The sequence below is a fragment of the Streptomyces sp. NPDC044002 genome (genome assembly GCF_056434525.1).
The window spans coordinates 1-88602 of sequence record NZ_JBWKEZ010000035.1 but is presented as its reverse complement, the minus strand read 5'-3'; the positions used below and the strand labels follow the sequence as shown (position 1 = coordinate 88602).

General features: G+C 73.3%; 80 protein-coding genes. 53 read left to right on the top strand and 27 right to left on the bottom strand.

Features of this window, described 5'->3' with window-relative positions:
* Positions 1-110: 110 nt before the first annotated feature.
* Entirely contained in the window at positions 111-1208 is a 1098-nt protein-coding gene (locus tag AC07A6_RS24745; RefSeq protein ID WP_478778535.1) for an Lrp/AsnC family transcriptional regulator, read from the bottom strand.
* A 128-nt stretch (positions 1209-1336) separates the two neighbouring features.
* Between AC07A6_RS24745 and AC07A6_RS24740 the strand changes: the two genes are divergently transcribed.
* Together AC07A6_RS24740 and AC07A6_RS24735 are read left to right on the top strand one after the other, a co-directional pair.
* A complete protein-coding gene (locus tag AC07A6_RS24740) occupies positions 1337-3373 on the top strand; it encodes an ATP-binding protein (RefSeq protein ID WP_478778534.1) in 2037 nt (678 codons plus the stop codon).
* Between the two features lie 132 nt (positions 3374-3505).
* Positions 3506-4576: a Rossmann-fold NAD(P)-binding domain-containing protein gene (locus AC07A6_RS24735; protein ID WP_478778533.1), complete on the top strand. Its 1071-nt coding sequence runs from the start codon at positions 3506-3508 to the stop codon at positions 4574-4576.
* On the opposite strand, the gene AC07A6_RS24730 is transcribed toward AC07A6_RS24735, so the two are convergent.
* The 3 genes from AC07A6_RS24730 to AC07A6_RS24720 form a co-directional block, all read right to left on the bottom strand.
* The gene (locus AC07A6_RS24730) at positions 4573-5184 is read right to left on the bottom strand and encodes a 3'-5' exonuclease (RefSeq protein WP_362464498.1); all 612 of its coding nucleotides are present in this window, start codon (positions 5182-5184) and stop codon (positions 4573-4575) included. The genes AC07A6_RS24735 and AC07A6_RS24730 overlap by 4 nt on opposite strands.
* Positions 5185-5224: 40 nt before the next feature.
* Positions 5225-6415: a GDSL-type esterase/lipase family protein gene (locus AC07A6_RS24725; protein WP_478778532.1), complete on the bottom strand. Its 1191-nt coding sequence runs from the start codon at positions 6413-6415 to the stop codon at positions 5225-5227.
* Between the two features lie 289 nt (positions 6416-6704).
* Complete coding sequence (locus AC07A6_RS24720) at positions 6705-7943, bottom strand: glycosyltransferase family 87 protein (RefSeq protein ID WP_362464491.1); 1239 nt, start codon at positions 7941-7943, stop codon at positions 6705-6707.
* A 352-nt stretch (positions 7944-8295) separates the two neighbouring features.
* Between AC07A6_RS24720 and AC07A6_RS24715 the strand changes: the two genes are divergently transcribed.
* Positions 8296-9426 carry an acyltransferase family protein gene (locus AC07A6_RS24715; protein WP_362464488.1) on the top strand — a complete coding sequence of 377 codons (1131 nt, stop codon included), beginning with the start codon at positions 8296-8298 and terminating at the stop codon, positions 9424-9426.
* A 185-nt stretch (positions 9427-9611) separates the two neighbouring features.
* On the opposite strand, the gene aceB is transcribed toward AC07A6_RS24715, so the two are convergent.
* From aceB to AC07A6_RS24700, 3 genes are all read right to left on the bottom strand, one after another.
* Entirely contained in the window at positions 9612-11231 is a 1620-nt protein-coding gene (aceB, locus tag AC07A6_RS24710; RefSeq protein WP_478778531.1) for a malate synthase A, read from the bottom strand.
* A 252-nt stretch (positions 11232-11483) separates the two neighbouring features.
* Entirely contained in the window at positions 11484-12065 is a 582-nt protein-coding gene (locus AC07A6_RS24705) for a nucleotidyltransferase family protein (protein WP_007267399.1), read from the bottom strand.
* Between the two features lie 38 nt (positions 12066-12103).
* Positions 12104-12334, bottom strand: a complete 231-nt coding sequence (locus AC07A6_RS24700) for a hypothetical protein (RefSeq protein ID WP_478778530.1) — start codon at positions 12332-12334, stop codon at positions 12104-12106.
* 90 nt (positions 12335-12424) lie between these two features.
* Between AC07A6_RS24700 and yczR the strand changes: the two genes are divergently transcribed.
* Positions 12425-13912, top strand: a complete 1488-nt coding sequence (gene yczR / locus AC07A6_RS24695; RefSeq protein WP_478778529.1) for a MocR-like transcription factor YczR — start codon at positions 12425-12427, stop codon at positions 13910-13912.
* Positions 13913-13922: 10 nt separating this feature from the next.
* Here yczR and AC07A6_RS24690 read toward each other — a convergent pair whose 3' ends face one another.
* The 3 genes from AC07A6_RS24690 to AC07A6_RS24680 all read right to left on the bottom strand — a co-directional run bounded on the left by AC07A6_RS24690 (position 13923) and on the right by AC07A6_RS24680 (position 16446).
* On the bottom strand, positions 13923-14414 hold the full coding sequence (locus AC07A6_RS24690; protein ID WP_386271061.1) for a hypothetical protein: 492 nt from the start codon (positions 14412-14414) through the stop codon (positions 13923-13925).
* A gap of 185 nt (positions 14415-14599) precedes the next feature.
* A complete protein-coding gene (locus AC07A6_RS24685; RefSeq protein WP_386271062.1) occupies positions 14600-15229 on the bottom strand; it encodes a response regulator in 630 nt (209 codons plus the stop codon).
* Positions 15230-15231: 2 nt separating this feature from the next.
* Positions 15232-16446, bottom strand: a complete 1215-nt coding sequence (locus tag AC07A6_RS24680) for a sensor histidine kinase (protein WP_478778528.1) — start codon at positions 16444-16446, stop codon at positions 15232-15234.
* 134 nt (positions 16447-16580) lie between these two features.
* Between AC07A6_RS24680 and AC07A6_RS24675 the strand changes: the two genes are divergently transcribed.
* Together AC07A6_RS24675 and AC07A6_RS24670 are read left to right on the top strand one after the other, a co-directional pair.
* On the top strand, positions 16581-17669 hold the full coding sequence (locus AC07A6_RS24675) for an ABC transporter permease (RefSeq protein ID WP_478778527.1): 1089 nt from the start codon (positions 16581-16583) through the stop codon (positions 17667-17669).
* On the top strand, positions 17666-18385 hold the full coding sequence (locus AC07A6_RS24670; RefSeq protein WP_478778526.1) for an ABC transporter ATP-binding protein: 720 nt from the start codon (positions 17666-17668) through the stop codon (positions 18383-18385). The genes AC07A6_RS24675 and AC07A6_RS24670 overlap by 4 nt, the downstream gene beginning before the upstream one ends.
* Before the next feature lie 83 nt (positions 18386-18468).
* Here the strand turns inward: AC07A6_RS24670 and AC07A6_RS24665 are convergent, their stop codons facing one another.
* Positions 18469-19272, bottom strand: coding sequence for an IclR family transcriptional regulator (locus AC07A6_RS24665; protein ID WP_362464461.1), 804 nt, complete (start codon positions 19270-19272; stop codon positions 18469-18471).
* Between the two features lie 336 nt (positions 19273-19608).
* Here AC07A6_RS24665 and allB point away from each other — a divergent pair, with 336 nt between their 5' ends.
* Both allB and alc read left to right on the top strand, forming a co-directional pair.
* Positions 19609-20943, top strand: coding sequence for an allantoinase AllB (allB, locus tag AC07A6_RS24660; protein ID WP_386271088.1), 1335 nt, complete (start codon positions 19609-19611; stop codon positions 20941-20943).
* Between the two features lie 2 nt (positions 20944-20945).
* Complete coding sequence (alc, locus tag AC07A6_RS24655; protein ID WP_362464455.1) at positions 20946-22058, top strand: allantoicase; 1113 nt, start codon at positions 20946-20948, stop codon at positions 22056-22058.
* A 131-nt stretch (positions 22059-22189) separates the two neighbouring features.
* Here alc and AC07A6_RS24650 read toward each other — a convergent pair whose 3' ends face one another.
* Positions 22190-22924, bottom strand: coding sequence for an SDR family NAD(P)-dependent oxidoreductase (locus AC07A6_RS24650; protein ID WP_478778525.1), 735 nt, complete (start codon positions 22922-22924; stop codon positions 22190-22192).
* A gap of 170 nt (positions 22925-23094) precedes the next feature.
* Here AC07A6_RS24650 and AC07A6_RS24645 point away from each other — a divergent pair, with 170 nt between their 5' ends.
* Both AC07A6_RS24645 and AC07A6_RS24640 read left to right on the top strand, forming a co-directional pair.
* Complete coding sequence (locus tag AC07A6_RS24645) at positions 23095-23712, top strand: dihydrofolate reductase family protein (RefSeq protein WP_362464450.1); 618 nt, start codon at positions 23095-23097, stop codon at positions 23710-23712.
* 135 nt (positions 23713-23847) lie between these two features.
* A complete protein-coding gene (locus AC07A6_RS24640; RefSeq protein ID WP_478778524.1) occupies positions 23848-24762 on the top strand; it encodes a DMT family transporter in 915 nt (304 codons plus the stop codon).
* 102 nt (positions 24763-24864) lie between these two features.
* On the opposite strand, the gene AC07A6_RS24635 is transcribed toward AC07A6_RS24640, so the two are convergent.
* On the bottom strand, positions 24865-25869 hold the full coding sequence (locus AC07A6_RS24635; RefSeq protein ID WP_386271066.1) for a Gfo/Idh/MocA family protein: 1005 nt from the start codon (positions 25867-25869) through the stop codon (positions 24865-24867).
* 142 nt (positions 25870-26011) lie between these two features.
* Here AC07A6_RS24635 and AC07A6_RS24630 point away from each other — a divergent pair, with 142 nt between their 5' ends.
* The 12 genes from AC07A6_RS24630 to AC07A6_RS24575 all read left to right on the top strand — a co-directional run bounded on the left by AC07A6_RS24630 (position 26012) and on the right by AC07A6_RS24575 (position 35982).
* Entirely contained in the window at positions 26012-27022 is a 1011-nt protein-coding gene (locus AC07A6_RS24630) for a sugar ABC transporter substrate-binding protein (RefSeq protein ID WP_362464442.1), read from the top strand.
* Complete coding sequence (locus AC07A6_RS24625) at positions 27019-28056, top strand: ABC transporter permease (RefSeq protein ID WP_362464439.1); 1038 nt, start codon at positions 27019-27021, stop codon at positions 28054-28056. Before AC07A6_RS24630 ends, AC07A6_RS24625 begins: the two co-directional genes overlap by 4 nt.
* Positions 28053-28889 carry an ATP-binding cassette domain-containing protein gene (locus AC07A6_RS24620; protein WP_386271067.1) on the top strand — a complete coding sequence of 279 codons (837 nt, stop codon included), beginning with the start codon at positions 28053-28055 and terminating at the stop codon, positions 28887-28889. Before AC07A6_RS24625 ends, AC07A6_RS24620 begins: the two co-directional genes overlap by 4 nt.
* Complete coding sequence (locus tag AC07A6_RS24615; protein ID WP_362464434.1) at positions 28886-30055, top strand: ROK family glucokinase; 1170 nt, start codon at positions 28886-28888, stop codon at positions 30053-30055. Before AC07A6_RS24620 ends, AC07A6_RS24615 begins: the two co-directional genes overlap by 4 nt.
* Positions 30052-30651 carry a hypothetical protein gene (locus AC07A6_RS24610; RefSeq protein WP_362464430.1) on the top strand — a complete coding sequence of 200 codons (600 nt, stop codon included), beginning with the start codon at positions 30052-30054 and terminating at the stop codon, positions 30649-30651. Before AC07A6_RS24615 ends, AC07A6_RS24610 begins: the two co-directional genes overlap by 4 nt.
* A 25-nt stretch (positions 30652-30676) precedes the next feature.
* Positions 30677-31309 (top strand): MBL fold metallo-hydrolase, encoded by a 633-nt coding sequence (locus AC07A6_RS24605; protein ID WP_478778523.1) that lies wholly within the window; start codon positions 30677-30679, stop codon positions 31307-31309.
* 30 nt (positions 31310-31339) lie between these two features.
* Entirely contained in the window at positions 31340-32119 is a 780-nt protein-coding gene (locus AC07A6_RS24600) for an exodeoxyribonuclease III (RefSeq protein WP_362464424.1), read from the top strand.
* 63 nt (positions 32120-32182) lie between these two features.
* Positions 32183-32623, top strand: coding sequence for a DUF6278 family protein (locus tag AC07A6_RS24595; RefSeq protein WP_362464421.1), 441 nt, complete (start codon positions 32183-32185; stop codon positions 32621-32623).
* A gap of 161 nt (positions 32624-32784) precedes the next feature.
* The gene (locus AC07A6_RS24590; protein ID WP_362464418.1) at positions 32785-33528 is read left to right on the top strand and encodes an amino acid ABC transporter ATP-binding protein; all 744 of its coding nucleotides are present in this window, start codon (positions 32785-32787) and stop codon (positions 33526-33528) included.
* An 11-nt stretch (positions 33529-33539) separates the two neighbouring features.
* Positions 33540-34445, top strand: coding sequence for a glutamate ABC transporter substrate-binding protein (locus AC07A6_RS24585; protein WP_362464415.1), 906 nt, complete (start codon positions 33540-33542; stop codon positions 34443-34445).
* A gap of 17 nt (positions 34446-34462) precedes the next feature.
* Positions 34463-35107: an amino acid ABC transporter permease gene (locus AC07A6_RS24580; RefSeq protein WP_125817334.1), complete on the top strand. Its 645-nt coding sequence runs from the start codon at positions 34463-34465 to the stop codon at positions 35105-35107.
* Entirely contained in the window at positions 35104-35982 is an 879-nt protein-coding gene (locus AC07A6_RS24575; protein WP_362464412.1) for an amino acid ABC transporter permease, read from the top strand. Before AC07A6_RS24580 ends, AC07A6_RS24575 begins: the two co-directional genes overlap by 4 nt.
* 25 nt (positions 35983-36007) lie before the next feature.
* Here the strand turns inward: AC07A6_RS24575 and AC07A6_RS24570 are convergent, their stop codons facing one another.
* Together AC07A6_RS24570 and AC07A6_RS24565 are read right to left on the bottom strand one after the other, a co-directional pair.
* A complete protein-coding gene (locus AC07A6_RS24570) occupies positions 36008-37594 on the bottom strand; it encodes a CocE/NonD family hydrolase (RefSeq protein ID WP_478778522.1) in 1587 nt (528 codons plus the stop codon).
* Positions 37595-37744: 150 nt separating this feature from the next.
* The gene (locus AC07A6_RS24565; protein WP_478778521.1) at positions 37745-38977 is read right to left on the bottom strand and encodes a L,D-transpeptidase; all 1233 of its coding nucleotides are present in this window, start codon (positions 38975-38977) and stop codon (positions 37745-37747) included.
* A 528-nt stretch (positions 38978-39505) separates the two neighbouring features.
* On the opposite strand from AC07A6_RS24565, the gene AC07A6_RS24560 reads away from it, so the two are divergent.
* Genes AC07A6_RS24560 through AC07A6_RS24535 form a run of 6 tightly spaced genes read left to right on the top strand, consistent with a single transcriptional unit; the run spans position 39506 to position 46824 of the window.
* Positions 39506-41098 carry a nuclease/transposase family protein gene (locus tag AC07A6_RS24560; protein ID WP_478778520.1) on the top strand — a complete coding sequence of 531 codons (1593 nt, stop codon included), beginning with the start codon at positions 39506-39508 and terminating at the stop codon, positions 41096-41098.
* A 45-nt stretch (positions 41099-41143) separates the two neighbouring features.
* Positions 41144-42829 (top strand): murein biosynthesis integral membrane protein MurJ, encoded by a 1686-nt coding sequence (gene murJ, locus AC07A6_RS24555; protein ID WP_478778519.1) that lies wholly within the window; start codon positions 41144-41146, stop codon positions 42827-42829.
* Between the two features lie 40 nt (positions 42830-42869).
* Positions 42870-43550, top strand: a complete 681-nt coding sequence (locus AC07A6_RS24550; protein WP_478778518.1) for a response regulator — start codon at positions 42870-42872, stop codon at positions 43548-43550.
* Between the two features lie 3 nt (positions 43551-43553).
* Positions 43554-44999 carry an ATP-binding protein gene (locus AC07A6_RS24545; protein WP_478778517.1) on the top strand — a complete coding sequence of 482 codons (1446 nt, stop codon included), beginning with the start codon at positions 43554-43556 and terminating at the stop codon, positions 44997-44999.
* On the top strand, positions 44996-45511 hold the full coding sequence (locus AC07A6_RS24540; RefSeq protein WP_478778516.1) for a hypothetical protein: 516 nt from the start codon (positions 44996-44998) through the stop codon (positions 45509-45511). Before AC07A6_RS24545 ends, AC07A6_RS24540 begins: the two co-directional genes overlap by 4 nt.
* 44 nt (positions 45512-45555) lie before the next feature.
* Positions 45556-46824 carry a cytochrome P450 gene (locus tag AC07A6_RS24535; RefSeq protein WP_478778515.1) on the top strand — a complete coding sequence of 423 codons (1269 nt, stop codon included), beginning with the start codon at positions 45556-45558 and terminating at the stop codon, positions 46822-46824.
* Here AC07A6_RS24535 and AC07A6_RS24530 read toward each other — a convergent pair.
* A complete protein-coding gene (locus tag AC07A6_RS24530; protein WP_362464391.1) occupies positions 46784-47509 on the bottom strand; it encodes a hypothetical protein in 726 nt (241 codons plus the stop codon). The two genes, AC07A6_RS24535 and AC07A6_RS24530, sit on opposite strands and share 41 nt — an antisense overlap.
* 90 nt (positions 47510-47599) lie before the next feature.
* On the opposite strand from AC07A6_RS24530, the gene ggt reads away from it, so the two are divergent.
* Positions 47600-49399 carry a gamma-glutamyltransferase gene (gene ggt, locus AC07A6_RS24525; RefSeq protein WP_478778514.1) on the top strand — a complete coding sequence of 600 codons (1800 nt, stop codon included), beginning with the start codon at positions 47600-47602 and terminating at the stop codon, positions 49397-49399.
* 6 nt (positions 49400-49405) lie between these two features.
* Here the strand turns inward: ggt and map are convergent, their stop codons facing one another.
* Complete coding sequence (gene map / locus AC07A6_RS24520) at positions 49406-50173, bottom strand: type I methionyl aminopeptidase (protein WP_478778513.1); 768 nt, start codon at positions 50171-50173, stop codon at positions 49406-49408.
* 64 nt (positions 50174-50237) lie between these two features.
* Here map and AC07A6_RS24515 point away from each other — a divergent pair, with 64 nt between their 5' ends.
* Positions 50238-50489 carry a helix-turn-helix domain-containing protein gene (locus AC07A6_RS24515; RefSeq protein WP_125817345.1) on the top strand — a complete coding sequence of 84 codons (252 nt, stop codon included), beginning with the start codon at positions 50238-50240 and terminating at the stop codon, positions 50487-50489.
* A 3-nt stretch (positions 50490-50492) separates the two neighbouring features.
* Here AC07A6_RS24515 and AC07A6_RS24510 read toward each other — a convergent pair whose 3' ends face one another.
* The gene (locus tag AC07A6_RS24510; protein ID WP_386271076.1) at positions 50493-50738 is read right to left on the bottom strand and encodes a hypothetical protein; all 246 of its coding nucleotides are present in this window, start codon (positions 50736-50738) and stop codon (positions 50493-50495) included.
* 138 nt (positions 50739-50876) lie between these two features.
* Here AC07A6_RS24510 and AC07A6_RS24505 point away from each other — a divergent pair, with 138 nt between their 5' ends.
* From AC07A6_RS24505 to AC07A6_RS24480, 6 genes are all read left to right on the top strand, one after another.
* Positions 50877-51071: a hypothetical protein gene (locus AC07A6_RS24505; RefSeq protein WP_478778512.1), complete on the top strand. Its 195-nt coding sequence runs from the start codon at positions 50877-50879 to the stop codon at positions 51069-51071.
* 23 nt (positions 51072-51094) lie between these two features.
* Positions 51095-52501: a hypothetical protein gene (locus tag AC07A6_RS24500; RefSeq protein WP_478778511.1), complete on the top strand. Its 1407-nt coding sequence runs from the start codon at positions 51095-51097 to the stop codon at positions 52499-52501.
* A gap of 167 nt (positions 52502-52668) precedes the next feature.
* Positions 52669-53511: a nitrilase-related carbon-nitrogen hydrolase gene (locus AC07A6_RS24495; RefSeq protein WP_362464370.1), complete on the top strand. Its 843-nt coding sequence runs from the start codon at positions 52669-52671 to the stop codon at positions 53509-53511.
* Positions 53508-54803, top strand: coding sequence for an aspartate aminotransferase family protein (locus AC07A6_RS24490; RefSeq protein ID WP_478778510.1), 1296 nt, complete (start codon positions 53508-53510; stop codon positions 54801-54803). The genes AC07A6_RS24495 and AC07A6_RS24490 overlap by 4 nt, the downstream gene beginning before the upstream one ends.
* A 10-nt stretch (positions 54804-54813) precedes the next feature.
* Complete coding sequence (gene hydA, locus AC07A6_RS24485; protein ID WP_478778509.1) at positions 54814-56214, top strand: dihydropyrimidinase; 1401 nt, start codon at positions 54814-54816, stop codon at positions 56212-56214.
* Positions 56215-56238: 24 nt separating this feature from the next.
* The gene (locus tag AC07A6_RS24480) at positions 56239-57252 is read left to right on the top strand and encodes a TIGR03842 family LLM class F420-dependent oxidoreductase (RefSeq protein ID WP_478778508.1); all 1014 of its coding nucleotides are present in this window, start codon (positions 56239-56241) and stop codon (positions 57250-57252) included.
* A 149-nt stretch (positions 57253-57401) separates the two neighbouring features.
* Here the strand turns inward: AC07A6_RS24480 and AC07A6_RS24475 are convergent, their stop codons facing one another.
* Positions 57402-57746, bottom strand: a complete 345-nt coding sequence (locus AC07A6_RS24475) for a hypothetical protein (protein WP_478778507.1) — start codon at positions 57744-57746, stop codon at positions 57402-57404.
* A gap of 103 nt (positions 57747-57849) precedes the next feature.
* Here AC07A6_RS24475 and wsfD point away from each other — a divergent pair, with 103 nt between their 5' ends.
* From wsfD to AC07A6_RS24460, 3 genes are all read left to right on the top strand, one after another.
* The gene (gene wsfD, locus AC07A6_RS24470) at positions 57850-59355 is read left to right on the top strand and encodes a glycan biosynthesis hexose transferase WsfD (RefSeq protein WP_478778506.1); all 1506 of its coding nucleotides are present in this window, start codon (positions 57850-57852) and stop codon (positions 59353-59355) included.
* 159 nt (positions 59356-59514) lie between these two features.
* Positions 59515-60504, top strand: coding sequence for an alpha/beta hydrolase (locus tag AC07A6_RS24465; protein ID WP_478778505.1), 990 nt, complete (start codon positions 59515-59517; stop codon positions 60502-60504).
* Positions 60505-60643: 139 nt separating this feature from the next.
* Positions 60644-62578, top strand: coding sequence for an APC family permease (locus AC07A6_RS24460; RefSeq protein WP_478778504.1), 1935 nt, complete (start codon positions 60644-60646; stop codon positions 62576-62578).
* Positions 62579-62663: 85 nt separating this feature from the next.
* Here AC07A6_RS24460 and lysA read toward each other — a convergent pair whose 3' ends face one another.
* Together lysA and AC07A6_RS24450 are read right to left on the bottom strand one after the other, a co-directional pair.
* Entirely contained in the window at positions 62664-63998 is a 1335-nt protein-coding gene (gene lysA, locus AC07A6_RS24455; RefSeq protein ID WP_478778503.1) for a diaminopimelate decarboxylase, read from the bottom strand.
* A gap of 14 nt (positions 63999-64012) precedes the next feature.
* Positions 64013-64381, bottom strand: coding sequence for an SAV_915 family protein (locus tag AC07A6_RS24450; RefSeq protein ID WP_362471154.1), 369 nt, complete (start codon positions 64379-64381; stop codon positions 64013-64015).
* Between the two features lie 260 nt (positions 64382-64641).
* Between AC07A6_RS24450 and AC07A6_RS24445 the strand changes: the two genes are divergently transcribed.
* A complete protein-coding gene (locus tag AC07A6_RS24445; protein ID WP_478778502.1) occupies positions 64642-66102 on the top strand; it encodes a glycosyltransferase in 1461 nt (486 codons plus the stop codon).
* Here the strand turns inward: AC07A6_RS24445 and AC07A6_RS24440 are convergent.
* Positions 66095-67669, bottom strand: coding sequence for a M4 family metallopeptidase (locus AC07A6_RS24440; RefSeq protein WP_478778536.1), 1575 nt, complete (start codon positions 67667-67669; stop codon positions 66095-66097). The two genes, AC07A6_RS24445 and AC07A6_RS24440, sit on opposite strands and share 8 nt — an antisense overlap.
* A 204-nt stretch (positions 67670-67873) precedes the next feature.
* The gene (locus AC07A6_RS24435; protein ID WP_478778501.1) at positions 67874-68920 is read right to left on the bottom strand and encodes a M4 family metallopeptidase; all 1047 of its coding nucleotides are present in this window, start codon (positions 68918-68920) and stop codon (positions 67874-67876) included.
* A gap of 174 nt (positions 68921-69094) precedes the next feature.
* Between AC07A6_RS24435 and AC07A6_RS24430 the strand changes: the two genes are divergently transcribed.
* Both AC07A6_RS24430 and AC07A6_RS24425 read left to right on the top strand, forming a co-directional pair.
* A complete protein-coding gene (locus AC07A6_RS24430) occupies positions 69095-70195 on the top strand; it encodes a saccharopine dehydrogenase (RefSeq protein ID WP_478778500.1) in 1101 nt (366 codons plus the stop codon).
* Positions 70192-70830 carry a TetR family transcriptional regulator gene (locus AC07A6_RS24425; protein WP_478778499.1) on the top strand — a complete coding sequence of 213 codons (639 nt, stop codon included), beginning with the start codon at positions 70192-70194 and terminating at the stop codon, positions 70828-70830. Before AC07A6_RS24430 ends, AC07A6_RS24425 begins: the two co-directional genes overlap by 4 nt.
* Positions 70831-70909: 79 nt before the next feature.
* Here the strand turns inward: AC07A6_RS24425 and AC07A6_RS24420 are convergent, their stop codons facing one another.
* The gene (locus AC07A6_RS24420) at positions 70910-71959 is read right to left on the bottom strand and encodes a S1C family serine protease (protein ID WP_478778498.1); all 1050 of its coding nucleotides are present in this window, start codon (positions 71957-71959) and stop codon (positions 70910-70912) included.
* Between the two features lie 151 nt (positions 71960-72110).
* Between AC07A6_RS24420 and AC07A6_RS24415 the strand changes: the two genes are divergently transcribed.
* The 3 genes from AC07A6_RS24415 (at position 72111) to AC07A6_RS24405 (ending at position 74986) form a co-directional block, all read left to right on the top strand.
* Positions 72111-72935 (top strand): inositol monophosphatase family protein, encoded by an 825-nt coding sequence (locus AC07A6_RS24415; protein ID WP_386272996.1) that lies wholly within the window; start codon positions 72111-72113, stop codon positions 72933-72935.
* A gap of 120 nt (positions 72936-73055) precedes the next feature.
* Entirely contained in the window at positions 73056-74474 is a 1419-nt protein-coding gene (locus AC07A6_RS24410) for a phytoene desaturase family protein (RefSeq protein ID WP_478778497.1), read from the top strand.
* Positions 74474-74986: an O-acetyl-ADP-ribose deacetylase gene (locus AC07A6_RS24405; protein WP_478778496.1), complete on the top strand. Its 513-nt coding sequence runs from the start codon at positions 74474-74476 to the stop codon at positions 74984-74986. The genes AC07A6_RS24410 and AC07A6_RS24405 overlap by 1 nt, the downstream gene beginning before the upstream one ends.
* Here AC07A6_RS24405 and AC07A6_RS24400 read toward each other — a convergent pair.
* On the bottom strand, positions 74983-75465 hold the full coding sequence (locus AC07A6_RS24400) for an Lrp/AsnC family transcriptional regulator (protein WP_362471182.1): 483 nt from the start codon (positions 75463-75465) through the stop codon (positions 74983-74985). The genes AC07A6_RS24405 and AC07A6_RS24400 overlap by 4 nt on opposite strands.
* Positions 75466-75643: 178 nt before the next feature.
* On the opposite strand from AC07A6_RS24400, the gene AC07A6_RS24395 reads away from it, so the two are divergent.
* The 7 genes from AC07A6_RS24395 to AC07A6_RS24365 all read left to right on the top strand — a co-directional run bounded on the left by AC07A6_RS24395 (position 75644) and on the right by AC07A6_RS24365 (position 83916).
* Positions 75644-76657, top strand: a complete 1014-nt coding sequence (locus AC07A6_RS24395; RefSeq protein ID WP_478778495.1) for a DMT family transporter — start codon at positions 75644-75646, stop codon at positions 76655-76657.
* Complete coding sequence (locus tag AC07A6_RS24390; RefSeq protein WP_362471188.1) at positions 76650-77837, top strand: amino acid aminotransferase; 1188 nt, start codon at positions 76650-76652, stop codon at positions 77835-77837. The genes AC07A6_RS24395 and AC07A6_RS24390 overlap by 8 nt, the downstream gene beginning before the upstream one ends.
* Positions 77838-78301: 464 nt before the next feature.
* A complete protein-coding gene (locus tag AC07A6_RS24385; RefSeq protein WP_386273001.1) occupies positions 78302-78916 on the top strand; it encodes a hypothetical protein in 615 nt (204 codons plus the stop codon).
* On the top strand, positions 78913-80130 hold the full coding sequence (locus AC07A6_RS24380) for an MAB_1171c family putative transporter (protein WP_478778494.1): 1218 nt from the start codon (positions 78913-78915) through the stop codon (positions 80128-80130). The genes AC07A6_RS24385 and AC07A6_RS24380 overlap by 4 nt, the downstream gene beginning before the upstream one ends.
* A complete protein-coding gene (locus tag AC07A6_RS24375; RefSeq protein ID WP_478778493.1) occupies positions 80127-81047 on the top strand; it encodes a DNA-binding protein in 921 nt (306 codons plus the stop codon). Before AC07A6_RS24380 ends, AC07A6_RS24375 begins: the two co-directional genes overlap by 4 nt.
* A 137-nt stretch (positions 81048-81184) precedes the next feature.
* On the top strand, positions 81185-81664 hold the full coding sequence (locus tag AC07A6_RS24370; RefSeq protein WP_362471200.1) for a DUF3574 domain-containing protein: 480 nt from the start codon (positions 81185-81187) through the stop codon (positions 81662-81664).
* A 164-nt stretch (positions 81665-81828) separates the two neighbouring features.
* On the top strand, positions 81829-83916 hold the full coding sequence (locus tag AC07A6_RS24365; protein ID WP_478778492.1) for a SpoIIE family protein phosphatase: 2088 nt from the start codon (positions 81829-81831) through the stop codon (positions 83914-83916).
* A gap of 18 nt (positions 83917-83934) precedes the next feature.
* Here the strand turns inward: AC07A6_RS24365 and AC07A6_RS24360 are convergent, their stop codons facing one another.
* Both AC07A6_RS24360 and AC07A6_RS24355 read right to left on the bottom strand, forming a co-directional pair.
* Complete coding sequence (locus tag AC07A6_RS24360) at positions 83935-86751, bottom strand: SpoIIE family protein phosphatase (RefSeq protein WP_386273004.1); 2817 nt, start codon at positions 86749-86751, stop codon at positions 83935-83937.
* Entirely contained in the window at positions 86748-87734 is a 987-nt protein-coding gene (locus AC07A6_RS24355) for a GlxA family transcriptional regulator (protein WP_362474563.1), read from the bottom strand. Before AC07A6_RS24355 ends, AC07A6_RS24360 begins: the two co-directional genes overlap by 4 nt.
* 113 nt (positions 87735-87847) lie before the next feature.
* Here AC07A6_RS24355 and AC07A6_RS24350 point away from each other — a divergent pair, with 113 nt between their 5' ends.
* The gene (locus AC07A6_RS24350; RefSeq protein ID WP_478778491.1) at positions 87848-88444 is read left to right on the top strand and encodes a cysteine hydrolase family protein; all 597 of its coding nucleotides are present in this window, start codon (positions 87848-87850) and stop codon (positions 88442-88444) included.
* Positions 88445-88602: the final 158 nt, after the last annotated feature.

Sequence of the window (88602 nt, the reverse complement as noted above, 5' to 3'; positions counted from 1 at the left end):
CCCCCCCCCCCCCCCCCCCCCCCCCCCCCCCCCCCCCCCCCCCCCCCCTCCCCCCGCCCCGGCACCGCGCGGCACCGCGCAGCCCGGCGCCGTCGGCCCGGCCCGGCCCCCTACGCCGTCCCGTGCGGGCGGCCCGTCCCGTACGGCAGGGCCTCGTCCCAGGCCACCGGCGTCGTGTCCGTCCAGATGTCCGGCCGGACCGTCCGCACCCGCCGGCCCGTCCGGTCCAGCTCCTGCGCCTCCGACTTGCGCACGTGCAGGGCCACCGCCGTGTCGGTCACGCGCAGCGCCGGCATCCTCCGCGTCAGGTCGGCGGTGTACCGGGACAGTTCCTCCACGGTGCGCAGCCGGGCGCCGATCATGAAGTTCCAGCGGCCGCTGACGGACATGCAGGTCCGGGTCTCGCGCAGCCCCGAGGCCACCGCCGCGCAGTCGGCCACCTCGTGCTCGGGCACCTCCGCCCACACCGTCGCGGACACCGGCCAGCCGGTCAGCCCCGAGGCCATCGCGCAGCTGTAGCGCAGGCTGTGGCCCGTCTCCAGGCGGCCCAGGCGGCGCCGTACGGTCGACTCGCTCATCCCCGACTCCCGGGCCAGCGAGGCCACGCTGCGCCGCGCGTCCGCTGCCAGGGCCAGCATCAGCGGCCGGTCCTCCTCCGTCATCGGGGCGACGGGCGCCGGGGAGGCCGCGGCCCCCTTGCGGCTGCCGCGCCCGGTCAGCAGGTCGGCCTGGGCGGGCGTCAGCTGGTCCAGGCGCCAGCGGTCGGGGGCGGCGTGCACGGCCGTGACCATCGAGGAGCGGGTGCCGACCACGCCCGGTATCCGCTGCACCCGGAAGGAGAGGTACTGGTACAGCATGTGCAGGTTCGGCACGGCGACGAAGGCCAGCAGGTCGCGGTCGCCCGTGCTGTGCTCCACGCCCATGGTGTGGGCGTCGCCGGTCAGGGCCGCGCCGACCGCCGGAGCGGCGCCCGCCGCGCACGTCACCTCGACCCACGCCATGCAGGGCGCCTGGGTGCCCGTGCGCAGCCCGAGGCCGCTGACCCAGGCGTCGCCGGCGGCCGTCAGCCGCTCCCAGCGGCGGGCGAGGGTCTCGGGACGCACGCCGAGGACCTGTGCCAGGCGCTCCCAGCTCGCGCGCGGGGCGAGCTGGAGTGCGTGGACGAGCGCCCGGTCGGTGTCGTCGATGGCGGAAATGGCCGAGTTCATACCTTCCCCTGGTGGTTCTCCCGGCCATCGGCCGGTCAACCCTGCTTTCGGCTGATCATCTCTCCTCGTGGGCCCGGCCGTGCCACCAGGCGGTTGAGTGGGCCTTGAGGAGATCGGGAGGAGGACGTGTGGGGGACCCCGGCTCGAACCTGCGCCACGCGGTGCCGGCCGAACCGTCGAGCTTCGTGGGGCGGGAGCGCGAGCTCGCGCGCACCGCTGCCCTGCTCGGTACGGAACGCCTGGTCAGCCTGGTCGGACCAGCGGGAATAGGCAAGACCCGGCTGGCCGCGCGGACCGCTCGCGCCCTGGTCCGCGACGAGGGCGCCGAGGTGGTGTGGGCCGATCTCGCGAGCCTGCCCGCGCCGCGGGGAGCTCTGGCGCCGGAGCTGGAGCGGCGGCTCGGAGGCCGCCGGGCGCTGCTGGTGCTCGACGGCTGCGAGCGGCTCGGGGAGCGGGCCGGAGCGCTCGCGGGCCGGCTGCTGGCTCGATTGCCCCAGGTGCGAATTCTGGCCACCTCGCAACGGACTCTGGGGTTCCATGACGGGGCGGAGGTCTTTGTGGGCCCGCTTCCCCTGCCGCCGGAACCACAGGATCCGGCCAGCCGCGGCCCCGCCCGCGACCTCGCCGACGGTGCCGGATCCGGCGCATCCGGTACGGCCGGGGCCGACGGGTGCCCCGGTGCCGCCGGGGTCTCCGGCTACGCCTCCGTACGCCTCTACGCGCAGCGGGCGCGCGCCGCCGACCCCTCCTTCGAGCTCACCGACCACAACGCCGCCGCCGTCGCCGCCCTGTGCCGGGCCCTCGACGGGATCCCCGCCGCGCTGGAGCTGGCCGCCGGGCGCGCCGGCCGCTACAGCCCGGCCGAGGCGCTGCACCGGCTGACCGCCGACCCGCTCGGCTTCCTCGCCGAGGGAACGGGCCGGGCCGGCGGGGCCGAGGTCCTGGGAGCGCACCGGCTTTCCTCGCCCGGGGAGCGGCTGTTGTGGTCCCGGCTGTCCGTCTTCGCGGGCTCGTTCGACGAGGCCGCCGTCGCGCAGGTCTGCGGCTTCGGCGAACTCGGCCCCGAGGACGCCGCCGAGACCCTGCGGCGGCTCGCCCCCGCCCTGCTCGCGGAGCCGGGGGAGCCGGGCCGCTACCGGCTGCCCCTGTCCGTACGGGCCTACGAGGCCCGGCGGCTCGCGCACGCCCCGGGCACCGAGGCGGCGCTGGCCGAGCGCCGCCACCACGAGCGGTGCCGCGTCATCGCCGAACGGGCCGCCTGGCTGTGGCGGTCGGGGGCGCAGCCGCAGGCGCGCGCCCTGGCCCTGCGGGAACTGCCCGAGCTGCGGCGCGCGATGGACCCGCTGTCCGAGGCCGGACCGGCGGGGGCGCTGGAGGTCGCCGTGTCCCTCTGGTTCCTCTGGTCGGCCTGCGGGCTGGAGGAGGAGGGGCGCCGGCACCTGGAGCGGGCCCTGGCCCTGCACCCGGAGCCCCGGCCGGCCCGCGCGCTGTGCCTCGCGGCCTGGCTGGCCGCCGCCTTCGGCCGGGCGGGGGCGGCCGACCCGCTGCTGGTGGAGGCCTGGACCGCGGCCGTACTGGAGGGGGAGGACGCCGCGCTGGCCTACCTCGCGCACGCCCGGGGCACCGCGGCCCTGTGGCAGGACCGGCCCGGCGAGGCCGCCGACGAGTTCCGCGACGCCCTGGGACAGCTGCCGCCGGAGCCGGAGTTCGGGCCGGGCCGGGAGGCGCTGCGGGCCGCCCTCGCGATGGCGCTCGCGTACACCGACCCGGCGTCCGTGCCCCTCGGCGACGGCGACCCGGGCGCCCCCGCCGACCTGTGGGCCCGGTCCTGGTCCGACTACGCCCACGCGGTCGTGCAGCGGCGCGAGGACCGCCCCGCGCTGGCCCGGACCCGGCTGGTGGCCGCCCTGGAGGTCCAGCTGGCCCTCGGGGACCGGCTGGGGCAGGCGCTGTCGGCGGAGCTGCTGGCCGAACTTGAGGCCGCCCTCGGCCACTACGAGGAGTCCGCGAAGCTGCTCGGTGCGGCCTCCGGCAACCGCCCGGCCTCCGCCTGCACCCCGCGCGCCGAGCGGACGCTGCGGGCCCGGATGTCCCCGGAGGCCTTCCGGGCGGCGTACGCGGAGGGCTCCCGGAGCACCCTGAGGGAGCTGCTGCCGGAGCTCTGAGCCGTGGGTCACCGGATGGGGCGCGAGGTGCCCCCGGGCCCGGAGTTCCGGCGCCCGCCCGGCGTACCGCGTCAAGGACGCGGAAAGACATCGCATGAGCCCACCCCTTCCGACCGGACAGGTGGTACAGCGATGCCCGAAACACCGCAGCTCTGGATGCGCAGCGAGACCCGGCCCACCGAACGCCGCGCCCCCCTGACCCCCGAGGACGCCTTACGGCTCGTCCGGCAGGGCGTACGGATCACCGTGGAGGAGTCCGGGCACCGGGTCTTCCCGCTCGACGCGTACGAGGCCGCCGGCTGCCGCACGGTACCGGCCGGCTCCTGGTCGCGGGCCGCGCCCGGGTCCGCGTACGTCCTCGGCCTGAAGGAGCTCCCGCCGGCGCCCGAGCTCCTGCACCACCGGCACGTCTACTTCGGGCACGCCTACAAGGGCCAGGCGCAGGCCCCCGTGCTGCTGCGCCGGTTCGCGGCGGGCGGCGGGACCCTGCTCGACCTGGAGTACCTCGCCGACGCGCAGGGCCGCAGACTGGCCGCCTTCGGCTACTGGGCCGGGTACGCGGGAGCCGCGCTGGCCGCACTGCACGCCCGCGGCGCCCTCAGGCCCCCGCTGGTCCCTCTGCCCCGGCCCGAGCTGGACGCCCGGCTGCGCGCGGCGGCCCCCGACGGGCTGCGGGCGCTGGTCATCGGCGCCGGCGGCCGCAGCGGGCGCGGCGCCTGCGACGCCCTCGCCACCGCCGGGATAGCGGTCACCCGCTGGGGCCGCACCGCGACCCGCAGCCTGGACCGGGCGGCGCTGCTCGGCCACGACATCCTGGTCAACGCGGTGCTGACCACCCGGCCGGTGCCGCCCTTCCTCACCCCGGTGGACCTGGAGACCGGAGCCCCCCGGCGGCTCTCGGTGATCGCAGACATCACCTGTGACACCGGATCGGAGCTGCACCTGCTCCCCGTCTACGACCGCCTCACCGACTGGACGGCTCCGGCGCGGCGGCTGCCGGGCGGCGGACCGCCGGTGGACGTGATCGCCATCGACAACCTCCCGTCGCTGCTCCCGGCGGAGGCGGCCCGGGCCTTCTCGGCGGACCTCCTCCCCAAGCTCGCCGCCCTGCACGCGCCGTCCCCGGACCCGGACTGGCTCCGCTGCCGCGCGGCCTTCACCACGGCCCTGGCGGCCCTGACGGGTCCGGACCGCGCGGCCTAGGAGGGCTGCGGGAGGTCCGCGTCCGGCTGCCAGAGCATCAGGTTGCTCATCAGCTCCGCCTGTTCGACCGCGTCGTCCAGCGCGTGGTGGGTGTGGCGGCGCTGCGAGCGCAGTTCGCGGGGCATCCGGCCCTTCACGGCCGCGCGCAGGGGGACCCGGGCCTTGGCCGCGTACAGGGTCTTCATGTCCAGGCAGCCGGAGTGGCCGAAGGGGCTGTCGTCACCGAACTCGATCAGGTACCAGTACAGGAAGGTCCAGTCGAAGGAGGCCGGGTAGCCGCACATCACAGGCTGCGCCCCGGCCGAGACCTCCCGCACCCACGCCCGGAACTCCGCCATCGCCGCGGCCGGGTCGGCGCCCTCGCGGAGCAGGCGTTCGCGGTCCAGGCCGCTGACGGCGAGGGCGGCGTCCACGTACCGGTCGCTGATGGGGCGCAGCTCCCGGTAGAAGGTGTGCCGCTCCGGGTCGGCGGCCGTGTACACGGCCCCGTCCTGGCGGCCGGCGACGGCCGCGCCGAAGCTGATCATCGAATAGGGGCCGGGGATCGGTCCGTCGGCCTCGATGTCGACGGAGATGTAGAGACTGGGACGTGCGGGACGGACTGCCATGGCCTGATCATGACAGCCCGCCCCGCGGTCCTCCTCCGAATTACGGAGCGGCCGTCAGGAACATGCCGGTGTGGTCGCCGCCGGCGGTGTTCTTGCAGCTGGAGGCCGAGTTCGCGGGCTGGGCCACGGCCAGGGCCAGGCAGCGGCCGACGGCCAGCTGGCCGTAGTAGTTGGGGTGCATGGACTCCTGGATCAGGCCCTGGGACTCGTTGTTGTCGATCCAGCGCGCCCATTCGCTCGTCTTCGCCGAGGCGGGGACGGTGGAGCTGACCTGCTTGCTGGCCTTCGCGCAGACCTCACGGCCCTGGAGCATGTCCCGCAGGTCCAGGAACTGCACGCCCTTGGCCGCCGCGACGCCCTTGAGGCGGTTCGCGATCTGCGGCACGAGGGAGTCCCGGGCCCAGTCGGAGTCGCGGTTCCAGAACGGGCAGCCGCCGGTGTTGAGCCGGCTCCAGTCGCTCTGGGTGTAACGGTTCTCCGCGCCCCGCGGGATCGGGGACGGGTAGGACTGGAGCACGATCCGGTACGCGGAGTCCGCGTACCCGGCCTGGCGCATCACGGCGCGGATCTCGTCGACCGACTTGCCGACGTTCGCCATGACGCCGTCGATCTTCTGGTCGACCCCGGCCTGCTGGTCGTCGTAGCAGTACGAGCCCCACAGGACGAAGTCGTACGCGCAGTCCTTGATGATGTCGGCGAAACCGAGGTCGTTGCCGCCGACGGACAGCGCGATGACCTTCACGTCGCGGCTCGCGGCGACCGCCGCGAGCTGGTCGGCCTGCGGCGCCTCGCCCTTGTAGGACACGCCCCCGTTGGAGGCGCGGAAGACGTTCTGCGAGACCGCCCCGGAACAGGCCAGGTTCACCGCGGTCTCGGCGATGGCGCCGGCGCTCAGCACCTCGGCCGAGTCGGAGCGGTGGCACCCGCCCGCGGTGGTGCCGTATACCTTCGCGGGATCGTAGGAACTGCCACTGACCCACGCCCGGTCGGTGCCGTTCCTGCTCCCGGTGTTGGTCAGGCTGTTGCCCTTCCAGCGTCCGGCCTCGCCGGAGATGTAGCTGTCGCCCATGGACACCACGGCGGTGGGTCCCGTCCCGGGACCGGCCACGGCCGTCCCGGCTCCGCCCGCGAGCAGCGCGGCCGCGAGCGGCAGTACCATCCCGGCGCCGGCCAGTCGTCGCACACGACGAGGGGCCGCACGGCCCTCGCCGGCCTTTCGGAATCCGATCACTGCGGAACTCCTGCGGTCGGCCACGCCGAAGTCGCCAACAACTTCGCTGCGTGGCTTGGAAAGTGGGGGTACCTCCGGCGCCGGTGGCATCGGAAAGGTGGCACGCGCCCGCTTGTTACCGCTAGGTACAGTCAGGTTACGATGCAGTAACGTCCGACCGGTCGGTCGGGCGTGTGAGCCGCGGCAGGGCCGCGTTCGGGCCGCATTCGGGGCGCGTCAGGGCGCAGCCGTGCGTGAACGCGCCGGAGCCGGGCCCGTTGGCACGGGCCCGGCTCCGGTGTGCTTCGAGTCAGACGGCAGAGGGCGTCCGCTGCCGCTCCGGCCGGGGGCCGGGAGCGGCGCCGGCCGGAGCGGATCCGGCGGGCCGGCGGCCGAGGGCCCGGGAGGCGAGCGTGGCGGCCGAGACCAGGTTGGTGCCCAGGACGCGGTAGTTGTACGTGTTCCAGGCGGAGACGAACGGCAGCGTCAGGCCGTTCACCATCGGGACGTAGCCGATCCAGAACCACGGGGAGCGCGAGGCGGCGCCGGGGGCCACCACGGCCGCGGCCATCGGGACCAGGACGATCAGGGTGTAGTGGTCGAAGGACGGCTTGGTGCCGAGGAAGGCCGCCAGCATCAGCATGGCGCTGGTCTCCACCAGGCGCAGGCCCTCGTGGCCGCCCCGGCGCCACCGGAGCCAGGCCAGCACGATCATGACCGCCGCCGCGGCGAGGCCGGCCGCCCCCGCCACGCCCTCGGGCAGGCCCAGCCGGTGCAGGACGTTGGAGACCGAGGCGTCGAACGGCGCGGCGAAACCGCCCTGGCCGCCGAGCAGGTAGGGCAGCGTCTTGGTGAGGAACAGCGTGGGCTGGGGCATCATCGCGCCGGCCGCCACCGCGATCACCGCGGGCACCACGATCGCGACCGCGAGGGCCTTGAACTGCCGGGCCATCAGGAAGAGCAGCACCACGGGGGCGAGGATCGGCTTGATGCTGATGGCCACGCCGAACACCACCGCGGCCGCCGTCCAGCGGCGGTTGGCGGCCAGCAGCAGGACCGCCGGGAGGGCCATCACGTAACCGGAGGTCCAGTTGCCGATCTGCACGACGTTGGTGAACGGCTCCAGGAAGCAGAGCGCGATCGCACCGAGCACGGCCAGGCGGCTGCGCGCCGAGACCCCGAAGATGCGCAGGGAGAGGAGCCAGCCGGTGAGGACGAAGGCGATGCCGACGAAGGGCAGCAGGTCCAGCCGGGTCTTCAGGGAGAACCAGAGCCAGGGCACGCCGGCGAGGACGCCCGGCGGCAGGTAGAGGAAACGTTCCTCCTCGTATGGGGGCTTGCCGTGGTTGAAGACGTCCGCGGCCTTGATGACCCACTCGTTGTCGAGGCCGACGTTCCCCGCGTGCCTGGCCTGGTAGTAGACGTTGGCGAGCAGCGCGACCGCCGCCGCCACCAGGGCCAGCGGTGCCCGCCCCCGGAGCCAGTCGAAGAGCCGGGGGTCGCTGTCGCCAGCTCCCGCCGAACGCCGTGTTCCGGGCGCGCTACGCATGGGACGAGTCCATTCGGTGTCGATGTCGGCGGGTGCTGCCACTCGGCTGCCACCGGCGCCGTGACCAGTCGGTCGGGGCCTGGTCACAAGGCCCGAGGCGGGCCACCTTACCCTCTGCCCCCGGTGCCCCCGTGAACTGAGGCGTCGTCAGCGGCCTCGGCCGCGGGCCCGCTCCCGGGCGGGGGTGAGGGTGGTCGGGCCGCGATCGGCCCATGATATGGTGACCGGGTTTGCATCTGAAATTGTACTGATAAGTACCTCCACACCGGCCCCGAAAGCGTTGTCGATGGTCTCCGACGTCAGTTCCCCGCCGGTATCCATGTCGCCGCCCCCGGCGGCCCAGCCGGAGGAGGTGCGAGGCGGCGCAGCGGCCGCTGGCAAACGGCCCCGGCTCTACGTCCTGGACGGCCTCCGCCTCATCGCCGCCATGGGCGTCGTCCTCTGGCACTGGCTCGGAGTCGAGCGCTTCCCGCAGATCTGGCACGGCAAGCCCAGCGACCTGATGCCGGCCGGCCACCTGGTCGGCGCGTACAGCTGGACCGGCGTCGAGCTGTTCTTCCTGATCAGCGGCTTCGTCATCTGCATGTCCTGCTGGGGCCGTTCGGTCGGCGACTTCGTCACCTCGCGCGTGGTCCGGCTCTTCCCCGCCTACTGGGTGGCGGTACTGCTCACCTCGGTCTGCCTGCTGATCGTGCCGACCATCTGGGGCGACAACACCAAGCGGCCGACCCTCTCGCGCATCCTCACCAACCTGAGCATGGCCAACATGCCGGTCGGGGTCGACAACCTGGACCCGGTCTACTGGACCCTCTGGGCCGAGCTCCGGTTCTACCTGCTGTTCGGCGTGCTGGTCGCGATCGGCCTGACCTACCGCCGGGTGCTGGCCTTCTGCGGGATCTGGGGCGTCGCGGCGCTGATGGCGAGCGCGTCGAACTTCCCGCTGCTCACCGTGATCGTCCAGCCCACCTACGCCTGGTACTTCATCGCGGGCATCGCGATCTTCCTGATGTACCGCTTCGGCCCCAACCTGCTGCTCTGGGGCATCGTCGGATTCTGCTGGCTGATGGCCCAGGACTCGCTGCGCGGCGTGGCCGGCGGATACGAGTACGGCACCCAGCACAAGCTCTCCTGGACCCTCACGCTGTTCTGCACCACGGTCGCCTTCGGTGTCGTGATCGCGGCCGCGCTGGGTGCGTTCAACTGGATCCGGTGGAAGTGGCTGACCGTCGCGGGGGCCCTCACCTACCCGCTCTACCTGCTGCACCAGATGATCGGCTGGCAGCTGATCACCCGCCTGCGCCGGTACCTGGAGCCGTACCCGACGCTGATCGCGGTGACCGTGATCATGATGGTCGCGGCCTACCTGGTGCACCGGCTGGTGGAGCGTCCGCTCGCCCCCTGGATGAAGCGCAAGCTGGACGCCTCCTTCGCCCAGGTCCGCAAGGACGTCCTGACCGGCGGCGGCAAGGCCGCGAAGGGCTGACGGACCGGTCCGGCTGACCGGCCTGTCCGCCTGACCGGGCCTGTCCCGCCGACCGCCCTGTCCCGCCGACCGCCCGGTCCCCGAACACGACTCCGCCCCCGGCACCTTCTCGGTGCCGGGGGCGGAGTCGTACTCGACTGCTGTGCGATTCAGCCGAAGCGGGTGGTGCGGGCCGTGCCCGAAGGTCAGCCGACCAGCTGGTCGTACGCGGGGAGGGTCAGGAAGTCCGCGTAGTCGGCGTCCAGGGAGACCTGGAGCAGGAGGTCGTGGGCCTGCTGCCATTTGCCGGCCGCGAAGGCCTCCTCGCCGACCTCGGCGCGGATCGCGTCGAGCTCCTCGGCGGCGATCTTGCGGGTCAGCTCGGCGGTGGCGCGCTCGCCGTTCTCGAAGACGACGCCGGCGTTGATCCACTGCCAGATCTGGGAGCGCGAGATCTCGGCGGTGGCGGCGTCCTCCATGAGGCCGAAGATGCCGACGGCGCCGAGGCCGCGCAGCCAGGCCTCGATGTAGCGGGTGCCGACCTGGACCGCGTTGCGCAGGCCCTCGTAGGTGGGCTTGGCGTCCAGCGAGTCGATCGCGATCAGGTCGCCGGGGGCCACCGAGACGTCCTCGCGGAGGCGGTCCTTCTGGTTGGGCTTGTCGCCCAGGACGGCGTCGAAGGAGGCCATGGCGATCGGGACCAGGTCGGGGTGGGCGACCCAGGAGCCGTCGAAGCCGTCGCCGGCCTCGCGGTCCTTGTCGGCCTTGACCTTCGCGAAGGCGATCGCGTTGGCCTCGGCGTCCTTGCGGGACGGGATGAAGGCCGCCATGCCGCCGATCGCGTGCGCGCCGCGCTTGTGGCAGGTGCGGACGAGCAGCTCGGTGTAGGCGCGCATGAAGGGGGCGGTCATCGTCACCGCGTTGCGGTCCGGCAGGACGAACTTCGCGCCGCCGTCCCGGAAGTTCTTGACGATGGAGAACAGGTAGTCCCAGCGGCCCGCGTTCAGGCCCGCCGCGTGGTCCTTGAGCTCGAAGAGGATCTCTTCCATCTCGTAGGCCGCGGTGATGGTCTCGATGAGGACGGTCGCGCGGACGGTGCCCTGCGGGATGCCCACGTAGTCCTGCGCGAAGACGAAGATGTCGTTCCAGAGGCGGGCCTCCAGGTGCGACTCCGTCTTCGGGAGGTAGAAGTACGGGCCCTTGCCGAGGTCGATCAGGCGCTGGGCGTTGTGGAAGAAGTAGAGGCCGAAGTCCACGAGGGAGCCGGAGGCCGGGCCGCCCTCGAAGCTGAGGTGGCGCTCCTCCAGGTGCCAGCCGCGCGGGCGCATGACCACGGTCGCGAGCTCGTCGGCGGGCTTGAGGGCGTACGCCTTGCCGGTGCGCGCGTCGGTGAAGTCGATGCGGCGCTCGTAGGCGTCGATGAGGTTGAGCTGGCCGAGGACGACGTTCTCCCAGGTGGGAGCGGAGGCGTCCTCGAAGTCGGCGAGCCAGACCTTGGCGCCCGAGTTCAGGGCGTTGATGGTCATCTTGCGGTCGGTCGGACCGGTGATCTCCACGCGGCGGTCGTTCAAGGCGGCCGGGGCCGGCGCGACCTTCCAGTCGGCCTCGCGGACCTGTGCGGTGTCCGGGAGGAAGTCGAGCGTGGAGGTGCGGGCGATCTCGGCGCGTCGCTCGCCGCGTCGGGCGAGGAGCTCGGCGCGGCGGGGGGCGAACCGCCGGTGGAGCTCGGCCACGAAGGCGAGAGCCGCTTCGGTGAGGACTTCGTCCTGCCGGGGCAGGGGCTCGGCGTCGACGATGGCCAGCGGGGACGGCGCTGGTGCGGACATATCTGTCACTCCTTCAGCGGCGGTGCCTTGCGGCCGCGGGGGAATGCTCGCGCGAGACGGCACGCAGTGCCGTCGGGTGTGGAGAGTTCCGGGTAACGGTCGCGGGCGCCGTCTGGGGGTTCAGGGCGCTTCTGACCAGTGGATAGTAATTTCCTCATGGTGGAAGTTCAATGGTTTGTTGATGTCGAGATTCTCTGAGTCGACAGATTCCACTTGCCGGTGGCCCTCAGTGCCATCGTGGTCACGCCCCGCTCAGTCCAGACGCGCCAGGTCGGGCGGGGTGTCGATGTCGAAGGCGGCCGCGACGTCCCCGCACTCCACCAGCATGACCTCGGCGGCGTGGTTCTTCAGGTGGACACGCGCACCCTGGTCCCCGGTCGCGGTCGCCGCGATGTCCGCCCAGCGGTCCGCCCCGAACAGCACGGGATGCCCGCGCTCCCCGTCGTACGCCGCCGCCACCAGGCTCGACGGCGACCGGTAGGCCTCCCGCACCCGGGCCACCGCCGCCGGCCCGATGCCCGGCTGGTCCACCAGCGACACCAGCGCGGCGCTCGCCCCCGTGCCGGCCAGGGAGGTGAGGCCGACCCGCAGCGAGGAGCCCATCCCCTCGGCCCAGTCCGGGTTGTCCACGACCACGCAGCCCGCCAGGTCGGCGCGCTCGCGCACCTCCGCAGCCGAGGCCCCGAGCACCACGTGCACCGGGCCGCAGCCGGCCTCGCGCAGCACGCGCACGGCGTTCTCGACGAGCGGGCGCCCGCGGTACGGGAGCAGGGCCTTGGGGCGTCCGCCCAGCCGGCGCCCGCCGCCGGCGGCCAGGAGCAGCCCGGCGATCAGGGGCGGGGGCGGGGTGACGGCTTCCCCGGACGCGGAGGTCACAGGGGCAGCGGGCCGGCCGGGGAGGGCTTCGCGGAAATGTTCGACTGCTGACATGTCAGCGATTCTCGCCGCCCCTTCCCCCGAACGGGTGGGAGGCCCGCCAGCAGCCGCCGTACGGAGGCCAGCGCGGCTCCGATCCGCAGCGGCTCGGAGATCCGGTTCTCGGCGGCGGCCGCCAGGGCCCGTTCGCCACGGTCGGTGAACACATCGTGAGACTGGTACGGCATGGCGGAGCAACTCCTTGCCAATCGGGGGCCAATACCGCGAGTCTGGACCCGGATTGGCCTGGCGGGCAGAGCCAATCAGGGGAGGTTGGCATGGCGAACGGGCGAGTGGTCCATACGGCGGACAGGACGATCGGGAGCCGGCAGCTCGCGGCGCTGCTCCCGCCCGAGGTACTGGCCCGCCCCGGCTACCGGGCCCTCGCCGACTCCGTCCGCACCCTGATCCTCGACGGCCGGATCGCCCTGCACGTCCGGCTGCCCGCCGAACGCGAACTCGCCGAGGCGGTCGGCGCCAGCCGCGCCACCGTCACCGGCGCCTACGACCTGCTCCGCGAGAGCGGCTACGTACGCAGCCGGCGCGGCTCCGGCACCTGGACCGAGCTGCCCGACGGGCACGGACCCGTCGGCGCCCACGCCCTCGTCGGGGCCGGCGGCTACAGCGCCGACGGCGACCCCGGCATCGACCTCGCCATCGCCGCGATGGGCGCCCCCGAGGGCAGCCTCACCGACGCCCTCGCCCGGGCCGCCCCCCGGCTGCCCGCACTCACCCGCACCCCCGGCTACCATCCCTTCGGACTGCCCGACCTGCGCGCGGCCGTCGCGGACCGCTTCACCCGGCGCGGACTGCCCACCCGCCCCGAGCAGATCCTGGTCACCGCCGGGGCCCAGCAGGCCTTCGCCCTCGTGGTCAGCCTGCTCTGCCGGCCCGGGGACCGGGTCGTCACCGAGAACCCCACCTACGCCAACGCCCTCGACGCCCTGCGCCACGCCCGGCTGCGCACCGGGTCCATCGCCGTCTCCGACACCGGCTGGGACATGGAGATCGCCGAGTCCACGCTGCGCCAGACCGTGCCCCGCCTGGCGTACGCGGTCCCGGACTTCCACAACCCGACGGGCGCCCTGATGCCGCAGGAGCAGCGGCTGCGGCTGCTCGCGGCGACCCGGGCCACCGGCACCTGGCTGGTGGTCGACGAGACCATCGCCGACATCGCCCTCGACGTGCCCGCCCCCGCGCCGCTGGCCTCGCTCGCCCCCCGGTCGGGCGCCGACCACGTGATCACCATCGGCTCGCTGAGCAAGACCCACTGGGGCGGCCTGCGGGTGGGCTGGGTCCGGGCCACCGCGAAGCTGATCGCCGAGCTGACCGCCGTACGGGTCTCCGCCGACATGACCGGCTCCGTGCTCGACCAGGCGGTGGCGCTCGCGCTGCTGGAGGACCTCGACCGGACCCTGCCCGACCGGCTCGCGCAGCTGCGCGCCCAGCGGGCCGCCCTGGTGTCCGCGCTCCAGCGGCACACCCCCGAATGGTCCTGGCAGCTCCCGCCGGGCGGCCTCTCCCTCTGGGTGGACCTCGGCGAACCGGTCAGCTCCGCCCTCGCGGAACGTGCCGCGGCCGGCGGGGTGCACATCGGGCGCGGGGCCCGCTTCGGCGTCGACCCGGGCACCTTCGAGCACCGCCTGCGCATCCCGTACACCCTGCCGGCCGACCTCCTGGAGGAGGGCGTGCGCCGCCTCGCGGCCGCCTTCCACGACGGAGTCCCGCTGGCCCCGGGGGTCGAGCGGCCCTACTGGGTGGCGTGAGCCGGGGCCCCTACCGGGCGGCCCGCCGGAAGTAGGCGTTCGCCGCCGGCCGGAACATCAGCGCCACGGCCGCCAGCACGGCCGCCACGTGCACGGCCCGGCTCGCCCCGAAGAGGAGGTCCAGGGCGCCCGCCCGGGACAGGGCGTCCACGGCGGAACCGCCGTCGGCGAGGTAGCCGAGCGGCTGCACGACCATCGAGGCGGTGCCCAGGACGCCCAGGCCCAGCGCCAGGGTGACCCGCGCCCACCGGGCGCCGCCCCGCATCCGCCGGGCGCACAGCACGGCGAGGGCGAAGACCGTGAGCCGGACGGCGAGGCCCGTACCGATCTCCCCGGCGGAGCCGGTGCCGTCGGCGGCCATCCGGCCCACCGCGAGCACGGTCTCGAAGGCCCCGGCGGCGACGGCCGTCAGCCACAGGACGTACGCGGTGCGGACGGGCGCCGGGGGAGCGGCGGGCGCGGGGCGGCGGTGCCGCTCGGTCGTGCTCGGGGTCGCGGACATCGGGGGCTCGCTTTCGCGGACGGGGATCGACCCCCCGAATGCTTCCGCCCGCACGCCCCCACCACCCGCCTGCCACCCGGCCTGTCCACCCGGGGGACAACCCCCTGGGGCCCGCTACGGCAAGCCCCGCCACGGCCGGTCCGCTACGGCCGGTCCGCTACGGCCGGCCCGCCACGGCAGGTCCGCTACGGCGTCCGGATCAGCCGACGGGTGGCGGCCGCGGCCACCGCGGACGTGCGCGAGTCGACGCCCAGCTTGGCGTAGACGTGCACCAGGTGGGACTTGACCGTGGCCTGGCTGAGGAAGAGCCGCTTCGAGATCTGCTGGTTCGACAGCCCGTCCGCGACCAGCTGGAGCACCTCAAGCTCGCGCTTCGTCAGCGCCTCCGCCGGGGTCCGCATCCGGTCCATCAGCCGCAGCGCCACCGCCGGGGCCAGCGCCGACTGGCCGGCCGCCGCGGTGCGGACCGCCGCCGCCAGCTCCTCCGGCGGGGCGTCCTTCAGCAGGTAGCCCGAGGCGCCCGCCTCCACCGCCGCCAGGATGTCGGCGTCCGTGTCGTACGTGGTCAGGACGAGGACCCGGGGCGCGCCCGGCCGGGCGGTGATCGCCGCCGTGGCCGCCGAGCCGTGCATCCCGGCCCCGAACTGGAGGTCCATCAGGACGACGTCCACCTGCTCGGACGCGGCCAGCTCCACCGCCCGCTCCGCCGTCGCCGCCTCCGCGACCACCGCGAAGTCCGGCTCGGTGTCCAGCACCGCGCGCAGCCCGGCGCGCACCACGGGGTGGTCGTCGGCGAGCAGCAGCCGGATGGTCATGGTCAGGCCTCCACGGGCAGCGGCAGGGTGACGGCCACGGCGGTGCCCTGGCCCGGGTCGGACTCCACGGTGAACAGCCCGCCCAGCGACTCGGCCCGCGCCCGCATCGCGGGCAGGCCGAAGCCGCCGTCACCGCCGGCGGCGACGCCGGCGGGGTCGAAGCCCCGGCCGTCGTCGACCACGTCCAGGGTGACCGAGCTGTCCATGAAGGTCAGGGTGATCTCCGCCCGCCCGGCGCCCGCGTGCCGCACCACGTTGGCCAGCGCCGACTGGGCGATCCGCAGCAGGGCCACCTCGTACGGGGTGGGCAGCGCCCGGGGGGTGCCGCTGACGGAGAAGCGCACGCGCGGGCCCGGGGCCCCCGAGCACAACCGCTCCAGCGCCGCCGCCAGCGAACCGTGCTCCAGGTCCGGGGGCGTCAGGGCCCGTACGAAGCGGCGCGCCTCGGCCAGGTTGTCCTGCGCGGCCTCCCGGGCCCGGGCGATGTGCCCGAGCGCCGCGGCCGCCGGGGACGGGGGCACGGCCGCCGCCGGATCCTCCGAGAGCGCCCGCTCGGCCGCCCGCAGCAGCAGCTGGATGGAGGACAGGCCCTGGGCGAGGGTGTCGTGGATCTCCCGCGCGAGCCGCTCCCGCTCCGCGAGGATCCCCGCGCCCCGCTCGGCCGCCGCCAGCTCGGCCCGGGTGGCGATGAGCTCCTCGATCAGCTCGCGGCGGCGTTCGCTCTCCCGGTACAGCGCCTGGTAGCCGAGCACCGTGGCGACGGCCACCGCCCCGCCCAGCAGCGGCCCGAGGAAGGCCCCCGGGGTGACGGAGCCGCTGTGCGCGAGGAAGCCGCCGATGGCGGCGCAGGCGGTGGCCGCGACGGCCGCCAGGCCCCAGCGCAGCCGCAGCAGGTGCAGCTCCAGGAAGTACAGCGGGAAGGCCACCCACACCCCGTCGGGGGAGACGGCCAGCAGCGCGGCCCACACCGCGCCCACCCCGGCCAGCCACAGCCCGGCGGCCCGCGCCGAGCGGTGCACGGCGGGGGCGCGCACGCCCGCCGCGTAGACGGCGGCCAGCAGGGCGCTGAGGCCGGTCACCCACCCGGCGTGCGGCGCGTGGTCGGCGACGGCCCGCGCGGAGGCCAGCGCGAGCAGCCCTAGGAGCAGGGCGTGCAGGCAGAGCCGCAGTACGCGGGTGACGGGTGTCAGGGGGCGGGAGGGCGGTGCGGAAGACATCGTCCGACCAGCGTAAGCGGGCGGCCGGGGGCCCCGGTCAACCGAAAGTTCGATGTCGGGATGCCACCTTCGATACCAGGATGCCTCCCGTGGCGCGATGCCCCGGACCCGCGTGCGACACCAAGGTGGGGGACATGTTCGTCGCATGGAGAGATCTACGGTTCGCCAAGGGCCGCTTCGCCCTCATGGGCTCGGTCGTGCTGCTGATCACGCTGCTGGTCGGCCTGCTGTCGGGGCTCACTTCGGGACTTGCCCGGGAGAACATCTCGGGCGTCACCGGCCTGCCCGCCTCGCACCTGGCCTTCGCGGCGCCCGCCGGGGACCAGAAGGTGTCCTTCACCCAGTCCCAGCTGCCCGAGTCCGCCTGGAAGACGTGGCGGGCGCGGCCGGGGGTCGAGGCCGCCCAGCCGCTCGGCATCCGCACCACCAACGCCGTCGCGGGCGGGCGCACCGCCGCCGTCTCCGCCTTCGGCGTCGACCCGGCCGGCGGGCTCGCACCCGCCGGGGCGGGGCTCGGCCGGGGCCGGGTGGTCCTCACCGAGAAGGCGGCCAAGGAGCTCGGCGGGCTCACCGCCGGGGCCCGGGTCAGGGTCGGGACGCTGGAGCTGACCGTCGCCGCCGTCTCGGGCACGGCCGCCTACAGCCACACCCCGGTCGTCTGGACGGACCTGGCCGACTGGCAGCGCGTCGGCGGTCCCGGCACCTCCCCGGACACCGTCGCCACGGTCGTCGCCCTCGAAGGCTCCGGCGGCACGGACTGGGCGGCCGGCGACGCGGCGGCGGGCACCAAGACCCTGACCGTCGAGGAGGCCCTCGGCGCCATAGGGTCCTACCAGGCCGAGAACGGCTCGCTCCAGCTGATGCGCGGCTTCCTGTTCGCCATCTCCGCCCTGGTCATAGGGGCCTTCTTCACCGTCTGGACGATCCAGCGCAGCGGGGACATCGCGGTGCTGAAGGCGCTGGGCGCCTCCACCCCGTACCTGCTCAAGGACGCCCTCGGCCAGGCCGTGGTGATGCTGGCGATCGGCACCGGGGCCGGTACCGCGCTCGCGGCCGGCACCGGCGTCCTGATCAGCGGCGGTGACGTGCCCTTCGTCCTGGACCCCGCCACCGTGCTGGCCCCCGCCGCGATCATGATCGTGCTCGGCGTGCTGGGCGCGGCCCTGTCCATCCGGCGGATCACCGCCGTCGACCCGCTGACCGCCCTGGGGAGCGCCCGATGACCCTGCTCGTTGACGACGTGACGCTGACCTACCCCGACGGGGACGGCCGTCTCACCGCGCTCGACGCGGTGTCCCTGGAGGTGCCCGCGGGCTCCCTGACGGCGATCGTGGGGCCCTCGGGCTCCGGGAAGTCCAGCCTGCTGGCGGTGGCGGCCACCCTGGTCACCCCGGACTCCGGCCGGGTCGTGGTGGCCGGCCGGGACACCAGCCGGCTCGGGCCCGCCGAGAAGTCGGCGCTGCGCCGGGAGGAGATCGGCATCGTCTTCCAGCAGCCGAACCTGCTGGCCTCGCTGACCGCCGCCGAGCAGCTCCAGGTGATGGCCCACGTGTCGGGCCGCCCCTCCCGGCAGCTGCGCGGCCGCGCCCTGGAGCTGCTGGACGCGGTGGGCCTGGCCGACAAGGCCGGCAAGCGCCCGCACGAGCTGTCCGGCGGCCAGCGCCAGCGCGTGAACATCGCCCGGGCCCTGATGAACGAGCCGGCCGTGCTGCTGGTGGACGAGCCGACCAGTGCCCTCGACCACGAGCGGGGCGCGGCGGTCCTGGACCTGCTGGTCACCCTCACCCGGGAGCGGGCCACGGCCACGGTGCTGGTCACCCACGACCGCGCACACCTGGACCGGATGGACCGTACGGCCACCATGGCCGACGGCCGCCTCACGGCCGGCACCCCGGCCGTCCCGGCGGAACCGCCGTCCGCGTCCGTCCCGGCGGCCTGAGCGCCCGGACGGGCGGCGTACGACGAGAGCCCCGGCGTCCCTCCTCCTGCGAGGGGCGCCGGGGCTCTCGTCGTACTCGGGCCCTACGCCGGGGTCTGGCTCTGCAGGGCCACCGACAGTTCGGCGGCGACGCCCTGGAGGATCGGCACGAAGGACTCGGCCACGGCCTGCGTCACCCGGCCGGCGGGGCCGGAGATGGAGATCGCGGCGGCGGTCGGCGAGTCGGGCACCGACACGGCCAGGCAGCGGACTCCTATTTCCTGCTCGTTGTCGTCGACGGCGTAGCCCACGCGGCGGACCTGCTCCAGGGCCTCCAGGAAGCCCTCGGGGGTGGTGATGGTCTTCTCGGTCGCGGCGGGCATCCCGGTGCGCGCCAGCAGGGCGCGGACCTCCTCGGCCGGGGTGTGTGCGAGCAGGGCCTTGCCCACGCCGGTGGAGTGGGGCAGGACGCGGCGGCCGACCTCGGTGAACATGCGCATGGAGTGCTTGGACGGCACCTGGGCGACGTAGACGATCTCGTCGCCGTCGAGCAGGGCCATGTTCGCGGTCTCCCCGGTCTCCTCGACCAGACGGGCGAGGTAGGGGCGGGCCCAGGTGCCCAGCAGCCGCGACGCGGACTCGCCGAGGCGGATGAGACGGGGGCCGAGGGAGTAACGTCGGTTGGGCTGCTGCCGGACGTACCCGCAGGCGACGAGGGTGCGCATCAGGCGGTGGATGGTCGGCAGCGGCAGGCCGCTGGCGGCCGAGAGTTCGCTGAGGCCGACCTCGCCACCGGCATCGGCCATGCGTTCGAGCAGATCGAAGGCGCGCTCGAGGGACTGGACGCCACCGCCGCCGGCGGTGGGCTTGGCGGAAGCGTCGGTGGTGCTGGCGCTGGACGTCGGCACGGCGCGGTCCTTTCGGTGCTGGCAGGCAAGGAAGCAGCCTACCGGTCGGTCGACGTCGGCCCTAGAGCCGGGCCCTCGCCGTCCTCGCCGGTCAGAGGTGGTTTGTCCTGGTGGTGGACGTCCTCGGGAAGTTACCCGCCCGCCCCCCGGTGGTGGTAGCTACATTCTGGATAGCGAAATCTTAATTCCATCCTGTGGAAACATCCAATTGCGGTGAGAACGTGTCAGCAGTCCCTCCGGGCACTCTTGACTGGTCCCGGATCGGGGTGAAGACTCCGTCAACAGAACGTTGAATTTCGCTCTGTGGAAGTAGATGGGGAGGTTCCGGTGGCCGACGTGGCAGTGGAACTGGTACTGCGCTCGACGCGCGTCATCACCCCCGAGGGGACGCGCGCCGCCTCGGTGGCCGTCGCCGGCGGGAAGATCGCGGCCGTGCTGGCGCACGACGCCGAGGTGCCGGCCGGGGCCAGGCTGGAGGACTTCGGCGACGACGTCCTGCTCCCCGGTCTGGTGGACACCCACGTCCACGTCAACGACCCGGGCCGCACCGAGTGGGAGGGCTTCTGGACGGCCACCCGCGCCGCCGCGGCCGGTGGCATCACCACCATCCTCGACATGCCCCTGAACTCCCTGCCGCCGACCACCACGGTCGACAACCTCCGCGTCAAGCAGGAGGTCGCCCGGACCAAGGCGCACGTGGACGTCGGCTTCTGGGGCGGCGCCCTGCCGGACAACGTCAAGGACCTGGGCCCGCTGCACGACGCCGGCGTCTACGGCTTCAAGTGCTTCCTGTCGCCCTCCGGCGTGGACGAGTTCCCCCTGCTGGACCAGGAGCAGCTGGCCACCTCGCTCGCCGAGATCACCGGCTTCGGCGGCCTGCTGATCGTGCACGCCGAGGACCCGCACCACCTGGAGTCCGCCCCGCAGAACCCGGGCCCCAAGTACGCCGACTTCCTGGCCTCCCGCCCGCAGGACGCCGAGAACACCGCGATCCAGAACCTGATCGACCAGGCGAAGCGGCTGAACGCCCGCGTCCACGTCCTGCACCTGTCCTCCGCCTCCGCGCTGCCGCTGATCGCCGCGGCCAAGGCCGAGGGCGTGCAGATCACCGTCGAGTCCTGCCCGCACTTCCTCACCCTCACCGCCGAGGAAGTCCCGGACGGCGCCACCGAGTTCAAGTGCTGCCCGCCCATCCGCGAGGCCGCGAACCAGGACGTCCTGTGGGACGCGCTCGCCGACGGCACCATCGACTGCATCGTCTCCGACCACTCGCCCTCCACCGCGGACCTGAAGACCGGCGACTTCGCCACCGCGTGGGGCGGCATCTCCTCCCTCCAGCTGGGCCTGCCGGCCATCTGGACCGAGGCGCGCAAGCGCGGCCGCACCCTCGAAGAGGTCGCGCGCTGGATGTCCACCGCCCCGGCCGCCCTGGCGGGCCTGGCGCAGAAGGGGGCCATCGAGGCCGGCCGTGACGCCGACTTCGCCGTCCTGGCCCCCGAAGAGACCTTCACCGTGGACCCGGCCGAGCTGCACCACCGCAACCAGGTCACGGCGTACGCGGGCAGGACCCTGCACGGCGTCGTGAAGTCCACCTGGCTGCGCGGCACGCAGATCGCCGACCACGGCACCCCGACCGAGCCCACGGGCCTCCTCCTTGAAAGGCAGAACTGACAGTGGCGATCCCTTCCTTCACCGGTAACGCGAACCCGTACGGGGGCGGCGACCCGTACGCGGACTACCGCACCGCGGAGTTCCCCTTCACCCAGTACGCGAACCTCGCCGCCCGAGAGCTGGGCGCCGGTGTCATCGCCGCCAACGACGAGTTCTTCGCCGAGCGCGAGAACCTGCTGATCGCCGAGGCCGGCCACTTCGACCCCGAGCACTTCGGGCACAAGGGCAAGGTCATGGACGGCTGGGAGACCCGCCGCCGCCGCGGCATCTCCGCCGAGCAGCCCTGGCCGACCGCCGAGGACCACGACTACGCGCTGATCCGCCTCGGCGCCCCCGGCGTCATCCGCGGCATCGTCGTCGACACCGCCCACTTCCGCGGCAACATGCCGCAGGCCGTGTCCGTACAGGGCGCGTCCGTCGAGGGCTCCCCGACCGAGGCGGAGCTGCTCTCCGACGACGTCAAGTGGACCACCCTCGTCGAGCGCACCCCGGTCGGCGGCCACGCGGCCAACGGCTTCGAGGTGAACGTCGAGCAGCGCTTCACGCACCTGCGCCTGAACCAGCACCCGGACGGCGGCATCGCCCGCCTGCGCGTCTACGGCGAGGTGCGCCCCGACCCGAAGTGGCTCGCCGTGCTGGGCACCTTCGACGTCGTCGCCCTGGAGAACGGCGGCTCGGTCGAGGACGCGTCCAACCGCTTCTACTCCCCGCCGACCAACACCATCAACCCGGGCCGCTCCCGCAAGATGGACGACGGCTGGGAGACCGCCCGCCGCCGCGACAACGGCAACGACTGGATCCGCTACCAGCTCGTCGCCGAGTCCGAGATCCGCGCCGTGGAGATCGACACCGCCTACCTCAAGGGCAACTCGGCCGGCTGGGCCTCGCTGTCGGTCAAGACGGGCGAGGAGGGCGAGTGGACGGAGTTCCTGCCGCGCACCCGCCTGCAGCCCGACACCAACCACCGCTTCGTGCTGGACGCCCCGGCGGTCGGCACCCACGTGCGGATCGACATCTTCCCGGACGGCGGCTTCTCCCGCCTGCGCCTGTTCGGTTCGCTGACGGAGGCCGGCGCGGCCGCGCACGCCGCCCGTCACCAGGAGCTGGGCGGCTGACCCGTCCCGCCTCGTGACCCGCCCCGGGGGCCGACACCCCCGGGGCGGGTCAATGCGCCGATGGGGCGCACCACGTCCGTGGTGCGCCCCATCGTGCTTGCCGGGCCGCGCCGGGCACCCGGACCCGAGGGCTACGCGGCGTGGCCGCCGTCCACCGAGAACTCCGCCCCCGTGACGTACGCGGCCTCCGGCCCGGCGAGGAAGGACACCATGGCGGCCACCTCCTCGGGGGTGCCGTAGCGCCCGAGCGCCGTCATCGAGCGCTGCGCGTCCGCGTACGGGCCGTCGGCCGGGTTCATGTCCGTGTCCGTGGGCCCCGGGTGGACCAGGTTGGCGGTGATGCCGCGCCCGCCGAGCTCCCGGGCCAGGGACTTCGTCAGGCCCGTCATGGCCGCCTTGCTCATCGCGTACAGCGTGCCGCCCGGGCCGGGGACCCGGCCCACCATGCAGCTGCCGATGGTGACGATCCGTCCGCCGGAGCCCAGGTGCGCCGCCGCGGCCTGCGCGGCCAGGAAGGCGCCCCGGACGTTGACGCCCAGGACCAGGTCCACCTCGGCCGGGCCGAGCGTGCCGATCGGCCCGACCACCCCGGCGCCGGCGTTGTTGACCAGGACGTCGAGCCGCCCCAGCGCCCGTACGGTCTCCTCCACCGCCGTCCGCGGGCCGTCGGCGTCAGCCGCGTCGGCCCGCACCGCCAGGCCCCTGCGGCCCAGCGCCTCGATCCTGCCGACGACCTCGGCCGCGGCGTCGGCGCCGTTGACGTAGGTGAGCGCGACATCGAAGCCGTCCTCGGCCAGCCGCAGCGCGGTGGCCGCTCCGATGCCCCGGCTGCCGCCCGTCACCAGGGCCACCGTGTTGCCGTTCATGTCCGTCTCCCCGAACTCGGATGCATTTGGTTGCGGGTTCAATGAAATCCGCGTGGGTGCGGCGGCGCTGGCGGGAATCCGACCTGGCGTTCACGCGCGCCGCACCGATGAGTCCGGGCACCGGCGGGAGTCTGAGGAGGAGAAGCAGACGACACAAGGAGCGCCGCGCCATGGGCAAGCTGACCCTCACCACCTTCCTGACCCTCGACGGAGTGATGCAGGCCCCCGGCGGCCCCGACGAGGACCGCAGCGGCGGGTTCGCGTACGGCGGATGGCTCGTGCCCTTCGCCGACGAGGGCATGGGGGAGTTCGTGAACGAGCTCTTCGGGCGGGCCGGGGCCTTCCTCCTCGGCCGCCGGACGTACGAGATCTTCGCCTCGTACTGGCCGCTGCACGACGACCCGGCCGACCCGGTCCCGAACAAGCTCAACCGGCTGCCGAAGTACGTCGCCTCCACCACCCTCAAGGAGCCCGGATGGGGCCCGGCCACCGTGGTGGACGGGGAGCAGCTCCAGTCGGAGATCGTCCGGATCAAGGACGCCATGGACGGGGAGCTCCAGGTGCACGGCAGCGGACAGCTCGCCCAGTGGCTGCTCGCCCGCGACCTCGTCGACGAGCTGAACCTGCTGGTCTTCCCCGTCTTCCTCGGCGCGGGACGCCGGCTGTTCCCCACCGGCGGCCTGCCCACGGCCTTCGAGCTGACCGCCTCCCGCACCACCGGCAGCGGCACCGCCATCCACACCTACCGCCCCACCGGCCGCGCCTCCTTCGGCACCTTCGCGGACTGAACCCGGGGCGGGGGAGCGGGGCCCGCGCGGGCGGGGGATAACCGGTCGACCCGGAAGATCCACTCGGGTACGGTGAGCCCGCATCCGTGCGAGCCGCCGACGTCTCCACGCCCTCCACCCCGTCGGAGCCGCCCGGTGTCCACCCTCGCCGCCCCCGCCCCCGCGCTCGCCCCCCGCCGGGCCTGGCTCGCCGATCTGCCCGTGCTGCTGGTCGCCGTCGTCTGGGGCGGCAGCTACCTCGCCGCCAAGGGGATCACCACCGCGCACACCGTGATCGCGGTCCTCGTGCTGCGCTTCGCCCTGGTGCTGCCGGTCCTCGTGGCCGCCGGACGGCGGCGGCTGCGCGCGCTGCGCCCCGCCCAGGTGCGCGGCGCCGCGGTGCTGGGACTCGTACTCGGCGGGATCTTCCTGCTGGAGACCTACGGGGTGGTGCACACCTCCGCCACCAACGCCGGTCTGATCATCAGCCTCACCATGATCTTCACGCCGCTCGCCGAGTCCGCCGTGCGCCGCAGGAAGCCGTCGGCCGCCTTCCTCGGGGCCGCGGCCGTCTCGGTCGCCGGTGTCGTGCTGCTCACCCAGGGCGCCGGTTTCACCGCGCCCGGCCCCGGTGACCTGCTGATCCTCGGCGCGGCCCTGGCCCGCACCCTGCACGTCCTGCTGATGGCGCGGATCAAGGCCGTCCAGGACGCCGACCCGCTCTCCCTGACCACCGTCCAGCTGGGCGCCGCCGTACTGGTCTTCGCCCTGCTCGCGGCCGTTCCGGGGACCGGCGACGGGCCCTGGGCAGCGGCCGCGGACTTCGGCCCCGCCGAATGGGCCGGCCTCGCCTTCCTCTCCGTCTTCTGCACGCTCTTCGCCTTCTTCGTGCAGATGTGGGCCGTGCGCCGCACCTCCCCGTCCCGCGTCAGCCTGCTGCTGGGCACCGAACCGCTGTGGGCGGCCGCCGCCGGCATCGCGATCGGCGGCGAACACCTCGGCCCGGCCGGACTCGCCGGAGCCGCGCTCGTCCTCGCCGGCACCGCCTGGGGACGCCGCGCGGCACGCTGACCGGCCCGGCGGACCCGCCGGCTGCCCGATTGGCCGGTAAACGGCTCCTGCGGGCTTGATCATCCGGCCTACTGTGGCCGCATGTCCGCCGGCGCCCGCACCCTAAAGGTCCGGGAGCTCCTCCAGCCGTACGGGCCGGCGCTCCCGCCGGGAGCGTTCGCAGGCCTCGGCCACCCGGAACGCGGCGAGCGCCTGGATCCCGTCGCAGGGGTTGTCCCCCTCGCCGCGTACCAGCCGTACGAACGCCGCCAGCTCGGCCTCGTAGGCGGGGGCGAACCGCTCCAGGAACCCGGACCACGGCTTGCTCGCCGGGGGCGGCCCGTGCGGCTCCGTCGAGGCGATCGGCGTACGGTCGTCCAGCCCGGAGGAGACCTGGTCCAGCTCCCCGGCCAGCTCCATCCGCACGTCGTACCCGGCGCCGTTGCAGCGGGTCCCGGTACTGGTGACCAGCGTCCCGTCGTCCAGGGTGAGGACGGCCGCGGCCGTGTCGACGTCGCCCGCCTCCCGGAACCGGGCCGGACCCCCGTCGGCGCCGGTCGCGTACACCTCGGCCACCTCGCGCCCGGTCACCCAGCGGACCATGTCGAAGTCGTGCACCAGGCAGTCCCGGTACAGGCCCCCGGAGGCCGCGAGGTACTCCGCCGGGGGCGGGGCCGGGTCGGCGGTCATCGTGCGCACCGTGTGCAGCCGCCCCAGGGCACCCGAACGGACCAGCTCGCGCGCGGTCCGGCAGCCCGCGTCGAAGCGCCGCATGAAACCGACCTGGAGCAGCCCCCGGGCCGCTCCCACCTCGCGCAGCACGGCCAGGGTCCGGGCCAGGTCCGGGGCCAGCGGCTTCTCGCAGAACACCGGCAGCCCGCCGCGCACCGCCCGTACCACCAGGTCGGCGTGGCCCTCCGTCGCGCAGGCCACCACCACGGCGTCCACGCCCCAGGTGAAGACCTGGTCCACCGTCGGAGCGGCGGTGGCCCCCAGCCGGTCCGCGAGCCGCGCGGCCCGCCCGGGGTCGGCGTCGGCCAGCAGGAGCGAGCCGGCGTCCGGGTGGCGGGCCAGTGCGGCCGCGTGGAAGGAGCCGATCCGGCCCGTTCCGATCAGCCCGATGCGCATGCACTCAACGTGACCCCGTACGGGGGACCTGTCAATCTGCCCGGGCACGCCCCGATGACCCTTCATGGTCGACTGTGGCGGATACTGGGCGGCTGAAACCGTAATGACCGATTGATGACGGACGAGGGAAGGGCACGGGGACGTGGCTAGGGTTCGGACAGGGGTACGCGTCGTCGGCGCCGTGCTCGCGGCGGTACTGGGGGCCTCCCTCGCGGGCTGCAGCAGCACGGGCGGCAAGCGCGCCGAGGAACGGGCGAAGGCCGCGGAGGCGGGCCGGCCCGCCGTGTCCACGCCGCGCTGGACCTTCGCGATGGTCACCCACGCGGGCGACGGCGACACCTTCTGGGACATCGTGCAGAAGGGGGCCAAGGAGGCCGCCGCGAAGGACAACATCAACTTCGTCTACTCCCACGACGACCAGGCGCAGCAGCAGGCCCAGTTCGTGCAGAACGCCATCGACCAGAAGGTCGACGGGATCATCGTCAGCCTCGCCAAGCCCGAAGCCCTCAAGGACGTCATCGGCAAGGCCGTCAAGGCCGGCATCCCGGTGGTCACGGTCAACTCAGGCTCCGCCCAGTCCGCCGCGTACGGGGCGCTCACCCACATCGGGCAGGACGAGGAGATCGCCGGCGAGGCCGTCGGCGCCGAGCTGACCAGGCGCGGGAAGAAGAAGGCCGTCTGCGTCCTGCACGAGCAGGGCAACGTGGGCCACGAGCAGCGCTGCGCCGGGGCGAAGAAGACCTTCGGCGGCAGCATGGAGAACCTGTACGTCGAGGGCACCAACATGCCCTCCGTGCAGGCCGCCGTCCAGGCCAAGCTCCAGGCCGACCCCTCCGTCGACTCGATCGTGACCCTCGGTGCGCCCTTCGCCCCCACCGCCGTCAAGGCGAAGGACGCGGCGGGCAGCAAGGCCGAGGTCGACACCTTCGACCTCAACGAGTCCGTCGCCCGCGACCTGAAGTCCGGGGCGCTGGGCTTCGCCGTGGACCAGCAGCCCTACCTGCAGGGCTACGAGGCCGTGGACCTGCTGTGGCTCTACCGCTACAACGCGGACGTGCTCGGCGGCGGCCGCCCCGTGCTGACCGGGCCGCAGATCGTCACCGCGGCCGAGGCGGCCAAGCTGGAGGAGTACATCAAGCGGGGCAGCCGATGAGCGCCGCCGCCCCCGCGGCCGACGAACGGCTCGCGCCCACCTCGTACGTCCGGCGGCTGCTGGGCCGCCCCGAGCTGGGTGCGGTCGTCGGCGCCGCCGCCGTCTTCGTCTTCTTCTGCTTCGCCGCCGACAGCTTCCTGAAGCCCTCCAGCCTGAGCACGGTCCTGTACTCGGCCTCCACCATCGGCATCATGGCGGTCCCGGTCGCCCTGCTGATGATCGGCGGCGAGTTCGACCTGTCCGCCGGCGTCATGGTGACCACCTCGGCGCTGTTCAGCTCGATGTTCAGCTACCAGATGACCGCCAACGTCTGGGTCGGCGTCCTCGTCTCCCTGCTGGTCACCCTGGCCATCGGCTTCTTCAACGGGTTCATGCTGACCCGCACGAAACTGCCGAGCTTCATCATCACGCTCGGCACCTTCCTGATGCTGACCGGCCTGAACCTCGGCTTCACCAAGCTGATCAGCGGCTCGGTGTCCACCAAGACGATCGCCGACATGGAGGGCTTCTCCTCCGCGCGGGCCCTGTTCGCCTCGCAGTGGAACATCGGCTCGGTCACCCTCAAGGTCACCATCCTGTGGTGGCTGGTGCTGGTCGCCGTCGCCACCTGGATCCTGCTGCGCACCCGCGCCGGGAACTGGATCTTCGCCGTCGGCGGTGGTGCGGACGCGGCCCGCGCCACCGGCGTCCCGGTGGTCAAGACCAGGATCGGCCTCTACATGGGGGTCGCGCTGTGCGCCTGGATCTCCGGGCAGCACATCCTCTTCTCCTTCGACGTCGTCCAGTCCGGCGAGGGCGTCGGCAACGAGTTCCTCTACATCATCGCGGCCGTGATCGGCGGCTGTCTGATGACCGGCGGCTACGGCTCCGCGATCGGCTCGGCCGTCGGCGCCTTCATCTTCGGCATGACCAGCAACGGCATCGTCTACGCACAGTGGAACCCCGACTGGTTCAAGTTCTTCCTGGGCGCCATGCTGCTGCTCGCCACGCTGCTGAACGCATGGGTCCGCAAGCGGGCGGAGGCGCGGGCATGAGCACGCCACTGGTGAAGCTGACGGACGTCAGCAAGTACTACGGCAACATCCGCGCCCTCCAGGGCGTGTCCCTGGAGGTGTCGGCGGGCGAGATCACCTGCGTGCTCGGCGACAACGGCGCGGGCAAGTCCACCCTCATCAAGATCATCGCGGGCCTGCACCGGCACGACGCCGGCAGCTTCGAGATCGAGGGCGTCGAGACCGGGCTCGCCAACCCGCGCGCCGCCCTCGACCACGGCATCGCCACCGTCTACCAGGACCTGGCCGTCGTCCCCCTCATGCCGGTGTGGCGGAACTTCTTCCTCGGCTCGGAACCGACGAAGGGCCGCGGCCCCTTCCGCCGCCTCGACGTCGGCTTCATGCGCGAGACCACCCGCACCGAGCTGCTGCGCATGGGCATCGACCTGCGCGACGTCGACCAGCCCATCGGCACCCTCTCCGGCGGCGAGCGGCAGTGCGTGGCCATCGCCCGCGCCGTGTACTTCGGCGCGAAGGTCCTCGTCCTGGACGAGCCCACCGCGGCCCTCGGCGTCAAGCAGTCCGGCGTGGTCCTCAAGTACGTCGCCGCTGCCCGCGACGCGGGCCTCGGAGTGGTCCTCATCACCCACAACCCGCACCACGCGTACCTGGTCGGGAACCGCTTCGTGCTCCTCAAGCGGGGCGCCATGGCGGGCAGTCACACCCGCGACTCGATCACCCTGGACGAGCTCACCCGGCAGATGGCGGGCGGCTCGGAGCTGGAGGAGCTGAGCCACGAGCTGGAGCGGGTGGCAGAATCAGGGGCGACCACCCCATCCGATCCGGCCACCGACAGGGACGAAACGACTCGATGAGCACGTACCGGGACTTCACGCTCGCCCACCGGGGGGCGGCGCGAGGCACGGTCCTGCGGACCGTCGGGACCCGTGAGCGCCGCTCCCTGCGCACCGCCCCGCGCGTCCCGACCGTGGGCATCGACATCGGCGGCACCAAGGTCATGGCGGGCGTGGTCGACGCCGACGGGGTCATCCTGGAGAAGATCCGCACCGAGACCCCGGACAAGTCCAAGAGCCCCAAGGTCGTCGAGGACACCATCGTCGAGCTGGTGCTCGACCTGTCCGACCGGCACGACGTGCACGCCGTGGGCATCGGCGCCGCCGGCTGGGTCGACGCCGACCGCTCCCGCGTCCTGTTCGCCCCGCACCTGGCCTGGCGCGACGAGCCGCTGCGCGACGCCCTCCAGTCCCGGCTCGCGGTCCCGGTCATGGTGGACAACGACGCCAACACCGCCGCCTGGGCCGAATGGCGCTTCGGCGCCGGCCGCGGCGAGGACCACCTCGTCATGATCACCCTGGGCACCGGCATCGGCGGGGCCATCCTGGAGGACGGCCAGGTCAAACGCGGCCGCTTCGGGGTGGCCGGCGAGTTCGGCCACATGCAGGTCGTCCCCGGCGGACACCGCTGCCCCTGCGGCAACCGCGGCTGCTGGGAGCAGTACAGCTCAGGCAACGCCCTGGTCCGCGAGGCCCGCGAGCTGGCCGCCGCCGACTCGCCGGTCGCGTACAACATCATCGCCAGGGTCGGCGGCAACGTCCACGAGATCACCGGCCCCCTCATCACCGAGCTGGCCCGCGAGGGCGACGCCATGTGCGTCGAGCTCCTCCAGGACATCGGCCAGTGGCTCGGCGTCGGCATCGCCAACCTCGCCGCCGCCCTGGACCCGTCCTGCTTCGTCATCGGCGGCGGCGTCAGCGCGGCCGACGACCTGCTGATCGGCCCCGCCCGGGACGCCTTCCGCCGCCACCTCACCGGCCGCGGCTACCGCCCCGAGGCCCGCATCGCCAAGGCCCAGCTCGGCCCCGAGGCCGGCATGGTCGGCGCCGCCGACCTCGCCCGGCTCGTCGCCCGCCGCTTCCGCCGCGCCACCCGCCGGCGCGTCGAGCGGCACGAGCGCTACGCGCAGCTGGGCCGGCGCGGCGCCGCGGGCCCCACGGACCCCAAGGATCAGGAACAGCAGTGACACCGCCCTCCCTGCCCCGCCAGGCCTCCTCGCCCGAAGCGGGCGGTACGCAGCCGCCCACCGCCGAGGAACGCGAGGACCGCCGGCACACCGTACGGCGGCGCTGGGTCACCGCGATCATCATCGTGCTGCTCATCGGGGTCCCGGCGGGCTACCTGTTCGTCTCGGCGCAGCAGAGCCGCCAGAGCGGCAGGGACAAGGCCGCCCGGGTGGGCGCGGTCAAGGTGCGCACCGACTGGCCCTCCAAGGTGCAGCGCAGCATCTACGAGGTGCCGATCCCGCTGATGGCCTCCCACGTCGGCTACCTGGAGACCAACAACTGGCACACCAGCCGGCTGTACGTGCAGTTCCAGGTGACCACCGCGGAACTGGACACCTTCCTGGCCGGCGTCGGCACGAGCAGGGACGCCCTGACCCCCGGGGTGTCGGTATCCGACCGCGACGCCAAGGTGGCCGGCTGGAGCTGGAGCCCGAAGCACCAGTGGTCCGGGGTCACCCTGGAGGCCGGGGACCCGCGTCCCACCCGCGACGTCACCGTCGACTTCACCAACCCGTCGGCCCCCCGCGTCTACGTGGTCTCCACCACCGTGCCGTAGCCCGGGCACGGCCTATGGTGGGATCATGAAGCTCACCAAACGGCTGCACTCCTGCGTCCAGTTGGAGAAGGACGGGCGCGTGCTCGTCATCGACCCGGGCGCCTTCAGCGAACCGGACGCGGGCCTCGGGGCGGACGCCCTGCTGGTCACCCACGAGCACCCCGACCACTTCGACGAGGGCCGGCTGCGGGCGGCGCTCGACGCCAACCCGGCCGCGGCCCTGTGGACCCTGCGGAGCGTCGCGGACCGGATGGCCGCCGCCTACCCGGGCCGGGTGCACACCGTGGGCCACGGGGAGGCCTTCACCGCCGCCGGCTTCGAGGTACAGGTCCACGGCGAGCTGCACGCCGTGATCCACCCCGACGTCCCGCGGGTCACGAACGTCGGCTACCTCGTGGAGGGCTCCCTCTTCCACCCCGGGGACGCGCTGACCGTGCCCGGCGTCCCGGTCGAGACGCTGATGCTGCCGGTCCACGCGCCGTGGAACAAGGTCGGCGAGGTGATCGACTACGTCCGCGAGGTCAAGCCGGCCCGGGCCATCGACATCCACGACGCCTACCTCGCCGACATCGCCCGGCCGATCTACGACTTCGCCCTCGACAACTTCGGCGGCGCCCCGCACAGCCGCCTCGCCGCAGGTGAGAGCGCCGCGCTCTGAGTGTCGGTGCCGGGCGGTAGGTTGGTGTGCATGCGTATCGCCACGTACAACGTCAACTCGATCACCGCCCGGCTGCCGCGCCTGCTGGCCTGGCTGGAGAGCTCCGGCACGGATGTGCTGTGCATCCAGGAGACCAAGTGCTCCGCGGAGCAGTTCCCCGCCGCCGAGCTGCGCGAGCTGGGCTACGAGTCGGTCGTCAACGCCACCGGCCGGTGGAACGGCGTGGCCCTGCTCTCCCGCGTCGGGCTGGAGGACGTCGTCGTGGGGCTGCCCGGCGGCCCCGACTACGAGGGCGTCCAGGAGCCCCGCGCCATCTCCGCCACCTGCGGCGGGGTGCGCGTCTGGTCCGTGTACGTGCCCAACGGCCGCGAGGTCGAGCACGACCACTACGGCTACAAGCTGAACTGGTTCGGCGCCCTGACCACCGCCATCGCCGAGGACGCGGCCGGCACCCGCCCCTTCGCCGTCCTCGGCGACTTCAACGTGGCGCCGACCGACGAGGACGTGTACGACCCGGCCGTCTTCGAGGGCCTCACGCACGTGACCCCCGCCGAGCGGGCCGCCCTGGAGGCCCTGCGCGCCGCCGGGCTCGCCGACGTCATGCCGCGCGCGCTCAAGTACGACCGCCCGTACACCTTCTGGGACTACCGCCAGCTCGCCTTCCCCAAGAACCGGGGCATGCGCATCGACCTGGTCTACGGGAACGAGCCCTTCGCGAAGGCGGTCAAGGACGCCTACGTGGACCGCGAGGAGCGCAAGGGGAAGGGCGCCTCCGACCACGCCCCGGTCGTCGTCGACCTGGACGTCTAGAAGACGCGCGGATCGGGGCGCGCCCTGTGGCCAGCCGGGGATCCTGGTGCCAGGCTGGTCGGTATGAACATCCCTTTCCTGGCCAACTGGCGGAACCGGCACGAAACGGAACAGGGTGCGGGGCTCGCCGCCGCCCTCGCGGATGATCCCGAGGGCGTCGCCGAGCTGTTCTCGGAGTGCGAGATGCTGCGGTCCCAGGCGAGGGCGGCCGGGCTGGAACTCGACCAGACCCCGGCCTCGTTGGAGGCCCTGGACCAGCTGATGCCGCGCTGGCGCCGGGATCCCGAGGCCGTGCCCTGGCTGGGCAACGACGCGGGCTTCTACCTCGGGACCGTGATCGTGCGCAGCCTCCCGGGGGCCGGCTGGCAGGTCTGGCCCAACGGCCAGCCGGTGATCCGGCTCGCGTCCGGGCGGGAGCTCAACGTGATCGAGTCGGGGCTGTCCTGGGCGATGACCGGCTCCCCGGAACTGAGCCAGGCCTACGCCGAGGCCTCCGAGGGCTGAATGAAGGGCCTCCCAGGGTGTCGAGGGTCTCCAAGGGCCGCCAAACATCAATGTACGCCAATGTACTTTATGTACCTTTTTGGCGTGTCGAGGTGAAGTCCCCCCGACGGCTGGATAGTTTGCGCTGACCTCGACACACCGACAAGTGGGCAGGGCAGCGTATGGCCGTCGATCCGTTGATCGAGCTGCGGGACGTCAACAAGCACTACGGGACGTTGCACGTCCTCCAGGACATCAACCTCACCGTGGGCCGCGGGGAGGTGGTGGTGATCATCGGGCCGTCCGGGTCCGGCAAGTCCACCCTCTGCCGCACGATCAACCGGCTGGAGACCATCGAGTCCGGCACGATCACCCTCGACGGCCACCCCCTGCCCGCCGAGGGCAAGGAGCTGGCGGGCCTGCGCGCCGAAGTCGGCATGGTCTTCCAGTCCTTCAACCTCTTCGCGCACAAGACCGTCCTCGCCAACGTCTCGCTCGCCCAGATCAAGGTGAGGAAGCGGAAGAAGGAGGAGGCCGACAAGCGCTCCCGGGAGCTCCTGGAGCGGGTGGGCCTGGCCAGTCAGGCGGACAAGTTCCCCGCCCAGCTCTCCGGCGGCCAGCAGCAGCGCGTGGCCATCGCCCGCGCCCTCGCCATGAACCCCAAGGCGCTCCTCTTCGACGAGCCCACCTCCGCCCTCGACCCCGAGATGATCAACGAGGTGCTGGAGGTCATGCAGCAGCTGGCCCGCGACGGGATGACCATGGTCGTGGTCACCCACGAGATGGGCTTCGCCCGCTCCGCCGCGAACCGCGTCGTCTTCATGGCCGACGGCCGGATCATCGAGGACCGCACCCCGGAGGCCTTCTTCACCGCCCCCGAGAGCGACCGCGCCCGGGACTTCCTCTCCAAGATCCTCAAGCACTGAGGGGCGGCCCGATGAAGCACACCCTGCGCGCACTCGCGCTGGCCGCGCTGCTCCTCGCGGCCACCGCCTGCGGCAAGTCCGGCAGCCCCCCGGTCAAGGGCCCCCAGCCCGAGGACCTGCCCGTCTACAAGGTCGACACCGGCTTCTCCCTGCCCCAGTCGCGCACCTGGGAGAAGGCGAAGAAGCGCGGCCGCCTCGTCGTCGGCGTCAAGGAGGACCAGCCGTACATGGGGGAGAAGGACCCCGCGAGCGGCCGCTACTCCGGCTTCGACATCGAGATCGCCAAGATGATGGCGGCCTCGCTCGGCTTCGACCCCAAGACCATCGAGTTCAAGACCATCGCCTCCGCCAACCGCGAGACCGCCCTGCAGAACGGCCAGATCGACTACTACGTGGGCACGTACACGATCAACGACAACCGCAAGAAGCAGGTCGGCTTCGCGGGCCCCTACTTCATGGCCGGCCAGTCCCTGCTCGTCCGCAGGAACGAGAAGGACATCAAGGGCCCCGAGGACCTCGACGGCAAGAAGGTCTGCTCCGCCGCCGGCTCCACCCCCTACCAGCGGCTCCAGAAGGAGTTCCCCAAGGCCGTGCTCGTCGCCTACGACACCTACTCGGTCTGCGTGGACAACCTGCTGACCTACCAGGTCGACGCCGTCTCCACCGACGACTCCATCCTCCTCGGCTACGCCGCCAAGGTCCCCGAGGAGCTCAAGGTCGTCGGCAAGCCCTTCTCGAAGGAGCCCTACGGCATCGGCGTCCCCCGCGGCGACAACGCCCTGCGCCTCGCCCTCGACGACGCGCTGGAGGCCGACGAGAAGAACGGCGACTGGAAGAAGGCCTACGAGGCCACCCTCGGCCTCTCCGGCCAGCCCGCCCCGAAGCCGCCCGCCATCGACCGCTACCCGGCGGGCTGAAGGGAGAGCGCACCCCCATGAACGTACTCACCGAGAACTTCGCGCTCTACGGCAAGGGCTTCCTCGGCACCGTGGAGCTGACCGTCTACGCCTCGCTCGTGGCCCTGGTCCTCGGCTTCCTGATGGCCTCCTTCCGCGTCGCGCCCGTCGGCTCCTTCCGCGTCTTCGGCACGGTCTGGGTGACCGTGCTGCGCAACACCCCGCTCACCCTGCTCTTCTTCGCCGTCCTGCTGGGCCTGCCGCGCTTCGGGCTGGTACTGCCCTTCCAGCTCTTCGCCGTCCTCGCGCTCGGCTGCTACACCTCGGCCTTCATCTGCGAGGCGCTGCGCTCCGGCATCAACACCGTGCCCAAGGGCCAGGGCGAGGCCGCGCGCAGCCTCGGCATGTCCTTCGGACAGACCCTGGGCACGGTCGTGCTGCCGCAGGCCTTCCGCTCCGTCATCCCGCCCATCGGCTCGACCCTGATCGCGCTCGCGAAGAACTCCGCGATCGCCGGCGCCTTCAGCGTCACCGAGCTGCTGGGCACGTACAAGACCCTCAACGAGCTGGGCTACAGCATCATCTGGACCTTCGTCTGGATCGCCGTCGGCTACCTGATCATCACCCTGTCCATCAGCGCGGTCTTCCACGTGCTGGAGAAGCGCTACGGAGTCGCCCGATGACCGCGCACGCGCTGCACGGGGACCTGGGGTCCACCGCCCTCTACGACCTGCCCGGGCCCAGGGCCCAGCGCCGCCACTTCCTCTACGGGATCGTCTCGACGGTGGTGATCCTCGGCCTGCTGGCGTGGATCCTCTACCTCCTCTTCGACACCGACCAGTTCACCGCCGCCAAGTGGAGCCCCTTCGAGTACGAGGGCATCCAGGAGCTGCTCCTGAGGGGGCTCGGCAACACCCTGAAGGCCTTCGCGTACGCCTCCGTGCTGTCGCTGGTGCTCGGCGCGGTGCTCGCGACCGGCAGGCTCTCGGTGCACCGTCCGGTGCGCTGGGCCGCCACGCTGTGCGTGGAGTTCTTCCGGGCCATGCCGGTCCTGGTGATGATCTTCTTCATCTTCGTGGCGCTGAAGGTCCAGCCGCTGCCCGCCCTGGTGGCGGGGCTGACGCTGTACAACGGCTCGGTGCTCGCCGAGGTCTTCCGTACGGGCATCAACGCCGTGGAGAGGGGTCAGCGGGAGGCGGCGTACGCGCTCGGCATGCGCAAGACGCAGGTGATGACCTTCGTCCTCGCACCGCAGGCGGTCCGGGCGATGCTGCCCACGATCATCAGCCAGCTGGTGGTGGCCCTCAAGGACACCTCGCTGGGCTTCCTGATCACCTACGAGGAGTTCCTGCACGCGGGCAAGCTGATCGCCTCCAACCTGGACTACGACCTGCCCTTCATCCCCGTCGTGATGATCATCTCGCCGATCTACATCGGCATGTGCATGCTGCTGTCCTGGTTCGCCACCTGGGTCGCGCGGCGCGAGCGGCGCAGCCTGAAGACCAGGGCCGTCGAGGTCGCACCCGCCGAACCGGGCACGCTGCTGCCGGGGGGATAGACGGCCCCCCGGCAGCGGCCGCGGATCACTGCTCGCGCAGCGGCACCGAGACGTACGAGGGATCGGTGCGCGGCGAGGAGAAGGTCAGCTGCGCGCCGGCGGGGTTGTGCTCGATGTAGAGCGGGTCGACCGTGTCGACGACGAGGGCCAGGCGGTGGCCCTCGGGGACGTCGTAGGCGGTGGAGAAGAGGTCCAGGTCGACCCCGAAGGACTGCCCGGGGGTCTTCCCGTGGAAGGTGTACGGGGCGTTGCTGACGAGCTTGCCGATGCCGAGCGGGCCGACGTCGTAGAGGTAGGCGACGAAGGTGCCGTCGCCCTTGGTGGGCGTGACGGTGGTGTGCAGGCGCACGGTGCCGCGGATCCGGCGCTCCTGCGCGTAGCGCGGGGACTGCCAGACGGCGGCGAAGGCGCGGGGGAGCAGCGGGATCGAGGCGGTCGGCGGGGCCTTCGCGAACTGGTCGAGGACGCTGGAGAGGAAGAGGATCCCGCCGTTGGCGCCGGAGTCGACGTTCGCCCAGACGTGCTCGCTGTCGGCGAGGGGGAGCTTCTCGGTGCCGCCGGAGCCGACCGACTTCCAGTCGGCGTAGCCCTCGTACCCGTCGGTGCTGCGGGACTTGATCTGGACCGGGGCCTCGGTGTCGACCCCGTTGCGTTCGCCCTTGAGGTAGCGGTCGAACCAGCGGTGGGCGTTGGTCCAGGTGTCGTTGGGCAGGCCGAACAGGCCGGTGGCCTCGGCGGTGGCGTGGTCGCCGGGGCGGAACTCCAGGCGCTTGGGGCCGGTGAGCTTCTCGAAGAACTCCGCGTACTGGTTGGGCGGGAAGATGGTGTCGCCCCAGGCGTTGCCCAGCATGACCGCGGCGCCGTTGGCGTTGATCCGGTCGACCTGCTGGGAGGCGGAGCGCTTCTTCCCCCACTCGATCATCGCCTGCTCGTTCTCCAGCTTCGAGCCGAGGAAGTCGCCGAGGATCTGCTGGAGTTCGGGTCCGGGGCGGCCGGTGAGGTAGCCGGCGGCGCCGAGCATGCCGGCGGCCTGGAGGTGCTGGGTGCGCCCGGAGTAGATGGACTCGATGAGGTCGGCCCAGCCGCTGAGGGCGACCACGGCCTTGACGCGCGGGTCGTGCGCGGAGGCCAGCAGGCTGATGCCCGCCCCGTACGAGACCCCGCCCAGGCCGATGCGGCCGGGGTCGGCGGGGGCGTTGGCGAGGGCCCAGTCGATGACGGCGGAGACGTCGGCGATGTCCGCCGGCCCGGCGGTCTCGATCTGCCCGCCGGAGAGCCAGAAGCCGCGCGAGGTGTAGCTCACCACGACGTAGCCGGAGTCGGCGAGCTGCTTGGCCTGGGCGATGTATTCGATCTGCGGCATGCCCCAGCTGGTGGGGAGCACGATCAGCGGGTACTTCCGGCCGGGCTCGGCGCCGGCCGGGGTGAAGACGTTGCCCTTGAGGGTGATGCCGCCGGAGCCGGGGATGTCGTGGAAGCGCACCTGCGAGGACGTGTCGGTCTGCGAGGTGGCGGTGGCGGGGGCCGCCTGGGCCTGATGGGGGGCCAGGCCCAGGGCGGTCGCCGCGAGCAGTGCGGCCACGGCCGCTGCGGTGGTGGGGCGGGTTCTCATCGATCGCTCCTCGCGTGCGCCGGTGTCCGAAAGTGACCCGACGGTAACGGGAGCGGCTTACTCAAGGTAACCCGTGAGTAAGTTACGTAGCGGTAACAATTGAGGAGGGGTCAGCCGGCCACCACTGGAGCGGGCCGGCCGCCCGTACGGTCAGCCCTGCTGGGAGCCGCCGCCGGCCAGGGCGCTCTTCGCCTTCCACTGGTCCCACGGCAGGTTCCACTCGCCGTACCCGTTGCCGAGGTCGGCGTTGCCCTTGGAACCGCTGCCGACCACCTCGAAGGGGTCGCCGACCTGCACCCGCTCGTAGAAGGACTTGGCCTCGGCGTCGCTCATGCCCACGCAGCCCGAGCTGGAGTTGACGCGGCCGAAGTTGGCGGAGTTCCAGGGCGCGGCGTGCGCGTACATGCCTGACCAGGTCAGCCGCATCGAGTAGTCGACCATCTTGTCGTAGGAGTCGCCCAGTCCCACCGTCTGGGAATCCATCCGGATGGTGCCCTCCTTCGACATCAGCACCATCTTCCCGGACCAGGAGGCCTTCTGGCCGCCGGGCGTGCCCGCCGAGACCGGGATCGTCTTCACCGTCTGGCCGTCCTCGGTCACCGTCATCTTCTTGGTGTCGAGGCTGACCTCCATCCGGCGGTCCTTGCCTATCTTGAACTCGGTGTTGTAATCGCGTGCGAAGAGCCCGCCGCCGGACCCGGAGTCCACGCCGTTCAGCTTCATGTCGACCTTCACGTCGGTGCCGGACTTCCAGTAGTCCTTCGGGCGCCAGTCCACCCGGTCCTTCCCGGAATAGTCCTTGAACCAGCCCCAGGAACCCTCGGTGTTGTCCGAGGTGGTCACCTTCAGCTGCTTCTCGACCTCGGCCTTGTTCTTCACCGGATTGTCGAAGACCAGCGAAACGGGCATCGCGACGCCCACCGTGCTGCCCTTCGGGACGTTGATGGAGACCTTGTTCACCTTGTCCGCGGGCGAGGTCTTGAACTGGGTGCTCGTGCTCTGGCTGGCGGTGTTCTGCGCCTCGACCTTGTAGTCGGTGCCGGGGGAGGCGTTGCGCTCCGAGGTCCAGGTCCGGCCGTCGGCGGATATCTGCCCGGCCAGCTCGCCGCCCTTGCCGTCCACCACCTTGACCAGGGAGAACTTGCCGTCGGCCAGGCTCACCTTCACCGGCTCGCCGGCCTTGACCTGGTCGCCCGTGAGGTTCACCGAGATCGCCATGTCGGGACCCTTCCCGGCCTCGCCCCCCTTGCCGTCGCCGCCCGCCTTCGGATCCGAACCGCCGCTCCCGCAGGCGCTGAGGGCGAGGGTCAGCAGTGCGGTGCCCGCCAGCACCGCGTGGCGGGTGCGGCGGCGCGGAAGTGCGGTGCGGCGTGTACGGCTCAACGAAAACCCCTCCGAAATAACGGTCGTCCGCAGGTAAGGAGCGAACACGGCCACATTAGGTTGCGCATTCGGCGGAAAAACTCCCCGGGACCGTTGTGACATGGGCCGCAGCGGAACTGTTGCCATCCGGTCACATTCGGGGGGCCCTTGCGGAATCCGGCCGTCCGGAATTGGCCAATGGGCGTCTCCGGGGCGGGAAAAGGACCTTCCGCGCCGGGACGGGGGTCAAAGGACCCTACCGGGACGCGAATTCGCCCCGCCCGGGCCGCCGGGTGGTCGGCAGTTGATTTGGTTGTTGGCCGTGGCTGGCCGTCGGCTGCCTCGTATGGGTGAACGGGAGGTGGTGCGGGCGCGGTGGCTTCTGTGAGACGTCAGTCTGAGTAGGGAACGTCCGTGCTGGTGTAGGGGAGGGGGTGGCCGGTGGCGCGCGGTGGGAGGAAGCGGGAGCCGAAGCGTGCGCTGCGCGCGTTGGCTGCGCCGTTCACCGTGTCTGCTCCCGCGGGTGCGCGGATCAGGGATCGTCTGCGCGTGTCCGCCGACGATGCCCGGGTCTTGCGGTTTGTTGGTGAGCATCTGGGCGGGTGCGCCCGTGCCGATCTTGCCGAGCGGCTGCGGATTGGTGGGGTGGCGGTGAAGGGGAATCGGCGGGCGGAGCGTAAGCGGGCGCTGACGAAGGTGTCGTCATCGCGCTGGGCGGGGGCGATGACCCGCGCCAGTGAGGACCAGTACCAGCTCTCCCTGCGGTGTCTGTTCGACGAGCGGGCCTCCCTGCGCCGGGCCATCGCCAGGATCCGTCAGCGTCTGGCGGTGCCGTGCGGGCAGCGTGCGGGCGGTGTCCGTGGCTACCCGAGCCCTGCCGAACGCGCACAAAAGCAGCGCCGGCTGCAGGTGCTCACCGTACGCCTGGCCGGTGTGGAGGCCCGTATCGCGGCCGGGCGTCCGTCGGTCGTAGTGGGCGGCCGAAGGCTCGTGAAGGTGCGGCACCACCTCGCGGACGCCGGTCTCAGTGAATCCGGGTGGCGGGAGCGGTGGGAGGCGGCCCGCCTGTTCCTGACTGCCGACGGGGAGTCGGGGGCCCCGTTCGGGAACTACACGATCAGCGTGGACCCGGCCTGCGGCACGGTCACGATCGTGCTTCCCGAACCCTTGCGGCACCTGGCGAACGCGCCACGGGGCCGCTATCGCCTCGCCTGCACCGTCACCTTCAACCACCGCCGGGGCGAGTGGCTGGACCGGGTCACAGCCCACCGGGCCGTGCGCTACGACATCACCCACGACCCCGAACGCGGACGCTGGTATCTCGACGCGTCCTGGTCCACCCCGGAATCCGTCCTGCCGACCCCGGTGGAGCTGGCAGCCGCCGGTGTGCGGCTGCTGGCCGTGGACCTCAACGCCGGCCACCTCGCCGCATGCGTCATCGACGCGCACGGCAACCCGGTGGGCCGGCCCTTCACGCTCCCCGCCGACCTGACCGGACCCGCATCGCAGCGCGACGGACGACTGCGGCAGGCGATCAGCGAACTCATCCACCTCGCCAAGGCGAACGGCTGCGCCGGTCTGGCGATCGAAAACCTCGGCTTTGACGACGCCCGCGCCACCGGCCGCGAAACCATGGGCCGCGGCAGACGCGGCAAGGCCTTCCGCCGCACGGTCGCCGGACTCCCCACCGCCCGCTTCCGGGAACGCGTGCGCGGCATGGCCCACCACGCGGGGCTTGTCGTCGTTGCGGTCGATCCCGCCTATACCTCCCGCTGGGGCGGCCAGTACTGGAAGGCCCCACTTCAGCAGCAGTCGAAGACCACGATCGTCACCGGCCACCACGCGGCCGCAGTGGCGATCGGCAGGCGCGCCCTCGGACACGGGGCACGGCGTCGGCCAGGTGTGACCGCACACGACCGGAGGATCGTGGAGCGGAGAGCTACCGGCCAGGCCGTCCCCCGCCCGAGGGCGTGCGGGACCGCGAGCCCGCCGAGGACCACAGGCACGCCCGACCAGGGCACCAAGACCTGCCGGGACCGAAGCGACCAGCTCGCGCTGTTCCCCGTTTCCCAAGACCGTTCGGGGAGACAACCGGCCAGCCCGGTTTACGGCGCTCCGGCCAACACCGGCCAACATCGCTAGAAACGGTTACCCTCCACCTTCGGCTCGGCGAAGGGAAAGACCCCGATGTACGGATCCACCAGCAGCGCGGCACCGGGCGCGGCCCCCGCGGGCCCGCCCCCGCCGGAACCGGCCCCCGCCACACCGGCGGCCGGGAGCCCGGCGAAGGCCTCGGTGCTGCGCAGCGGCGCGCTGATGGCCGCCGGCTCCGTCGTCTCCCGCGCCACCGGCTTCGTCCGCTCCGCCGTGGTCCTCGCCGCGCTGGGCGCCGGATTCCTCGGAGACGGCTACACCGTCGCCAACACCGTCCCGAACATCATCTACATGCTGCTCATCGGCGGCGCGCTCAACGCCGTCTTCGTCCCCGAGCTGGTCCGCGCCGCCAAGGAACACCGCGACGGCGGGGCCGCGTACACCGACCGGCTGCTGACCGCCTGCACCGCGGCGCTCCTCGCGCTCACCGCCGCCGCCGTCCTCGCCGCGCCGCTGATCGTCGACGCGTACACCCCCGCCTCCTACACGGACGCCCAGCGGAGCACCGTCGTCGCCCTGGCCCGCTTCTGCCTCCCGCAGATCCTCTTCTACGGGCTGTTCACCCTGCTCGGCCAAGTACTGAACGCCCGCGGCCGGTTCGGCGCGATGATGTGGACCCCGGTCCTCAACAACTTCGTGATCATCGGCGTCTTCGGCTTCTTCCTCTACGCCTCCGGCGGCGGCCGCGACGCCCTCGACGCCGCCGACACCCGGCTGCTGGGCATCGGCACCACCGCCGGGATCGTCCTCCAGGCCCTCGCCCTCGTCCCCTCGCTGCGCGCCGCCCGCTTCCGCTGGCGCCCCCGCTTCGACTGGCGCGGCAGCGGCCTCACCCGCCCCCTGCGCAACGCGGGCTGGCTGGTCGTGCTCGTCCTCAGCAACCAGGTCGCCTACTGGGTGGTGACCAAGCTCTCCACCACCATCGGCGACCAGGCCCCCGGCTACGGCTACGCCGCCTACACCAGCGCCTACCAGCTGTGGATCGTCCCCCAGGGCATCATCACCGTCTCCCTCGTCACCGCCCTCATGCCCCGGATGAGCGCGGCCGCCGCCGACGGCGACCTCACCGCCGTACGCGAGGACGTCTCGTACGCACTGCGCTCCAGCGCCGCCCTCGTGGTCCCCGCCGCCGCGCTCTTCGCCGCGCTGGCCCCCTGGGTGATGGACTGCGTCTCCGGCTACGGCAAGGTCACCCCCGCCGAGGTCGCGGCCATGGCCGGCATGCTCGCCGCCTTCGCCCCCGGCCTGATCGCCTACTCCGCCCAGTACGCCCTCGCGCGCGGCTTCTACGCCCTCTCCGACACCCGGACCCCCTTCTTCCTCAACCTGGTCATCGTCGCCCTCAACGCCGGCCTGTCCTACGCCGCCTACCTGCTGCTGCCGGTGCGCTGGGCCGTCACCGGCATGGCCGCCGCCACCTCCCTCGCCTTCATCGGGGGCGCCGCCGTCACCGCGTACGCCCTCTCCCGGCGGCTCGGCCCGCGCGCGAAGGCCCGCTCCACCGCCCTCGCCTGCCACCTGCGGCTGCTCGCCGCCTGCCTGCCCGCCGCGGCCGCCGCGTACGCCGCCGCCCGCGCCGCCGACGGCCTCGGATCCTTCGCCGCCGCCGGAGCGGGAACCGCCGCGCTCGCCCTGGTCGTCGTACTCCTCGCCCGGCCGCTGCGCCTGGCCGAGATCACCGACCTGCTGGGCTCCCTGCGCCGGAAGGCCGGCCGATAGCGGGAGGAAAGCGCATGAACCACCCTGTAATACTGACCGGATGCCACGCGTACTGCTGATCGAGGACGACCCTTCCATCCGGGAAGGGGTCGGCCTCGGCCTGCGCCGCCGCGGCCACGAGGTGAGCGCCGCCGCCACCGGCGAGGAAGGACTGGCCCTCATCGGCGGCTTCCGCCCCGAGCTGGTCCTGCTGGACCTGATGCTGCCCGGCATCAACGGCGTACAGGTCTGCCGCCGGATCCGCGAGACCAGCCAGGTCCCCATCATCATGCTCACCGCACGCGGCGACGACTTCGACATCGTCGTCGGCCTGGAGGCCGGAGCCGACGACTACGTCGTCAAACCCGCCCGCACCGAGATCATCGAGGCCCGCATCAAGGCCGTGCTGCGCCGCCTCAAGGGCCCCGGCGGCCTGCCCGGCGTGGAACGCCACGGCGAACTCGCCATCGACCGCGCCGGACTGACCGTCGCCAAGAACGGCGAACGCGTCGCCCTCGCGCCCAGCGAGCTCAAGCTCCTGCTCCACCTGTCGGCCTCACCCGAACAGGTCTTCTCCCGCCAGCAGCTGCTGGAGTACGTGTGGGAGCACAGCTACCACGCCGACGCCCGGCTCGTGGACGCCTGCGTGCGCCGGCTGCGCAACAAGGTCGAGGACCCCGACCGCCACCCCCGCTACATACAGACCGTGCGGGGCTTCGGCTACCGCTTCGGCCCGCTGTAAGCCGTGCGCCGCCTCCCGCCGCTCGGCCTGCGCACCCGGCTGATCGCCGCGTTCCTGCTCGTCGCCACCATCTGCGCCGTCAGCACCGCCGCCCTCACCTACCGGCAGGCCCGCAGGGCCGTGCTGACCCAGAGCCAGGACACGGCGGTCAGCACCCTGCGCGACCAGCTGGAGGGCCAGGGCATGAGCCTGCCCATGGACCGCCAGCAGCTCCAGCGCCTCGTCAACGACCTGGGCAAACGCGGAAAACCCCACTCCTGGGTGGTCTACGGCGAGTACGGCACCCTGCGCGCCTCCTCCAACGGCACCCCCACCACCTCCGCCGTCCTCACCGAGAAGCTGCGCGACCAGGTCGCCGCCAACCCGCACGGCGCCTTCCAGCGGGTCGAGGACGCCCGGGGCGAGCCCTACCTGACCATCGGCATGCCCGCCGTGTTCACCCGCAACGGCAACCGCGAGCCCACCGGCGTCACCGTCTACGCCGTCATGCCGCTCACCAGCGAACAGCAGACCGTCGACGCCATGGTCGAAGCGGCCAAACAGGGCGCCGTACCCGGCCTGGCCATCTCCCTCGTACCCGCCCTGCTCGCCGCGCGCAGCGTCCTGCGCCCCGTACGCGACATGCGCCGCGCCGCCCAGAACCTGGGCCGGGGCCGCCTCGACACCCGCATCACCGTCAGGGGCGCCGACGAACTCGCCGGCCTCGCCCGCACCTTCAACGAGACCGCGGGCGCCCTGGAGGAGTCCGTCGCCGAACTGCGGGAGGCGGAGGCCCGGGCCCGCCGCTTCGCCGCCGACGTCTCCCACGAACTGCGCACCCCGCTCGCCGGGATGCTCGCCGTCACCGAGGTCCTCGACGAGGACGCCGCCGGCCTCGACCCCGACACCGCCAAGGCCCTGCGGCTGATCAGCGCCGAGACCTGCAAGCTCGCCGTCCTCGTCGAGGACCTGATGGAGATCTCCCGCTTCGACGCCCGCGCCGCCGAACTCAACCTCGACGACGTGGACGTGGCCGAAGCCGTCGGCAAGACCCTGGAGCGCCGCCGCTGGGACGACGACCGGGTCACCACCGACCTCCCCGAAGGCGTCCGCGCCCGGCTGGACCCGCGCCGCTTCGACGTGGTCCTCGCCAACCTCGTCGGCAACGCCCTGCGGCACGGCGAGGCCCCGGTACGGGTCGCCGTACGCACCCAGGAGCACCCCGGCGGGCCGCGCCTGCTGCTGGAGGTCGCCGACAGCGGCCCGGGCATCGCCGAGGAGGTGCTCCCGCACATCTTCGACCGGTTCTTCAAGGCCGACGCCGCCCGCGCCCGCTCTGCCGGCAGCGGCCTCGGGCTCGCCATCACCCTGGAGAACGTCCGGCTGCACGGCGGCACCCTGAGCGCCGCCAACGGACCGGACGGGGGAGCCGTGTTCACCCTCGACATGCCCCTGGAGGCCACCGCATGAGCCGTACGCGGACCCTCGCGGCCGCCGCCGCCCTGCTCGGCCCGGCGCTGCTGCTCACCGGCTGCGGGATCAAGCCGACCGGAGTCGTCGAGAGCGGCGCCGCCGCCAAGGTGGCCGTCGCCGCGCCCGCCCGCACCTCGATGGCCTACTTCGTCACCCCCGAGGGACGGCTCGTCCCCGTACCGCAGCCCGAGCACACCCGCGACGGCCCCCGCGGCAGCCTGACGGGGCTCCTCGCCGGCCCCGGAGCCACGGAACTGGAAGCCGGGCTCGGCACCCGGCTGCCCCCGGTCGAGCCGAAGCAGCTGGACGAGACCGGCGTCGGCTTCACCGCCCGCGACCGCGTGGAGGCACGGCTCCCCTTCCCCGTCGCCGACCTGGACCCGATCGCCCGCCGCCAGCTCGTGTGCAGCGCCCTGTCCACCCTCGCCCCGGCCTTCGACGCGGTGCTGCGCGGCACCGACACCGCACTGGAGGCGGCCCGCTGCGAACCCGGGGGCCGGGCGGACTGACGACCCCTTGCGGCGGCCCCCGCCGTCCCGCCACCGTGTGGACCATGGAACGCGCCCCCCGGCCCGCCGGCATCCCCGACGTCTTCGACCCCCGCCTCTACGCCGAGGGAGTCCCGCACGAGCGCTACCGGCTGCTGCGCGAGCGGCACCCGGTCGCCTGGCAGGAGGAGCCCGAAGTCCAGGGCTGGCCCGCCGGGCCCGGCTTCTGGGCCGTCACCCGGCACGCCGACGTCGTCCGCGTCCTGCGCGACCACACCGCGTACTCCTCCCGGCTCGGCGCCACCCAGATCCGCGACCCCGACCCGGCCGACCTGCCGTTCCTGCGCAGCACCATGCTCAACCAGGACCCTCCCGAGCACGGCCGGCTGCGCCGCCTGGTCTCGCGCGCCTTCACCCCCGCCCGGGTCGACGCCTTCGCGGACCGGACCCGCGAGCGCGCCCGCACCCTCCTCGCCGCCGCCCGCGACGGCGCCGAGGACGGCGGCGCAGACGTGGTGCGCGCCGTCACCGACGAGTACGCCCTGCTCAACCTCACCGACCTGCTGGGCGTCCCGCCCGCCGACCGGGGCCTGCTGCTGGAGTGGACCGTACGCGTCATCGGCTACCAGGACCCCGAGGACGCCCCCGCACCCCTCCTCGGGCCCGACGGCAAGCCGCTGAACCCGCGCTCCCCGGCCCTGCTCGGCGAGATGTTCGGCTACGCCCGGGAACTGGCCGCGTACAAGCGCGCCCACCCCGGCGACGACGTGATGACCGCCCTCGCCCAGGCCGGACTGGAGCCCGCCGAGCTGGAGATGTTCTTCTTCCTGCTCACCGTCGCCGGCAACGACACCGTACGCAGCGCAGCGCCCGGCGGCCTCCTCGCCCTGGCCCGGAACCCCGGCGCCTACCGGCGCCTCGCCGACGGCTTCACCGGCACGGACCGGGCCGTCGAGGAACTCCTGCGCGTCCACCCGCCGGTGCTCACCTTCCGCCGCACCGCCGCCCGCGACACCGAGCTCGCCGGGACCCCGATCCGCGCCGGCGACAAGGTGGTGGTCTTCCACGCCTCCGCCAACCACGACGAACGCGTCTTCACCGACCCGGACCGGCTCGACCTCGACCGCTCCCCGAACCCGCACGTCTCCTTCGGCGAAGGCCCGCACGTCTGCCTCGGAGCCCACTTCGCCCGGCTCCAGCTGCGCACCCTCTACGAGGAGTGGCGTACGGCGATGCCCGCGCCCGAACTCGCGGGGGAGCCGCGCCGGCTGGTTTCCAACTTCATCAACGGCATCACCCGGCTGCCGCTGCGGGTGTCCGCGCCGCGGCGGTGACGTCCGCCACCAGCTCCGTCACGTCGGGCCCGTAGGCGTCGGAGTTGACCACCTTCAGTACGAGGCAGAAGGACTCCCGCCGGTACTTGCGGGCCAGCTCCCGGTGGTGGCGGGCCAGATAGCGGGCGCCCGCCTGGTTGCTGACGGCCGTCTGCCCGGATATGAGGAACACCGGCCGGGTTCCCGGTCCGGTCGTCAGCCGGGCCAGCAGCACGTGCTCCACCTGGCCCTTGTCCCACGGGTAGGTCTCCCCGCCGACGTGGATCGCCAGCCGGTCCGGTGCGGGCCCCTCGAACGCGCCGACCCGCACCCCCGGCAGCATGGAGGACAGGTGGGCCACCGTCCGCGTGTTCGACGAGGGGCCGCCCACGCAGAACTCCGCCCGCTCACCCACGCCTTGGCGGACCCCGTCGTGCGAGACCAGCTGGAGGGCCGCCTCGCAGTCCTTGATCAGAGCGGATATCTCCAGCAGGGCGAACGCGTCGTTGCGGTGGACCGACCACGCGTCGGCGTCCGCCTTCCGGTTCACCACGAAGACGCAGTCCGAGCCGGCCGGCAGCCCGAAGAAGGCCTGCTTGCGGCGGAGCGCCCGGCGCCACAGGTACGTCCGCGTGAACCAGCCGAAGCCACCGCTGACGGCCGTGGCCGCCACCCCGAGCACGATGTTGCGCACGTCGTCGTTCATGCGGCGGATGGTAGCCGTCATGACGCGGCCCGTCCCGTGAAGTTAGGCTGCCGCTCCTAGGTCTGACAGGCAGTCGACTGGAGGAACCGGATGCGCGCTTCCGCCGCACGTCAGTTAGCGTTCGCAGCCCTCGCCGGGGCGCTCGTCTCCACCGGGGCCGCCGCCCCGCCGCAACAGGCCCCCGTCCCGCCCAAGGTGCCGGTCGCCGCCGGCTACGGCGGGGCCGTCGCCAGCGTCGACGCCGACGCCTCCGCCGCCGGCATCTCCGTGCTGCGGGCCGGCGGCAACGCCGTGGACGCCGCCGTCGCCGTCGCCGCCGCGCTCGGGGTGACCGAGCCGTACTCCGCCGGGATCGGCGGGGGCGGCTACTTCGTCTACTACGACGCCTCCTCCCGCCGGGTGCACACCATCGACGGCCGCGAGACCGCGCCCGCCACGGCCACCGCCGCCCTGTTCCAGGAGAACGGCGTCCCCATCCCCTTCGCCGAGGGCCAGACCAGCGGCCGCTCGGTCGGCGTCCCCGGCACCCCCGCCACCTGGAAGAGCGCGCTCGACGCCTGGGGCAGCCGCCCGCTCGCCCAGCTCCTGCGCCCCGCCGAGAAACTGGCCCGCGACGGCTTCACGGTGGACGGCACCTTCCGCGCCCAGACCGAGGCCAACCAGGACCGCTTCAAGGACTTCCCCGCCACCCGCGAACTGTTCCTGCCTGGCGGCCGGCTGCCCGTCGTCGGCTCCACCTTCAAGAACCCGGACCTCGCCGCCACCTACGCCGAACTCGCCCGCAAGGGCACCGGCGCGCTCTACCGGGGCCCGATCGCCGAGGACATCGTCAACACCGTCCGCAAGCCCCCGGTCGACCCGGCCGCCACCCGCAACGTCCGCCCCGGCGACCTGACCACCGCCGACCTGCGCGCCTACGCGACCAAGCGGCAGGCCCCGACGCAGATCGCGTACCGAGGCCTGGACGTCTACAGCATGGCGCCGTCCTCCTCCGGCGGCACCACCGTGGGCGAGGCGCTGAACATCCTGGAGCGCACCGACCTGTCGGGGCTGTCCCAGGCCCAGTACCTGCACCGGTACATCGAGGCCTCCCGGATCGCCTTCGCCGACCGGGGGCGCTGGGTCGGCGACCCGGCCGCCGAGTCCGTGCCCACACGGGAGCTGCTCTCGCAGCGGTTCGCCGACAGCCGCGCCTGCCTGATCAGGCCCGACCGGACGCTGACCAGCCCGCTGGCCCCCGGCGACCCCCGCAACCCCGTCCCGTGCGCCACCACGGGCGAGACCGCCCCCACCACCTACGAGGGGGAGAACACCACGCACCTGACGGTCGCCGACCGCTGGGGCAACGTGGTCTCCTACACCCTGACCATCGAGTCCACCGGCGGCAGCGCCATCACCGTCCCCGGGCGGGGCTTCCTGCTCAACAACGAGCTGACCGACTTCTCCTTCGCCCCGGCGGCCCCCGGCGTGCCGGACCCGAACCTGCCGGGCCCCGGCAAGCGGCCGCGCTCGTCCATGTCCCCGACCATCGTCCTGGACCACGGCCGTCCGGTCCTCGCGGTGGGCTCCCCGGGCGGCGCCACCATCATCACCACCGTCCTGCAGACCCTGACCGGCCACCTGGACCGGGGCCTGCCGCTGGTGGACGCCATCGCGGCCCCGCGCGCCAGCCAGCGCAACCAGACCACCACCGAGCTGGAGCCGGGCCTGTGGAACAGCCCGCTGCGCGTCGAACTGGAGGGCCTGGGCCAGGCCTTCCGGCAGAACCCCGAGATCGGCGCCGCGACCGGCGTCCAGCGGCTGCCCGACGGCCGCTGGCTGGCCGCGGCCGAGACCACCCGCAGGGGCGGCGGCTCGGCGATGGTCGTACGGCCGCACGGGGAGCCGTAGCCGCCCCTACGGGGCGGTGAGGATCCTCGGGCCGGCCGCGGTGACGGCGACCGTGTGCTCGGCGTGGGCGGCGCGGGAGCCGTCGGTGGTGCGCAGGGTCCAGCCGTCGGGGTCGCAGGCGTAGTCGTCCGTACCGCCCGCGATCAGCATCGGCTCGATCGCGATGACCATGCCGGGGCGCAGCTTCATGCCGCGTCCCGGCGGTCCCTCGTTGGGGACGCCCGGGTCCTCGTGCATGGTGCGGCCCACGCCGTGGCCGCCGAAGCCCTCGGGGATGCCGTACCCGGCGGAGCGGCAGACGGTGCCGATGGCGTGGGCGATGTCGCCGATCCGGTTCCCGGGGACGGCGGCGGCGATGCCGGCGGCGAGGGCCCGCTCGGCGGTCTCGACGAGCCGGAGGTCCTCGGGGCGGGGGCGGCCGACGGTGAAGGTGACGGCCGCGTCCCCGACCCAGCCGCGCAGCTCGGCCCCGCAGTCGATGCTGACCAGGTCCCCGTCGCGGAGCCGGTAGCCGTCGGGGATGCCGTGGACGATGGCGTCGTTCACGGAGGCGCAGACGACGGCCGGGAAGGGCACCGGCGCGAAGTGCGGCCGGTAGCCGAGGAAGGGGGAGGTGGCGCCGGCCTCGCGCAGGACCGCACGGGCCGCCGCGTCCAGCTCCAGCAGGGACACCCCCACCCGGGCGGCCCCGCGTACGGCGGCCAGGGCGCGCGCCACCACCCGGCCGGCGGCACGCATCTCGTCGATCGACCTGTCGGTCTTCAGTTGAACCATGCCAATAACTATACCGGTATTTGTTTACCGGGATAGTTATTGGCGGGCGGGGTAGGATGGGGGCATGGTCCGCACCCCCCTGACACCCGAAGAGCGCGAGCGCGGCGAGCGCCTGGGCGCGCTGCTGCGCGAGGCGCGCGCCGGCCGCAGCATGGTCGAGGTCGCGGCCGGCGCCGGCCTCTCCGCCGAGACCCTCCGCAAGATCGAGACCGGCCGGGCGCCCACCCCCGCCTTCTTCACGGTCGCCGCCCTGGCCGAGGTCCTCGGGCTCTCCCTGGACGAGGTCGTACGCCGCTGCGCGCTCGTGCCCGCCTGACGCTCAGCCCCCGCAGCCGACGCGCGGCTCCTCGTAGGGCGGGGCGGTGAACCAGGGGCATCCGCAGGGCGCGTCCCCCGGCTCCGATCCGCCGAGGCAGGACCCGTTGCCGTGGGACCGCTCGGCATGCCCGCAGGAGAGACAGCCGGGCAGGCCGTCGGAGCGCCCGCCCTCCACCGCGAGGGCGACCGCGAACACCAGCAGCGGCGCGACGGCGAACGCCGCCAGGAACCAGTCGCCCCCACTCACGGCGGCACCCCCTCCGCGTGCCCGGACACTCCGGACGTCCTCACGGTAGCCGCCCCCGCACGGGCGTGTCCGGCGGCCGGACGGCCCAATGCGCGTTGCGGTTTCCCGGATCCGGGAAGCGGTGAAGGCGTGTCAGTGATGAACGCAGCCAAACGCCTCGGCCTCGCACTCCTCGGCGCCCTCCTCGCGGCCGGCCTGCTGGCCGCCGCCTGCTCCACGCCCGAGGGGCGGACCGACGCCCTGGGTCCGGCCGGCGGTCACCTCACGGACGGCGGGAGCGCCGTGGTCGCGGGTTCGCCGTCAAGGTTTGAGATTTCCGTAGCCCGCCCGTAACACCGGTGGGATGCAATGCGTGCATGGAGACGCCGACTGCGCTGGTGATCGGGCAACTCACGGACTACCTGCGGTGGTTGACGCAGAGACTGGATCCCGGAACCGGCTGGTACGGGGAGTTCCTGCGGCGGGACCCGGAGGGGATGCGCGCCTGCCTCGACGGAGTCGCGGTGCCGCCGTGGGACGTACTGGAATCGCTGCTCGGCGACCTGCCGGGTGAGCCGGGCGGGGCGGCCGGCGAGGCGGCGTACGCGGCCTCCCTGCGAGCGGCCGCGGTCGCCGCGTGGGACGCCATGCCGGGCGGCGCGGGGGAGCTGCGGACCCTGCTCGACACCGCCGCCGGCCAGCGAGCCGCCCTGGACCGGGCCCTGCACACCCTGACCGCCCGGCTCGCCGGCGCCGCGGACCCGGGGGAGGCGGCCGCCCTCAACCGGGAGCTGGCCTGGACCCGCGACGACGCGGCCCGCGCCGCCGCCCGGCACGCCGACCTGGAGTCCCGCTTGGCCGCCCTCGACCCCGGGTTGGGGTGGCAGCCGGTCGCGCAGCCGCAGCCGCGCATGGCGTCCGGGCCGGAGGCCGGGCCGTTGCCCGCCGTGCCGGCGCAGCGGGAGGGGGGCCGGTGGCTGCGCGGGGCCCGGCGGGGCGGGGGTGCCCGGTACGCGGGCGCGCCGCACGCCGCCGCCGAGGTGTCCGCCCCGCCCGCCGGCGGCGTCCCGGACCTCCCCGTTCCGGCCCCGCGCGGCGCCCGCTACCTCCGCTCGGCCGCCCCGGCCGCCGGAGCGGCGCCGACGGCACCGGCCGCCGACCGGGCCGGACACCCCGCCCCGCGCCCGGGGGCGGAGCCGGCTCGGGACCCGGCCGCCGACGAGCCCTCCGTCTGGGACGCCCCGGCTCCCGCCCCGGCCACCGGCCCGCGCGGCGGGTTCACCGCCGAGCTGCTCGCGCTGCGCGCCCAGGGCCGGAGCGGCGAGGCGCACGCCCTGCTCTGCGAGGCCGCCGCCTGGCCCGCCGCCGAACTGCCCGCCCTCGCCGCCGAACTCGGCCGCGCGGGCCTCGCCGCCGACTGGGCCACCCTGCTCTGGGAGACGGCCTCGCTCCCGCCCGACCGGCTCGCCGCGGCCGCGGCCGCCCTCGGCGCGGCGGGCCGGGAGGCCGACTGCGACGGGCTGCTGCGCCAGGGCGTGGCCCGGCCCGCCGCCGAGGTCGCCGAAGCCGCCCTCGCCCTCGGCGCCGCCGGCCGGGACCGCGAGGCCCAGGCCCTGCTCGGCGCCTTCGTCCGGCTGCGCACCGCGGAGGAGGCGGCCGGCCTGGCCCGCCGGGACCCGCACTGGTTCGCCCCCCGGCTGCTGCGCGCCGCCCGGGACCTGTCCGCCACCCGGCACCGCGACCTGGCGCATGCCCTGCGGGTGGCCGGTATCCCGGTGGCCTGAACCGCCCGTCTGCTGACCGCAAACGCCCACGTGGCGACGTAACGTGATCGACTACTCCAATCGCGCAAGGCGGTCTTGCCCCACGCTGTGCCGAGGCCTACCTTCGACTCCCTACGCACACCGTCTACGTGCGTAGAAGCCGGCGTTCCCGTCGCGAGGAGCAGCTCATGGCCCAAGTCGTCCGCGCCGCACTCGTCCAGGCCACCTGGACCGGAGACACCGAGTCGATGATCGCCAAACACGAGGCGCACGCCCGCCGGGCGGCCGCCCAGGGCGCGCAGATCATCGGCTTCCAGGAGGTGTTCAACGCCCCCTACTTCTGCCAGGTCCAGGAACCCGAGCACTACCGCTGGGCCGAGCCCGTCCCCGACGGCCCCACCGTGCGCCGGATGCAGGAGCTGGCCCGCGAGACCGGGATGGTCATCGTCGTCCCGGTCTTCGAGCTGGAGAGCGAGGGCTTCTACTACAACACCGCGGCCGTCATCGACGCCGACGGCAGCTACCTCGGCAAGTACCGCAAGCACCACATCCCGCAGGTCAAGGGCTTCTGGGAGAAGTACTACTTCCGCCCCGGCAACCTCGGCTGGCCCGTCTTCGACACCGCGGTCGGCAAGGTCGGCGTCTACATCTGCTACGACCGCCACTTCCCCGAGGGCTGGCGCCAACTCGGCCTGGGCGGCGCCCAGCTGGTCTACAACCCCTCCGCCACCTCCCGGGGGCTCTCGGCGTACCTGTGGCAGCTCGAACAGCCCGCCTCCGCCGTCGCCAACGAGTACTTCGTCGCCGCCATCAACCGCGTCGGCCAGGAGGAGTACGGCGACAACGACTTCTACGGAACCAGCTACTTCGTCGACCCGCGCGGCCAGTTCGTCGGCGAGGTCGCCAGCGACAAGGAGGAGGAACTCCTCGTCCGCGACCTGGACTTCGCCCTGATCAAGGAGGTCCGCGACCAGTGGGCCTTCTACCGCGACCGCCGCCCCGACGCCTACGGAGGACTCGTACAGCCGTGACCAACCCCATCCCGCTGCACAGCCGCCACCGCACCGTCCTGCCCGACTGGCTCGCGCTCTACTACGACCGCCCCATCGAGCTCACCCACGGCGAAGGCCGCCACGTCTGGGACGCCGACGGCAACCGCTACCTCGACTTCTTCGGCGGCATCCTCACCACGATGACCGCCCACGCGCTGCCCGAGGTCACCAAGGCCGTCGCCGAACAGGCCGGGCGGATCATCCACTCCTCCACCCTGTACCTCAACCGGCCCATGATCGAGCTGGCCGAGCGGGTGGCCGCCCTGTCCGGCATCCCCGACGCCCGGGTCTTCTTCACCACCTCCGGCACCGAGGCCAACGACACCGCCCTGCTGCTCGCCACCACGTACCGCCGCTCCAACCAGATCCTGGCGATGCGCAACAGCTACCACGGCCGGTCCTTCTCCACCGTCTCGATCACCGGCAACCGCGGCTGGTCCCCGACCAGCCTCTCCCCGCTCCAGACCTACTACGTCCACGGCGCGGTCCGCACCCGCGGGCCCTTCGCCGGCCTCGACGACGCCGGCTTCACCGCCGCGGCCGTCGCCGACCTGGAAGACGTACTGGGCCAGGCGCGCGGCGGAGTGGCCGCGCTCATCGCCGAACCGATCCAGGGGGTCGGCGGGTTCACCTCACCGCCCGACGGCCTGTACGCGGCCTTCCGCGAGGTCCTCGACCGGCACGGCATCCTGTGGATCAGCGACGAGGTGCAGACGGGCTGGGGCCGCACCGGCGACAACTTCTGGGGCTGGCAGGCCCACGCCCAGAGCGGCCCGCCGGACATCCTCACCTTCGCCAAGGGCATCGGCAACGGCATGTCCATCGGCGGCGTCGTGGCCCGCGCCGAGGTGATGAACTGCCTCGACTCCAACTCCATCTCCACCTTCGGCGGCTCCCCGGTCACCATGGCGGCCGGCCTCGCCAACCTCGCCTACCTCCTCGACCACGACCTCCAGGGCAACGCCCGCCGCGTCGGCGGCCTCCTCCTGGAGCGGCTGCGCGCCGTCACCGCCTCCGTGCCCGCCGTACGGGAGGTCCGCGGCCGGGGCCTGATGGCCGGCGTCGAGCTGACGAAGCCGGGCACCGACCAGGCCGACCCGCAGGCGGCCGCCGCCGTCCTGGAGGCCGCCCGGGAACGCGGGCTGCTCCTCGGCAAGGGCGGCGGGCACAACACCAGCGTGCTGCGCATCGCGCCGCCGCTCTCCCTCACCGTCGCCGAGGCGGAAGAGGGCGCCGCGATCCTCGAGCAGGCGCTGAGCAGCATCCAGTAGGGGGAGCCACATGAGCATCCGTACGCTGATCAGCGGCGGCCTCGTCGTCACCGCCGCCGACGAGCTCCACGCCGACGTCCTGATCGAGGACGGCCGGGTGGCGGCCCTCGCCGCGCACGGCTCGGCGGCCGCCGGGGCCTGGACGGCCGACCGCACGATCGACGCCACCGGGAAGTACGTGATCCCGGGCGGTGTCGACGCGCACACCCACATGGAGCTGCCCTTCGGCGGAACCGCCGCCTCGGACACCTTCGAGACGGGCACCCGGGCGGCCGCCTGGGGCGGTACCACCACCATCGTCGACTTCGCCGTGCAGAGCGTGGGCCGCTCCCTGCGCGAGGGGCTGGACACCTGGTACGACAAGGCGGACGGCAAGTGCGCGATCGACTACGCCTTCCACATGATCCTCTCGGACGTCAACGAGGGGACCCTGAAGGAGATGGACCACCTCGTCGGCGAGGGGGTCACCTCCTTCAAGCTCTTCATGGCCTACCCCGGCGTCTTCTACAGCGACGACGGCCGGATCCTGCGCGCCATGCAGCGGGCCTCCGGCAACGGCGGGCTGATCATGATGCACGCGGAGAACGGCATCGCCATCGACGTCCTCGTCGAGCAGGCCCTGGCGCGCGGCGAGACCGACCCCCGCCACCACGGCGAGGTCCGCAAGGTGCTGTTGGAAGCGGAGGCCACCCACCGCGCGATCCAACTCGCGAGGGTCGCAGGCTCCCCCCTCTACGTGGTCCACGTCTCCGCCGAGGAGGCCGTCGCCGAACTCGCCGCGGCCCGGGACAAGGGCCTGCCGGTCTTCGGCGAGACCTGCCCCCAGTACCTGTTCCTGTCCACCGACAACCTGGCGGAGCCGGACTTCCAGGGTGCCAAGTACGTCTGCTCCACACCCCTGCGCCCCAGGGAGCACCAGGCGGCCCTCTGGCGCGGCCTGCGGACGAACGACCTCCAGGTGGTCTCCACCGACCACTGCCCCTTCTGCTTCCGCGGCCAGAAGGAACTGGGCCGAGGAGACTTCTCCAAGATCCCCAACGGTCTCCCCGGCGTGGAGAACCGCATGGACCTCCTCCACCAGGCCGTCCTGGACGGGCACATCAGCCGCCGCCGCTGGATCGAGATCGCCTGCGCGACCCCGGCCCGGATGTTCGGCATCTACCCGCAGAAGGGCACCATCGCGCCGGGCTCCGACGCCGACATCGTCCTCTACGATCCGCACGCCGAGCAGGTCATCTCCGCCGAGACCCACCACATGAACGTGGACTACTCGGCGTACGAGGGCAGGCGGATCACCGGACGCGTCGACACCGTCCTCTCGCGCGGCGAACTCGTCATCGACCGCCGCGAGTACACCGGCCGGGCCGGCCACGGCGCCTTCGTCCCCCGCTCCACCTGCCAGTACCTGTAAGCCCGCGAGCAGCAAGGAGCCGCCATGGACTTCGGCCTCGTCCTGCAGACCGACCCGCCCGCCTCCCAGGTCGTCAGCCTCATGAAACGCGCGGAGCGCAACGGCTTCCGCTACGGCTGGACCTTCGACTCGGCCGTCCTGTGGCAGGAACCGTTCGTCATCTACAGCCAGATCCTCGCCAACACGCAGAAGCTCCACATCGGCCCGATGGTCACCAACCCGGGCACCCGCACCTGGGAGGTCACGGCCTCCACCTTCGCCACCCTCAACGACATGTACGGCAACCGCACCGTCTGCGGCATCGGCCGCGGCGACTCGGCCATGCGCGTCGCAGGCCGGGCCCCCAACACCCTGGCCCGCCTGGGCGAGGCCATCGAGGTGATCCGCGACCTGGCGGAGGGGCGCGAGGCGGTCGTGGACGGCAACCCGATCCGCATCCCGTGGATCAAGGGCGGGAAACTCCCCGTCTGGATGGCCGCGTACGGCCCGAAAGCCCTGGCCCTCACGGGCGAGAAGGCGGACGGCTTCATCCTCCAGCTCGCCGACCCGTTCCTCACGCAGTGGATGGTCAAGGCGGTCCGCGACGCGGCGGCCGCGGCCGGCCGCGACCCGGCATCGGTCACCATCTGCGTGGCGGCCCCGGCATACGTCACGGCCGACGACTCGCCGGCCGCCCTGGCCCACGCCCGCGACCAGTGCCGCTGGTTCGGCGGCATGGTCGGCAACCACGTCGCCGACCTGGTCTCCCGCTACGGGGAGCACTCGGGCATGGTCCCCGACGAACTCACCGAGTACATCAAGGCCCGCCAGGGCTACGACTACAGCCACCACGGCCGCGCCGGAAACCCCTCCACGGACTTCGTCCCGGACGAGATCGTCGACCGCTTCTGCCTCCTGGGCCCGGCGGAGGCCCACATCGAAAAGCTCCGCGCCCTGCGCGACCTGGGCGTGGACCAGTTCGCCGTCTACGACATGCACGACGCCCGGGAGGCCACCATCGACGCGTACGGCTCCGACATCATCCCGTCGTTCAGCTGACACCCACCGACGACGCAGGGCCGACCGGGGAGTCGGCCCTGGCGGCCCGGGGGTTTGGAGGAGCGAGAGGTCTTCCTTCCAGTCCTGCCGTAGACGAGCTTCGCGGGCGGCGATACCGAGGTTCACGGCCAGGGCGGAGGCGTCCTGGCTCAGCGACCGTTGCTCGCCCCCGCGATGCGCTCGGCGAATGCATCCATGTAGTCGCGGTGTTCCACGTGGATCCTGGATTCCGGGATCTCCCCGAGGGGTGAGGTGTCCACGCCATCGAGCTTCCCGCACCCGTCGAGATCGCTCAGCGCGTGCAGGAGGGCTTCCAGGGCCACCCGGGACTCTTCGTGCGGGGCCAGCATGGCAATCAGGTCCCCCGCCACTCTGGCCTGAGTGTCGGACAGCAGGCCGACGAAGTCCTGAACGCGGTCACTCGCCTCCGTGCGCACCGCTTCGTCGGGACTCAGAAGGTCCCGCAGGAAGCCGATGTAGGACTTGCTTTCCATGTCTCCTGCTTCCCACCCGTTGTTCGGCGAACGTGCTCGGGATGATCATCGCCCGGGGTGAGGGGGAGCCGGGGCTTGGGTAAAGGTGGCTTAAAATGCGCCGGTGAGTGAGCAGAGAGCGCATGTGCGAATAGCGGGATATTTCGGTCGGTGGTGGGTCTTCGGGCCGCTGGTTGGCCTGGTTGCCGCCGTGGCGATGGGCGTGCGGATCTTCCATGGCGGACCGATCGGCATGGCGGACAACGGCGACGGTCCCTCCCGCATGTGTGCCCTCGACACCTCCGTCCACGTGGACAAGGGCTCCTCGTGGTGGTTCGACTTCGCCAACTTCCGGTATGACCGGGCCGAGCCGCAGGCTTGCAACTCCGAGAACACCTATCCGGGCAGCGGCAAGTGGATGCCCATGCTGGCCCGGCCGCTGAGCCAGCTGCTGGGTTACGGGGGCGCGATCGACCTCCGGGCCCAGGCGCTGCTCTGGTGCGCCCTGGTGGGGCTGGCCTTCGCCGTGTTCGCCGTCGCCCTGCGCGGCCGGCTCCTCTTCCGGCTGCTCGTCTGCGCCGCGCTGTTCCTGGTGGTCGGCGACTCGGTGGTGGCCGGGTACGCGGCCTCGCCGTTCAGTGAGCTGGCCGGGCTGACCGGGCTGCTGTTCGCCACCGTCGGCGCCGTCCATCTCGGCGGTACGCCCCGGGCCAGGCTCGGCGGGCTGCTGCTCTTCACCGTCGGGTCGGTCACCCTGGTGGGCTCCAAGATGCAGGCGCTCACCATGGCCGTCCCCCTGCTGGCGCTCCTGCTCTGGTCCAAGGTGCCGGTCGGCCGGCTCACCGGCCGGTTCACCGCCCGGGTGCTCCCCCTCGCGGCCGCGCTGGTGATCGGAGCGGCGGGCACGCACACGCTGCTGTTCCAGATGGAGGCGTTCAAGGAGATCAACCGGACCGAGATGATCTTCGTCGGGATCATGGGCAAGAGCCCCGATCCGGCCAAGGACGCCGTCGAGCTCGGACTGCCCGCCGACTTCGGCCAGTACGCCGGGCTGAACTGGTGGGGCGAGAAGGCACCCCAGAAGGACCCCCGCTGGCCTGAGGTCAAGGACCGCATCACCTACGCCAACATCGGCACCTACCTGGCCAAGCACCCGGGCGTCGCGCTCCGGATCGCCGACGGCGGGTTGGACGACTTCGCCGCCTCCCGGCCGGACAACCTCGGCTCGTACCCCGTCACCGCCGGCAAGGAGGCCGGTGCCCAGGAGCACAGGCTGGCTCTCTACACCGGATTCCTGCGGACCTTCGGGGGCGGCTGGGTGCTGGGTATTCAGTTCGCGTTCGTGGCGGCCGGGGCCTGGTGGCTGCGCCGCGGCCCGGACAACCCGCGCCGCCGTGCCTTCCTGGCGATGATGATCTGCCTCGGCGGGGCCACGCTGACCCAGTTCGTCACCGCCATGTACGGCGAGGCGATCGAGAACACCAAGCACCTGATCTACGGCATCTTCGCGACCGGCCTGGCCTTCGTGCTGGCGGCCGCCAGTGTGTCGTGCACCCCTGCGGAGGAGGAGGCCGAGGAGGCAGAGGAGGCCTTGGAACTGGTGTCCGATGGCCCGAAAAGATCAGGTTAAGATGCCACGGCAGACGCAAGCTGCCCACCGCGGCCCGTGCACGAGGCCGCCGCAGGCGCGGTTCCGTACGGGGCCGCCGCCCTGGTCGGACAGGCCGGGCGCGTCATTGCTTGGAGAGTTCCCGCCGTGTTCGGACAGCCTTCCCGTTCCCGTTCCGTTGTGACCGGCGCCGCCGTCGTGGCCCTTGCCGTCGTGCTCGCGGGCTGCGGGAGTACCAAGGGTGAGAAGGGCGAGAAGGGGGAGAAGGGTCGGAAGGGGTCGGCGGCGAGCAGCCCTGCCGGTCCGGCCGCCTCCCCCTCCGCCGAAGGCAAGGTGCGGATGCCCGCCGGGCCGGCCCCCGCCATGACCAAGGCCCGCGACACCGCCGTCGGCCCGATCATGACGACCAAGCTGGCCGGCCCGAAGTCCGGTGTGACCGGCCAGGTGTGGGTCTGGCTCCCTCCCGAGTACCACGACCCCAAGTACGCCACGACCGGCTTTCCGGTGCTGACCCTGTTCGCGGGCGGTCAGAGCAACGGCTACAACACCTGGGCCGGCAGCGAGCTGCCGATCCAGGAGGAGGACGTCCGGCTGGCCAAGGCGGGCAAGGCCCATCCGTTCATCATGGTCATGCCGGTGCAGAACTTCAGCGGCGACGAGAAGAAGGCGCTGGACTGCTCGGACATCCCCGGCCAGCCCAAGATGGCGACCTGGATGGCCCAGGACATCCCGGACTGGGTCCGCGCCAACTTCCGCACCCTCAAGGGCCGCGACAGCTGGGGCGTCATGGGCGCCTCCACGGGCGGGTTCTGCAGCGCCAAGCTCGCCCTGCAGTACCCGGACGTCTACAAGGCCGCGGTGCCGATCGACGGCTACTTCGCCCCCGACTCCCGCCTGTGGCAGGGCCACGACGCGGAGAAGGCGGCCAACAGCCCCGACCAGCTGGTCGCCCAGGGCAAGGCCGACGTGAAGATGCTGGTCACGGCCGGCGGGGCCGACGCCTACGAGAAGGGCGTGGTCAAGAGCTGGATGGCCAAGGCGGTTCCGCCCGTCGCCATCGAGTACTACGAGCAGCCCGGCGGCAAGCACCTGACCTCGGACTTCAAGAAGATGATCCCCGACGCCCTGCAGTGGTTCACGAAGAACCTGGAGGGCCCCGCCCACGACTGATGCCGGGCGGGCGTTAAGGACGCGTCAGGATTTCGCCAGACAGTCATATGGGCGTATTGACTGGGTTCGCGCTGCGTACGCTGACTCAGCCGTCGATGTCGATGGCCGAATCCGTGCCGTACGACAGGAGCGCCCCACGATGGCCACCCCTGCCCGCATGCCGCGCCTGCGCGCGTGGCTGCTGGAAGGCTTGACCGACCGCCGCCACAAACAGCAGCAGCATCCCGATACCGCGCACGAGGGCAGGCCCTGGTACCGGGTGATGTGCCTGACCGGTCTGGACTACTTCTCCACCCTCGGCTACCAGCCCGGCATCGCGGCACTCGCCGCCGGGCTGCTGTCGCCGGTCGCGACGATCGTGCTGGTGCTGCTGACGCTGTTCGGGGCGCTGCCCGTCTACCGTCGGGTGGCGCAGGAGAGCCCGCACGGCGAGGGCTCGATCGCGATGCTGGAGCGGCTGCTGTCGTTCTGGAAGGGCAAGCTGTTCGTGCTGACCCTCCTGGGGTTCGCCGCGACGGACTTCCTGATCACCATCACCCTGTCGGCCGCCGACGCCACCGCGCACATGGTGGAGAACCCGCACCTGACCGGCACCCTGCACGGGCACGAGGTGCTGATCACCCTGATCCTGATCGCCCTGCTCGGCGCGGTCTTCCTCAAGGGCTTCAGCGAGGCGATCGGACTGGCCGTCGCCCTCGTCGTCTCCTACCTGCTGCTCAACGCCGTTGTGGTGGCGGTCGGCCTGTGGCAGGTGGCCACCGAACCGCACGTGGTCACGGACTGGACCAGTGCGCTGACCACCGAGCACGGCAACCCCTTCATGATGATCGCCATCGCACTGGTGGTCTTCCCGAAGCTGGCGCTGGGCCTGTCCGGCTTCGAGACCGGCGTGGCGGTCATGCCCCACGTCCAGGGCGATCCGGGCGACGACCCGCAGCAGCCCGCCGGCCGGATCAAGGGCACGAAGAAGCTGCTCACCACCGCCGCGGTGATCATGAGCGTCTTCCTGATCTGCTCCAGCTTCATCACCACCCTCCTCATCCCGGCGGACGAGTTCAAGCCCGGCGGCGAGGCCAACGGCCGCGCCCTCGCCTACCTCGCCCACGAGCACCTCGGCTCCGCCTTCGGCACGGTCTACGACGTCTCGACCATCCTCATCCTCTGGTTCGCGGGCTCCTCGGCCATGGCGGGCCTGCTCAACCTGATGCCGCGCTACCTGCCCCGCTACGGCATGGCCCCGCACTGGGCCCGGGCGCTGCGCCCCATGGTGATCGTCTTCACGCTCATCGCGTTCCTCGTGACGTGGCTCTTCAACGCCGACGTGGACGCGCAGGGCGGCGCGTACGCCACCGGCGTGCTCGTCCTGATCACCTCGGCCGCCGTCGCCGTGACCATCGCCGCCCGCCGGGCCGGGGAGCGCGGTTGGACCATCGGATTCGGCATCATCTCGGCCGTCTTCATCTACACCACCGCCGTCAACGTCGTGGAGCGGCCGGACGGCGTGAAGATCGGTGCCTGCTTCATCGCCGGCATCATGGCCCTCTCCCTGCTGTCCCGCCTGGCCCGGGTCTTCGAGCTGCGCGTCACGGACGTCGAGTTCGACGAGATGGCCGAGCGGTTCATCAGGGACACCGCCACCCGCACCATCCGCTTCATCGCCAACGAGCCGGACCAGCGCGACCAGGCCGAGTACCGGGAGAAGATCGACCAGATCCGGGCCGACAACGACGTCCCGGCCGGCGACGACTTCCTCTTCGTGGAAGTCACCGTCCTCGACCCGTCCGAGTTCGAGGCCGGTGTGACGGTCAGGGGCGAGGTCATGCACGACCGCCACCGCGTCCTGACCCTGGAGTCCTCCTCCGTCCCCAACGCGCTCGCCGCCCTCCTGCTCCACGTCCGCGACGAGACCGGCCAGCGGCCCCACATCTACTTCGAGTGGACCGAGGGCAATCCGCTGGCCAACTTCCTGAGGTTCTTCCTCTTCGGGCAGGGCGAGGTCGCCCCCGTCACGCGCGAGGTCATCCGCGAGGCCGAACCGGACCGGGCCCGCCGCCCGCACGTGCACGCCGGCTGACGTCGCCCGCGGGGGGACCTGCGGCGAATCCGGCCGGCACCCCGCTCCCGCGGGGTGCCGGCCGGACGGCCCCTCCCCGGCGGCGCTACTCGCCGACGTCCCGGCGGCGCAGGTCCTCGAAGGTCTCGCGGCGGACCAGGAGCCGGGCGGTGCCCTCGTGCACGGCGACCACGGGCGGCCGGCCCACCATGTTGTAGCCGGACGCCATGGAGAGGTGGTACGCGCCCGCCACCGGTACGGCGACCAGGTCGCCGGGCCGGACGTCGCCGGGCAGTTCCACCCCGGCCGCGAGCACGTCACCGGCCTCGCAGTGCCGGCCGACGACCGTGGCCGTACGGGGGGCGGCCGCCGAGGCCCGCCCGATCAGCCGGGGTGCGTACCGGACCCCGTACAGGGCGGGCCGGGGGTTGTCGCTCATGCCCCCGTCGACGGCGACGAACAGCGTGTCCCCGGTGTGCTTCACGGCCAGCACCCGGTACAGGGCCACTCCGGCCGGCCCGACGACGGCCCGGCCCGGTTCGACCGCCAGCCGCGGCACGGGCATCCCGGCGGCGGCGCAGCCCTCGGCCAGGCCGTCCCGCAGCATCCGGGCGAGCGCGGTCACGTCGAGGGCGGGTTCGCCCGGCCGGTAGGCGATGCCGTGGCCGCCGCCCAGGTCGAGCTCGGGCAGCACCGTCCCGTGCGCGTCGCGGACTTCGGCCATCAGGGCGACCATCCGCCGCAGCGCCGTGAGGTAGGGCTCCGCCTCGGTGATCTGGGAGCCGATGTGGCAGTGCAGCCCGGTGAGTTCCAGCTGCGGCTGGGCCAGGACGCGGGACACGGCGCGCGCCGCGGACCCGTCCGTGGCGGACAGCCCGAACTTCTGCCCGTCCGTGCCCGTCCGGATCTTGTCGTGGCCGCCGGCCGAGACGCCCGGGACCACCCGCACCATCACCTTCTGGCGGCCGCCCGGCCCGACGGCGGCGGCGATGCGGGCGATCTCCGACGGGCTGTCGATCACGATCCGCCCGACCCCCAGGCGCAGTGCCGTGCCGAGGTCGCGCGGCGACTTCGCGTTGCCGTGCAGCACGATCCGCTCGGGCGGGAACCCCGCCGTGACGGCCAGTTCCAGCTCTCCCGCCGAGCAGACGTCCAGGCCCAGCCCCTCCTCGTGGACCCAGCGCACCATCGCGCGGGAGAGGAACGCCTTGGCCGCGTAGAAGACCTCGGCCCCGGGGAACGCCTCCCGGTACGTCCGGCAGCGCCTGCGCACCTCCCCCTCGTCCAGGACGTACACCGGGGTCCCGAACCGCTCCGCCACCTCGGCGAGCTCCACCCCGGCGACCGTCAGACCGCCGTGCGGCAGCCGGCCGGTGGACGCGGGCCAGACGCCGAGGCCGTCCGTTCCGGACGCGTGCGCCGCCATGACCGGTGTGGTCATCGTCCCGCCCCCGCTCAGGCGGCCGTGGCCGAGGAGGCGCGCGGCGCGGCCGGCGCGGTCCGGGCGCCGGGGGAGCCGTCCGTGACCGGGCCGGAGACCGCGGGAGCGGTCAGCGTCGGATCGACGGTCAGCAGCCCCACCCCGAGCGGCTCGGCCAGCGCCCTGAGCGCGGGCCGGGAGAGCCGGATCCACGGCTGGTCCGCGCCGAGCGTGGCGGCCAGCAGCTCCGGGCCGGTGAACCCGACCGCGGTGCGCGCACCCAGCGGGGTCCGGAACATGCGCACCACCACCTGGGCCGTTCCCGGCCGGACGGGGACGCAGAGGAGTCCGGCCGGGACGCGTTCCTCGGGCTCGGGGTCGTCGTCGTACTGGAACAGGCACATGGGGCTCTCCTCAAGAACCGTGGACGGGAACCGCGGACGGCGGTCGGCGCCCCGGGCGCGGGGAGGCGTCCGGGGCGGCACACGAGAACCATCCCCGCACCGGAGCCCGGGGGACCCGCCCCTGACGGGACCCTGACGGCGACCGGCCCGGTCCATACGCGGCGCTGACGACCGGAGACCCGGCACCCCGGCCCTCCGCCCCGGGCCGGCACGGACGATCATCGAACCGGCATGCGGAGGCGGACTCGGGGAGGGGCGGCATGGCGGAGACCGTCGGCACGGACGTGGCCGGGGAACTGGCACGGGCCGGAGCGCAGGAACAGGACCGGATCCTGGAGGAACGCGCGGAGGCGGTGGCCGGCCTCATGGCCGAAGCGTTCGGCCGCACGCACCCGGAGTTCGCGGCGAAGTCCGGGTTCGCCCGCTGGCAGCTCGCGGCCCTGGCCGTCGTCACCGCCGCTGCCCTGGCCGGGCTGGCGGCCGCGCCCATGGCCGTACTCGCGCTGCTCAGCGCGGTGGTGACGGCGTACAGCCTGCTGCACGCGGTGGTCATGCTGGCCGGCCTGGGCGGCGGCGGCCCCCTCGCGGGGGCGGGCGACGTGCCGCTGCCGGACGCGGAACTGCCGTTCTACACGGTGCTCGTCCCCGCCTACCGGGAGGCCGGGGTGATCGGCGGCCTGGTCCGGCACCTGGCCGCCCTGGACTACCCGCCGGACCGGCTGGAGGTACTGGTCCTGGTGGAACGCCACGACCCCGCCACCGCCCGGGCCGTACTGGCCGCCGACCCGCCGCCCTTCGTCCGCCTCGTCCGCCTTCCGCCGGGCCCGCCGCAGACCAAGCCCCGCTCGGTGAACCTGGGCCTGCTGCTGGCCCGCGGCGAACTCCTGGTGGTCTTCGACGCCGAGGACCGGCCCGACCCCGGACAGCTGCGCCGCGTCGCGGCCCGGTTCGCCGCGCGCGGCGGCGAGCTGGCCTGCGTACAGGCCCAACTGCTCTTCCACAACGCCGCGGTGAACTGGCTGACCAGGCAGTTCGCCATGGAGTACGCCCTGCGCTTCACACTGGCGCTGCCCGGCCTGGTACGGCTGGGGATGCCGGTCCCGCTCGGCGGGACCAGCAACCACTTCCGCACCGCCACCCTGCGCGCCGTCGGCGGCTGGGACGCCTGGAACGTCACCGAGGACGCCGACCTCGGCATGCGCTGCGCCGCCATGGGCCACCGCACCGAGACCATCGGGTCGGTCACCTGGGAGGAGGCCCTCGGTGCCGTCCGCCCCTACGTCCGCCAGCGCACCCGGTGGTTCAAGGGGTTCCTGCTGACGACGGTCGTGCACACCCGCCGCCCCCTGCGGACCGTGCGCCGGTTCGGCGTCCGGGGCCTGGTCACCCTGCTCGGCGTCGTCGCGGGCGCCGCGGTGACCTCGTTCGTCCAGCCGCTGCTGGCCGCCTTGACCCTGATCGGTCTCTGCGGCCTGTCCTGGTCGTCCGCCGGAGCCGGCCTGCTGCTGCCGTCCGTGGCGGCGCAGGCCGTGGCGGCCCTCGCCTGGACCGCCATCACCTTCACCGCGGCCAGGCGCGCGGGCCTCGGGGCTCCGTGGCACGCGCTCCTCACGCCGCTGTCCTCGGTGCTGTGGTGGTTCGCGGCCTGGCGGGCGGTGCACCAGCTGGTCTTCTCCCGGTTCAGCTGGGAGAAGACACCGCACGGGACGGGGGTCAGTTGACGTTGACGGCCTTCCAGGCGGCAGCCACCTGCTGGTACTCGGTGCCGGAGGCACCGTAGAGGTCGGCCGTCGCCTTCAGGGTGGCGGTGCGCGCACCGGCGTAGTTGGTCGTCGAGGTCATGTAGGTGGAGAGCGCCTTGTACCAGATCTTGTACGCCTTGGTGCGGCCGATCCCGGTGACGGTGGAGCCGTCGTAGGTCGGGGAGTCGTAGGACACCCCGTTGACGGTCTTGGCGCCGCTGCCCTCGGAGAGCAGGTAGAAGAAGTGGTTGGCGACGCCGGAGGAGTTGTGGACGTCGAGCCGGCCCACGTTCTTCGACCAGTAGTCGGCGGAGGCGCCGTCCTTGCTCGGCTTGTCCATGTAGCGCAGCGGGGTGCCGTTGCCGCGGATGTCGATCTTCTCGCCGATGAGGTAGTCGCCGGGGTCGGCGGGGTTGTTGGCGAAGAACTCCACGGAGGTGCCGAGGATGTCGCTGGTGGCCTCGTTGAGGCCGCCCGACTCGCGGCTGTAGTTCAGCTTGGCGGTGGCGGCGGTCAGGCCGTGGCTCATCTCGTGGCCGGCGACGTCCAGGGAGGTGAGCGGCTTCTGGTTGTTCGCGCCGTCCCCGTAGGTCATGCAGAAGCAGCTGTCGGACCAGAACGCGTTGACGTAGGCGTTGCCGTAGTGGACCCGGGAGTACGCGGCCTTGCCGTCGCCGGCGATGCCGTTGCGGCCGAACTCGCTCTTGTAGAAGTCCCAGGTGACGGCGGCGCCGTAGTGGGCGTCGACGGCGGCGGTCTGGCGGTTGGACGGGGTGCCGTCGCCCCAGGCGTCGTCGGCGTCGGTGAAGAGGGTGCCGGTCGAGGTGGAGGTGGCGCCGTTCAGGTCGTACGTCTTGTGGCCGCCGCGCGCCGCGTCGGTCAGGCTGTACACGGACCCGCTCTGCGTGGTGGTGAGGGGGACGGTGCCGGAGTAACCGCTGGTGCCGGTACCGGTGTCGATGGCCTCGTACGCGTAGAGCTCGGCGCCCGTCGCGGCGTCGGTGATGACGTGGCGCTCGCTGGGGGTGCCGTCGGGCTGGGTGCCGGTGACGACGGCCTCGTAGGCGAAGACCGGGGTGCCGGCGGCGGCCCACACGACCTGACGGGCGCCGGCCGGGGCGGGCTTCAGGCCGCGGGCGGCGGTCGGGGCGATCTTTGCCTCGGTGCCCTTGGTGGTCTTGCGGCTGCCGTCCTTCTTCTGGTGGACGATCAGGTCGCCGCCGAGGACGGGGAGTCCGGCGTAGGTGCGCTCGTAGCGGGTGTGCACGGTGCCGTCGGCGTCCTTGACCACGTCGCGTGCGACGAGGCGCTCCTCCTCGGACAGGCCGATGGCGCGCGCGGTGCCGGCCGCCTCGCCCTGGGCGGCGGATATCGCCTGCGCGCGGGAGGCGGAGGACAGCGTCAGGGCGGTGGCGCCGGCCTCGCGTTCGGCCGCGGCGCTGGCGGCGCCGCTCTGGGCGGCGATGGCGACCATGGCCGCGGAGGCGACCACGGCGGCGGTGCGCAGCATCCGGGCGCGGTTGCGGGAGGTGGGGGTGGAGGACATGGGGTGGGTCACTCGCTCTCCTGGTGTCGTGGGGGACGCCGGGGAGATTGCCAGAGAGCGGACCATCAATGACAGGTACGCAACAATTATTTGACCTGCTGTTATCCGAAGAGCGGAGTTCACTGTCCGCTGACCGGACCAAACCGGCGCATTCCGGCGCCCGCCCGGGAACGGGCGGGCGCCGGTGGCCGGATCGGGCCGGGCCTACTGGATCCCGGGAATCCGGCGGGACTTGAACGCGGCCGTGACGGCGTCCGCGGCGCTCTGGCCGTACATGCTCCGCGCGGTGGCGATCGTGGCCAGCGCCGCCTCGCGGAAGCCGGTGTCCGGGGCGAAGCGGAACTGGGCGTTCACGATGATGCGGTCGGCGGTCCTGGCGCCGAGGGCGCCGCGGATGTCGAAGAGGGCGCGCGACCAGATCTCGCCGTCGGCGTGGACCTCGCCGACCCGGTCCTCGTAGACCTTCGTCCCGTCGATGCGGCGCAGGCAGTGCGGGGCCGGGCTGTACGGGACCGAGTCCCAGTCGGCGACGCACGCCCGGTCCGCCGCCAGGGGCCAGCCGTACGCCGCGGCGGCGTGGTCGCCGACCTCCACCGCCAGGTAGTCGCCGAAGGCCTCGCCGATCGCCCCGGCCTCCGGGGAGCTGCCGAAGCCGGGCACCTGCGCGTTGTGCACGGCGTGCCCGTACTCGTGGACGATGACCTCGGCGTCCTCGGCGTCGTCGACACCGCCCTTGCCGAAGCGGATCTCGGCCTTCTTGTCGGTGAAGAAGGAGTTGTCGGCACCCCACTGGTTGATGCGGACCGGCTGGACGCGGTCGTTGGCGCCCGGCAGCTCGCTGCCGAAGCCGAGGCCCTGGAGGTACTCCTGCGCCTCGTTGACCCAGAAGTACGCCATGACCTGCTCGAACTGCTCGTCGGAGCGGTCGTAGCGGGCGGCGTCCGCGACCGACGCCGGCGCCCCGGTCTCCGACCGCACGGACGCCCATCTGCCCGAAAGGCCCCCACTGGAGTCGAGGTTGCGCAACGCCGCGGTGGCGTAGGCCGAGGCGGGTATCGCCGCGGCGGAGTCCTTGGCGTCGGTGAGCGTCTGGTCGCCGGAGGACTGCACCGGGTTGACCATGAAGACGCGGCCCTGGGGGAGGGCGCCGCCCGCCGGCCGGGGCGCGGTGGCCGAGGCGGGGGCGGCGAGGCCGAACAGTGCCACGGCGGCGGTGGCCGTCGCGATCAGTCCGCGGGGTGTGCGGGACATGGACATCCTCCTGTGGGGGACGCGGAGTACGGGAGAAAACGCGGCCGCGTGGTGCGTCCGCGTGGTGCGGACGCGATCTTTGCCCACCCGCAGTGGCTTTGACCAGGCCTCGGGAGCACCTGTCGAAGCGCGAGGCGTTCCAATTTCTAGGTCAGTCGACCTATAATCTGCTCCATGAGCGACGAACTGCTTCACGATCCGGCCGGCCCCGTCCTGATCACCGGCGGATACGGCACCGTCGGCGCCGAGATCGCCCGGATGGCGGCCGCCGGCCATCCGGTCCTGCTGACCGGGCGCACCCCCGAGCGGGGCCGCGCACTCGCGGACGAACTCGGGGGCGAGGCGCGGGCCTGGGACCTCGGGGACCCCACCCCCTTCCGGGCCGCGGTCCGGGCCGTGATCGGCGCCGTCAACGACCCCGACGACCGGGTGCTGCGCGCCGCCGTCACGGGCGGCGTGCCCTACGTCGACATCACCCGGTGGACGGCCCGGCTCCAGCGGGCCGTCACCGTGGCCGCGCTGCTCCGCCCCACCGCCCCCGTCCTGCTGTCCTCCGCCTGGATGGGCGGCGTCAGCAGCCTCGTCGCCGCACGGCTGGCCGAAGACCTGGGCGGCGCCGAGCGCGTCGAGATCGCCGTGCGCTGGGACATGGCCGACCGGGCCGGCGCCGACTCCGTGGAGTTCATGGACCGCCTCGGCATCGGCTTCGAGGTGGTCGACGGCGGCCGCCGCCGGCTCGCCACACCGCTCACGGACGCCCGTACGGTGCACGTCGCCGGGGCGCCCCTGCGGGTCGCCCGCATCGACACCCCCGAGCAGTACACGCTGCCCCTCACCCTCGCCACCGCCACCGCCGCCACCCGGATCGGCTTCAGCTCCGCCGCCGCCACCCGCGCCCTCCTCGCCCTGCGCGGAACGGGCTTCTTCCGCTGGGCGGGCGGCGAACGCTGGGCCCCCGCACGCCGCGCGCTGCTGCACTCGCCGGGCGAGGGCGGCACCGCCGTCCTGCGGGTCGACGTGGAGCACGGAGGCCGGAGCCGGTCCGCGACCGTCACCGACCCGCTCGGCCAGGGCCACCTGACGGCGGCCGGAGCGCTCCTCGGGCTGCACCGGGTGCTCGGCACCGACGGGGCCCCCGCCCCCGAGGGCGTGGTCTTCCCCGAACAGCACCCCGACCCCGGCGCGGCGGTCGCGCTCCTCGCCGCCCACGGCGTACGCGTCGACCTCGCGGCGGACCCCGCCGCCGGCTCCGGCCCCGCGGCGGACGCCGCGTGAGCGCCGGACCGACCCCCAAGGGGGAACTCCGCCGCACCGCACTGCTGGACGCCGCCGAACGGATCCTCGGTTCCGCCGGCGGCGCCGAACTCACCATGCGCGCGGTCGCCGACGCCGCCGGGGTGCGCCTGGGCCACCTCCAGTACTACTTCCCGGCCCGCTCCGACCTCGTGGCGGCCCTGCTCGACCGGATCCTCACCGCCTCCCTGGAGCGCGTCGCGGGCCTCACGGGCGGCCCGGGACCCGCGGCCGGTCCGGGGCCCGCGGCCCGCCCGGGACCCGCGGCCCGCCCGGGACCCGCGGCCGGCGGCTTGGACGCGGCCCTGGACAGCGTCCTCGCGGAACACGAAGACCTGTCCCTGGTACGGCTGTTCACCGAGGTCTGGGCGATGGCCGCGCACGACCCGGCGGCCGCCGCGGCCGTCCGCGCCTTCTACGACCGGTACACGGACCACGTCGCCGGCCTCATCCTCCGGCTCCGCCCCGGCCTGCCCGAAGCCGGCGCGCGGTCGCGGGCCGAGGTCTTCGTGATGGTGATGGAGGGCGCGGCCCTGTTCCGCTCGGGCATCGCGGGCACCCCGGGCCCGGCGGCCGAGGCCCGGCTGCGCCGGGTCCTGCTGGAACTGCTCGCATGACCCGGCCGGGCCGGACCGCCGCGGGCCCCTGCCGCAGGCCCCGTTCTGCCGCCCGCCCGGGCCTGCCGCCGTCCCCCGCCTACTGCTTGCCCTTGTCGATGACGAGGTCGGTGGTCCAGGTCTCGCCGGACTTCATCTCCTTGCCGTCGGCGTTGATGGGGGAGTAGACCCCGCCCACGGGCACCGTCTCGCCGGGGGCGGCGGACTGCAGGACGTCGCAGACCTCCGCGAGCGAGGTGACGGGAGTGTCCTTCATGGCGGTGATCACGTCACCACTGCCCAGCTTGGCCTTCGCGGCGGGGGAGTTGGTCAGGGTGTACACGACCATCATGCCGTCGACGTCCTTCAGCGCCTTCTGCGTCTGCGCCACCCTGGCGGCGTCCTCCTCGGCGAAGTAGTCGGCCAGTGCCGGGTTCTTCAGGTCCACCAGCTGCCAGCCGGGGTCGTTCTTCACGTCGCCGGCGGCCAGCTGGTCGAGCAGCGGCCGGACGTGGTCACTGCTGATGGCGTAGAACTGCCCCTGCATCCCTCCCCCTTGGAGGGAGAGCGTGTTGATCCCGATCACCTCGGCCTTGCCGTTGAGCAGCGGTCCGCCGGAGTTGCCCGGGTTGATCGTCGCCGAATGCTGGATGGTCGAGGGATAGCGCGGCATGGTGGCGTCCGGGGCGGAGTCCCTGACGTCCGGGTTCTGCACGGCGCCGGTGGTGAACACGGGCTTCTGCGCGCCCTGCGCCTCGATCGAGTCGGGATAGCCGAGAGCGGTGACGTTGTCGGCGAACGAGACCTTCTTGCTGTCGCCGAACTTGGCCTCCTTCAGCCCCTGTTGGGGATGCGAGAAGGTCAGTACGGCGAGGTCCTCGCACGGGTCGATCCCCAGCATGCGCGCGGCCACGGGCGCCCGGTCCTCGACGGCGACCCGCAGGGAGGGCTCGCCCTGCACCACGTGCGCGTTGGTGACGATGAGCCCCTTGTCCGCGTCGTAGATGACCCCGGTGCCGGCGTTGTAGGTCCCGATCACGTGCACCGTGGACGGCGCGGCGCGTTCGTAGATGTCCTTGGGTGACAGGTCGCCGGCGAACGCCACCCCACCGCTGCCGGCCGTGAGCACCACCATCGTGGCCAATGCCACGGCACCCCTGGTGCGTCCCCTCATGAGTTCGCCGCCTTTCTCCCGCACGGACGACCCCCTTCCAGGCTAGCCCCGCAGCGGGGAGGTGTCCTGCCGGCCGCGCGCCCGCCCGCCGGTGGGGATCGGCGGCCCGCCGTGATGTGATGGGGGCATGATCGATGAGTTCCTGGCCCATGGCCTGCCCGAGGTGGAAGAAGCCGTCCGCAAGGCCGCGGCGGTCGAGATCATGCCGCGGTTCCGGCAGCTCGCCGAGCACGAGGTGGACCAGAAGAGCGGCCCGCACGACCTCGTGACCGTCGCCGACCGGAAGGCCGAGGAACACCTCACCGCCTCCCTGACCCGGCTGCTGCCGGGCTCCGCCGTGGTCGGCGAGGAGTCCGTGCACGCCGACCCCAACGTCTACGCGGCGCTGCGCGCCGACGCCCCCGTCTGGATCGTCGACCCGGTCGACGGCACCCGGCAGTTCGTCAAGGGCGAACCCGGCTTCTGCACCCTGGTCGCGCTCGCCCAGCGCGGCGAGATCCTCGCCTCCTGGACCTTCGCCCCGGTCCTGGAGGAGATGTCCACCGCCGTGCGCGGGCAGGGCGCGTACGTCAACGGCCGCCGCATCCACAGCGGTTCGCCCGAGCCCGGCGCCGAGCTGCGCGTGGCGACCGCCCATCCGCTGTACACCTCCGAGGAGGACCGGCGCAGCCTCGCCCGGCTCGACGTGCCCGGCGTCGCGGCCCGGCCGTGCGGCTCGGCGGGCCTGGAGTACCTGAAGGTGGCGCGCGGGGAGATGGACGCGCTGGCCTTCACGTGGCCCTCCGCCTGGGACCACGCGGCCGGACTGCTGCTGGTCGCCGAGGCGGGCGGCGCGCAGAGCACCGTCGAGGGCGTCCCCTTCCGCGTGGACCGGGACAACGCCCTCCCGTTCGCCGTCGGCCGCGACGAGGCCACCGCGATCCGCATCCGCGACCTGCTCCGGGGCGCGTGACCGCGGCAGAGGGCCGGTGCGGCGAGAGCGCGTGCCGGGCGTCGCGGGGCAGGCGCCGGTTTGCGGACACCCCCTAGGCTGGGGGCCAGTGGCCGTCGCCGGACGAAGGAGCTGTTGTCAGTGCCGTCGATTCTCGACGCAGTCGTGGTGGGGGCGGGGCCCAACGGCCTGACGGCCGCGGTCGAACTGGCCCGCCGGGGGCACTCGGTGGCCGTCTTCGAGGCCGCCGAGGCGATCGGCGGCGGCGCCCGCACCGAGGAGCTGACCCTCCCCGGCTTCCGCCACGACCCCTGCTCCGCGGTGCACCCGCTCGGCGCCGGCTCACCGGTGTTCAAGACGATGCCGCTGAAGCGGTACGGCCTGGAGTGGCTGCACGCCCCGCTGCCCATGGCGCACCCCTTCGACGACGGGACGGCCGCCGTGCTCTCCCGTTCCGTGGCGGAAACGGCGGCCTCCCTCGGGCCCCGCGACGCGGGCGCGTACCGGCGGCTGGTGGAGCCGTACCTCGGCAAATGGGACACCCTCGCCCGGGACTTCATGTCCCTGCCCAGTACCGCCCTGCCCCGCGACCCCCTCACCCTGGCCCGCTTCGGCCTCACCGGACTGCCGCCCTCCACCTGGCTGCTGCGCCGCTTCCGCGACGACCGCGCCCGCGCCCTGTTCGCCGGGCTCGTCGCGCACGTCATCGCCCCGCTGAACGGCATCGCCACCGGCGCCGTCGGACTGGTCTTCGCCCTCGCCGCGCACGCCGGCGGCTGGCCCATGCCGCGCGGCGGCTCGCAGTCCGTCTCCGACGCCCTCGCCGGCTACCTGGCCGACCTCGGCGGCACCGTCCACACCGGCTTCGAGGTCAAGCGGCTCGACGACCTGCCCCCGGCCCGCGCGTACGTCTTCGACACCTCGCCGACCGCACTGGCCCGGATCGCCCGCCTCGGCCGCGCCTACGACGGCTACCGGTACGGTGCCGCCGCCTTCAAGCTGGACTACGCCCTGGACGGCCCCGTCCCCTGGACCGCCGAGGCCCCCCGCCGGGCCGGCACCGTCCAGATCGGCCCCGGCAGCCGGGACATCGACGCCGCCCTCCAGCTGGCGACCAGCGGCCGCACCCCCCGCAACCCGTTCCTGATCACCGCCCAGCCCAGCCTGGTCGACCCCGGCCGGGCACCCGAGGGCAAGCACGTGTTCTGGGCGTACGGGCACGTCCCCGCGGGCTGGGACGGCGACCTCACCGACGCCGTCGAACGGCAGCTGGAGCGCTTCGCCCCCGGCTTCCGGGACCTGGTCCTGGCCCGCGCCACGGCCGGCCCGCCGCAGCTCGCCGCCCGCAACCCCAACTACGTCGGCGGGGACATCGCCTGCGGCGCCGCCTCCGGCCTCCAGCTCCTGCTGCGGCCCAAACTCACCCTGTCCCCGTACACCACCGCCCACCCCGCGGTGTTCCTCTGCTCCTCGGCGACCCCGCCGGGCCCGGGCGTCCACGGCATGTCCGGCCACAACGCGGCCAAGGCGGTCTGGCGCCACCTGCGAAAGGCGAACTGATGGTGCGCATCACCCTCGTCCAGGGCGACATCACGGCGGAGAAGGCCGACGCGATCGTCAACGCCGCCAACTCCTCCCTGCTCGGCGGCGGGGGAGTGGACGGCGCCATCCACCGCCGCGGCGGCCCCGAGATCCTCGCCGCCTGCGAGGACCTGCGCCGCTCCCACTACGGCAAGGGCCTCCCGACCGGCCAGGCGGTCGCCACCACGGCCGGCCGGCTGGCCGCCGGGCACGTCATCCACACCGTCGGCCCCGTCTGGTCGCGCGAGGAGGACCGCTCGCACCTCCTCGCCTCCTGCTACCGCGAGTCCCTGCGCGTGGCCGACGGGCTGGGCGCGCGCACGGTCGCCTTCCCGGCGATCTCCACCGGCATCTACGGCTGGCCGATGGACGACGGCGCCCGCATCGCGATCGAAACCGTCCGGGCCGCCCGCACCTCGGTGGAGGAGGTCCGCTTCGTCCTCTTCGACACAGCCGCCTACGCCGTTTTCGAGGCCGCCCTCGCCGGCTAGGCCGTCCGCGCCCCGCCCCCCGGGGTGGGGCGCGGATAGGTGAGGGACCGCTTCACGCTGCCGTACGCGAAGCTCGACTCGATCGACGCGATGCCGGGGATGGCGTGGATGCGGTGGCGCACGAGGGACTCGTACGCCTCCAGGTCCTCGATGACCACCCGGAGCAGGTAGTCGCTGCTGCCCGCCATCAGGTAGCAGTCCTGGATGTGCTCGATCACCGCGACGTGCTCCTCGAAGAGGGCGACCGCCTCCGCCGTGTGCCGTTCCAGCCGGATGCGTACGAAGACGGTGATCGGGAGCCCGAAGGACACCTGGTCCACCACGGCCGTGTAGCCGCGGATCAGCCCCGCCTCCTCCAGCCGGCGGACCCGGCGCAGGCACGGGGAGGGGGAGAGGCGGACCCGGTCCGCCAGGTCCTGGTTGGAGAGCCGGCCGTCGGCCTGCAACTCCCGGATGATCTGCAGGTCGACCGCGTCCACGACTGCTCCCGAGGGCTTTCCCGGGGGTTCCGGGGGGCTTCTCCGCCGTTTCTTGGCAGATCCTGCCTCAAACGTATGTCCGAGCGGCAGAACTGGCAATCGGCTGCCCCGGCAAAAGCCCTAACGTTGCCCGCGAACGGGCCGGACCGGCCCGCTCTCACAGGCTGGAGCAGATCCCTTGGTCGCGACCAACACCACCGGCGCGGCCGCGCCTCACGACACGGCGGTCCCGCCGGCCGGAAACCCCGTCCGGCGCGGACCGTCACCGCAGGCCCGCGGCATGGCCGCGCTGCTGGTGACCGTGGCGATCTGGGCGGCCTTCGCCCTCAGCGCCCGGGGCCTGAGCGCCTCGACCCTGATGCCCGCCGACGCGGCCCTGCTGCGCTTCGGCGTCCCGCTGCTCGTCCTGCTGCCGGCCCTGTGGCGGCGCAGGCGCCGCATCGCCGCCGTGAAGCCGGGCGCCGCGATCAAGATCGTCTGCGGGGCGGGGGTGCCGTTCTTCCTCGCCGCCATGCACGGCGGATCCCTGACCTCGGCGGCCTTCGTCGGCTCGATCGTCCCCGGCATGGTCCCCCTCTTCGTCGCCGCGCTGATGGCCGCCCGCGGCCACGGACTGCCGAAGGGCACGCAGGTCGCCGGCCTCGCGCTGATCGCGGCCGGGGTGGCCGCCCTCGTCTGGCGGTACGTCGTCCCCGTCGACGCCGACGTCCTGGAGGGTGCCGGCACCCTCCTGGTGGCCAGCGGGCTGTGGGCCCTGTACACGGTCGGGCTGAAGGACGTCGACCTCGACCCCGTCGGGTCGATCGGGCTGCTGTGCCTGCCCTCCTTCGCCGTGATCGGGCTGCTGGTCCTGACCGGCGCCCTCCCGACGGGCCTCGCCCACGCCACCGGCGGCGACATCGCCACGTTCCTCGTGGTGCAGGGCCTCGGCGTCGGGCTGTGCGCCGGCCTGCTCTACGCCTACGCCATCCGCAGCCTCGGCGCCGAGCGCAGCTCCGTCGTCGGCAGCCTCAGCCCCGTCGCCGTCGTCCTCCTCGCCGTCCCCGTCCTCGGCGAGTCCCCGACCCCGGCCGTGCTGATCGGCGTACCGCTGATCACCGCCGGAGTCGTCCTCGCCAACCGCCGCCGCACCCCCGCCCGTCCCGCCCCCGCCCGTCCCGCCCCCCGCACCGAGGTCCCCGCAGATGCTTGAGCTCCTTCCCCCGCCGCCCACCGACCCGCTGTGGGACCTGACGTACGAGTTCGGCTCCGACGAGCGGGCCGAGCGGCTCAACCTGGTCCTCGGCGTCTACCGCGACCAGAGCGGCCGCACCCCGGTGATGGCCGCCGTCCGCGAGGCCGAGATACGCCTCGCCGAGCGCTCCGAGTCCAAGGAGTACCGCGGGCTCTCCGGCAACGCCGCCTTCAACCGCGCCCTGCTGGACCTGGTGCTCGGCCCGCAGGGGCCCTCCGACCGGGCCGCGGCCGTACAGACCGTCGCCGGCTCCGGCGCGCTGCGCCTGCTCGCCGACCTGATCTGCCGGACCCGCCCCGGCACCACGGTGTGGATCAGCGACCCCGCCTACGTCAACCACCGCCCCATCCTGGAGGCCGCCGGCCTGGAGGTCCGCACCTTCGGCTGGTGCGACGCCGAGGGCGGGTTCGACGCCGCCGGAGTCCTGCGCGACCTGGCCGGGGCGCGCCGCGACGACGTCGTCCTGCTCCAGGGGTGCTGCCACAACCCGACCGGCGCCGACCCGGCGCCCGAGGACTGGGCCGCGCTCGCGGAGCTGGCGGCCCGGGACGGCTGGGTCCCGTTCGTCGACCTCGCCTACCACGGGCTCGGCGACGGGCTGGAGGCCGACCTGGCGGCCACGCGCCTGCTGGCCGAGCGGGTCCCGGAGATGCTCATCGCCGTGAGCTGCTCCAAGAACTTCGGCCTCTACAGCGACCGCACCGGCTGCGCCATCGTCCTCGGCGCGTCGGCGCGGGCGGTGCGGCACGCCGAGACGGCCCTGCAGAACGCCGCCCGGACCCTGTACTCCATGCCGCCCGAGCACGGCGCCGCCGTCGTCACCACCGTCCTGGAGGACGTGGTGCTGCGGGACCTGTGGCGCGCGGAGCTGGACGCGATGCGGTCCCGCATCGAGGCGAACCGGACGGATCTGGCCGCACGCCTGACCGCCATGGGGTGGCAGGCGCAGGCCCGCTCGCTCGCGCGGCAGCGCGGCATGTTCTCGATGCTGCCCCTGACGGCGCAGGAGATGCTCCGGCTGCGCCGGGAGTACGCGATCTACGGGACCACCGCCGGGCGCATCAACATCGCGGGCATCTCCGCCGACCGGATCCCCTGCCTCGCGCAGGGCATCGCGGGAGTGCTCGCGGGCCGCTGACGGCCGGGAGGGACCGGGACCGCCGGGCGAGGCGGACCGCGGCAGGGCCGCGGGGCGGGGCGGCGCGGCGCCGGGGGCGCGCGGAGCGCGGGAGCGCGGAAGTGAGGGAACGCGGCCCGCTCCGCGGGCTCCCCGGACGTGACAGTCCCCGGCTGTCCCGCCGGTGCCATGAGCCATCCGCCGTCGCCGATGGCTCCCGTGGTCCGCGAGAACGGCCGGGGGCCTGGCCAGAGCCTGGACAAGGGTCACGCGGGCCCGGGGACGTCTCCAGGGGCGGGTGCGGCTCTTTCCGGTATTCCGGTGTATTACCGATTTTCCTCCCCGTCATCCCATAGTCAAGGGAAAACGGGAGCCGGAATCCGGAAGTGAATGGCCGGATAGAACTGGCCTTGAGCAGGGCCGAGTTGGGGGTGTGGCATCATGGCCGCATTGTCCGACCGCTGGGTTCCCCGGAGGACTGAGGGATGAAGTTACCTGGCTCCGCGTTACCGGCGTCGGAGGACAGGCGGCTCAGGCGCCGTCTCAAGAAGGTCCGCCACACCTGCGAGGGCCTGCTCGCCCAGTGGGGCATGGAGCACGGCTGCGGCATCGACGAACTCCACGCATATCTCAGCGAGCAGCGCGGGCGGCCCATCCATTTGATTCCGACGGCCTTCCCCGAACGCCATCTCTTCGGCATATGGCTGAAAACCGATGACTTCGACATCATCGCCTTCGAGAAGGCCGCTTCGGCGTCGCACAAGGAACACATCATCGCCCACGAGCTCGCCCACATAGCCTTCGACCACGACGGTTCCGTGCAACTGGACCAGCTCGGCGCCGGGCCCGTCCCGGCGGCCGGTACGGGCGATCCGGGCGCGCTGTTCTCGGACGTCGACCCCGAGGCGGTGCGCGGCGTCCTCATGCGCTCCCGCTACAGCGACGACGAGGAGCAGGAGGCCGAGACCATGGCCTCGCTGATCCTGGCCCGAGCCACCAAGCGCTGGACCGAGCGGGCCTGGGGCGTGCCCGAGGAGGCCGCCGAGATCGTGGCCCGCATCGAGAGCGGGCTCGGCAGACCCGAGCAGGGGCCCGCGTGATCTACACCGTCCTCGCGTGGGTCTGCGCCTTCGTGGGCCTCGCGGCCTTCGCGTACCGCCTGCCCGACGTGCTGCGCCGCAGGAACGACATCGCCCTGTGGGCGCTGTGCACCTACTTCCTCTGCTCCGGGATCAGCTTCCTGGTCGACCTGGACCAGCTCCGGCTGCACATCTCCGCCTTCTTCGGCCTGCCGAACATCACCTCGCTGATCACCCAGGCCGCCGTGGTCGTGCTGACCGCCGCCCAGCAGGTCGTCCTCGTCTACTGGTCCTCGCCGCCCGCCGAGGCCCGGCGCATGGCGCGCCGCCGCGTCCTGTTCTTCGCCGCGGCCCTCGCCGTGCTGGTCGTCGCGTCCTTCGCCGTCGGCCCCGTGGCGCACTCGGAGACGGCCACCTCCACGATCCTGCTCAGCATCAAGCACGGCAGCTACGCCCTCTACATGTCCTTCTACCTGCTGATCTGCGCCATCGGCCAGTTCGAGACGGTCCGCCTCTCGCTGCGCTTCACCACGATGGCCAACCGGCAGTGGCTCAAGGTCGGCATGCGCACCGTCACCGTCGGCGCCAGCATGATCCTCGTCTACTGCGTCACCCGGAGCATCCAGATCGCCGGGACCCGCCTGGACTACGACGCGGCCGCCCTCGACCCGGTCCAGTGGACCTGCGGCAGCGTCGGCGCCCTCCTCCAGATCGCCGGCTGGACCATCCCCTCCTGGGGCATCCGCATCACCCGGGCCCGCGGCTGGGCCCGCAGCTACCGCTCCTACCGCCGGCTGAGGCCCCTGTGGTGGGCCCTGTACGAGGCCTCCCCGGACATCGCCCTGGACCCGCCCCGCTCCTGGCTGCGCGACCTGGTGCCGCCCCGGGACCCGCACTACCGCCTCTACCGGCGCGTCATCGAGATACGCGACGGCCAGCTGATCCTGCGCACCTCCCTGTCCCTGGAGGACTTCGTCCGGGTCGCCCGCTCCCTGGAGCTCCCGGAGGACCCCACCTCGCCGCTGGGCGAGGCGCTCCAGGTGCGCGCCGTGCTCAGCCGCCCGCCGCACGAGCGGGCGGAGCGGGCCGAGCGGGCCGAAGCCTGCGACATCCCCGCGCGGCCCCCCTACGAGGACTTCCGCGACGAGGTGGACTGGCTGAGCAAGGTGGCCTCCTCCTTCGACGACCTCGGCCAGCGCCGGGCCCGCGCCCTCGACGCCGGCCTGCTGTCATGACGGCGGCCGCCCCGCCCGGCGGTGCCGAGGAGCACGACGCGGCGCTCCGGCTCGCCGTGCGCACCACCGGCCGCCTGCTGGCCCTGGACGCCCGCCAGGGCGCGACGGCCGCCGTTCCCGCGGTACGCGAGGCCGTGCGCCGGATCCCGGAACTGGCGGCCGACCCCCGGACCCTGCACGCGTACGGCCCGGACCGGCTCGCGGCCCTCGCCGAGCTGAGCGAGGTCATCGGCTGGATCCTCTTCGACGCCGGCCGCTACCGGGGGGCCCGCCGCATGAACGCGCGGGCGCTGGCCCTGGCGGACCTCTGCGGCGACCGCTGGACGGCCCGGCTGACCCTGCTGAACCACAGCATGCTCACCACCCACACCGGGCGGCCCCGCGCCGCCCTGGCGGCCGCCGCCCGGGTGGACGGGCCCCGGCCGCTCCCCGCCCGCGTCGCCGGCCTCGTACTGATCCGGCGGGCCCACGCGACGGCCCTGCTCGGCGCCCGCACGGAGCCGCTGGAGCTGATCTCCCGGGCCCGCAGCCGCTTCCTCGACGGGGTCTCCCGCCGGGACCCGCACTGGGCCTGGTGGATCGACGAGGCCGAACTGCTGGGCCACGAGGGCTGGGTCCAGGCCCGGCTGCGCCGCTGGGACCGGGCCGTCCCGCTGCTGCACCGGGCGGCCACCGCCCCGGGCCCCTCCTACCGGCACCTGTTCACCGCGGAGCTGCTCTCGGCCCTGGCCGGGGCCGGGGCCTGGCGCGAGGCGGAGGAGCTGATCGCGCGGGTCGCCCCGGGCGCCGCGGCGATCGGCTCGGTGCGCACCACCGAGTCCCTGCGCCGGACGGCGGCGGCCCTGCTCCGGGCCCCGGCCGCCCCGGCCGCGCTGCGGGACGCGGCGGCCTTCCTGCGGGAATCGCTGCCCGCCTGATCCACGAGACACCCGCGAGACACCCGCGAGTACACCCCCAGACCTCCCGGACCGGCACCGGGCCCGCCCCCAGGGCGGCCCCGCGCACCCGCCGGTCCGCGGACCACGCACGACACACGGACCGATTGGACGACTGCATGCGCAGCATAAGGATCTCCGCACCCGCCGCCGGCCTGCTGGCGGCGGCGGCGCTCCTCCTCGCCTTCGGCGGGCCGGCCCCGCAGGCCTCCCTGAGTGCCGGCACCGTCTCGGCGGCTTCGGCAGAGGCGGACGCCGCCCAGACGGGCAGCCCGTACATCTCGACCCACCTCTACTTCGGCACCGGCCGGCACGACGGGAAGCCGCCGATCACGGAGGAGGAGTTCGACAAGTTCATCGCCGACGTGGTCACCCCGCGCTTCCCCTCCGGGCTGACCCTCCAGGAGGGCCGCGGCCAGTGGCGTGACAAGGACGGCGACATCAACCGGGAGAGATCGTACGAGCTGACCGTCATGTACCCGGTGCGCGAGGCCCGCGCCCGGAACGCGGACATCGAGTACATCCGCCGCCTCTACTGCACCATGTGGGAGCTCGAATCGGTCGGCCGGGAGGACGTCCGCTCCCAGGTCGACTTCTGACCGGCGGGGCCCCGGTCCGGCGCGCCCGGACCGGGGCCCTTCCCCGCCCGCCGCCGGGACCGGAGCCCTTTCCCGCCGCCGGGGCCGCGCGGAGCGCCCCGCGCCGGGGGCTCGGATAGGGTGAATCGGTACGAATCAGGCCCCCTCGGGGTGAGGTCGGTGCATTGGACACGTACCAGTCGACGAGCAAGGTGCCCGACCCGCCGGCGGCGGCGGTCGGGTACGCGGGCGTCCTGCGCGAACTGCTCCCGATCGCCCTGTGGCGGGAGGACGCGGACGGCCGCGTCGTGGAGTGGTCCCTGGCCGCCCAGGACCTGCTGGGCCACCGCCCCGAGGACATCCTCGGCCGCCCCGGCACCGCCGTGCTCGTCCCCGAGGCCAACCGCGAGCTCGCCGACGACCTGACCCGCCGGGTCCAGGCCGGCGAGACCGTCGTCGGCACCCTGCCCGTGCGCCACCGCGACGGACACCGGGTGGCCATGGAGATGTGGATCGTCCCCGCCGCCGACCCCCAGGGCCGCACCGGCGCCATGCTCATCGCCGTCGAGACCTCCGAGGTCCTGCGCATGCGGGACTCCCTCGCCGCCCTCCAGAGCCTCTTCACCCAGTCCCCGATCGGCCTCGCCACCCTCGGCCCCGACCTGCGCTTCCTGCGCGTCAACGACGCCCTCGCCCGGATGAACGGCGTCCCCGCCGCCGAACACCTCGGCCGGCGCCTCAGCGAGGTCGTCCCCGGAGTCAACGCCACCGCCCTGGAGGACACGATGCGCCAGGTGCTCGAACGGGGCACCGCCGTCGTCGACGTCCGCCGCACCGGCCGCACCCCCGCCGACCCCGACCACGACCGCACCTGGTCCTGCTCCTACGCCCCCCTGCTCGACGGCAGCGGCCGCCCCCTCGGCCTGATCGCCTCCCTCATCGACATCACCGAGGGCCAGCGGGCCCTCCTGGAGGCCGAACGGGCCCGGTCCCGCTTCGCCCTGCTCGCCGAGGCCGGCACCCGCATCGGGACCACCCTCGACCTGGTCCGCACCGCCCAGGAGATCGCCGACCTGCTGGTCCCGCAGCTCGCCGACTCCGCCGACGTACAGCTCCTCGAAGCCGTCCTGGACCCCGACGAGAGCGCCGTCGCCGCCGCCTCCACCCACGGGGTGCTGCGCAGGCTCGCCGCCACCTTCCCCGACCCCACCGCCCCCACCTCCCGCCTCGCACCGGGCCAGACCTTCCAGATCCCCGCCGGGACCGTCTACGAGCGCGTCATCGCCGAGGGCGTGCCCATGAACCTGTACGTCTCCGACATCCCCGCACTGATCACCGACCCCCGCGCGGACGCCCTGCGCGACTACCTCGCCACCCTCGGATCGGCCCGCATGGTGCCCCTGGTCGCCCGCGGCAAGGTCCTCGGAGCCGTCGCCGTGACCCGGCTGCGCTCCCGGGAGCCCTTCGACGCGCAGGACTGCGTCCTCATCGACGAACTCGTCGCCCGGGCCGCCCTCAACATCGACAACGCCCGCATGTACACCAGCCAGCGCCAGGCCGCCCTCACCCTCCAGCGCAGCCTCACCAACAGCGCCCTCCCCGAGGTGCCCGGCCTGGAACTCACCGGCCGCTACCTCCCCGCCAGCGAGCACGACGTCGGCGGCGACTGGTACGACGTCATCCAGCTGCCCCGCGGCCGCACCGGCCTCGTCATCGGCGACGTCATGGGCCACGGCATCCACGCCGCCGCCGTCATGGGCCAGCTCCGCACAGCAGTGCGCACCCTCGCCCGCCACGACGTACCGCCCGCCCGGATGCTCCGCTCCCTCGACGCCGTCGTGGCCGACCTCGGCGAAGACGAGATGGCCACCTGCGTCTACGCCGTCCACGACCCGGCGGCGGGCGGCTGCGTCGTCGCCCGCGCCGGGCACCCGCCGCCCGCCGTGGCCACCCCCGACGGACGGGTCGCCTTCCTCCAGGGGCCGCCCGGCCCCCCGCTGGGCACCGGCGGGCGGGAGTTCCGCACCGAGGAGGTCCCGCTGCCGCCCGGAACCCTGCTCGCCCTCTACACCGACGGGCTGATCGAGTGCCGCCACCGGGACCTCGACGAGGGCATGGACCGCCTCGCCCGGACCCTGCGCCGGGCGGACCGGCCGCTGGACGAGCTGTGCGACGACGTCCTGGCCCGGCTGCTGCCCGACGCCCCGCAGGACGACGTGGCCGTCCTGCTGGCCCGCACCACCCGCACCACCCGCACCGCCCGCACCCCGTGAGGACGCGCCGGGCGGCCCTCACCAGGCCAGGTCCTCCAGCGCGTCCAGGTCCATCTCCAGCGGCACCTGCGCCTCGCCGCCCGACGGCGACAGCTCCGCCCAGATGACCTTGCCGCGCTCCGTGTAGCGGGTGCCCCACCGCTCCGCGTACTGGGCCACGAGGAACAGGCCCCGGCCCCCTTCGTCCGTCGTCGCCGCGTACCGCAGGTGCGGGGAGGTGCTGCTGCCGTCGGCGACCTCGCAGATCAGCGCCCGGTCACGGAGCAGCCGGACCCGGATCGGCTCGTTCCCGTACCGGATGGCGTTGGTGATCAGCTCGCTGAGGATCAGCTCCGCCGTGAAGGAAGCTTCCTCCAGCCCCCAGTCCCGCAGCTGCGCGGCGGCCTCCCGCCGCACCCGGGAGACGGCCGCCGGATCGTCGGGCACCTCCCACTCCGCGATCCGGTCCGGCTCCAGCCGCCGGGTGTCCGCCACCAGCAGCGCGATGTCGTCGCTCGGCACCGGGAACAGCATCGCCGACAGCACGTCCGAACAGGCCTGCTCGGGGCTGCGGCCCGGCCGCGACAGCGTCTCGCTCAGCAGCGCGAGCCCGCTGTCGAAGTCCCGGTCGCGGTCCTCCAGCAGCCCGTCCGTGAACAGCACCAGCCGGCTCCCCTCGGGCAGCGCCAGCCGCGCCGTCTCGAAGGGCATCCCGCCCACCCCCAGCGGCAGCCCGGTGGGCAGCTCGGGGAACTCCACCCGCCCGTCCGGGTGCACCAGGGCGGGCCCGGGGTGCCCGGCGCTGGCCATCGTGCAGTGCCCGGACACCGGGTCGTAGACGGCGTACAGGCAGGTGGCGCCCGTGATCCCGGCCGGCGGCTCCTCCGCCTCCCCGGCCAGGCCCGGGCCCTCGGCGCCCGCGCCGGACTCCCCGTCCTCCAGCCGGCCGACGTCCTCCAGCTGGTCGATCCGGTCGGTGAGCTCGTCCAGGTGGCCCAGCAGCTCGTCCGGCGGCATGTCCAGGGTGGAGAAGTTGTGCACCGCCGTCCGCAGCCGGCCCATCGTCGCCGCCGCGTGCACCCCGTGCCCCACCACGTCGCCCACCACCAGCGCCACCCGGGTCCCCGGCAGCGGGATCACGTCGAACCAGTCCCCGCCCACCCCCGCCGTCGCCGGCAGGTAGCGGAACGCCGTGTCCACCGCGCTCAGCTCCGGCAGCACCCGGGGCAGCAGGCTCCGCTGGAGGGCCACGGCGGTGGCGTGCTCGCGGGTGAAGCGGCGGGCGTTGTCGACGGACACCGCCGCCCGCGCCCCCAGCTCCTCCGCGAAGGACAGGTCCTCCTCGTCGAAGGCCTCGGGAGTGTCCGCCGCCCGCCAGAAGTTGGCCATGCCCAGCACCACGCCCCGGGCCTGGAGCGGTACGGAGATCAGCGAGTGCAACCCGTAGTCCAGGGCCTGCTTCGTCCCCGGCTCGTCCTGTGCCCGCCAGCCCATCGCCGCGTGCAGGTCGGCGGCCAGCACCGCGTGCCCCGCGGCCAGCGCCGTGGCCATCGGAGCCGTCGGCACGTCGAAGCGGATCACGTCCCCGACCGGCTGGAGCGGCTGGTCGGAGCGCGTCCCGCTCATCGCAGCCCGGCGCATCCGGGTGTGCACCCCCGCGGCGGGCGAGGGCTCGTCCCCGCGCAGCACGGGCTCCAGCAGCTCGACGGTGACGAAGTCCGCGAAGCGCGGCACGGCCACCTCCGACAGCTCCTCCGCCGTCCGCACCACGTCCAGCGTGGTGCCGATCCGCACGCCCGCCTCGTAGAGCATCTGGAGCCGTTCCCGGGCCACCTCGGCGCGCCCGGACAGCGCCGCGAGCTCGGTCGTGTCGCGCAGGGTGGTGACACTGCCCGACGGCCGCCCGGCGAACGGCTCCGTGGGCCGTACGTTGACGGCGAGCAGCCGGTCCCCCGCCAGGTGGACCTCGTCCGTCGCGACCCGCCCCGACAGCAGCAGCTCGGTGGTGCGCGGGTCCAGGCCGAGGTCGCCGACGTACCGCTGTTCGGCGTCGGGCGGCAGGTCCAGCAGCCGCCGCGCCTCGTCGTTGGCGAGCAGCAGCCGGTGGTCGGCCCCGACGATCAGCACGCCCTCGCGCACGGCGTGCAGCACCGCCTCGTGGTGCTCGTTCATCCGGGCCATCTCCACGGCGCCCAGCCCCCGGGTCTGGCGCCGCAGCCGGCGGCTGACCAGGGCGGCGCCGCCGGTGCCCAGCAGCAGGGCGCCCGCCGCCGCGCCGAGCAGCAGCGGCAGCTGGCCCTCCACGGCGTTGCCCACGTTCTCCACCTCGATGCCGGTGGAGACCAGGCCCACGACGGTGCCCCGCGCGTCCCGTACGGGGACCACGGCGCGGACGGCGTCACTGGGGTCGCCCCTGAACACCTCGGTGAAGGACTGCCCGGCCGCCGCGCGGGCCAGGTTCCCGGTGGCGCGCTGCCCGATCAGCTCGGGTCTGGAGTCGGTGTAGCGGATCCCGTCGGTGGTCATGACGGCGACGAAGTCCACCCCCGAGGCGCGGCGGGCGCCCTCGGCCAGCGGCTGGAGCTCGGCCGTCGGGTCGGCGGACTTCAGGGCAGCGGGCAGGCCGGGTGCGTGGGCGAAGGCCTCGGCGGTGGCCAGCGAGCGGTCCCGGGCGTTCTGCTCGATGTCGTAGCGGCCCTGCAGCACCAGGGCCAGCGCGGCCGTGGTGATCAGCACCAGGACGATAACGGCGGTGACGGAGAACACCTGGCCGGCGATGCTGTTCCGGCCCCGCCACAGGCGCGCGGGCAGGCTCGTGGGCCGCGTCTCCCTGTCCCGACCCGAACGTCCGGTCATGAGCCATTTCTAACACTGTCGCCGCCCGCGGGAGCGGTGGCCGCGGCCGCCCGGTACGCGCGGGGGCTCAGCCCGAAGGATGCGCCGAAGTGCTGGCGGAAGGTGACCTCGCTGGCGAACCCGGCGCGCCGGGCCACCTCCGGCACCGGATGGTCGGTGCGCTCCAGGAGCTTGCGGGCCTCGTCCAGACGGCGGCTCAGCAGCCATTTGTGCGGCGTGGTGCCGGTGGCCGCGGTGAAGTGCCGGGCGAAGGAGCGCGGGGACATGCCCGCCCAGCGGGCCAGGGTCGCCACGTCCAGCGGCTCGTGCAGCCGCCGCAGCGCCTGCTGCCGTACGGCGGCCAGCGCCTCGGCCGTGCGGTCCGCCGCCGGGGTGGGCCGGTCCAGGTACTGGGCGTGGTCCCCGGTGCGGAAGGGGCCGGTCACCATCGAGCGGGCGATGGCGGCGGCGGCCTCCGCGCCGTGGGCCTCGCGGACCAGGTGCAGGCACAGGTCGATCCCGGAGGCCACCCCGGCCGAGGTCCACAGGCCGTCGTCCTCCACGAAGAGCGGGGCCTCCTCGACCAGCACCGCCGGGTAGCGGGCCGCCAGCTGCGGGGCCAGCCACCAGTGCGTCACCGCCCGGCGGCCGTCCAGCAGCCCGGCCTCGGCCAGGACGAACGCCCCGGCGCAGAGCGCGGCCACCGGTACCCCGCGGGCGTGCGCGGCGCGCAGGGCGGCGAGGACGGGCTCGGGCGTCGGGTCGGCCGGTTCGGACAGTGCCGGTACGACGATCAGATCGGCCTGCCCGAGCCAGTCCAGGCCCCGGTCGGGCATCAGGGTCAGCCCGCCCGGCAGGGAGATGGGCCCGTCGTCCAGGGCGCAGCGGCGCAGCTCGAAGGCGGGCACGCCGGTGCGGCTGCGGTCGGGGCCCCAGACCTCGGTGATGACCGCGAGGTCGAAGCTGCGGATCCCGGGCTGGGCGACGATGGCGACGCGCTGCATGGGGCCACTGTGCCAGAGCCCGGAAGGGTACTACTGCCAGACTGGCAGGATCCCATCGGTTCGCGGCCCCGGGGCCCCTGGGGCGGGTGGGGCCGTGCGGACACGATGGAGCCATGACAGAGAACGCGATCGAGATCGCCGCCGACAGCGCCCTGCTCGTGATCGACGTCCAGAAGGGCTTCGACGACGCCTCCTTCTGGGGGAAGCGCGACAACCCGGACGCCGAGGGGAACATCGCCGCCCTCATGGACGCCTGGCAGGAGGCCGGCCGCCCGGTGGTGCTGGTGCGGCACGCCTCGCTGCGTCCCGGCTCGGTGCTGGCCCCGGACCACCCCGGACACGCCTTCAAGGACTTCGTCGAGGACCGCCGCGGCCAGGAGGCCCTGCTCGTCACCAAGACCGTCAACTCGTCCTTCTACGGCACCCCGGACCTGGACGGGTGGCTCAAGGCGGGCGGAGTCCGCCAGCTGGTCGTGACCGGGATCCAGACCAACATGTGCGTCGAGACCACCGCCCGGATGGCGGGCAACCTCGGCTACGAGGTCCTGGTCCCGCTGGACGCCACCCACACCTTCGACCTCGCCGGCCCGGACGGCCTGTCCCTCACCGCCGCCGAACTGGCCGCCGCCACCGCGGTCAACCTCCAGGGCGGCGGCTTCGCCCGCGTCGTGACCACGGCCGAACTGCTCACCGCCGCCGCCCCGGCCTGACCGCTGCGCGGGCGAGGTCCCCTACCCGCCCTTCGCCCGTTCCTCCCCCAGCTACCGCTGGGAGGTGCCCCCAGGGGGCTCCGCCCCCAGACCCCCGCGCCTCAAACGCCGGCGAGGCTATGGATAGCCTCGCCGGCGTTTGAGGCGAACGGGGTCAG

Bases quoted from the DNA above. Each gene is read 5' to 3' on its own strand.
- AC07A6_RS24360 (WP_386273004.1), bottom strand. From the start codon at position 86,751: ATGACCGGACGTTCGGGTCGGGACAGGGAGACGCGGCCCACGAGCCTG.
- AC07A6_RS24670 (WP_478778526.1), top strand. From the start codon at position 17,666: ATGACCCTGCTCGTTGACGACGTGACGCTGACCTACCCCGACGGGGAC.
- lysA (WP_478778503.1), bottom strand. From the start codon at position 63,998: ATGACCACACCGGTCATGGCGGCGCACGCGTCCGGAACGGACGGCCTC.
- AC07A6_RS24680 (WP_478778528.1), bottom strand. From the start codon at position 16,446: ATGTCTTCCGCACCGCCCTCCCGCCCCCTGACACCCGTCACCCGCGTA.
- AC07A6_RS24515 (WP_125817345.1), top strand. From the start codon at position 50,238: ATGGTCCGCACCCCCCTGACACCCGAAGAGCGCGAGCGCGGCGAGCGC.
- ggt (WP_478778514.1), top strand. From the start codon at position 47,600: ATGCGCGCTTCCGCCGCACGTCAGTTAGCGTTCGCAGCCCTCGCCGGG.
- AC07A6_RS24650 (WP_478778525.1), bottom strand. From the start codon at position 22,924: ATGAACGGCAACACGGTGGCCCTGGTGACGGGCGGCAGCCGGGGCATC.
- AC07A6_RS24685 (WP_386271062.1), bottom strand. From the start codon at position 15,229: ATGACCATCCGGCTGCTGCTCGCCGACGACCACCCCGTGGTGCGCGCC.
- AC07A6_RS24585 (WP_362464415.1), top strand. From the start codon at position 33,540: ATGAAGCACACCCTGCGCGCACTCGCGCTGGCCGCGCTGCTCCTCGCG.
- AC07A6_RS24600 (WP_362464424.1), top strand. From the start codon at position 31,340: ATGCGTATCGCCACGTACAACGTCAACTCGATCACCGCCCGGCTGCCG.
- AC07A6_RS24700 (WP_478778530.1), bottom strand. From the start codon at position 12,334: ATGCCGTACCAGTCTCACGATGTGTTCACCGACCGTGGCGAACGGGCC.
- AC07A6_RS24550 (WP_478778518.1), top strand. From the start codon at position 42,870: ATGCCACGCGTACTGCTGATCGAGGACGACCCTTCCATCCGGGAAGGG.
- AC07A6_RS24385 (WP_386273001.1), top strand. From the start codon at position 78,302: ATGAAGTTACCTGGCTCCGCGTTACCGGCGTCGGAGGACAGGCGGCTC.
- AC07A6_RS24575 (WP_362464412.1), top strand. From the start codon at position 35,104: ATGACCGCGCACGCGCTGCACGGGGACCTGGGGTCCACCGCCCTCTAC.
- AC07A6_RS24570 (WP_478778522.1), bottom strand. From the start codon at position 37,594: ATGAGAACCCGCCCCACCACCGCAGCGGCCGTGGCCGCACTGCTCGCG.
- AC07A6_RS24500 (WP_478778511.1), top strand. From the start codon at position 51,095: ATGGAGACGCCGACTGCGCTGGTGATCGGGCAACTCACGGACTACCTG.
- AC07A6_RS24390 (WP_362471188.1), top strand. From the start codon at position 76,650: ATGCTTGAGCTCCTTCCCCCGCCGCCCACCGACCCGCTGTGGGACCTG.
- AC07A6_RS24645 (WP_362464450.1), top strand. From the start codon at position 23,095: ATGGGCAAGCTGACCCTCACCACCTTCCTGACCCTCGACGGAGTGATG.
- AC07A6_RS24415 (WP_386272996.1), top strand. From the start codon at position 72,111: ATGATCGATGAGTTCCTGGCCCATGGCCTGCCCGAGGTGGAAGAAGCC.
- AC07A6_RS24460 (WP_478778504.1), top strand. From the start codon at position 60,644: ATGGCCACCCCTGCCCGCATGCCGCGCCTGCGCGCGTGGCTGCTGGAA.
- AC07A6_RS24530 (WP_362464391.1), bottom strand. From the start codon at position 47,509: ATGAACGACGACGTGCGCAACATCGTGCTCGGGGTGGCGGCCACGGCC.
- AC07A6_RS24435 (WP_478778501.1), bottom strand. From the start codon at position 68,920: ATGTCCCGCACACCCCGCGGACTGATCGCGACGGCCACCGCCGCCGTG.
- murJ (WP_478778519.1), top strand. From the start codon at position 41,144: ATGTACGGATCCACCAGCAGCGCGGCACCGGGCGCGGCCCCCGCGGGC.
- AC07A6_RS24450 (WP_362471154.1), bottom strand. From the start codon at position 64,381: ATGTGCCTGTTCCAGTACGACGACGACCCCGAGCCCGAGGAACGCGTC.
- AC07A6_RS24615 (WP_362464434.1), top strand. From the start codon at position 28,886: ATGAGCACGTACCGGGACTTCACGCTCGCCCACCGGGGGGCGGCGCGA.
- AC07A6_RS24375 (WP_478778493.1), top strand. From the start codon at position 80,127: ATGACGGCGGCCGCCCCGCCCGGCGGTGCCGAGGAGCACGACGCGGCG.
- AC07A6_RS24635 (WP_386271066.1), bottom strand. From the start codon at position 25,869: ATGCGCATCGGGCTGATCGGAACGGGCCGGATCGGCTCCTTCCACGCG.
- AC07A6_RS24730 (WP_362464498.1), bottom strand. From the start codon at position 5,184: ATGGCAGTCCGTCCCGCACGTCCCAGTCTCTACATCTCCGTCGACATC.
- AC07A6_RS24720 (WP_362464491.1), bottom strand. From the start codon at position 7,943: ATGCGTAGCGCGCCCGGAACACGGCGTTCGGCGGGAGCTGGCGACAGC.
- AC07A6_RS24620 (WP_386271067.1), top strand. From the start codon at position 28,053: ATGAGCACGCCACTGGTGAAGCTGACGGACGTCAGCAAGTACTACGGC.
- AC07A6_RS24480 (WP_478778508.1), top strand. From the start codon at position 56,239: ATGGACTTCGGCCTCGTCCTGCAGACCGACCCGCCCGCCTCCCAGGTC.
- hydA (WP_478778509.1), top strand. From the start codon at position 54,814: ATGAGCATCCGTACGCTGATCAGCGGCGGCCTCGTCGTCACCGCCGCC.
- AC07A6_RS24745 (WP_478778535.1), bottom strand. From the start codon at position 1,208: ATGAACTCGGCCATTTCCGCCATCGACGACACCGACCGGGCGCTCGTC.
- AC07A6_RS24675 (WP_478778527.1), top strand. From the start codon at position 16,581: ATGTTCGTCGCATGGAGAGATCTACGGTTCGCCAAGGGCCGCTTCGCC.
- AC07A6_RS24735 (WP_478778533.1), top strand. From the start codon at position 3,506: ATGCCCGAAACACCGCAGCTCTGGATGCGCAGCGAGACCCGGCCCACC.
- aceB (WP_478778531.1), bottom strand. From the start codon at position 11,231: ATGTCCGCACCAGCGCCGTCCCCGCTGGCCATCGTCGACGCCGAGCCC.
- AC07A6_RS24440 (WP_478778536.1), bottom strand. From the start codon at position 67,669: ATGTCCTCCACCCCCACCTCCCGCAACCGCGCCCGGATGCTGCGCACC.
- AC07A6_RS24430 (WP_478778500.1), top strand. From the start codon at position 69,095: ATGAGCGACGAACTGCTTCACGATCCGGCCGGCCCCGTCCTGATCACC.
- AC07A6_RS24690 (WP_386271061.1), bottom strand. From the start codon at position 14,414: ATGTCCGCGACCCCGAGCACGACCGAGCGGCACCGCCGCCCCGCGCCC.
- AC07A6_RS24505 (WP_478778512.1), top strand. From the start codon at position 50,877: ATGAACGCAGCCAAACGCCTCGGCCTCGCACTCCTCGGCGCCCTCCTC.
- AC07A6_RS24495 (WP_362464370.1), top strand. From the start codon at position 52,669: ATGGCCCAAGTCGTCCGCGCCGCACTCGTCCAGGCCACCTGGACCGGA.
- AC07A6_RS24535 (WP_478778515.1), top strand. From the start codon at position 45,556: ATGGAACGCGCCCCCCGGCCCGCCGGCATCCCCGACGTCTTCGACCCC.
- AC07A6_RS24540 (WP_478778516.1), top strand. From the start codon at position 44,996: ATGAGCCGTACGCGGACCCTCGCGGCCGCCGCCGCCCTGCTCGGCCCG.
- AC07A6_RS24370 (WP_362471200.1), top strand. From the start codon at position 81,185: ATGCGCAGCATAAGGATCTCCGCACCCGCCGCCGGCCTGCTGGCGGCG.
- AC07A6_RS24350 (WP_478778491.1), top strand. From the start codon at position 87,848: ATGACAGAGAACGCGATCGAGATCGCCGCCGACAGCGCCCTGCTCGTG.
- AC07A6_RS24590 (WP_362464418.1), top strand. From the start codon at position 32,785: ATGGCCGTCGATCCGTTGATCGAGCTGCGGGACGTCAACAAGCACTAC.
- AC07A6_RS24595 (WP_362464421.1), top strand. From the start codon at position 32,183: ATGAACATCCCTTTCCTGGCCAACTGGCGGAACCGGCACGAAACGGAA.
- map (WP_478778513.1), bottom strand. From the start codon at position 50,173: ATGGTTCAACTGAAGACCGACAGGTCGATCGACGAGATGCGTGCCGCC.
- yczR (WP_478778529.1), top strand. From the start codon at position 12,425: ATGGCGAACGGGCGAGTGGTCCATACGGCGGACAGGACGATCGGGAGC.
- AC07A6_RS24475 (WP_478778507.1), bottom strand. From the start codon at position 57,746: ATGGAAAGCAAGTCCTACATCGGCTTCCTGCGGGACCTTCTGAGTCCC.
- AC07A6_RS24355 (WP_362474563.1), bottom strand. From the start codon at position 87,734: ATGCAGCGCGTCGCCATCGTCGCCCAGCCCGGGATCCGCAGCTTCGAC.
- AC07A6_RS24580 (WP_125817334.1), top strand. From the start codon at position 34,463: ATGAACGTACTCACCGAGAACTTCGCGCTCTACGGCAAGGGCTTCCTC.
- AC07A6_RS24405 (WP_478778496.1), top strand. From the start codon at position 74,474: ATGGTGCGCATCACCCTCGTCCAGGGCGACATCACGGCGGAGAAGGCC.
- AC07A6_RS24605 (WP_478778523.1), top strand. From the start codon at position 30,677: ATGAAGCTCACCAAACGGCTGCACTCCTGCGTCCAGTTGGAGAAGGAC.
- AC07A6_RS24445 (WP_478778502.1), top strand. From the start codon at position 64,642: ATGGCGGAGACCGTCGGCACGGACGTGGCCGGGGAACTGGCACGGGCC.
- AC07A6_RS24625 (WP_362464439.1), top strand. From the start codon at position 27,019: ATGAGCGCCGCCGCCCCCGCGGCCGACGAACGGCTCGCGCCCACCTCG.